The sequence below is a fragment of the Bradyrhizobium sp. CCBAU 51765 genome (assembly GCF_015291725.1).
Classification (GTDB): domain Bacteria; phylum Pseudomonadota; class Alphaproteobacteria; order Rhizobiales; family Xanthobacteraceae; genus Bradyrhizobium; species Bradyrhizobium liaoningense.
On record NZ_CP030038.1, the window covers coordinates 1,441,243 to 1,555,947 of the forward strand.

Consider the following 114,705-nt stretch of genomic DNA (forward strand, 5'->3'; position numbering starts at 1 on the left):
CGACCAGCCGAGCCGCATGGCCTGGGCGACCTGGAGCAGACGGTTCGGCGTCGGCGTGCCGAGCGCGGCGCGGATCGCGTTCTTGTCGTCGTCGCGGCCGAGGCCCTCGATCTCGATCTCGTCGAGGCCGGTCAACCCGGTCTCGAGCCCGCGCAGCGCCTTTTGCAGGCTTTCCTGGAAGGTGCGCCCGATCGCCATGACTTCGCCGACCGACTTCATCGAGGTGGTCAGCGTGGTCGAGGCGCCCGGGAATTTCTCGAAGGCGAAGCGCGGCACCTTGGTGACGACGTAGTCGATGGTCGGCTCGAACGAGGCCGGCGTGGCGCCGCCGGTGATGTCGTTGGCGATCTCGTCCAGGGTGTAGCCGACGGCGAGCTTGGCGGCGACCTTGGCGATCGGAAAACCGGTGGCCTTCGAGGCCAGCGCGGAGGAGCGCGACACGCGCGGATTCATCTCGATGACGACCATGCGGCCGTCTTCGGGATTGACGCCGAACTGCACGTTGGAGCCGCCGGTCTCGACGCCGATCTCGCGCAGCACCGCCAGCGAGGCGTCGCGCATGATCTGGTATTCCTTGTCAGTCAGCGTCAGCGCCGGCGCCACCGTGATGGAATCGCCGGTGTGCACGCCCATCGGATCGAGGTTCTCGATCGAGCAGACGATGATGCAATTGTCGTTCTTGTCGCGCACTACTTCCATCTCGTACTCTTTCCAGCCGAGCACGGATTCTTCGATCAGCACTTCGTTGGTGGGAGACGCATCGAGGCCGCGTTCGATGATGTCGAGGAACTCTTCCTTGTTGTAGGCGATGCCGCCGCCGGTGCCGCCCATGGTGAAGGAGGGGCGGATGATCGCGGGCAGGCCGATCTCGGACAGTGCCATCATTGCCTGTCCGAGCGCATATTCCTGATAACGCTTGCGCCGGTCGCCTTCGCCAAGTGTCCATTGCCGGTCGAGCTCTTCGAGCGCCGCGCCCGACAGCTTCTCGCGTTCGGCCTGGTATTTGTCGCGGAACGACTTCTTCAGCTCGGACGCGTTGGCGAGCCGCGACTTCGGCGTCTGCAGCCCGATCTTCTCCATGGCATTGCGGAACAGCTGGCGGTCTTCGGCCTTGTCGATCGCGTCGGCGGTGGCGCCGATCATCTCGACATCGAACTTCTCCAATGTGCCCTGGCGGCGCAGCGACAGCGCGCAGTTCAGCGCGGTCTGTCCGCCCATGGTCGGCAGCAGCGCGAAACCGCCGGGAATGACGTGACGTTCCTTCTCGATGATCTTGGCGACGATCTCCGGCGTGATCGGCTCGATATAGGTCGCGTCGGCCAATTCCGGGTCGGTCATGATCGTGGCCGGGTTGGAATTGACGAGGACGATGCGATAGCCCTCTTCCTTCAGCGTCTTAACCGCCTGCGTGCCCGAATAGTCGAACTCGCAGGCCTGGCCGATCACGATGGGACCGGCGCCGATGATCAGGATGGTCGAGATGTCGGTTCGTTTGGGCATCACCGCTCACGGGCTGGAATCTGGGCACAAAAAAAGGGCGCGCTTGCCGCGCGTCCCCATTTGGCGAGAGCGCGGGGTCTCCCTCGCGCGCGGGTGGGTCTTAGACCAGTTTTAGAGGCGGCGAAACCCCGAAAAATGCCCATCAACCGGCAATTTTCAGGGGTTGCTGGCTGCGGCTGCCGGGATCGTTGGAGCCGGCAGTCCGTCTACGCTTCCGCTTCGCTCCAGCTACGCCGGACACGCTTCGCCCCTGCGGGTCTTGCGCGGCTGCGCCACGCGTAGCCCCGCAGGGGCGAAGCGTGGAGACCCGGCCTGGATTTGAACCAGGATGAAGAGCGATGCACCGCCCCCGCGTAGACACTTCCGCCACCGGGCCGCGGCGATCATGTCCGATTGCAGTGCGACAAGCTACAACGGCTAATTGTTATGCTTAACGAACCAGAGGTGGCCGGGCGATGAAGGTCATGCGCCAGCGATTGTGGCCGATATTGCCTTGGGCGCGCTGGACCGAGAATCCGGCCGCCTTCAGTTTGGCGGTGATCTCGTCCTCGCTGTAGCGCTGCAGCCCGATTTTCGAACGCAACTGCCGGTAATCCGACAGCGCGGTGCTGATCAGCCCGATCAGCGCGTCCTTCAGGAAGCCGTGGCGCAGGCCGAAGCCGAGCAGGGCCATGACGTCCCTGCCCATGCCGACATTGGGCTGGAGAATGTCGCCGAGCACCAGCTTCCCGGAGGGCTTCAGGATACGGCGGATGTTGAGGAGGGCGGCATCGAGCTCCTCCGGCGTCATGTATTGCGCGACCGAGTTCATCACCACGAGGTCGATCGACTGGTCCTGCATCTTGCGGATGTCGTCGAGCGAGCGGACGCGGATCTTGGTGTTCGGGGCAAATCGCGCGATCAGCCGGCCACGCACGCCGGGGGCGGGCTCGGCCAGGATCAACTGGCCGCAGGCGGCCGCCACCTGGCTCGCCGACAACGCTTCCCCGCAGGCATAGTCCAGCACGACCGCCTCGGGCGAGGGGATATAGCCGATGATGTCCCGCGCGATGATCTGGAAGTGCAAGTCGCGATGCAGCTTGCTGACATAGATCGTATGCGTGGAGTCGTAATAATCGATCCAATCGTCCATGGTATCCCGCTCAGCGGTTCCTATCTAGGAACCGGCGCTGCCCGCCTTGCGTTAGGGGTGCGACGGCGCGCCGTCAATGTCCGCGTCCTAACAGGAAGGTCTCCCGTGAGCAAAACCAGCAAGGTCTCGCCCGATCTCGATACCCCCACTGATCTGTCGTCCGATGGGGTCAAGAAGGTCTCGGAGGCGCTCAACGTGCTTCTGGCCGACGCGTTCGCGCTTTACCTCAAGACCAAGAATTTCCACTGGCACATCAGCGGCCGGCATTTCCGCGATTACCACCTGCTGCTCGACGAGCAGTCCGACCAGATCTTCGCCACCACCGACCAGCTTGCCGAGCGCGTCCGCAAGATCGGCGGCACCACGCTGAAGTCGATCGGCCAGGTCGCAAAGCTGCAGACAATCAAGGACAACAACGAGGACTACGTCCCGCCGCGCGAGATGCTGCGCGAGCTGATGCAGGACAACAAGCACGTCGCCGCCGCGATGCGCAAGGCGCACGAGGTCTGCGACGAGGCCGGTGACGTCGCCAGCGCCAGCATCCTCGAAAACTTCATCGACGAGACCGAGCGCCGCACCTGGTTCCTGTTCGAGGCGACCCGGCAGGAAGGCAGCAACGCGGCGTAGGCCGAGCTTCGTAGCTTTCGTAGTTTTTGTAGGGCGGGCAAAGCGAAGCGTGCCCACCAACTGGACTGTCCGGATGGAGTGGTGGGCACGGCGCGCAAGGGCGCGCCTTTGCCCACCCGCTTGCTGGCTACCGCCACAACCGCATCAGCGCGCCGTCCTTCCCCGTCACGGGATCAGCGGGCGGCAGCGCCACTTGCGGAATCGTCTTCAGCGCCTTCGCGTGGTTCTCGGGCGTCGCCCGCGTGATCTCCATCTTCGATCCCGGCGGATAGGCGCCGATCACGCAAAAATCATCGCTCGCCTCGATGCACTGATGCCCGGTTCCGGCCGGCAGGATCGCGACGTCGCCGGCCTTGATCTGAAGCTCCCGGCCATGGTCGCCGCCGAAGCGGACGCTTGCACTGCCGCGTGCGACGCCGAGCACTTCGTGCACCGTCGCGTGATAATGCAGATAGTCGTAGACGCCGTTCCGCCACGTCCCGCCCCAGCCATTGCGCTCGAACAGGTCTTCGATGGTCTCTTCCGGATGCTTCGGATCAAGCTTCACCGCGCCCTGATAGACCAGGAACGGAAGGATGTTGTTCGGCGCGAGGCCATCATCTTCGAACACGATGGCGAGCGGCTCGGCATTGTCGCGGACGACGGACATGGGAGCTCCCACTGGCAACAGACCTGGAATCAAGAGAGCGCGGGCCCTCTTGTTCCTTGTGAGACTCCATACGCCGGCTTGACCGAGATCAAGGCGCAGGCGGCCAATGGCGGGCACGCAGATCGAAGCGAAGGAGGGGGAACGCCATGTACGCATCCGACGTTGCGCAGCGTCATTTTTCGGCGGCCGTCGACGAGGCGGAGACGGCTGGCCTCGGGCACGAAGCCGTCTGCCGGGCGTTGCTCGGTTTGGTGATTTCGAAATATCTGGAGACGAGGTCGGTCGCCGACATCCAGGCGGAGCTGCGCTTCATCGCCGAGAACTGCGATCCCGACACGGACTTCATGTTCATGCGTCCGTGACGACGCCCCACCCCGGCGGACTCATCCGCCGGGCGATCTTGTGGCCTTACGCGCTCTTTCTTTGCCGCATCAGGTCGGCGAAGCGCTTGAAAAGATAGTGCGAGTCGCGCGGGCCCGGTGAGGCCTCCGGGTGGTACTGCACCGAGAACACCGGCTTGCCGTCGAGCTGGATGCCGCAATTGGACCCATCAAACAAGGAAATGTGGGTCTGCGTCGCGCCCTTCGGCAGGGTCGTCTCGTCCACGGCAAAGCCGTGGTTCATCGAGGTGATCTCGACCTTGCCGGTGGTCTCGTCCTTCACCGGATGGTTGGCGCCATGATGGCCCTGGTGCATCTTCTTCGTCTTCGCGCCGACGGCGAGGCCCAGCATCTGGTGGCCGAGGCAGATCCCGAAGGTCGGCGTGCCCGACTTGATCACGTCCCGGATCACAGGCACGGCATATTTGCCGGTCGCGGCCGGATCGCCCGGACCGTTGGACAGGAATACGCCGTCCGGCTTCATCGCCAGAATGTCCTCGGCGGAGGTCGTTGCCGGCACCACCGTCACCTTGCAGCCGACCCCGGCGAGCAGGCGCAGGATGTTGCGCTTGATGCCGTAGTCGATCGCGACGACGTTGAATTCCGGCTTCTCCTGCCGACCAAAACCCTTGTCCCACAGCCAGGGCGTCTCGTCCCAGCTGAAGCGCTGGCCGGAGGTGACCAGCGGCACGAGATCCATGCCCTCAAGGCCCGGCCACTCGCGCGCTTCCTCCTTCAGGCCATGCAGATCGAACTCGCCGGTCCTGGAATGCGCGATCACGGCGTTGGGCATGCCCTTGGAGCGGATCAAGGCGGTCAGCGCGCGGGTGTCGATGCCGGAGAGACCGATGATGCCGCGCGCCTTCAGCCAGCCGTCGAGATGCTTGGTGGCGCGGTAGTTCGAAGGATCGGTGATCGCGGTGCGCAGGATCACGCCGCGCGCGCCCGGCGTCGCCGCCATGTTCACCGTCTCGATGTCGTCCTCATTGGTGCCGACATTGCCGATATGCGGGAAGGTGAAGGTGATGAGCTGTCCGGCATAGGAAGGATCGGTGAGGATCTCTTCATAGCCGGTCATCGCGGTGTTGAAGCAGACTTCACCGACGGCGTGGCCTTCGGCGCCGAGACCGAAGCCCTCGAGCACCGTGCCGTCGGCAAGCACGAGGAGCGCGGTCGGTTTGTGGTCCGGCCAAGCGGTATCGTTGTCATGTTGTGTCATGAGCCCGCTTCATAGTCCCCGCAGGCGCCGCCGTCAAAGCGGAGAAGCGCCGATTCACATGCGTTTTTGCATATTTGACAGCCCGTCTCGGACACTTAAGCTCGGCCGCACAATTTCCGGCAATTTCCTGGGCTTGCGAGGCAATAATGGACCAGACCACCCCGATTCTGCTGGTTCCGGGGCTGGCCTCCTCGGCCCGGATCTACGCCCCGGTGATCCCGCCGCTATGGCGGTTTGGCCCCGTGATGATTGCCAACCACATCCGCGACGACAGCATCGCGGCGATCGCCCGTCGCATCCTCGCCGAGGCGCCGCCGCGCTTCGCCCTCGCCGGCCATTCCATGGGCGGCTACATCGCCTTCGAGATCATGCGCCAGGCGGGCGAGCGCGTGGCCAGGCTCGCGCTGATCAACACGCAGGCGCGGCCCGACACGCCGGACGCAACCGCGCGCCGGCACGCCCAGATGGAGCGCGCCAGGCGCGGCGAGCTTCGCGCCGTCCGCCAGGAGAGTTTTCCGGAGCTCGTGCATCCGTCGCGGCGCGATGATGCCGATATTCTCGCGCTCGTGCATGCGCAGGACGAGGACGTCGGCGTCGAAGGCTATCTGCGGCAGCAGACCGCGATCATCGCACGGGTGGATTCGCGCCCGACGCTTTCAGCCATCAAGTGTCCGACTCTGGTGCTGACGGGCGATACCGACAACACCATCCCGAACGCTTTCTCCAAGGAGATGGCCGAGGGCATTGCCGGCGCCAGGCTCGTGATCCTCGATCGCTGCGGGCACCTGCCGCAAGCCGAACAGCCGGAAGCGACAGTGCGGGCTCTTACCGAATGGCTCGGAACCGAGGTTGTCTGAAGGCCACGAACGGCCTAGATCAGGCGTCGGATATTCGAAGGGATCACGATCATGCTGCGCGACGACATCAACAATGCGGTCAAGGAGGCCATGAAGGCCAAGGACGAGCGCAAGCTGTCCACGCTGCGCATGGTCAACTCGACCATCAAGAATGCCGACATCGATGCCCGCGGCAACGGCAAGCCGCCGCTGTCGGACGCCGACATCCTCGCGGTGCTTCAGAAGATGATCAAGCAGCGCCAGGAGGCGGTCGAGCTCTACGACAAGGGTGGCCGCGCCGAGCTTGCCGCGCAGGAGCGCGAGGAGATCGCGGTGATCTCGGCCTACCTGCCGAAGCAGATGTCGGAGGATGACGTGAAGAAGGCGATCGCGGACGCGATCGCTGAGACGGGCGCCGCCGGCATGAAGGACATGGGCAAGGTGATCGCCGTGCTGCGCGCGAAATACGCGGGACAGATGGACTTCGGCAAGGCCAGCGGCTTGGTGAAGGCTGCGCTGTCGGGCTAAGTCGTCATTCCGGGGCACGCGTGGCGTGAACTATGATGCGCAATTGCGCATCAGAGAATCCATCGCGCTGCTGAATCCGTTGCTTAATGGATTCCGGGCTCGCGCTACGCGCGCCCCGGAATGACAAGAAGAACAAGGGAGGCAACCGATGACCGCCATCAAACCGTTCCGCATCGACATCAGCGACGACATCCTCTCCGATCTCAAGTCACGCCTCGTCCGCACCCGCTGGCCGGATGCCGAGCTGGTGGACGACTGGAGCCAGGGCGCGCCGCTGCAATGGATCCGGGAGATCTGCGCCTACTGGGCCGACGATTACGACTGGCGCGCCCGCGAGGCAAAACTCAATCGCTTCGAGCAGTTCACCACCGAGATCGACGGGCTCGACATCCACTTCATTCATGCGCGCTCGAAGGAACGGTCCGCGCTGCCGCTGATCATCACCCATGGCTGGCCGGGCTCGATCGTCGAGTTCCAGAAAGTGATCGCGCCGCTCACCGATCCCGCCGCGCATGGCGGCAATCCTGCCGATGCCTTCCACGTGATCTGTCCGTCGCTGCCGGGCTTCGGCTTCTCCGCCAAGCCGAAGACCACCGGCTGGGGCGTCGATCGTATTGCCGCAGCCTGGGCAAAGCTGATGGACCGGCTCGGCTATGCGCGCTACGGCGCGCAAGGCGGCGACTGGGGCTCGGCGGTGACGACCTCGCTCGGCGCGCAGGACCCCACGCATTGCGCCGGCATCCACATCACGCTCGCCTTCAATGCGGCGCCCAAGGTCGAGGGCGAGCCGACGGCGGAGGAGAAGCGCGCTCTCGCCGGCCTCAAGCACTATGTCGATCTCGACTCCGGCTATTCCAAGCAGCAGTCCACGCGCCCGCAGACGCTCGGCTATGGCCTCACGGATTCACCGAGCGGGCAGGCGGCCTGGATCCTGGAAAAATTCTGGGCCTGGACCGACTGCAACGGGCACCCTGAGAACATCTTCAGCAAGGACGAGCTGCTCGACAACGTCATGCTGTATTGGGCAACGCAGACGGCGACCTCCTCTGCGCGGCTCTACTGGGAGAGCTTTGGCAAGCGCCGCACCATGCCCGTGGTGAAGGTGCCGACGGGCGTCGCGGTCTTTCCCAAGGAAATCATTACGCCGGTGCGACGCTGGATGGAGCCGAACTTCCCGAACATCACCCACTGGAGCGAGATGGAGAAGGGCGGCCATTTCGCCGCCTTCGAGCAGCCGGAGCTGTTCGTGCGCGATGTCAGGAAGTTCTTCGCGACGGTGCGATAGCTCTCTCGCTGTCATTCCGGGCGACGCGCCAGCGTCGAGCCCGGAATCTCGAGATTCCGGGTTCGGTCCTGCGGACCGCCCCGGAATGACGCTGCATCGTCATGCCCGGGCTTGTCCCGGGCATCCACGTGTCTAAACTGGCGATGAAGCAAGAAGAACGTGGATGGCCGGAACAAGTCCGGCCATGACACCGAGACTGTGGAAACGACAAGGGCCCATGCTCACCGAAGCAAAGACCTACGACGAGCTCTACCGCAATTTTCGCTGGGACATCCCCGCGCGCTTCAACATTGCGGAAGCGTGCTGCGATCGCCATGCCGACGGCGCGGGGCGGCTTGCGCTGATCTATGTCGACGAGAACGGCGCCACCAGCCGCACCTCTTTCGACGAGATCGCCGAGATGTCGCGCCGCTTCGCCAATGTGCTGAAGGCGGACGGGCTTTCCCGTGGCGACCGCGTCGCGGTGTTCCTGTCGCAGTCCCGGGAATTGCCGATCGCGCATACGGCGGCGTTCCGCTCCGGCATGATCTCGATCCCGCTGTTCGCGCTGTTCGGCGAGGACGCGCTGGAATTCCGCCTGTCGAATTCGGAGGCGAAGGCCATCGTCACCGACGAAGGCGGCTGGGAGAAGCTCGCAAAAATTCGCGATCGTCTGCCCGCCCTGAAGACGATCTATGTGGTTGGCGGGCGCGCGCCGGCGGGAACGACGTCGTTCTGGGATACGGTGAAGGCCGCATCGCCCGACTTCGCGCGGATCGACACCTCGTGCGACGATCCTGCGCTGATCATCTACACCTCGGGCACGACGGGCAATCCGAAGGGGGCGCTGCATGCGCACCGCGTCGTGCTCGGTCATCTGCCGAACGTGGAGATGTGTCACAACTTCCTGCCGCGCCCCGGCGATCTCATGTGGACGCCGGCGGACTGGGCCTGGATCGGCGGGCTCATCAATGGCCTGTTCGCGTTCTGGTATCACGGCATTCCCCTCGTCGGTCACCGCGCACGCAAATTCGAGCCGCAGGCGGCGATGCAGATGATGGCCGATCTTTCCGTGCGCAACGTCTTCCTGCCGCCGACCGCGCTGAAGCTGATGCGGCAGGCCGGCGTGAAGCACTCCGGCGTCAAGCTGCGCAGCATCTTTACGGGCGGCGAGTCGCTGGGCGGCGAATTGCTCGGCTGGGTGCGCGAGACCTTCGGCATCGACGCGCATGAAGTGTTCGGCCAGACCGAGTGCAATCTCGTGATCGGCAGCAACTCGAACCTGTTTCCGATCCGCCCCGGTTCGATGGGCAAGGCCACGCCGGGCTTCGACGTCCGCATCGTCGACGACAGGGGCGAGGAATTGCCGCGCGGGCAGCGCGGCATTATCGGCGTGCGCCAGCCATGCCCCGTCACCATGCTCGAATATTGGCGAAATCCGGAGGCGACGGCGAAGAAATATGCCGGCGAGTTCCTCCTGACCGGCGATCTCGGCGTGCAGGACGAGGACGGCTATTTCTGGTACGTCAGCCGCGAGGACGACGTCATCACCACCGCCGGCTATCGCGTCGGGCCGTCCGAGATCGAGCACACGCTGATGAAGCATCCGTCGGTGGCGATGGCGGCGGTGGTCGGCATTCCGGATCCGATCCGAACAGAGTCCATCAAGGCCTGGATCGTGCTGCGTCCGGGCTTTACCGGCAGCGACGCGCTCGCGCGCGAGATCCAGGAGTTCGTCAAGGTGCAGCTCGCCGCCCACGAATATCCGCGCTTCGTCGCGTTTGCCGAAACGCTGCCGATGACGGCGACGGGCAAGGTGCTGCGGCGCGAGCTGCGGGCAAGAGGCTAGCTTCCTGCAATGGCAAAGGCGCCTCAAGCTGCGGGACTCCACCGCGCCTCACTGACGAAGCTGCACGATCTGGATGCTGCGCTCGAGCTCATGTATTACGGCTGGCGCGGGATGACGCTGGAGGCCGACGCATATCTTGCGAAGCAGGGCCTGTCGCGTCCGCACCATCGTATCCTCTACGTGGTGGCGCGCCGGCCTGACATCGCGATCGGCGCGCTGATCGAGATCCTTGGTATTTCCAAGCAAGCCCTCAACCGGCCGCTCAATCTGCTGGTGGAGCGCAAGCTCGTGACGTCGAAGCGTTCGCCCGAGCAGCACCGCTCGAAATTGCTGCGCCTGACGGAAGCGGGGCGGCGCATCGAGCAGCGGGCCTCCGACCACGAGCGCAAGGTGCTGCGCGAGGCGTTCGATCGCGTGGGGGCGTCGGGTGCGGCCGGGTGGGTGGGCGTGATGGAGGCGATCGCCGACAGCAACTGACGGAATTCTAAAGTCAACGTGGTTGACATGAGGCGCGAGCTTTGCCACTTTCCCTGCCAGGGAGGATCCGTGTCATGAGCGGACAGGCAATGAGCCGCGCGACTGCCGAAGGCTTTGTCGCGGCATGGTGCGCGAATTGGTGCAGGGTCGACATCGACGCGGTCGTCGCGCATTTCGCCGACGATGCGCGGATGCGCAGCCCTCTCGCTCTCACACTGACGGGTTCTCCTGTCGTCACCGGCGCTGAGAACATCCGTGCCTACTGGCGGAAGGCCTATGGCCACGTCGAGCGCGCCGACCTGAAGATCCTGAGCTGGAGCTGGGACGACACCATCGCGCGCCTCACGGTGTGGTGGCAGCTCGGCGACACGCGCGCCAGCGAATTCATGGATTTCGACGAAGCGGGGCGCGTCGTGCGCAGCGAAGCCTTCTATGGAAAATGACGATGCACGTTTCTGATTTCGTCCTGCTTCTCAACACGCTCTGGTTCGTCGGCGCCTTCATCCAGTTCAGCATCGCGCAAGCCAACACGTTGAAGATCCTGCTGCCACGGGAAGAGCGCAGCAATCCGATCGCGCCGACCCTGGCGGCCAGCGTGGCGTTCCTGGGCGGGATGAATCTGCCGATCGGGCTCCTGTCGCTCTATCTTCTTGCCGCCCGTCCATCTTTCTTCCAGCCGAGCGAAGCGCAGCTCGCGCTGTTCCTGTTCTTCGCCGCCTGCCATTTCAGCCAGTTCGCCTATAACGTTCCGGTGCTGATGCGCGGAGGCCGCGTCGGGGTGGCCTACTGGCCCGTGTTGAAGGGCCCGATGCTCCGGATCTTCGTCATCGACGCGGTCCTGTTCGCGGCCAATCTCGGCGTGGCGCTCCAACTCGCGATCGGCGCCTGATCTACCGCGACGGCTCCGAGAGGGCGGCCCGCAGCATCGCAGCAAGATCCTTGCGCCGGAACGGCTTGGTCAGAATGCGGGCGTCGCCGATCTGGTCCGGCGTCCTGACGGGGCTCTGGCTGTAGCCGGAGGTGAAGAGAACCTTGAGACCAGGCCGCAGGCCGGTTGCCTGCTTCGCCAGCTCCGGTCCGAACATGCCGCCGGGCATCACGACATCGGTGAACAGCAACTGGATGTCTCCGGGCTGGCGCAGCACATCCAGCGCCGCGGGCCCGTTCGATGTCGCGATGACGCGATAGCCGAGCGACTTCAGCTCGTTTTCGACATAGGCTCGCACCATGTCGTCGTCCTCAACGACGAGGATCGTCTCGTGTCCGTCGGGTGCGGCGACCTGCTCTGCCGGCAGCGGTTTCTCGTTCGGCGGTGTCGCGAGGCGGGGAAAGAACAGCCTGACGACGCTGCCTTGACCTGGTTCGGATTGCATTTGCACCAGCCCGCCGGATTGTCGCGCAAACCCGTAGACCATGCTGAGGCCGAGACCGGTCCCCTTGCCGACCTCCTTGGTGGTGAAGAACGGTTCGAACGCGCGCCCCAACACCTCGCGGCTCATGCCGGTCCCCGTATCCTTCACGGCCAGCATCACGTAGTCGCCCGGCCGCGGCTCGCCGTTGACGTCGAGGTCGGATTCACCGAGCGAGATGTTTCGTACCTCGACCATCAGCTTGCCGCCGTCGGGCATCGCATCGCGCGCGTTGAGCACGAGGTTGAGCACGGCCATCGCCAATTGGCTGGGATCGACGCTGGCGAGCCATAGATCCGGCGCGAGCGTGAAGCTGCAGTCGATGTGCTCGCCCAAGGTCCGCCGCAGAAGCTGCTTCATGCCGGTCACCTGCTCGGCGATGTCGATCTCTCGCGGTTGCAGCGGCTGCTTGCGCGCGAAGGCGAGCAGGCTCCGCGTCAGGTCGGAACCGCGCTCGGCGGCGGTCGCAATGTCGTCAGCGATCCGCTGCAATTCCTTGTTGCCCGCAAGCCTGTCGGCGAGGTGCTCCGAGTTGCCGAGAATGACGGTCAGGAGATTGTTGAAATCGTGCGCCACGCCGCCGGTGAGCTGGCCCATGGCTTCCATCTTCTGGGACTGGCTGAGCTTGTGGCTGAGATCCGCGATGGCGGCGCGCTGCTGTTCGAGCGATTCGGCCGTGCTGTTGAGCAGCGTCATCAATCCGCCGAGTTCGCCGCCCGGGTGGGGCTCCGGAATGCGCGCGCTGAGATCGCCGCGCCCGAGACTCTTGGCCATGGCGGCGAGCCGTCCGACTTGGCGACCGACGCTCACGGTCGCGAGGATCCAGACACCGGCGAGCAACAGAAGCGAAGCCACGGCAAGGATTGCCGTGTCCTCCAACAGCCGGCGATTGGCCGCCGCCAGCAGCCCGTCCTTGGATCGGCCGACCAGGATGGTGAGGCCCGCCTTGCTGATCGAAGGTGAGCGGGCAACGGCCCAGATCTGTGTATGGCCCACGCCGTCGCTCACCTCGCGAAACGGCTCGCGATCGGGCGCCGCCGCAAAGCGGAACAGGTCGGAACCTGCAATGGATCCGCCGACGGGCACACTCCAGCCGCCGCCCTTGGGGGCGACCAGCACCGTACCCTTGGCGTCGATCAGCAGGATGTCCTTCTCGGCGAGCAGCCGTTTGTCGTGAAATTCTACGAACTTGTTGAGGTTGAATGAGGCGAGCAGCACGAATTTCAGCGCACCCGCCTCCGATCGCACGGGATAGGCGATCTGCAGCACCGATAGCCCGGTGAGCCGGCCGAACACCGGCTCCACTGCGACGACGCCATGAAGACCTTTCACCTGCTTGAAATAGCCGCGGTCATTCAGGTCGAGCGTGCGGTTGGTCCGCAGCGAGTCGCAGAACAGACGGCCGTCGGGATCGATGGTCAGGATGCCCGTGAACTGCGGGTATTCTTCGCGGACATCAGACAAAAATGCCGAGCACGCCGCCTTGTCGCGTGTGTCGAGATCGCGGGCACGGGCGAGCCCATAGTGAAGCTGGGCGGTGCCCTTGATCTTCTCGTCCAAATCGCCCGCGATGTCGTCGGCGGATGCGACCAGATTGGCCAGCGCCGCGTCGATCTCACTGGCCCGGTTCTGCACGAAACGGAGCCCGACCAGGATCGCCGGCACGAGCATGGCCGCGATGACGAGGATCAGTAACCGGGTACGCAGGCTCATCGGTGGGCGATCGGCTCTCAGGCGAGGGTGGAGGTACAATTTGAGGCACGATCATCTGCCCCGTCCATAGTCATCGTCGTCAATATCGCACCAAAGGCCGAGATTCGCATTGGGATCATCGTCGCGTCGCCGCTCTCTTCGCGCCGGCGGCATCAAGTTGCGCCGCCGCGTGGCGGCGCTAATATCGCGGCAAGCGCGCAACGAAAAAACGCGCCGGTTTGCGGAGGAAGCTGATGTCCATCTCGGGCAAGGTCGATCCGGTGGTGCGTCCCGTGGCGGCGACCGACATAGCCGAGGCGCTGGTCGAAGGCCTGCGCGACTTCCAGGCGCTGCCTCTTTACGGTGTCTGCTTCGGCGCGCTCTACGCCGCCGGCGGCATCGCCATCATGCTCTGCCTCACCGCCTTCGGCATGGTCTATCTGGTCTATCCCCTTGCCGCCGGTTTTGCGCTGATCGGGCCGTTCGTGGCGATCGGCCTCTACGAAATCAGCCGCCGCCGCGAGCGTGGCGAGCCGGTCTCATTCGGTGCGATCTGGTCGGCGATCCGTTCGCGCAGCGAGATCGGCTGGATGGCCTTCGTGACGTTGTTCGTGTTCGTGGTCTGGATGTACCAGGTGCGGCTCCTGATCGCGCTGCTGCTGGGCCTCAATGCCTCGTTCTCGAGCTTGCAGGAGTTCATGACGGTGGTGCTGACGACCAACGAGGGCCTGCTGTTCCTCGGCATCGGCAACGCGGTCGGTGCCGTGCTGTCGCTGATCCTGTTCTCGCTGACCGTGGTGTCGTTTCCGCTGCTGCTCGATCGCGACGTCGATTTCGTCACGGCCATGGTGACGAGCGTACGTGCCGTCGTCGCGAGCCCGCTGCCGATGATCTCGTGGGCCGCGCTGATCGTGATGCTGCTGATCGTCTCGGCGCTGCCCTACTTTCTCGGGCTGATCGTGACGCTGCCGGTGCTTGGGCATGCGACCTGGCATCTCTACCGGCGGCTGGTGGCGCCGGCCGCCTGAGAGGGAGCCGGTCGCAACGGTCAGGCGCTCACGCGCTTGTGGAATTTCGCCTGGCGCGCCTTGTCCCTGCGAAGCAGAGCGCAGCGGGCGCGTCCGCCATCAGGGAACCTCGTCGGTCCAGACCTTGAAATTGACCAGAGTATTCGGACCGAAGGTCTGGGTGATCGGCACGTCTGCGGCATCGCGTCCCTGCGCGATCAGCACGCGGCCGATCCGCGGTGTATTGTTGCGGGGATCGAACATGCGCCAGCTTCCGCCGATGTACGCCTCGAACCAGGCAGCGAAGTCTCCTGGAGGCCATGGCTGCGGTGTGCCGATGTCACTGAGATAACCGGTGCAGTAACGCGCCGGGATGTTCATGCAGCGGCAGAGCGCGATGGCGAGATGGGCATAGTCGCGGCAAACGCCCTTTCCTTCCTCGTAGGCTTCGCGTGCCGTCCTGGTTGCGCGCGCGTGCTCATAGCCGAACGTGATGTGATGATGAACGAAATCGCAGATCGCCTGGACCCGCGCCCAGCCCGGCGGCGTCTTCTCGAACAGCTTCCATGCGATATCCGTCAGGTGATCGGTGTCGCAGTAGCGACTGCCCAGCAGATAGACGAGCGTTTCGGTCGGTAGCGCTTCGACGGCATGCTGAAACGCGTCAGGGAACGCGGAGTCGGGCAAGCCGCTGTCGCGAATGACGCCGTCGGCGGCAAGGCGGAAGGCGCCGGGCGGAGCCACGATGCGGCTGCACCAATTGCCGAAGAGGTCGCGATAGGGACTAATGGTCACCGGAGGGCTGGTGGTGAGCAAGTCGGGTACGATGACATCGGAGGCGCGCGTGAAATGCGTGCCTAACACCGTGATCATAGGCGTCGGCTGCGGGAATTCGTACAGCATCTCGAACCCGACGCGGAGCTTCATGCGGTGCGTTCCCTTGGCTGCGCCTTTAACATGGCTACGAAGCGGTCGAGCACAAGCCTTCGCCGGCATTGTTTCGTTCGGGCGATGCATCGGCGCTTAAAAGCGCGTGCGGGCGAGAAATCGATAGCTAATTGCCGTGAATGCGCGCACGGTGCCGCAACGTTCGAAAGGCTGTCGCTTCTGCGGACACGCAGCTCCTCGACTGTGCGCGGGCGACCTGAGATGGCTCATTCCCCGCACCGGGGAGCGAGCACATCGCGACGCCGTAGGGGCGGTCGTTTTGTGCATTGCCCGTTTCGGCGGGGGAACGGGCGCCTCCTGCATTGCCTGAAACGTCACCGCGGTTCGATTTGAGTTCGAACACCAACCGAAAGCACCAGATGCAAATTCTCTCTCCACGGCAGGTCAAGACAGACGAAGCGCTCCGGCTCGGAGTTGAGTCCGGCTGGTACGCGATCAAGGTCAGCGGGACCTTTGTCTCGGGCCCGCACGAGTCCGAAGCGGATTGCCGTCGCAAGATCGACGAGATTCACCCGCCGCTGACCAAGAAGCGATGAGCCGGCGGAGTCCGGCTGCTACGGTATCTTGATCCCCATCGCCTTCAATGCTTCCAGCATCTTGACTGGCGGCGACATCTTGATCTGCGGCGCCTTGCCCGTCTCCAGCAGGCTCTTCAGCCCCGACAGGATTGCGGGCCAACCGGTGCGGCCGCCTGAGAGGATGTCTTCGCTGAGTTGACGATCATGACGCTGGCTCAGGGTGAGGCGGACGGCCTCGCCGGCGGGCTCGATCTCGTAGGTGACGAGCGTGGTGCCGAGTTTCTCGACGAGGTCGGGCCAGTTGACGTTCCAGGTCACCGTCAGCTTCTTGGGCGGATCGTATTCGAATACTTTGCCCGCGATGTGCTCCGATCCGTCCGGCGCGCGCACGATGAACGTGCCGCCGAGCCTGGGCTCCATCTCCACCGCGAACCCGGAAAAGTACTCCCGGCTGAACTCGGCCGACGTCAGGGCCTGCCACACCTGCTCCGGCGTGGAGGCGATGTAGATCGTGTAGACGGTGAGCGGCTTGAACTGGTCGAGATCCATCGCGCATCAAATCCTTCGTTGAGCAGGCCTATTCCTCGCGCTTCTCCAACTGACGCTTCAATTCGCTGAGTGCAGCGAGCTTGCCGCGTTCGAATTTCTTGATCCAGCGTTCGCCGATCTGATGGATGGGCACGGGGTTGAGATAGTGCAGCTTCTCGCGGCCATGTCTGATGGTCGTGACCAGATTGGCCTTCTCCAGAATGACAAGGTGCTTGGCAACGGCCTGACGCGTCATCGCGAGGCCCTCGCAGAGTTCGTTCAGTGTCTGCCCGTTCCTGGCGTGAAGCCTGTCCAGCAGCGACCGTCGCGACCCATCGGCGAGCGCTCTGAAGACTTCATCCATGGTTGCGCATGATAGGCAACCAAATAGTTGCATGTCAACATGCCGTTCTCGCGCCTGATCGGCAGTGAGCGGGGAGAGGAACGAGCGAGCTTCCGTTCTCGCCTCCGCCATGCATTAATGCGCGCAAACCGCAGCGAGTCCTCCCATGATGTCCATGCAAGCCTATCTCGCCTTCGTCGCCGCCTGTATCGCGCTGGCGCTGCTGCCGGGGCCGATCGTCACGCTCGTCATCGCCAACGGCCTGCGCCACGGCACGCGCGCGGCGCTCACCAACGTTGCCGGCGCGCAAGCGGGCCTTGCCATCGTGATCGGCATCGTCGCGGTCGGCCTGACCTCGCTGATGGCAACCATGGGCTATTGGTTCGACTGGGTGCGCTTTGCCGGCGCCGCCTATCTGATCTGGCTCGGCATCAGGCTGATCTGGGCGCCGGTCGAGGGCGTCGATCTCGAGGCGCCGCCACCGCCGCCGCGCGGCGGCTTCTTCCTGCAGGGATTCCTGGTGCTGCTGTCGAATCCCAAGGTGCTGGTGTTCTTCGGCGCCTTCATTCCGCAGTTCATGGACATGAACCAGCCGCACTTTCCGCAGGTCGCGCTGCTGGGCGCCACCTTCATGGTAACGGCGGTCATGACCGATGCGCTCTACGCCATCGCCGCAGGCCGCGCCCGAAAATTCTTCTCGGCACGCCGCACGCGGATGATCTCGCGCATCTCCGGCGGCTTCATGATCGGCGGCGGCATCTGGCTGGCGCTGACACGGGCGAAGTGAGCATCACGCCATTCCGTCCTTGCGCAGCGTTGTTGTGATCTCGCGCAGGATCCGCGCCAGCCGCTCGGCCCATTGCTGCTGGCCGGTCTCGTCGGTGATCAGGTCCTGGCGGATTTCGAGGCCGGTGTTGATCAGCCCGCGCGCCTCGCCGTGGACGGGGATGGTGTAGTCGGTGACGTCGCTCACCGCATAAGGCTGGTTGTCGCCGACGACGAGGCCGCTCTCGCCCCGCAGGTGCTGCAGCATCAGCCGCGGCAGCACGGTGTCGCGGTGATAGAGCGTGCCGATGTGCCAGGGCCGCGGATCGCCGTGATAGACGGGCGTGAAGCTGTGCAACGCCACCAGCACCGTCGGCTTGCCCGCCCGCCCGCGCGCATCGATCGCCGCGCCGATCCGGCCATGATAGGGATCGAAGATCTCGCGCCGGCGCATCTCCTTGGCCGCGGCCGATAGATTCTCGTTGCCGGGGATCGCGGTCGCCTCGGAGATCACAGGGATCGAGCTCGCGGCGCCCGGCGGGCGATTGCAGTCGATCACGAGGCGCGAATAGCGCTGCGCGATCAGATGCGCATCCAGCATGCGCGCGAGCCGCTCGGCGACACCGGCGATGCCGACGTCCCAGGCAATGTGCCTGACAAGCTCGCCTTCCGCGAGGCCGAGATCGCCGAGCGCGCGCGGCAGCACCCGTCCGTAATGATCCGCGGTGAGCAGGAAGGGCGATGCGCCTGCCGCATTCACCTCATGCACGGGCGGAATGTCGCCCTCGCCGAGCAATTGGTCGGTCGCCTCGGCTGTGTCGAAAGCCATCCTGATTTGCCTATGGAGGAACAACGTGTGTAAACGGATTAACGGTATCGCGCCGTCGTCGCAACGTTGGAACACCATGAGCTCCGATCGCCTCTTCGTCTACGGCACCCTGATGCGCGGCTTCGACCATCCGATGGCGCGGCTGCTCGCGGGCCATGCGGAATTCCTGGGTGAAGCGACCTGCCGCGGCCGGCTCGTTCTGGTGAAGCACTATCCGGGATTGCTGCTCTCCGACGCGCCGACGGACATCGTCCATGGCGAGCTCTTCCGCCTGCACGTGGCGGGCGAGCTCCTGCGCGAGCTCGACATGTACGAGGCCTGCGGCGAGGGGTTTCCGGAGCCGACCGAATATCTGCGCCAGTTGGTCGATGTGGCGCGCGCCGACGGCGCCCCCGAGAAGGCCTGGACCTATGTCTACAACTGGCCCGTCACCGGTCTGCCGCGCATCGAGTCGGGCCGCTTCCTCGAGCATCAGGCCGACAGCACTTCCTTCACCATGCGCACGTCGACCTCGCGCTCGACATAGGCCCATTCCTCGGTCTGCCTGAGCATTGCCACCAGCTCCTCGAACAGTGCGGCGTCCGCGGGAGAGAATTCGAACCAGGTGAGAAAGTCGAAAGGCCCGCCGAGGTCGCGGCAGTGATAGAGCTGTCGCGCAATCGCGGGCAGGAAGCGCAGGCTGCTCGCAATGTGATGCGACTTGTCCTCGAAGATCCTGCGGCGCTCTTCCTGGGTCAGCTCCCACCAGGCCTGCGACTTGCGGATCGGAATCAGCGCAGCGCTGGTCGCCTCGATGCGGCCGAGGCCGGCCTGCACGGCAACGAGCTTCTGCTTCTCGGACCGCTCGGTGTAGCGCAGGCTGCTCGCGACGCCGACCAGCCGCCAGGCCGTGCGCGAGGGCACCAGCGGCAACGAGATGGCCTCGCTGTCGGTGACCGACAGCGCCGGCACGAAGGGCAGGGGCTCGCCCGTCACAGGCGAAATCGAGGTCACCCGCCAGCCCCCGCTCTGGCCGCCTCGAAAGGTCCTGAACATGGGGGTATGGAAGCGTGGAACCGGGGCGGATTCAAGCTTTTCCGGTCATTCCGGGCGATGCGCAGCATCGAACCCGGAATGACCGGAAGGGAAGGCAGGCTGTGAACAGCGCGTATAAGCCCGACAAACCTGACTTCTGGCCAGCCCGCACCTATATGCCTGATCCTTCGCCCGACTCACCCGGTTTCGCGCTACACACAGCCCATGCGCTTCACGCCCCAGTTCCTCGACGAGCTTCGTGCCCGGCTTTCGGTCTCCGAAGTCGTGGGCAAGCGCGTCAAGCTGAAGAAGGCGGGGCGGGAGTGGAAGGGGCTGTCGCCGTTCCAGCAGGAGAAGACGCCGTCCTTCTACGTCAACGACCAGAAGGGTTTTTATCACGACTTCTCCTCGGGCAAGCACGGCGACATCATCACCTTCGTGATGGAGACCGACGGCCTGCCGTTCGCCGAGGCCGTCGAGCGGCTCGCCAACATGGCGGGCCTGCCGCTGCCGGCGGTGACCCCTGATGCGGCGCGGCACGAGCAGCGGCGCAAGTCGCTGCACGACGTCATGGACCTCGCGGCGAAGTTTTTCGCGGAGACGCTGGCCTCGCGGCTCGGCGCCAAGGCGCGCGGCTACCTTGCCGACCGCGCCATCTCGCCGGCGACGCAATTGCAGTTCCGCCTCGGCTATGCCCCGCCCGATCGCTTCGCGCTGAAGGAGCATCTCGGCAAGCTCGGCGTCTCCGTCGACGACATGGTCGAGACCGGCCTGTTGATCGGGGGTGACGACATCCCCGTGCCGTACGACCGCTTCCGCGATCGCGTGATGTTTCCGATCACGGATCTGCGCGGCCGCGTCATCGCGTTCGGCGGACGTGCGCTGGAGAAGGACGTTCCGGCAAAATACCTGAACTCGCCGGAGACGCCGCTCTTCCACAAGGGCGACAATCTCTACAATCACCAGACCGCGCGCAAAGCCACGCATGACGGCAGCGCTTTGATCGTCGTCGAAGGCTATGTCGACGTCATCGCCATGGTCACCGCGGGCTTTGCCGGCGCTGTGGCGCCGCTCGGCACCGCGCTCACCGAGAGCCAGCTCGCATTGCTCTGGAAGATGGCGGACGAGCCGATCCTCTGCTTCGACGGCGACCGCGCGGGACAGAAGGCGGCTTATCGTGCCGCGGACCTCGCGCTGCCCTTCCTCGCACCGGGCAAGAGCCTGCGCTTTGCGCTGCTGCCGGAGGGGCAGGACCCCGACGATCTCGTGCGCTCCGGCGGGCGCGGCGCGATCGAGGAGGTGATCGGAGCTGCCCGTCCGCTCGCCGACATGATCTGGTCGCGCGAGCTCGAAGGCGGCAATTTCGCCACGCCCGAGCGCCGCGCCGCGCTGGAAGCACGCATCAAGGAGCTCACGAACGGCATCCGTGACGAGGTGGTGCGGCGCTATTATCGCGACGAGTTCGTCGAGCGGCTGCAGCGCACCTTCGCGCCGGAAGGTGGGCGCGGCTTTGGCGGCCGGGGCAATTTCCGCTCCGGCGGCGGCCGGCCATTCCAGCCGAGGGCAGGGGGAAGCGCGAATCGATTCGGCGGCCAGGGGTTTGGCGGCCTGGGATTTGGCGGCGGCCGCCGCGGCGCCCCCGGCCCGGCCCCGCTCCCGTCCGGCCCCTACCAGGCGGCGAGCCCCCAGCTGGCGTCAAGCCCGATCATGAAGGGCCAGCGCAGCGCCATGTCCCGCCGGGAAGCCCTGATCCTGCAATGCCTGATCAACCACCCCTGGCTGCTCCATGAGCACCTCGAGGAGGTCGCGGCCCTGGAACTCGCCCATCCCGAGGCCCATAAGCTCCGGGCCGGCATCATCGCCGCCTTCGCCAACGACCACCACCACTTGCCGGAACCCGGCGAGCTGGCCGAAAAGATGCGTAGCGATCTCGATCGGGGCGGATTTTCCCAGGCCCTTCAAAGGGTTGAGAACGGCATCACGACCCAGGCGGTGTGGGGTGCCCGCGAAGGCGCGGCGCGGGATGACGTTCTTGCGACCTGGCACCAGCTCGTTGTCTTGCATCGGCAATGGCATTCACTACTTAGGGAGCTGAAGGACGCTGAGCTGGCCTTGGGGGAGGACCCCAGCGAGGCCAATTTGGCGTGGCTGCGTGACGTCAAGGCCCGGATGGCCGAGGTCGACGGCACCGAGGCCCTGATCGAGGGTTTTGGCGAATTGTCGGGCCGGCTTCAGAAGAGCGTGTGATGAAAGAATCATGCGGACGGACGGGGCCGGAACCGCTAAAAGACTCGCCAAATCCAAGGTTTGGCGGCAGAAACAGGGTTAATCGAGGCTTAACGGTCTTGTAGCACTTTGGCCCAGAGGCGGCCGCAGGCAGAACAGACGCGTCAGGAATGAATCCGCGCAATCGCTGTTGGCACTACACCTGCATCCGCCGCGACAAAGAGGCTGACGAAGCGTTAGGCAATTCCGGCGAGAGAAAGTTGGGGGTGGCGAGAGGTTTGTGCGCCGCCCTTTCCGTGTCGAGAGCTGCCGAAGCGAGAGCGTCGAGCAACAGGTTCAAGTGAATTCAGGCAGGCGCGGCGGGCGTCTCGCATGAAGCGCGTTTAGGAGCAATGGATGGCCACCAAGGCAAAGACGCTGCAGGCGAAGGACAAGGAAAAGGACGACAAGGCAGCGGACGCGCCGGAGAAGGACTCCCAGGACGCGCCCTCGCCCTTGCTCGACCTGTCCGACGCCGCCGTGAAGAAGATGATCAAGCAGGCCAAGAAGCGCGGCTTCGTGACCTTCGATCAGCTCAACGAAGTCTTGCCGTCCGACCAGACCTCGCCCGAACAGATCGAGGACATCATGTCGATGCTCTCGGACATGGGCATCAACGTCACCGAAGCCGACGACACCGAAGGCGAGGAGGAGAAGGACGAGGCCGACGACGAGACCGATAACGAGCTCGTCGAGGTCACCCAGAAGGCCGTCACCGAGGTCAAGAAGAGCGAGCCGGGCGAGCGCACCGACGATCCCGTGCGCATGTATCTGCGCGAGATGGGCACGGTCGAGCTGCTCTCCCGCGAAGGCGAAATCGCGATCGCCAAGCGCATCGAGGCCGGCCGCGAGGCGATGATCGCAGGGCTGTGCGAAAGCCCGCTGACCTTCCAGGCCATCATCATCTGGCGCGACGAGCTCAACGAAGGCAAGATCTTCCTCCGCGACATCATCGATCTCGAAGCGACCTATGCCGGCCCGGACGCCAAGGGCGGCATGAACACCGCGATGATCGCAGGCCCGAGCGGCGAAGCCGGTGAAGCTTCGGCCGAGGGCGGCGAGGCCGCCGCCGTCTCCACCGCTGCGCCCGCGCATGTGGCGCCGCCTGCGGCGCCGCCGGCGCCGACCCCGTTCCGTGCCGCGCCTGCCGCCGCTGGCGCCGAAGCCGGCGAGGAGAAGGATCCAGGCGAGGCCGCCGCCGAAGCCGACATGGACGACGACGAGTTCGAGAACCAGATGTCGCTCGCGGCGATCGAGGCCGAGCTCAAGCCGAAGGTGGTCGAGATCTTCGACAAGATCGCCGACAGCTACAAGAAGCTGCGCAAGCTTCAGGAGCAGGACATCCAGAACCAGCTCCAGAACGAATCGCTCTCGCCGCACCAGGAGCGCAAGTACAAGAAGCTCAAGGACGAGATCATCGTCGAGGTGAAGTCGCTGCGCCTCAACCAGGCCCGCATCGACTCGCTCGTCGAGCAGCTCTACGACATCAACAAGCGCCTCGTCTCGCATGAGGGCCGCCTGATGCGGCTTGCCGACAGCCACGGCGTCGCGCGCGAGGACTTCCTGCGCAACTACACCGGCTCGGAGCTCGATCCGCGCTGGCTCAACCGCGTCTCGAAATTGTCCGCAAAAGGCTGGAAGAATTTCGTCCATCACGAGAAGGACCGCATCAAGGACCTTCGCCACGAGGTGCATCAGCTCGCCGCGCTGACCGGCCTGGAGATCGTCGAGTTCCGCAAGATCGTGCACTCCGTGCAGAAGGGCGAGCGCGAGGCCCGCCAGGCCAAGAAGGAGATGGTGGAAGCCAACCTCCGTCTCGTGATCTCGATCGCCAAGAAGTACACCAACCGCGGCCTGCAGTTCCTCGACCTGATCCAGGAAGGCAACATCGGCCTGATGAAGGCGGTCGACAAGTTCGAGTATCGTCGCGGCTACAAGTTCTCGACCTACGCCACGTGGTGGATCCGGCAGGCGATCACGCGCTCGATCGCCGACCAGGCCCGCACCATCCGCATCCCCGTGCACATGATCGAGACGATCAACAAGATCGTGCGCACGAGCCGGCAGATGCTCAACGAGATCGGCCGCGAGCCGACCCCGGAAGAGCTCGCCGAAAAGCTCGGCATGCCGCTGGAGAAAGTGCGAAAAGTCCTCAAGATCGCCAAGGAGCCGCTGTCGCTGGAGACGCCGGTCGGTGACGAAGAGGATTCGCATCTCGGCGATTTCATCGAGGACAAGAACGCGATCCTCCCCATCGACGCCGCGATCCAGTCAAACCTGCGCGAGACCACCACGCGCGTGCTGGCCTCGCTCACCCCGCGCGAAGAACGCGTTCTGCGCATGCGCTTCGGCATCGGCATGAACACCGACCACACGCTGGAAGAGGTCGGCCAGCAGTTCAGCGTGACGCGCGAGCGTATCCGCCAGATCGAAGCGAAGGCGCTAAGGAAGCTGAAGCATCCGTCGCGGTCGAGGAAGCTGCGGAGCTTCTTGGATAATTGATTCGGATCGTCATGCCCGGGCCTGACCCGGGCATCCATCCAAACGAAGACGGCGGGCTGAAGGCCCGCCGTTTTTGTTTATGTTGGAGCTTCGAGTATCCCGCGTCCAACGCGCTACTTCTTCTTCGCCCCGACCCGCTCGAGCCGCTTGATCTCCAGCGGCGGGCGGCCGCTCTTTTCGGCGATCTCGCGGTCCTGCTCCATGATGAAGCCGCGCGCGGGTTCGTCGCCGTCGAGGCCGCCGAGCAACTCAGTGGGCACGCGGCGATTGGAGCGTTGGGAGTCGTCTTCATAGACGACGTTGAAGAAGGCGAATTCGCCTTTGGGATTGGTTCCGGGTTTCTTGGCCATGGCGGCTTGTCGTCGATCATCGCGCCACAGTCAAATAACTTCGCCACCGGCGTAACCGAACGCGGCAGGCTCGACGCGGCTGTGAAGGTACCTGATGCGGGGAGGAGCCAGAGATCTTCTGCGACCCTTCGAGGAGACCTTCGTCTCCAAATAAACGGCGGGCCCGAAGCCCGCCGTTTATCTTGGTCTTCACCGTCGCCCGGGGCTGGCAGGGCGACAACTTAAAATAGAATATTATAGAAGGCGCGCTGCGATGGCAAGGCAAATCGTGGTGGTGTCGATGTCGCAGCGAGCGCATCAGATATGCGTTTGTTCCAATGTGCGGCGTGGCCATACATCGAGACATGGTTCGGGTTGCCAAATCATTTTGTTCAACTCGCTTGCTCTTGCGACCCAGCGAGAGCGACGCGCTCTGTAGGAACGTGCGTTGGCCTGCACGTATTCCAGCCTGCGTGCTCCGTGATCGCAAAGCAAAGCCGGTGCCATCCTCCCGGCGCGTATCTCAATGCGTGTGTGTGCGCTGCGTCAATTCCTGCGGGGCGAGCCGCGGCCCGTGGCTGCCACCCTTGTCGGTGTCCTCCTTGTGCCCCTGCGCCATGATCGCACTGCCCATCGCGGCCGAGCCGAAGGTGATGAGGAAGGAGGCGAGCAGCAGGAAAAGTGCCACGCTGGGCGCGCGGTCGGCGAAGATCAGCTCGCGCAGATGTCCGGGATTGAGCCAGAGCAGGCCGCCGACCAGCAGCGCGGCGGCGCAGGCGCCGATCGCGAGGTTGATGGCGAGCAGGCGGAACAGCGGGATGCGGAGGAGGGCGCGGGTCGATTGAGGCTGGTGGTCGGGCATGGATGATCGCTTCATGCTGGCTCAATGCAGTGACTGACGGTTGCTCAGGCATCGGCATTGTAGCGCCAACTCTCTCCGCTCGTCATTCCGGGGCGCTACGCGCGCGCAGGAATGACGAGCAGTGGTCTTTGGCGATACCATCCACCTCACGCTGCCGGCGCCACCCGGTTGCCTGCCGCGCTCGCCTGCGCCGCTTGCTGCCGTTCCATCATGGTCTGCCACAGCGTTGCGATGCTCACCTGCGTCTGCGGCGCGATCAGGCAGTGCCCCTCATTGTCGAAGCCGCAGAACCGAACCGATGGGTCCTTCTTCACTTCGGTCAGCGCCTGGTTGATCATCTCAAGGCATGTCATCACCTGCCCGATATCCTGCAGGCGCGTGTGATGCAGGATGTCCATCAGGCGGAACGTCATCACCGCGGGGCGGCCGAAGCTGATGCCGGGGCGACCGAGCTCGAACAGCACGTTCACCGCAGGAAGCACGCCGCGGATGTGCTCGAGCACGCCGGCCATGTCTTCCACGCTGCAGGCGACGAGATGGGCCGCCTGTGGTGGCGGCGCGGCCTCCGGTGTCCGTGGCGCCAGCCCGAGTGTGGCCATCACCTCCTGCTCGATCCATTGCCGCACCGGGGCGGGGGCATTGCGGATCTGCTCGGCGGTCAAGGTGATTCCGGTCATGTGCGGTTCTCCTGTTTGCCTCAATCTAGAAAGCACGGCGTGAGACGGCTTGATGCGGATCAAGCCTTGCGCTTCAAGGTCTTGCGCTTTGACGCTCGCTGTGTTCCCGGGCATGATCGGCCGCCTGCTTCGCGCAAGGAATTTTGGGGAACTGCTGCACATGCTGAGACCGCTTCTCGCCGCCGCCGTCGTCATTTGTCTGGCCGGCGGGTCGGCGCAGGCCGCCCGTTGCGGCGGCGATTTCGACAGTTTTGTCGCCAGCATGGCGCAGGAAGCACAGGCCGCCGGCGTCTCGGCGGGCGTGACCAATGCGGCGCTCGGCGGCGTGACCCAGGACGCTGCCGTGCTCGCCTTCGACCGGCGTCAGCGCTACACCTTCAAGAAGAGCTTCGAGCAGTACGTCTCGACACGTGTCGGCCCCGGCCGCATCAATGGCGGCCGCGCGATGCTCCAGCGTCACGCCGCGCTGCTCTCACGCATCGAACAGCAGTTCGGCGTGCCGCGCCATATCCTGGTCGCGATCTGGGGGCTGGAGAGCGATTTCGGCAAGGGCGACACCGGCAAGCTGCCGGTGGTCCGCACGCTGGCGACGCTCGCGCATGATTGCCGCCGCACCGACCTGTTCCAAGGCGAGCTGCTCGCCGCGCTCAAGATCGTGCAGCGCGGCGACCTGCCGCTGCGCGACCTCATCGGCGCCTATGCCGGCGAGATCGGCCAGACCCAGTTCCTGCCGTCGTCCTACATCAAGTACGGCGTCGATTTCGACGGCGACGGCCACGTCGATCTCCGCCACAGCGTCCCCGATGTGCTCGCCTCGACCGCGAACCTCCTGCACACCAACGGCTTCAAGATGGGCCAGCCCTATGGCGAAGGCACGCCGAATTTCGAGGCGATGCGGGAGTGGAACAGGGCCGTGGTCTATCGCAAGACGATCGGGTATTTCGCCGATCGGCTGGCGGGGCAGTGACTTCACCCTCCCCTGGAGGGGGAGGGTCGATCGCGCGCAGCGCGAGCGGGGTGGGGTGATCTCTCCAATCGGGCAGTGCTTCCGTGGAGGGACTGTCACCCCACCCCGTCTCACATTTCGCTGCGCTCAATGTGAGCCGACCCTCCCCCTCCAGGGGAGGGTGAAGCGCCACGCGCCTACGCTCCCTTCGCCATCTTCTCCAGCCGCCGTTGCAGCGGCGCCCAGTACGTTCCCGGGCGGAAGCGCTGCAACAGGTCCATGAAGCGGGCGTCGTTGCCGATCAGGATGCGCGGCTCGTTCTTCTCGATGCCCCTGATGATGCGCAGCGCGGCATCCTTGGGCGTGGTCTTCGCTGCGTTCTCGAACCGCTCGATCGATTGCGCGCGGCGGGCATTGTCGGTGACGCCGACCCCGGTGCGCGCGTTGCGCGCGATCGCGGTGGCGACGCCGCCGGGATGGACCACCGACAGCTTCACCGGGCTTCCTGCCGCCGAAAGCTCATGCCGCAGGCTCTCCGAGAAGCCGCGCACCGCGAACTTTGCCGCCGCATAGGCCGCTTGCCCCGGCGGCGCGATGATGCCGAAGATCGAGGAGAGATTGACGATGTGCGCCTCTGGCCTCGTCTTCAGATGCGGCAGGAAGGCGCGCGTGCCGTGCACCACGCCCCAGAAATTGATGTCGAACAACCAGTCCATCTGCGCCTGGTCGATCTCCTCGAACGAGCCCATGAGCGCCACGCCGGCATTGTTGACGACGATGCCGAGGGCGGGATGCGCGGTGGTCGCCTCGCTCGCGAACCGCACGATGTCGGCGGGCTCGCCGACATCGACGCGATGCACGCTGACCTTGCGTGTTGTTCCGATCTCCGTGGCGAGCGCCTTCAATCCGGCCTCGTCGCGATCGGCCAGCGCGAGATCGCAGTCGCGCTGCGCCAGCTCGAGGGCCAGCGCCCTGCCGATGCCGCTCGCCGCTCCCGTGATGGCGGCAGCCCCCCGAATCGTCGTCATGAACTCCCCCGTCAAGTCCCCGATCGCGGAACTATGGGGTACTTTTTTTTGGAATGAAACCGAACCGTTGCCGGCCTCGGTTTTTAACATGCGTTATGGAGGCATGCATTGGGAGCCGCCGATGGGACAAGCAGAGCCGTTTCGCGCGACAGCGCTGATCGTTGAAGACGACGTCATGCAGCGGGAGATGCTTTGCGTTCTCCTGGAAGAGAGCGGCTACCAGGTCATCCAGTGCGAAAGCGCGGAGGCCGCCGAGCGCGTCCTCGACAAGAGCGCCGGCGCGCTCTGTCTGATGCTGACCGACGTCCAGCTTGCCGGCCGCATGAACGGCGTCGAGCTCGCGCACGTCGCCAAGCACCGCAATCCGAACCTCGACGTCGTCGTCACCTCCGGTCGCCCCTTGAAGCAGCCCTTGCCCGATGGCGCCAAGTTCTGGGCCAAACCCTGGGCGCCCCTCGACGTGCTGCGCGAGGCGGAGATCGCTCAGCTGTCCTGACGGCTCTCCCGCCGGCTCGCTTTCTCGCCGCGAGCCGCGGTGGTAAGGTCCCCTCATGACCTTGTCTTTCCTGCTTACGTCGCTCATCGTGGTCGCATCACCCGGCACCGGCGTGCTCTACACGCTCGCCTCGGCGCTGACCCGCGGCTCGCGGGCCAGCATGGCGGCCGCCTTCGGCTGCACGCTCGGCATCGTGCCGCACATGGTGGCGGCGATGCTCGGCCTTGCCGCTGTGCTCCACACCAGCGCGCTCGCCTTCGCCGTGCTGAAATGGTCCGGCGTCGCCTATCTGCTCTATATGTCCTGGCAGGCGCTGCGCGAGACGGGGACGCTCGCGGTTGACGGCGAGATCAAGGAGCGGTCGAGCGGCCGCGTCATCGTCACCGGCTTCCTGATCAACATCCTCAATCCGAAACTGTCGATCTTCTTCCTCGCCTTTCTGCCGCAGTTCATCGCGGCGGACGAGGCCCATGTGCTGGCGCGCATGCTGGAATTGAGCGGCACCTTCATGGCGATGACGTTTGCGGTGTTCGTCCTCTACGGCCTGTGCGCCGCCTCGGTGCGCGAGCGCGTCATCTCCCGTCCCCGCGTCATGGCCTGGCTGCGGCGGAGCTTTGCCGCAGGATTTGCCGCGCTCGGCGCCAAGCTCGCGTTTTCGGAGCGGTAGGTTCTTCTTCACCTCTCGAAAGGTCGTCATGCCCGGGCTTGTCCCGGGCATCCACGTTCTTCGGACTGTGCGGCAAGGCGTGGATGGCCGGGACAAGCCCGGCCATGACGCTGTCAGAGCGGGTACGCCTCGAACACTCACCCAATAAAAAAGCGGGCCTTGCGCCCGCCACCATCAAACCCGTCCGATCCGACCCGACGCCCGGGCGGAGCGAGACTCCACCCGGGCAAAGAAACAGAAGCCTCGTTACTTCTTCTTCGCCTTCTTGGCCTTTTTCGCCTTCTTCTTCGCCGCCTTCTTCGCTTTCTTAGCCATAGTATCCTCTCAAGGGTTTAATGGTGGAACGCGACACGAGGGATGCTCGGCGGAGGGCCAGCCTCGCAACATCCTCGATGACAAACTCAGCAGATTCGGAGCCGGCTGCCCCGCGCTGTCATATCTCCGTCATTGCGTTATCCACAGCTCAGATGCATTTTCGGGTGATTTTTGGCCGCGAATCCGCCTCGCCGCGCTCCCGCGGCGGCGCCTGCTCCTCCGCAGCAAGGTTTGATTAACGATGCCGCAATCCGTTTCGTCGATTCATCAATCCAAAACCAATGCCCGACTTTGCACGATTGCGGTGAGACTCCATTAAGCGCGCCGCGCACATGATCGCCCGCAAGAACACGGGGGCGGGTATGTACGGGCAGTTGCCAAACGAAGAGGGCGGGACCATGCGCGTCCCGCAGTCGCCATGCTGAGCGTGCCGACACTCTGGACCGTCATCGTCATCAACTTCCTGGCGCTCGGCCTGGTCTGGGCCTATGTGGCGCGCGCCTACCCCAAATTCGAGGCGGCGCGGTACTGGACGGCGGCGGCGGTGCTGGCTGCAGCAGGCGCGGCGATCTCGATGCTGCGCGACGTGATGGATCCGCGCTTTCCGCTGATCGGCGGCGGCGGCCTGATGATCTTCTCCTCCTGGCTCGCCTGCATGGGGGTGATCCGGTTCTATCACCGGCCGGTGTCCTGGCCGGCGGCGATCGTCCATTCGCTGCTCTGCAGCGCCGGCCTCGCCTTCTTCCTGGTCGTCGTCGACAACATGCCGATGCGGGTCGTGATCTACTCGCTGGCGCAATCGACGCCGATCCTGCTGACGCTGCCGCTGCTCCTCGGCGAGCAGAACGGGCGGGAAAATCCCGGCGCTCGCCTCGCTGCGATCGTCGGATTGCTGCTCCTGTCCATTCACGTCGTCCGCTCCGGCGCGGCGCTGCTCGGCTATGGCGGCGCCATCACCGCGATCAATTTCAACGGCCTGCAGGCCGTGATGATCCTGTTCCTGGTGTTCCTGGCCATGGGCTGGAATTTCGCCTGCCTGCTGATGGCGATCGAGCGGTTGCGCAACGAGGTTGCCGACCTTGCGCTGCTCGACGATCTCACCGGGGTCGCCAACCGGCGGCATCTCTTGCAGCGCCTGACCGAGGAATGCGCCCGCTCGGCGCGAAGCGGCGCGCCGTTCTCTCTGTTGCTGATCGATCTCGACGGCTTCAAGACCATCAACGACACCCATGGCCACGCCGCCGGCGATGCCTGCCTGAAGCACTTTACCCTGATGGCGCAGACGCGCCTCCGGCCCGGCGACATGCTCGCCCGCACCGGCGGCGACGAGTTCTGCATCGTGCTGCCGTCCTCGTCCCTGCGCGAGGCTGCCGCGATCGCCCGCCGCGTGATCGAGGTCTGCCGTCAGGATGCCGCCACCTGCACCGGAAGCGAGATTCCGATCGCGATCTCGATCGGCGTCGCGCAGTGGGACCGCGACATCGGGGAATTCCCGGATCGCCTGATGGCCAATGCCGATCATGCCCTCTATGCCGCCAAGAAGAACGGCAAGAACGATTTCGCGATCCATGATCCCGCCCCGCCGCTTTCGCCGGAGTTGATCGAGGCGTTGAGGAAATTCGCGTAAAGTCTGCCAAGGCGCGCCGCGATCAGGATGAATCGCCATCGCGCTTCAGGTTGCTTGTTTGAGCATGATCTTTCCGGAAAACCGCTGCACACTTGTCCGGATGATGCTGTAGCCTCGGGTCGCATTGGACCTCGCATGATGATGTTTCGCCGGCCCGCGGCCGTTTTTGCCGCTCTCCTTCTGATCGCTCCTGCCGCCGCCACCAACGCCGAGCTCGCAAAGCTCGCGCGCGCCTCCGGCACGCCCGACATCCCCGGCTTGAAGATCGTCTGGCTGGCGCCATGGGGCGACGTCCGCAACGCCAAGCCCTGGCGCAACATCATCGTGCACCAGACCGAGGGACCTGCGGGCTCGGCGCGCGGCGGCGCGCAAGCGCAGGCGAAGAACCCGACACGGCGCGGCGTCACGGTGTGGGTCGAGACCGACGGCACGGTCTATTGGGCGGTCGCCGAGAATCTGGTGCCGACCCACGGCGACGGTGCCAACCGCAACGACAGCAAGTACATCGACAACAGCTCGACCTACCGCCAGGTGGTGCGCGACAACTCGATCGGCGTCGAGTTCGCCGGCAACTATCCCGACGTGACGAGGGGCCCGACCGAAGCACAGGTCGCGGCGTGGAAGATCCTCGTGCAGGTGCTGCGCGCGCGCTACGGCATCCCGCTCGACCGCGTCTATGCGCACAACTGGATCGACTACAAGGATTCGCGCTATTGCGAGGGGTGCACGCTCGCGACGATGGCGAGGGAGTGGGGGGAGTAGTCGAACAGGCACGTCCGGCAATCGGAGGCCGAAACCACCAATGCCGGACGGCCATCGAGAGCGATGCGCTTCAAGGGGCGCTAGCGCGAGATGGACCTGCAGACCATTGATATCGGCCACATGTCGGCGTTGGGATATGCGCTTGCAGGCCTTGTCCACCGCAAAGCGCCGCGGGCGAGCTGCCGGTCAGTCGCGCGATGTAGAGAGCCCCGCGAGAAGCGGAGCGTACGCGGCGAGCCTGCGGGATACGAACTCCCTGAACAGCCGCACGCGCTTCGTCTTGCGTGTCTCTCCCTGTGTGAGAAGCCAAACCGTTCCGTACATGTGCAGGTCAGTGCCCGGCACCCTCACCAGCAGGGAGTCGGCATCGCCGACGAAGCAAGGCAGTGTCGTGATCCCGAGCCCCTGCCGTACAGCAACGATCTGCGCCCCGGCGTCACTGGTCCTGAATGGAACCCCCGTGGTGCGAACCTCACCCTCGCTGGCCCAATCCGGAATTCCATGAATGCTGATGACGATCCAGCGGATGGGATCAGGCGCGCCCGCACGCCACGCGGCGAGTCGATCGCGGGACATGTAGACGCCGCCGAACAGCTCCGGTCCCTTCAGGCCGTGAAGATTGAGCGGCAGGGTTTTGCGGTCGTAGACGACGCGGATCGCCACGTCGGCCTCCCGGTTGGTCAGATTTGCCAGCTCGCCGAACGATAGGATTTCCATCTCGATGTCCGGATGCAGACGCGCGAAATCCGCGAAGTCCGGCATGAGCAGGTGTGTCGCGAGGGGCGGCGGCAACGTCACCCGCAGACGCCCGCGCACGCTCTGGTCGCGCCCGAAGACGCGCGTCTCCAATTGGTGCGACGACGCTTCCATCTGGTCCGCGAACTCGAGGACCTCCTCGCCTGCAGCCGTCAGGCGGTAGCCCGAAGGCAGCTTTTCGAACATGTGCACCCCGAGGCGCTCCTCGAGCTGGGCGATGCGTCGCAGCACTGTCGCGTGGTTCACACCGAGGCGCTCGGCGGCAGCCCGGACCGAGCCTCCGCGCGCGACGGCAAGAAAGAAGCGAACGTCATCCCAATCGATCATGGTGCAATCCCGCACCGCGCGGTGCGCCTTCCAAAGTCCGTATCTGCGCCTCCTACAGCAGTATGGGCGGTCATCATAGCCTGTGCCGAGCAAGCAAGGCCCAATTCCGAAACGGCGAACGGCGATCATCGCGGCTGACGTCAGTCGCCCGGCCGGATTGATTTCGCACCACCGATGTGCGCGCTTCCGCACTCAACGCCCGACGCCGGGGGACCTATGTCGAGGTTCTCGGGGGCAGATGCTGTTCCGACACTACGAAAGGAGAAGTCATGGGAAAGCTGGAGGGTAAGGTTGCAGTCATCACGGGCGGCGCGACCGGAATCGGCCGCGCCGCAGCAAAGCGCTTCATCGATGAAGGCGCGTTCGTCTTCATCTTCGGCCGCAGACAGGAAGCGCTCGACGCGGCTGTGGCCGACCTCGGGCCCAAACTCCGCGCGGTGAGGGGCTCGGTCTCCGATCTGGCCGACCTCGACCGACTCTACGCGGCGGTGAAGGCCGAGCGCGGATCCCTCGACATCGTCTTCGCCAATGCCGGGGCGGGAAGCCAGCTTCGGCTCGGCGAGATCACCGCCGCACACGTTGACGAAACTTTCGACACCAACGTGAAGGGTACGATCTTCACCGTCCAGAAGGCGCTGCCGCTGATGGGCCTGGGCGGTTCGATCATCCTGACCGGATCGAGTGCCGGCACCACGGGCGCGCCGGCAATGAGCGCCTACAGCGCGAGCAAGGCGGCCGTGCGCAATCTCGCACGGACCTGGGCCGAGGACCTGAAGGGCAGCGGCATCCGAGTAAACGTGCTGTCGCCCGGGGCGACAGCGACCGAACTCGCAAAGGAAGCGCTCGGCGAGGAGGGGCAGAAGGTCTTCGCCTCGATGACTCCGCTCCAGCGAATGGCCGATCCGGCGGAGATCGGGGCCGTGGCCGCCTTTCTCGCGTCGTCGGACAGCAGCTTCATGACCGCCAGCGAAGTCGCCGTCGACGGCGGCTTAGCGCAACTCTGACCCCCGGCGCGGTCCCGTGCCTGGCCCACACAACGAAAGATAAGAGATCATGAAAAAACTGGAAGATAAGGTCGCAGTCATCACGGGCGGAAGCAGCGGGATTGGGTTGGCCACAGCCAAGCGCTTCGTGGAAGAAGGTGCGCACGTCGTGATCACCGGGCGACGAGAGAAAGACCTGAAGGAGGCCGCGGCCTTCATCGAGAGAAACGTTACGACGGTCGTGGGCGACGTGTCGCGCTTGGAAGATCTGGACCGACTCTATGCCGTCGTGAAAGAGAAACATGGTCACATCGATATTCTCTTCGCAAACGCGGGCGCGGGGACGATCGCACCGCTCGCGGCAGCTACTGAGGCCCATTTTGACCAGACCTTCGATGTGAACGTGAAGGGACTGTTCTTTACGGTGCAGAAAGCCCTTCCCCTCTTCAAAGACGGCGGTTCGATTATCCTGAACTCTTCCGTCTCGAACGTGTTGGGGCTGCCAGGGTTTAGCGCCTACGCCGCGAGCAAGGCGGCTGTGCGCAACTTCTCGCGCGCTTGGACGCTGGAGCTGAAAGACCGCAAAATCCGCGTGAATACGATGAGCCCCGGACCAACCGAGACCCCTGCCTTGGAGACAACGACGGGCCTTACCCCTGAGCAGGCAGAGCAAGCGGCCGGTCAATTTGCTTCACAGATCCCAATGGGTCGCAGGGGCAAGCCAGAGGAAATCGCGGCTGCCGTCACGTTCCTTGCCTCCGATGAAAGTTCGTTCATCACCGGCGTGGATCTCGCCGTCGATGGGGGCATGGCGCAGGTCTGACGCCGACATTAACACGACATCGGAGAGACATCATGAGCTACGCAATTATCGGCTTCGGCAATATCGGCCGGGCTCTGGCGAAAGCGTTTGCCCGCAAAGGCATCGAAGTATCGGTTGCAACCACGCGCGACCCGGAAAGCTTTGCATCCGCGGCGGCCGCGATCGGACCCACGATCATTCCCAAAAAACTGGCGGAAGCGGTAAAGGCGGACATCGTCCTTTTGGCCGTCCGTTTCGAGTCGCACCAGGATGTTGCGAAGGCGCTGCCCAGCTGGCAGGGGAAGACGATCGTCGATGTGACCAATGCCTACGGTGTGTCCCCCGAGAAACTGGGGGGACAGCCCTCGTCCAAGGCCGTCGCGCAGGCCTTCGCTGCCGGTCGACTGGTCAAGGGCTTCAATCATTTGGCCGCTGCCGTCCTTGATCAAAATCCGGCCGTACATGGTGGCAGAAGAGTCGTGTTCCTGGCGAGCGACGATGCCGACGCCGCAGCGGAGATTGGTGCGCTTGCGGAAGATCTCGGCTTCGCGCCGATCAAGCTTGGCGGGCTTTCGGAAGGTGGGCTGCTGGTCCAGGCGCGCGGAAATAGCTGGGGCCAACTGATCTTCAAGGACCTGGTCAAGTTCGACTGATGAACACGCGACGTCCCCGCCGGCCGGGACATGACGCACGCGAGAACAACATGCAACCGTGAAGGACTTCTTCGCCGCGATCGGTCGCGGTGATAGGGGGGATTGCTGGTGCTGGTCGCCGAGGACATCGAGTGGATCACCCGGGCGAGGAGTGGCCGCTGGCCGGAATGCACCGCGGACATGCAGGGCTGGCGGCTGAAGCGCTGGGAGACGCGTATCGAAAGACATTGAGCGCAAGATGACGGAGCGGGGCAGACATGGCTTGATCTCTGCTAGTGGCTCGCTACCGGGGCATAGCGACCCTCGTGCCCCGTCAGCTCGGCCGATTTATGGGTTCACGGCCTGGTATCTCGGAGCGCGAGATCTCTCTATGAGAGTCGCGAAGTGGATGCCTAACCTTCGCGGAGGCATGGCATCGATCGTGAAGTGACGCTCACAAGACCAAACAAAAAAAGCCGGCGTTGCCGCCGGCTTTTTCTCTCTTTCGATCCGCCAATCTGTCTCCGCGGCGAAAGCCCGCTTAATGCGCGGCTTCCAGTGCGGCCTGTTCCTGCCTTGCGATCGTGCCCTTGACCGCGGACTGCACCTTCTCGAAGGCGCGGACCTCGATCTGGCGGACGCGCTCGCGCGACACGCCGAACTCGGCGGCAAGGTCTTCCAGCGTCATCGGCTCATCGGCGAGACGGCGCGCCTCGAAGATGCGGCGTTCGCGCGGGTTGAGCACGCCCATGGCGCCGTTCAGCGCGTCACGGCGGTGATCATACTCCTCGTGCTCCGCCATCATGGCTTCCTGGTTGGGCGTGTTGTCGACCAGCCAGTCCTGCCATTCGCCGGCTTCGCCGTCGTCGCGGATCGGAGCGTTGAGCGACGCGTCGCCACCGAGGCGGCGGTTCATGTCGATCACGTCCTGATCGGTGACGCCGAGGCGCTTGGCAATCATCTTCACCTGGTCGGGGCGGAGATCGCCCTCGTCCAGCGCGTTGATCTTGCTCTTCGCCTTGCGCAGGTTGAAGAACAGCTTCTTCTGGTTCGCGGTGGTGCCCATCTTCACGAGCGACCAGGAACGCAGAATGTACTCTTGAATCGACGCCTTGATCCACCACATGGCGTAGGTGGCGAGACGGAACCCCTTCTCGGGTTCGAAACGCTTCACCGCCTGCATCAGGCCGACATTGCCTTCCGAGACGACCTCGGAGATCGGCAGGCCGTAGCCGCGATAGCCCATGGCGATCTTGGCCACGAGGCGGAGGTGGCTGGTAACGAGTTGGTGCGCCGCGTCGCGATCGTCGTGCTCGCGCCAACGCTTGGCGAGCATGTATTCCTGCTGGGGTTCCAGCATCGGAAACTTGCGGATCTCGGCGAGGTAGCGAGAAAGGCCGGATTCTCCATTAAGGACCGGCAAAGCAGCGGTACGGGCCATAGTGCGCCCTCCAAAAGGTTCAGGCCCCCGATAGCGGCGGGCCAGGCAGACGACCGCTGTGTTAAAGCCGGCCGTAGCTGCGATGTTCCGCGTTGGTCATTTCAACGCAGACGCAATATACCCTATCGGGGGTCGAAAAGGGAAGGATTGCTGACGTCACGTCCCCGTGTGGCAGCTATAACTTTTTGTAATGTAAAGGCTTTCTGAAGCGGCCTGCGTCATAGCGCCGCTTTGAGGGTGCGTTCGAGGAGAAGCAAATCCTCCGGCAGAGGCGCCTCCCAGTGGAGTAATTCTCCTGTCCTCGGGTGCTCCAATACCAGCAGGTAAGCATGTAGGGCCTGCCGCCCCAGTGCCGCCAAAGCAGCCTGCGCCTCAGGGCCGAGCTGGTTGGCCTTGGTCTTGAAATGCGGGCCATAGACCGCATCGCCCATCAGGGGGTGGCCGGTGTGAGCGAGGTGGACGCGGATCTGATGGGTGCGGCCGGTCTCGAGCTCGCAGGCGAGCAGGGCGGCGACGGGCTTGCCGTCGCGCCCGGCAAAGCTATCCAGGATCTCCCAATGCGTCACCGCCTCGCGGCCGCCCTGGCGCACCGCCATCTTCTCGCGCGCATGCGGGTGGCGATCGATCGGCGCGTCCACCGTGCCGCGATGCCGGTTCGGCACCCCCCAGGCAAAGGCCATGTAGCCGCGGCGCATCGCGCCGGTGCGGCCGTGGTCGGCGAATTGGGCTGACAGCGAGGCATGCGCGAGGTCGTTCTTGGCGACCACCATCAGCCCCGTCGTGTCCTTGTCGAGCCGGTGCACGATGCCGGGCCGGCGCACCCCGCCGATGCCCGACAGCGAGGCGCCGCAATGGGCGATCAGCGCGTTGACCAGGGTACCGGTCTCGTGCCCGGCCGCGGGGTGCACCACCAGCCCTTTCGGCTTGTTGATGACGATGATGTCGTCGTCCTCGAACACGATATCGAGGGCGATCTCCTCCCCCTTGGGCTCGGCGGGCGCCGCCTCCGGCACGTCGATTATGATCGTATCGCCGGGACTGACGTGATAAGCGGGGTCGCGGACCGCGGAGGCCTTCAGGTGCACTGCGCCCGCCAGGATCAGGGCCTTCAGCCTCGATCGCGACAGCTCCGGCCGGCGCGCCGCCAGCACGCGGTCGAGCCGGGCCGAGCCCTCGTCGCCGGCGACCACGACCTCCAACCTTTGCGCTGACCCAGAGCTTTCCATGACGACGTCTGATACCGCTGTTCCCGAACCGACCCCCGAGCAGGCCGCGCTGTTCGCGCGGGTGCGGCGGATGATGCTGATCGCGGGGTTGACCACGGCGCTGGCGATCTGCGCCGTGCTGATCGCGGTGGGCTACCGCCTTTTCAAGTCGGAGGGAAGGGCGCCCGAACCGCTAGGCGACGTCACCGCCACCCTGCCGAAGGGCGCCAGGATCGTCGCGACCGGCGTCGCCGGGGACAGGCTCGTGGTCACGCTGGACGTCGGCGGCATCACCGAGATCCGCACCTTCGACGCCCACACCCTGAAGCCGGCCGGAAAGCTGAAATTCGCCAATGAGCCGTAAAAGGCCCGTCGGGGTCCTTGCGGCGGACAAATTTCGAGGTTATTGGCTAGCCCTCACGCTCCCTTCGTCTAGCGGTTAGGACGCGGCCCTCTCAAGGCTGAAACAGGGGTTCGATTCCCCTAGGGAGCGCCAGCGGCTCTAGAAGCGCTGAGATTTCAAAAACATCTAGCAAATCATGGCTTTGACTGCGCTCGGGTGGTAGCACTTGGACGTAGCTTTGATGCGCGCGCTGATGGGAATGATCAAGGATAGACACGGGACTTACTACGTCCAACGGCGAGTGCCAGAACGATTGCAAGAGGCGGTCGCCCGCGTGCTCAATTCAGGCCGGGAACGCCAAGTCTTCCTCAAGAAGTCGCTAGGCACCAAGAACCTCAAGGCGGCGAACGTGGCCGCAACGCATGTTCTCGCAGAGTTCGACCGGACGCTTGCGGATGCCGAGGCGCTGCTGAAGGAACGTCCTGTTATCCCATCCCTGACAGATGCGCAGATAAGGCGAATGGCTGAAGCATTCTACGCGGGGAGATTGGCGAATGACGAGGAGGAGCGCCGCGAGGGCACCGGCTCCGAGCCGTTGTTTCAAAGCATTGCGGAGCAGCTCAGTGCGGCGGGTATCAAGTACCAGACCCCATTTGCCGTTGGCGTCACGCCAGAAGCGGGGCTATCGGACCGCGAAGTTCTGAAGCGCGCAGGCACACTCGAATACGAACTGGCCATCGTTCCTCCTGCCTTGGCTCGCGGTGACATCAGCGTCATCCGTGAGGAACTGGACGAACTGATGAATGATTTCCAACTCAACGTTGACCGAAAAAGCCAATCATACCGAAAGCTCGGTATGGCGGTCTTGGCAGCCTATGTTCGCGCTCTCAGGGACATCGAGAGGCGGAACGCGGGTGAACCGATTGAGACACCCCCATCTGCTTACGTGCTTCCTGAGCTTCTTACGGGTGAACAGGGAGGCACGCTACGCGAAGCCTTCGAGGGCTGGAAGAAAGAGCGCGAGAGGCCCGAGGGTACGGTGCACGAATACGGACGCGCTATTGAGATGTTTATCCAACTCCACGGCAACCTTCGGGTCTCGGAGATGAGACGCTCTCACGCTCGCACTTTCCGTGAGGCGCTTCAGTCGGTGCCCAAGACGCGTAAAGGCTCGCTCCTCAAGGCATCATTGCCGGAATTGAGCGAGTACGGGCGTAAGCACCCATCCGTCGCAAAAGTCTCTCCGGGGACCGTGAACAAGCAACTGGGCGCCGTGCAGGCGGTTGCGGGGTGGGGCCACCACGCGGGCCTAGTCCCCGAGGATGCTCCGTGGTCTGATCCGTTCAGCGAAATGCGGCTTGAGGAGGAGCAATCCGAGCGCGAGCCGTTCGATGCCCGCGACCTGCAAACCATTTTCAACGCTCCTCTGTTCTCCGAGTACAAGCTCCCCATCGGCGGGAAGGGCGAGGCTGCGCTATGGTTGCCGTTGCTCGCACTCTTCGCCGGAGCGCGCCAAGCCGAGTACGCTGGTCTTCGTGTGTCTGACGTCCGTGAGGACGAGGAGACAGGCGTTCCGCTCATGTGGTTTACGCGTGACACCAAGGCAGGACGGCGGCTCAAGACAAAGACCTCGGAGCGCGTCGTGCCTGTGCATCCGCAGCTCACTGCGCTCGGTTTTCTTGAATACGTGGCTGCACGGCGCAAAGAGGGTGAGCGAGCTTGGCTGTTCCCTACGGTCGCCCCCGATCAGAAGGGCGCACTGAGCGCTTGGTCGAAATGGTGGGGCCGCTATCTACGAAATCACTTGGGCATCAATGACCGTAACAAGGTCTACCACAGCTTCCGTCATGGCTTTCAGGATGCACTCCGGCGCACCACGCCTGATGAAGAATTGCGGGACGCCCTGACAGGGCGAAGCAGCGGGAAATCAGTTGGTCGGACCTACGGGGCCAAGGAGATGTTGCGCCGTTGGGGTGCCGAAGCCCTCAAGCGAGCAGTTGATGAAATCTCGTATCCCGGTCTGGACATGTCGCGTGTCCGCACGTTGGGACCTGTTAAGCGCACCCGCGGCACCAAGGCGTCCCGATGATGCCCCAAGGCTGCTCTGAGGTTTGCGAGAACCGCGTCGGCTGACGCGCGAGGAGCGGACGGCGCCGGAGCCGGCAGCTCGCAGTTTGACCATTTCGGACGTTGAGCTTTTGACCTGTTGATCTGGGTCAACGCGAACATCGATTTTAATGGGATTAGTCGTTCCAAACGGAGGGAGACCAAAATGAAGCTCTCATTCGCATTAGCGGCTACCCTGCTCATAACCGGGTTCGTGGCCGCGAGCACTGAGAAAGCCAGCGCTGTGGTATACTGCACATACGTTGGTTATCCCGCCAATTGCGTCGTACGGCCGGGCGTAGTGCTGCGGCCGCGGCCCGTTGCGCGACAAGCGGTGGTGGGTGCAGGGACTGTAAATCGCGGTGGCCCGGTCAATCGCGCTGGCAGACGTTAATTGGTCGTTTTGCGAGATTTGTAAACCTGCACGAAATCCCGACGTGGGATCTCCGCAGAATAGTTTTATGCAATCTGAGAAGAAGGGCCGTATCATGAAATTGATGGCTTCAGCAATTTCTGCGCTGTCTTTCGTGGCGCTCTCGGCAATTCCGCTCAACGCTCAGCAATACAAAATGCAAACGCCGATACCGCCGGGCGTTGCAATCCCGGACAAGGTGGAGACCCGCCTCGGGACGCTGAACTTCTTCGACGGCTTTCCCGACGATGCGACCGTGGAAAAGCTCTACGACAATCTGGACTTCCAACACGCCGTCCAAGCCTACCTGTTGGCCCTGGCTCCAGTGAATCAGCTCGCAAACAGAAAGGGAATCGCAGAACTGGGTCCGTTCAATCTAACGGTGCCGATCTTCGAGGATAGGATGGACTCGAAGTCGCTTTTTCTCACCCCAAACAACAACACGCCGTACACGTGGTTTTGGCTCGACCTGCGGGACGGGCCTCTGGTGCTCGAAGTGCCACCCAATGTGCTCGGCCTCATCAACGACATGTGGTACAATTTTGTTACCGATGTCGGGCTCGTCGGGCCGGACAAGGGTGTGGGCGGCAAATACCTGATCCTGCCGCCCGGCTACAACGGCGAGGTGCCGAGCGGATACTTTGTCGTGAAGCCGGCGACCTTCAGCGTCTGGGTTCCGTGGCGCTCGTTCTTGGTGAACGGCGATCCGAAGCCGGGCGTCGACTCGGTCGAACAGCACACGCGAATCTATCGCCTGAAAGATGCTGCCAATCCCCCGAAACTCAATTTCGTGCATGTTTCCGGCAAGGCATTTAGTACGCTGGCGCCGGGAGATTATCCCTTTTGGGAGTATCTGAATCAGGTTGTGCAGGAGGAGCCGACCGATACAGTTGACCCGGTCACACTCGGCCTCTATGCATCGGTTGGCATCCAGAAGGGTAAGCCCTTCGCGCCCGATGCACGGATGAAAAAAATCCTGACCGAAGCCGCCTTGGTAGGTGATGCCACCGCCCGTGCAATCAATGGCCGGTTGCGGATCAAGGAGAGCTACTATTATCCTAACAGCGCGTGGCGGACGGGCTTCTTCGGCGGCTACAAGTTCGAGGAAAACGGCGCGCGTATTCTCGATGCCTACTCGGCATTCTTCTTCTACGCGACTGGCGTGACGCCGGCGATGGATTCGAAGTCGGTTGGCGAGGGATCGCAGTACATGGCCGCGTTCGTTGATAGCCAAAACAAGCCACTTGACGGCGGAAAAAATTACAAGCTGCACTTGCCGCCTAACATCCCAGTCAAGCAATTCTGGTCGGTCATCCTCTACGACAATCAGACCCGCTCGATGCTCCAGACCGATCAACGTTGGCCAGCCGCAACCAGCCAGAACCCGAAACTCATGCCGAACGCGGACGGGTCAGTGGACATCTATTTCGGGCCCAAGGCGCCGGCCGGCAAGGAGAACAACTGGGTGCAGACAATCCCCGGCAAGGGATGGAACACGCTCCTGCGCCTCTACGGTCCGCTCCAGCCGTGGTTCGACAAGACTTGGCGGCCCGGCGAGATTGAGCCGCTGTAGCAAGGAGGAGTTGCAGCTTCGGCGCGCGCCTCCTCATCTCAAGTGTTGGCCCATCGCGATCATCCCGGCGCGGTCTGCGGCCGACCGCTGTTCACCTGTAAGCGGACAATGTGCTGAGCTTCTGAAAGAAAGGGCCGCACCTGGGGCTCCAGACTGGAAAACCTTGGGTGCGACCTTGGCCTTCTTACGTTACCTTCACGAGGTAGCCTTTGGTGGCGGAACCTCGCCCTTCGACCTTGTAGAGTACTCCCAGTTCACGAAGCGCGGCCGAAAGATTACTGGCGACTTTCGCAAGGTCTTCCTTGAGTCTTCCGAACTGTCTGCTGGTCAGCGATAGCTGAGTGCGAATGTACGACAGAGGCGTTTGCCCCGGCTCGCGTGTCCGCATCAGCTCGATTACGGCTTGAGCGACGGAGTTGCTGCGCGGTGCGTAGACCTTTGGCCCATCAGGCTCGAACTCCCATACAACCTGCTTGAGCCCCGGCATGTTCGTGTGGATGTCTCTCAGGATGGCGTCTCCACGCCAGTCCTTGGGTAGGACAATGTACACATCGGCCTCCGCGCAACGCCCCTCAGTATCGGTTACACGCCTGATGCAAATGCGGTTGATGGCTTGGATCACTGATGCCGAGACGTCCTTCTGAGAGATGACAGCCAAGATGTCCTCGTGTTCGCCGTGGCGGGGAGCCTTGAGCCACGAGGCATCCTTGGGCCCGTCGATGGCGAACACGTTGTTGATCGGCCGCGTCGGATCTTGCCAGTAGAGCCCGAAGATCACAGCCACGTTGCAATGTTGCCAATCATTCTTCCCGTCCACAGCGCCCCAGTAGCCGACCTGCAACGGCAGTTCTTTTGTGCTGTAAGTGCCAGCCAGGTCTTTCGCGCACTTGTGGACGCAGAGGAACACCTCTCTTCCCTCTGGCAGTTGCTTTCGCAATTCAGCGGCGAGGCGGGGCAGGCGTGTATGCTTCGTCTTCTCCATCTTGGTTTTGCCCATGCCCGAGGTCGTGCGCGCGACGTGCAGGGTCACGTTTTCGTAGCTGCGAATGCCTTGAGGTACATCGGCAATCATGACACCGCCGCCCAGTAGCTCATAAGTGACGTTGGAGCGAGCTGTTGCATCCAGCACCAGAACACCCGGCATGCCCTTAGGGATGATGTAGCGCGCAGAGTTCAGGGTGTGTTGGGCACCGCTGCGGTGATAGTAGGCGAACTCTTCGAGCATGACCTGCACCGCCTCAAGCACGGTTGACACGTTGTGTGCAGCATCCTCGGCGAACAGGTCGGGATCGAACTCGACAGTGCCCAAAGCCTCGTGGAGAGCTTCAATCTCCGAGGCGTGCTCGGGGAAGCCCTGAGCCCACAGAGGCACCGTCTGAGCATCGCCGCGGGCTTGCTCTTGTTCCCGCTTGTCGAGGTAGCGCTGTAGGTTCGTCAGTGTTTTGATAGCACCTCCGAACTTGTCCCTGTCCTCGTGCGGTATCGCTCGCAACACCAGTTCAATGTCCTTGCTGCTGACCCGATGGTGGCTAACTGAGTTCAGCAGGGCCTCGTCCACCACGACAAGATGGCGCTTGCCTCCAGCCCACGAGTAGAGCGAGTTCCAACGCTCCTCTGAGCCCGACCCGAACGACCAGCAGGCGCGCATGAAGGCGGCGTGGGTGATCACCAAGACGTCCGCCTCGGCCATTTCGTGGGCCTTGAGCTTACCCTCGGTGTGACTGGTGACCGCTACGGGACGTCCAGCGATTGCGTTGATCTTCTGCACCAAGCTGTCAGCGTCCTTGATAAGCCGTGTGACGATCAGAGTGCCGATTGGCGTCCCTTCGCCCTTCGCGTTGGCTTCCGCTTGGAGAGCTGCGTAAACACAGGTGCCCTCGGTCTTACCTGAGCCCGTTGGAAGAGGAACCACCACAGAAGGCTTGAAGGGACTGTCACTCGCATTGTTGATGATCAGTTCTCTGGACCTGCTCTCGAAGACGCACCAAGCCTCCTTGAGGGCTGGTGTGGCTGGCATGTAGCCGTCAGAGATTTCGGACCAGTGTTGAACCATACGGTTCAGGAAGATTTGCGACGGCACGAGAGCAAGCCCGTGCTGGTCGATAGAGGTCTGCAAAGCAGAATTGTCCTTGAATTGAACACGACCCCTCATCCGACCAAAGGACGGTCAGGAAGTGTCATGTTTGATGATTGTTAAAACCTCCCCCTTTTTCTCCTAAGAGAACAATCAAGGTGGAGCTTGAGGGGGAGATCGGGGTGTGAGAGAGTTGACGGTGAAAAGCTCGAACCGCGGCGGTCTTTGAGCTTGCCTTGTGGGCCACAGGGAGCCCGTAGGGTTCGTTTGAGCGTCTTGGTGCGGCAACAGCCATCACCCAATCAAGAACGCCTCAGTGGAGTCCCCTGAGCCCTTACCGGGTATGTTGTGGTTGGGTTGTTTGTTGGTGTTAGTCCAAGGCTTTCAGAAGCCCGGAAGGTGACGTCAGCTATAGGATGTGGTCAGCGAGACAACAGCTACACGTAGAGATTAGTTGATCTTGGTCTGCGGCGTTCCCCTCTCGTGCAGACCAGCAGGCTTCAGGCCACCAACCTGTCGGTCGCCCAAGGCTCACCAGTGGCTTCTATGATCTCCCATTTGTGGCCTCTGGTGCTTGCCCTGCGCGGCTAGTGCCGCTCGCGTCTGCTCAGTCGTCCGAGCTGATAATTGTGTTCAGAAAGTCTTCGGGCCTATCCCGCAGAAGTGCGTATTTGCTGGTTGGTTTGGCCTTGGTGTACGCGAGGACGATGTTGGCGGCTTGAGCTTTCACTCGTGGGGTCGATGGTCCGACAGCGAGCACGAAGGCTTCCCGCAGGGCACCCTCGGCCTTTCCTTCGTCAGTAGGCGGCACGAAGATCCCACCGTCGCTGTTGTTGGCAACCTGGCGGGGCAGGTCAGGCAGTTCACCTTTCGCCTTCAGGCCTTCGATGAATCTATCGGCAAGTTCGTTTGCTCGTGCCCACAGGTGATCTGCTTCGGCGCGGCGCATCCCATCGGGCACACCGTATCTGTAGAACTTGGTCGGGTCGGCCTTCGCAGCCGCGATCCGCGCTTGATCTCGGTGCTTCATCTTCTCGCGAAATTCGGGAGTAGCCCAGAGTTCCTTGAGGCGCGCTGATGTAGCTTGAGTGGCCCTCGGGGCTCCCTTGCCCCGTGCAGACTTCTTTCGTGGGCGAGATTTGGTCGTGGTTGTCATTTCTCTTTTTGATTTCTGCATTGGTTGCTCAGTGCAGTGTTTCGCTCGGGTCGCGCCCGATAAGGTGGGAGAAGAAATCGCGAAGCGCGGTCTCGTAGCCAGCCTGCCATTCGTTCTCGGCAGGATCGCACTCGCAGAGTTCAAGCTCTCCGAAGAGCCAATCGAGTGCTTCATCCCAGTTCAGCTCATCTTGTTCGAGGTCGGTGTCGTTCGTAGGAGATGTCATTTGAGTTCCATGAGTAGTGGGGTGGTGGTCACGCCTGCAGTTCCGCTGATTTCCATTTTGCGAGCTCTGAAGGCGCCTTTGTGTCGTAAGGGAGCCACCTTCGACAGTTAGTGAATTGATTTTGCTCGGTATTGTTGAGCGAAACGACAAAATTAGTGGACTTAGCAAAACGCACTTGGTAAGGGCGCGCGGAGATGACCGCTTTCTTCTCCGACAATCCTGTCTTTCACGATGAACATGCGGCGAGAGCCGCTATGGAGGCGCTGAGGTGGCCAGACGGTCCCGTATGTCCTCATTGCCATGCGAAGCAACAGAGCTTCGAAATCGGTGGCGAAAAGCAGTCGCGTCGCGCGGGGTTGCGTCACTGCAGAGCATGTCGCCGGCAATTTTCAGTGACTGTCGGCACCGCGCTGGAACGTACACGAGTGTCCTACGTGCATTGGATGCGTTTGGCGTATGTTCTCAGTCAAACCGGTAGCCGGACGTTGAGCGTCCCTGAAGTGGCCGAGGCCCTCCACATGACTTACAAAACAGCGGCTCGCATGTTGGAGCGCGTGTCCGATACGCTGGTTACTTACAAGGGGCTGCTGGACAAGAAACGATTTGGGCCGCCAGTGACTGAGTTCGTCGTGAAAGCTCGGGGACCTCAACCTCGACTTAGATTTCCGCAGAATCCCCGCTACGCGAAGCACAGAGCAAGGGTGGGGCAAAGCTATGTGCGATGGAAGGAGCGGTTGAAGCTGGACGCATCAGCCACACCCATCCCGACCGGTGTTCTACGCTCGAAGGAGAACCCTTCGCTGCCACAAGAAAACCTTGATAGGGTCGAGAGGCTCCTGATGGTGGTTCTAAATGTTGAGCAAGCCGAAGCCAGAGCGGCGAGGAAGAAGCGGAGTGGATGGGAGTGGCATCGGCGACGTTTCCAAAAGGTCCGCATACGTCTTCCAAATGGTGCGCGCGCGTAGTAGGCCGAACTCTCTATCTTCGAGAAATGACGACCGCCCCGAGGTGTGTCCGAGCTTCGAGCCAAAGTTCCGCTGCTGCGTGAAGTCTGGCGGCGGCTTGCCCCTTGAAGCCGAACAGTTTGAAGTCAGGGTGGCCGGGTTGGCCAAATTAGGATCCAGCGCGTTGGGAGAGGCTCATTTAGGGAGCCTCAGTAGACTACCAGCCGTGCCCGACGAACCAGAATGCGAGCGCGCCGAACGCCGCAGGGGCCATAGGTGCCCTCGAATGACGCCGCGAGGGCTGCGAGAAAGGTGAAGCAAGCAGCAGGCGTAATCGTCAGTCTCAAGCCCGTTCGAGGATGTTTGCTACGGACTGCGCGTACCACTGACCGCCACGAGCCGTTGGGATGCCTCGCGCATTCAAAGCGTCCGCAATCTGCCGCAGTGTGCTGGCTCCGGCCTTCTGTGCCTCACGGATGATAGGCAGAACGTTCGCTGCGAACTTGTTGGCCTCGGTCGTCACAGCCTCCACCGCGCTTTTGCGGGCCACTTGGAGCTTTGGGTTGCCGAGGGTGACCCCACGAGCCTTGGCGGCCGAGAGGGCCTGCCGGGTGCGGGTGGAGATCAGCGCGCGCTCCTTCTCAGCCAACGCGGCAAAGAGGTGCAGCACAAAGGGGTCAACATCGGGACCAAGCTCGGCCACAAGGAACGGCACCTTGTGAGCCATGAGGCCAGAGATGAAGTGAACGTCGCGGCTGAGGCGGTCGAGCTTTGCCACCCCAACATGGCACCTGAGCTTCCGTGCCGCCGCCAGTGCAGCCTTGAGCTGAGGCCTGCGGTCCAGCGCGTCCGCTCCCTTGCCGGTCTCGACCTCCACGAACTCGCGGGCCACCTCATATCCTTCAGCAGCAGCGAAATGGGCGAGGGCTTGTCGTTGTGCCTCGATGCCTAAGCCAGAGCGGCCTTGGCTGGTGGTGCTGACGCGTATGTAGGTGATGAGAAGTGCTGTTGACACGCCGAAGGTCTCCAGAGCTATTCTGTAAAGAACCTTATCGACCGTTTAGAATTTATACAAGCATACTATGGTGGCTCTTCCGGGCCTGCTTGGACTATGGATAATGGACAAGCATTGCGTGCATTGGGGGAACTAGTGGCAACCGACCTACAAGATTTTTCGCGGAGGCTGTTCGCTGCCGCCGACCAACTCTGGACGAACAGCGCGCTTCGGCCCGACCAATATGCCCAGCCCGTGCTGGCGCTGATCGCGCTGCGGCAGATGGAGGCCAAGTTCGGAGCTGTCCACGCCAAGCTCGCTCCGCAATACAAAGGCCGCTTGAAACCTGCCCCCGCGGACTATCAGGCCAAGGGCGCTATCTTCCTGCCCGAGAATGCCCGCTTCTCACGGCTCCTTTCGTTACCCGGCACAGCCGACCTTGGAGCCGAACTGAACGCCGCCATGAAGGCGATTGCGGATACTAACCCTGATCTGGCCGGGGTTCTTCCGCTGGGCTATGCGGGGCTGCCGAACGACGTTTTGCAAGAATTGCTTCGCCTCCTGGCACCCTTGGAGATCGATGGGGACGCCTACGGTCTCATATTCGAGTACTTCATGGGCCAGTTCGCCTCGTCCTTCATGCAGAAGGGCGGCGAGTACTTCACGCCTGCATCCATCGTGAAGCTCATCGTCGAGATCATCGAGCCTTATCACGGCAAGATACTCGACCCAGCCTGCGGTTCGGGCGGCATGTTTGTGCATTCGGCGGAGTTCGTGCGGCGACACCACAAGTCGCCGTCCAAGGAGATCAGTATTTACGGCATCGAGAAGATGTCCGACACGCTGCGCCTCTGCCGCATGAACCTCGCGGTCCACGGGCTGTCTGGTGACATCCGCGAGGCGAACACCTACTACGACGATCCGCACAAGCTGGTCGGCCGCTTTGATTTTGTGATGGCCAATCCTCCATTCAACCAACCGGAGGTGGACCTTGCGAAGCTGGTCAGCGACACGGGCAAGGTGGACGCGCGGTTTCCGCTCGGACTACCCACCGTCAACAACGCGAACTATCTCTGGATCAATATTTTCTGTGCCGCGCTGAACCAGACTGGCCGCGCAGGCTTTGTCATGGCGAACAGCGCATCCGACGCAGCCGGCAGCGAGCGGGAACTGCGGAAAAAGCTGATCAATACCGGCGCGGTAGATTGCATTGTCGCCGTTGGCCCAAATATGTTCTTCACCGTCACTCTGCCGGTTACACTTTGGTTCTTCGACAAGGGCAAGGTACAGGGGCCACGCAAGGACAAGGTGCTGTTCGTTGACGCGCGACATCTCTTCCGTCAGGTGACGCGAGCGCATCGTACATTCGACCCGGATCAGATCGAGTTCGTGGGCAACATCGTCAGGCTGTGGCGTGGCGAGGAAGTCGAGACGGATGCTGGCAGCGAACCACGCATGTCCGAAGCCTTTCCGAACGGGCGCTACCGCGACGTTCCCGGCCTCTGCAACGTTGCCTCGCGCAAGGATATTGAAGCGCAGGACTGGAGCCTGAACCCCAGCCGGTTTGTCGGCGTCGCACTTGGCAAGAAACATGATAGCGAGGAATTTAAGGAAAAGTTGGAAGCCTTACAGGAAGAGCTGGAGGGTCTCAATGCGGAAGCGGCGCGGTTGCAGAGCCAAATCGCTATCAACGTAGCAGAGTTGTTGGACACATGAAGCTGGCCAGATTGTTAGCCGATCTTTGCATACTTATTGTCGACTGCGAGCATAAGACTGCTCCGCTTGCTTCCGATGGATACCCGTCCATAAGAACGCCAAACGTCGGGCGCGGACGACTGCAGCTCGACGGCGTCAATCGTGTTGACGAAGCAACCTACAGGGCATGGGCCAAACGCGCCATCCCGCAGCCAAATGACCTTATCATTGCTCGCGAAGCTCCTGTCGGAAACGTAGCGATCATTCAGCAACACCAGAAGGTCTGCTTGGGGCAGAGGACAGTGTTGGTTCGACCCGACCCGACGAAAGTAGACCCGGCCTTCCTTTGCTATTATTTGCTCGGAGACTACGCTCAATCACGATTTAAGGCGGCAGCTATCGGAGCAACCGTCCCTCATCTTAATATGAAGGACATTCGAAACCTTCCGATCCCCTCGCTCCCGTCGCTCGTTATTCAACGCCGCATCTCGTCCATCCTCGGAGCCTATGACGATTTGATCGAGGTGAACCAGCGGCGAATTACGCTGCTGGAGGAGATGGCGCGGCGGCTGTTCGAGGAATGGTTCGTCCGCTTCCGCTTTCCAGGCGACGAAGACCATACGATGGTCGAAACGCCGGAAGGGCGACTACCAAAGGGATGGAGCTTGACCTCGTTGGGAGAGCTTTGCCAAGAGATCACGGACGGTTCGCACTCCAGCCCACCATCAGTCGAAGCAGGTCAGATGATGGCCTCCGTGAAAGACATGCGGGACTGGGACTTCGATCTCTCAGAATGCCGCCGGATTTCCACCGAGGATTTTGACGAGCTTGTACGAAACGGTTGCCAACCCATCGTCGGAGACATTTTGATCGCAAAGGACGGAGCGAACCTTAACAAGCATACGTTTCTCATGTGGAGGGAGATGCCGCTCGTCCTTCTGTCCTCCATAGCAATTCTACGGCCACCTCTTGACTTCGAACGGGAGTACCTCGTTGCTCTTTTGAAGTCTGATGCGACTAGCGCAGCAATCAAGCAGATGAAATCGGGGGCGGCTATTCCACGCATCGTTTTGCGCGACTTCAAGCGGCTTCGAATTTTGATGCCGCCACAACATCTTCGAAAACAGTACAACGATGCGGCCACTCCCATTCATGAGCTAATTCGGCGGATTTCTCTTGCAAATGGCAAGCTCGCGAACGCCCGTGATCTCCTTCTGCCCCTGCTCATCTCCGGCGAAGTTTCTGTCTCCTCTGCTGAACAAAGACTGGAGGCCGTCGCCTGATGGCTTCAGCTCCTCAGAACTCACTCTCGGGCATCATCACCAGCGAGGACAAGCTGGTGGAGAAACCGGGCCTCGAGTTGCTGGTAGATCTGGGCTGGACCCACGCCGACTTGTTCAAGGAAGAGCCGGGACCACCGAACCCAACTGGCCGTCTTTCCTTCCGCGAACTTGTCTTGCCCGCGCGGCTACGCGCTGCGCTTCGCAAGATCAATCCGTCGTTATCGGATGAAGCACTGCAACAAGCCGAGATTGCGCTCACTGCCGACCGATCCGCGATGCTGCCGATAGCAGCAAACCGCGAGGTCTACAGACTTCTTCGCGACGGCATCGCGGTTCAAGTACGACGGCCAGACGGCTCACTGAAGGACGAGCGCGTTAGTGTCATCCACTGGACGGACATTCCCACCAACGACTTCTTTCTCGCGTCGCAGGTCTGGATCGAGAGCAACCTCTACAAGAGACGGCCGGACGCCCTCGGCTTCGTCAACGGCATCCCGCTATTGCTCATCGAATGGAAAGACCTCACCCAGCCCATTCAGGAAGCCTACGAGGCCAACCTGCGGGACTATCGCGACACCATTCCGCGCCTGTTTGACTTCAACGGCTTCACCATTCTGTCCAATGGGCTGGAGGCTCTCATGGGCCCAAGCCATGCGCCATTCGAGACTTTTGCTCCTTGGAAACGTCTGGAAGAAGACGGACCAGAAAGCGTGGCTCTGGAGACGATGCTGCGGGCCACCTGCGAGCCTTCGCGCCTTCTCGACCTGGTAGAGAGTTTCTTGCTGTTTGACGACGCGCGCGGCGGACTGCACAAGGTCGTTGCAAAATATCATCAGGTGCTCGGCGTGAACCGCGCCATCGAGGCGGTGAAACAGATCGGCGATAATCGGGGCCGTCTCGGCGTGTTCTGGCATACGCAGGGCAGCGGTAAGAGCCTCTCGATGGTGATGTTCGCCGAGAAAGTACTGCGAAGGCTTGGCGGCAACTGGACGTTTGTGATCATCACCGACCGGCAGGAGCTGGACGACCAGATCGCCGGGACGTTTGCTACTACCGGGGCGCTCACCAAGCTCCTCAAGGACTGTCAGGCGCAAAGTCGGGTCCACCTGCGTGAGTTGCTCGCGGGCCAAGAACGTTATGTCTTCACGCTGATCCACAAGTTCTCGACGGCTGATCGCGAGCCAATGCCGGTTCTGTCAGAACGCGCGGACATCATCGTGATCACCGACGAGGCGCACCGCAGCCAATACGACCAACTCGCCGCCAACATGCGGCGGGCCCTGCCGAACGCGGCCTTCATCGGTTTCACCGGAACTCCGTTGATTGCTGGGCAGGAGGAGCGGACACGCGAGGTCTTTGGCGACTACGTTTCTATCTACAACTTCGCCCAGTCTATCGCCGATGGCGCGACGGTGCCGCTCTATTACGAGGCGAGGAAGCCCGAGCTGCAACTTGCTGCCGAAGAGCTGAAGGACGAACTGGACGCACTGCTAGATGACGCGGAGCTTGATGAGGAGCAGGAGAAAAAACTCCAACAAACCTTCGGCAAGCAATATCACCTGATCACACGGAACGACCGTCTTGACGAGATTGCCGCCGACCTCGTGCGCCACTTCTCCGCCCGAGGCTATCTCGGCAAGGGGATGTTCGTCGCCATCGACAAGGCCACGGCAGTGCGGATGCACGACAAGGTCCGCAAGGCATGGACAGCGGAGCTGGCATCAAGGGAGGAACAGTTCGTCAAAGCTCCGGAGGAGGCGCGGTCCGGTCTCGCCGAGCGTCTCGACTGGATGCGTTCCGTAGACATGGCCGTCGTAGTCAGCCAATCGCAGAACGAGATCGATGATCTGAAACAGAAGGGGCTCAATATCCTCCCTCATCGTGAGCGGATGCAGAAGGAGGACCTTGAGAGCAAGTTCAAGAGCCCCGACGATCCGCTACGTCTCGTGTTCGTCTGCGCGATGTGGATCACCGGCTTCGACGTGCCCACATGTAGCACCGTCTATCTCGACAAGCCGATGAAGAACCACACGCTGATGCAGACCATCGCGCGTGCCAACCGCCGCTCGCCGGGCAAGACCGCGGGCGTCATCGTGGACTATGTGGGGGTCTTCCAGAACCTCCAGAAGGCTCTCGCTATTTACGCCCAGAAGGGAAGCGAGAGCCACCCAATCAGGGATAAGGACGAACTTGTCTCGGGACTGGAGCAGGCGCTCGCAGAAGCCCGCGTATTCTGTGAGAGGTTTGGAGTGGATGTGGACGCCATTTTCCGTGCGGACAAGCTCGCGAGGCTCGCGCTCATCAGTCAAGCAGTCGAGGCGCTTGTCGCACCGGATGAGCGGCGGCGCGGCTTCTTTCGTGTGACGAGCGCAGCGGTGCGAGCCTATAAGGCACTACTGCCGGACGAGCGGGCGGCTCCGTACCTGAAACCGGTAGCAACCCTTCATGTCGTCGCCGAGGCCATTCGCGGGAAGCTCGGTCCGGTGGATATCTCCGCGGTCGCGGGTAAGATTGAGGCGCTTTTGGACGAACGGATCGAGGGCGTCGCTATCACCGCGCCTATCATCGAGGGCGACGAAGCAGGAGGTCGTGTCGATCTGTCGGCCATCGACTTTGACAAGCTCGCAAAGCTCTTCGCAAGCCGACCGCGAACCTCCGCCGAGAAGCTCCGCGCCGATGTCGAGACGAAGGCGCACGACATGGCCGCCCACAATCCGACGCGCGTTCACCTTGTGGAGAAGCTGGAGAAGCTCGTCGAGACTTACAACCTCGGCACACTTGGCGTAGAAGCCTTCTTCGAGGCGCTCAAAGCGCTCGTTGCCGAGATGGAGGAAGAGGAACAACGCGCAGCGCGTGAAGGTCTCACCGAGGAAGAACTGGCCGTCTTCGACTTGCTCACCAAACCCAAGCCGAAGCTCACCAAGGCGCAGGAAGTGGCTGTAAAGAAGGTCGCGCGGGACCTCCTAGAGAAATTGGAAGAGCAGCTCGCCATCGCAGATTGGAAGACGAAGCAGGAGACGCGGGCCGGTGTTCAGAGTACGATACGGTTCACCTTGAACGAGCTGCCAGAAGAGCCATACCCTGAGCCAGTTTGGAACGAGAAAGTGGATGCGGTGTGGGCGTTCATCTTTGCTCGACAGCAGGCACAATCGGCAGCAAGAAGCACGGTGTAACTTATAGACCGTCGGGAAACTCTACGGGGAACCAGATCGCGGCGGGGTGGCGGGGTGATGTCCATGGGAACGAGCATTCTGGTTGCGTTAATATCGTTCGTGGCCGGTGTGACTGTATCGGTCGTCGCAGGCCGGCTATCGCAGCGTCTGAAGGTCTCCGAGTTTCGTCAGGCTTGGATAAACTCTCTGAGGGAAGATATCGCGAGCTACCTGGGCATCACGCAGCGTTGGTTTCACGCAGCAAAAATGGAAGAGGAGCCGGGGAAGCTGTTCGCCATGGGGAATGAGGCCAGTGTAATCCTATATCGCATCAAGATGCGGATTAATCCCAATGAAAATAAGCATAAGAGGGAAGATGACGAGTTCATCGCGTCACTAGAAAGGATACAGACGACGGGTGGCCTTCCTGCCGTAGGGCTAGAGACACATTGGGCTACGGCCGCCGCTGAGATCACGTTACTCGCACGCAAATTGCTCAAGCGGGAATGGGATATTACGAAGCAGTTCAGATGGTGGTGAGGTGGCAGCAGATCGATCCGCTTCGAAGTTGCGAGTGGTAGCTTTTGGTGGTAGCAATGACAAAGCAGCTAAGCTGATTTGTTCTTTGTTCTCAGTGCCTTCATCGGTTGCCCTTCGTTTCCCCTAGGGAGCGCCACGCTGCAATTCCGCGGTCATTTACGATCTGGACTAGGGCGCGGGCCGCTCCCTTTCAGTTGTCCATTCGCTGCGCTGAGAAAGCATCCTCCCCAGCGCAACACTTGATCGCTCGTCTCTTGGCGCTGGGTGCTCACCGGTTCGCGAACCCGCCGATCCGAGATCAGAGCCGATCGGGGATATCAAGATATCCCATGCGATCCATGACGCTGCCCGCCAGCGCCACCTTGTAGACGGCTTCGGCGAAGCGCCTGTCGTCGACTATCCGGCTCGGCCTGCTGTTGCCCAGGTGCTGCGGCAGCAGCCTGCAAACCGGATCGAGCATCTCAATTTCAAACGGGACCATGGCGCCGGCCGTCATCGAGAACGTCCCAGGGGTAAGGAGCCTGGTGGCGATCAGTTCTCCATCGTCCATCGAACTTTCGAGCCCGACGTCGACCAGCCATACTTTCGAGTTGCGAATAACGTCGGTGGCGATCAGGCCCACCTCGTCGTGCCGCTGCTCGATCATGAGTATCGCGAACTGCGACCGACGCATTGCGTCCAGCATCACCCCTTCGTCGGACTGCGCCTCGAACCTGGCTGACTTCGTGTAGCGATCGATCGCCCGCGAACGATCCGCCGGTGCGGTATAAATGGCAAGGTCATAGACGTAGTACATCTCGTCCATGTCTTCGAGAAGCAACGTCTTTCCTCGCGCCAATCCGAGCCTGCGTGCGTGATTCAGCAAGGCATCGGCGGATATACACTTGAGGACTTCCTCGTGAACCTTCTTGGAGATTTCCCGAAGGTGCAGGTAGCGGGCAAGGATCTCCTCGCGCGTCGAAGGCATGTCGGCGCCCGAGGCGAAGATCGACTGCTGTTGGGCGAGGGGAAGTGCCATGAAACTCTCCCGGGTTGGGTCGCCAGCCTTCGTCATCGTTAGCGATGCGCATTGATTCGCGAAACAGCAGTGCCCATTATCGACAGTGTGAAACTGATCCGCCCCCTCGAGACTGGCGGGTCGGGTCCGGCGTTGATTGGAAGGTGCGTACCGAGAGTTACAATGGGCCGGAAGAATCGGGTTCCACTTGGCGATCGCATCTCCATGGCAGGCGAAAGGGCGCTGGCCGCCCGGCAATTTGTGAGCGCCACCGACATCCTCATCGGGATCGGGTGGCTTGATCCCGGAGCGGTCGAGCACTGGCAGCGCGGGCAGCTCGCCTGCCTGGAGGAAGCTGTCCAAATCGATCCGTCGCGCATCGCCGAAGCCATGCAGTTGTTCCAGTCCTGGGCGACAGCGACAGGACTGATCGCCAGCCCCACAGCCTATGTCGATCGTACGCCGCAACGCCGGGAGTTGCGCTTCAGTCGAAGCGGAGATCCCGGGATCGAGGCGTCATATCGGACACATTGGGTGTCGCCGCAACTCTCCGAGGCGAAGCGCGAACGCCTTGCTGAGAAGGCAAGCCGCGGCCCGGAACTGGTGGTCATCCAGCCGTTGAACGGGGAGTGGACATGCCATCGCTGCGGCGGCACCGGCGGTCTCCTGATGATGGAGCCTCCCGGCCCGGCGTGTCTGCACTGCGTTGGCCTCGATGATCTCGAATTTCTGCCGGCAGGCGATGCCCTGCTCACGCGGCGCGTGAAGGCGAACAGTGCCCGATATGCCGTCGTCGTACGCTTCAGCAGAACGCGCCGCCGTTACGAACGACAGGGCCTGCTCGTCGAGCCGCGGGCCCTTGCGGACGCGCGGTGATCGAATCTCGATCGATGCGCCTTGTCGAATACCACCGGAACATCAATCACATACGAGTTCGCAGTTTTATTCTGAATGGCGCGCCACTCTCGCGCCGGCGACCGCGCATGCCGTTGAAGCCCTGAGGTAATTTCCGGGGACAGGATCGAGGCTTGTGCACGATCCAGCATGCCCGGTTTTTCGACGTGTTGGCCTCGCGACTCCCCGCTCACTCTCGCGCTGCTGGCGTCGAACACGCGGCTGAAGGCGTTCAGCGCCGGGCCAGTTTTGTAGAGCAGATTGTCGAGTGCCGGCTTCGCTCCGGTTTCGCGGGATCCAATCCTTCCAATCTTCTGATCGCGCCCGGGGTTAGGCCGAACTGCTGGCGGAACGCACGGACAAAGCTGGAGTCGCTGCCGAACTTTCCCTCGCGACGACGTTGGCGGCCGACGTGAGGTCGGACGTTGGTCCGGGATCTGGAGTCATGTGTCGTGCGTGCATCAGTACTCTTCGGAATCTGCACCTGAGACGCTCGGCACATTGCCCGGTCGGCCGGCCTGCTAGTGCTCGATCGCACGAAGCGCGCAGGGCGCGGGGGCGTTGGGATTCATGGCAAAGTTGCGCGCGCGCGTCAGGCGAGGTTCGAAACTGGGCATCGGCTTGTTGAGCGGCACCGCGTTGTCCTCGGTGGTTTTTGTCCTTGCGCTCGGGCCATCCAGTCCGGCGCTTGCGGCGGGCGGCGCCGGCGCCGAAGGAAGCGGAAGCTTCCTCGGGACCGGGACCGGCGGCGACGGCGGACCAGGCGCCACCGGATATAGCGGCGAAACGGGCAATGCCGGTCAGGATGGCACCGGTGATTTCGGCGGCGGCGGCGGTGGCGGTGGTGCCGCCGGCGGCGGCGCGGGTGGGGCTGGTGGACTCGACGGCAGCGGTTCGGCATCCGGCGGCGCCGGAGGCATCGGTGGCGCGAATGGTGCCACCAACATTACGTCCGTGTCATCGGGATCAACGATCAGTGGCGGCGCGGGCGGCCAGGGGCAGGCCGGGGTCGCAACGTCCTCCGGGCTTGGCGGTGGCGGTGGCGGAGGCGGCGGAAGCGGCGGCTATGGCGTTGTCGAAACCACGTTTCTCACGCTCGCCAATTACGGGACGATCTCCGGAGGTTCCGGTGGTGCCGGCGGGCCCGCCGATGGGGCGCGGGTTGGTTACGCCGGTGACGGCGGTGTCGGCGCCATTTTCACCGCCGGCGGTGTTCTCAACAATTTCGGCGTCATTTACGGCGGCAGCGCCGGCGATACCAGCGGCTTTGATCCTTCCCTGGCGGGGGCTGCCGTCGTCGGAAGCAATCTCACGATCCTGAATGCGGGAACGATCGCCGCCGGCAATGGCGGCAATCGCGCGGCGATCGACTTTCTCAGCGGCTCAAACGTTCTGCAACTGCTGTCCGGCTCCTTCATCAACGGCAATGTCAATATCGAAGCGGGCGCCAGCCTGACCATCGACCAGAGAAGCGCCGGCGTCGACGCAACCTTCGGTATTCCCTACACCACGGCCCTTGTCGGCTCCGGAGTCCTCTCGATCGACGCCGGCGCACGGACGCTGACGCTGAACGGTTCGAACAGTGGTTTCACCGGCACCACGAATCTGGTCAGCGGAACGACGGTCATCAACAATGCCAGCGGGCTGGGCACTGGCACGATAGAGTTTACCGGCGGGACCTCCGGTTCGACGCTGGCGGCACAATTCAGCGGCACGTTCGGCAACGGCATCAATATCGCAGTTGGTAATTCAGCCACGATCGGTGCCGCCGCGGGCAACACGCTGACACTCGGCGGTAGCTTCGCCTACGGTGGCGGCACGGGAACGACGCTTACCTTCGGCTCGGCGACGGCGACCGGCACCGTGCTGTTCGCGCCAAGCAGCCTGACTTTGAATTCTGGCGGCTCCCTTGCCATCGATGGTGGGGCCCTGTTGGTTGGCAATTCAAACGGAGCCAACCTTCTCGGCGGTCTCAGCGGCACTGTCGTGGAGAGCGGTGCTTCGCTCGAGCTCCAGGGCGGCCTGTCGATCGGCAATTCGCCTTTGACGCTCAAAGGCGCCGGCGTCGCGAACGGCGGAGCGCTGCGCAACATGTCCGGCAACAACAGTTTCGCCGGCGCCATTGCGCTGGGATCCGACGTGCGCATCGATTCCGATGCCGGACGGTTGTCGCTGACCGGGGCGATCACCGGCGCCGGCCAAACCCTGACGTTCGGCGGCGCCGGCGCGACTCTCGTCAGCAACACGATCGCGATCGGTGCCGGCGGCCTGACCTATGACGGCACCGGCGTGCTCACGCTCTCAGGCGCCAACACCTATACGGGCGGCACCCTCATATCGAGCGGCACGTTGCAGCTCGGCAATGGCGGGACGACGGGATCGCTGGTCGGCAATGTCGTTGACAACGGCGTGCTCGCGATTGATCGCTCCGATACCCTGACGTTCGCCGGCGCGATTTCCGGCAGCGGCACATTGCGGCAGGATGGGATCGGCGCCACCGTTCTGACCGGCACCAACACCTATAGCGGCGGTACCATCATCTCGAGCGGCACGTTGCAGCTCGGCAATGGCGGCGCGACGGGATCGCTCGTCGGCGATATCGTCGATAACGGCGTGTTCGCGATTCGTCGCTCCGATAGCCTGACGCTCGCTGGCGCGATTTCCGGCAGCGGCATATTTCGGCAGGATGGGAGCGGCACGACTGTCCTGACCGGCACCAACACCTATAGCGGCGGCACCATCATTGCGAACGGCACGTTGCGGCTCGGCAATGGCGGGACGACGGGATCGCTCGTCGGCGATGTCGTCGACAACGGCGTGTTCGCGATCGATCGCTCCGATATTTTGACGCTTCCCGGCGTGATTTCCGGCAGCGGTGCGTTCCGGCAGATCGGGACCGGAACGACCATCCTCTCCGGCATCAATACCTATGCCGGCGCGACGACGGTCAATGGCGGCACGCTCGCGGTGAATGGCTCGATCGCGTCGTCCAGCCTGCTGACCGTCAATTCAGGAGGGACTGTCGGCGGCACCGGCACCTTGTCGTCGACAGTCATCGCCGGTGGCGGCACGCTGGCGCCCGGCAATTCCATCGGCACGATTTCGGTGAGCGGCAGCCTGACCTTCGACACGGGCGCGAGCTATGCTGTCGAGGTTTCGCCGAACGCCGCGGACCGCACCAATATCACCGGAACGGCCACGCTCGCCGGCACGGTGAACGCGGTATTCGTCCCCGGCAGCTATATGGCGCGCAACTATACGATCCTGTCCGCGGCCGGTGGGCTCGGCGGCACCACCTTCGATCTGTTTACGACAAGCGGTCTCCCAGTCAATTTCACGGCCAGCCTGAGCTATGGCACGACCGATGTGTTGCTGAGCCTCAAGGCGGCGCTGGGCGCACGGCAGGAGCTTGCGACCAATCCGTCGAACGTCGCCAATGCCATCAACGATTTCTTCAATGGTGGAGGCACGCTGCCCCCCGGTTTTGTCACGGTGTTTGGGCTGTCCGGCGCTCCGCTCGCCGGCGCGCTCGCCCAGCTCTCCGGCGAGGCCGCCAGCGGATCGCAGCAGACGACCTTCAACGCGATGTCTCAATTCATGGGCGCGATGACCGATCCGTTCGTGCCCGGTCGGAGCGACGGCATGTCGGCGTCGACCGGCGCTGCGCAGTTCGCCGATGCGGCCGCGGCCACCGGCGGCAAAAGCTCCACCTCCGAGCGGGACGCCTATGCTGCGATCTCTCCCAAGGCTCCGGTGACGGCAGGTCCCCTCACGCAAGGCTGGAGCGTGTGGGCCGCGGGCTATGGCGGTACGCAGACCACCGACGGCAACGCCACGACGGGATCGAACACCGCGACCAGCCGCTTGTTCGGCACGGCCGTCGGTGCCGACTACCGGTTCTCGCCGAACACCGTTGCGGGCTTCGCACTCGCCGGCGGCGGCACCAATTTCAGCGTCGCCAATGGCGGCACCGGGCGGTCCGATCTGTTCCAGGCCGGCGCGTTCGTGCGGCACACCATGGGTGCGGCCTATCTCTCGGCAGCGCTGGCCTATGGCTGGCAGGATGTCACCACGAGCCGCACCGTCACCATCGCCGGGATCGATCAGTTGCAGGCGCGCTTCAACGCCAATGCGTATTCGGGCCGCGTCGAGGGCGGCTATCGCGTCGCGATGCCGTGGATGGGCCTGACGCCCTATGCGGCCAGCCAGTTCGTCACCTTCGATCTGCCGGCCTACGCCGAGCAGGCGCTGTCGGGCGCCAATACCTTTGCATTGAGCTACGGCGCCAAGCGTGTCACGGCCTCGCGGTCGGAGCTCGGCTTGCGCGCCGATAGGTCGTTCGCGCTTGATGATGCGGTTCTGACGCTGCGGGGACGCGCGGCGTGGGCGCACGACTTCAATCCGGAGCGCTCGATCGCGGCGACCTTCCAGGCGCTGCCGGGCGGCTCGTTCGTGGTTAGCGGTGCGGCGCAGGCGCACGACGCGGCGCTCACCACCGCATCCGCCGAGGTGAAATGGCTCAACGGCGTTTCGCTGGTAGCCACCTTCGAGGGTGAGTTCTCCAACGTCACCCGCAGCTACGCCGGCAAGGGTGCCGTTCGGTATGCGTGGTGACGCTCGCAAACAATGAGTGGACAACGAGCAAATGCATCGGGCGGAGCGCCGCCGTCGCGCTGCCAGGCTTGGGACGTCGCGGCATCGGGAAAGGCCAGTTGCGGCGCGAGAAGCGCGCGCGGCAGGATCAGCGTCCGCACCTGGCACCGGCGGGCGGCGCCTTCGGTCAGCGTGATCCGGTTCGGTTGTGCCATATCGATCAGGCAGAGGTCGCCTGGTCGAAGGGCGAGCTTGGGCGGCCCGAGCTGAATTCCATCTCGCCCTCAGTGCAGAGCGTGACCTGGCAGTGATCGAGCCCGCCACGGCCGGGTTTCAAACAGAAATGCCGCGCGATGCCGGTTCGAGATCGTTGATGACGTCCTTTGCTGCTGCGGCCGTGGCCGGGCGGTTGACGAGAGGCGGCGCGCCCTCCTGCGCCGGCAGGCTGATGACCGCGTGCAGTCCCTTCGGCCCGTTGGTCAGGACGATGTCTCCGCCGTGGTGGCGGACAATGGTCCGGGCAATGGAAAGACCGAGGCCCACGCCTCCTGTTTCGCGATTTCGCGAGTTCTCAATCCGAAAGAATGGCGCAAAAACCTGCTCGCGGGCGCTGTCGGGAATCCCGGGTCCATCATCCGAGACGGTGATTTCGATATTGTCTGCGCCTCGCTCCATGGTAACGCGCGCCCGATCGCCATAACGGATGGCGTTCTCAATCAGGTTACGGCACGCGCGGCGAAGTGCGTCTGGCCGGCAGCTGTAGCTGATCTTCTGTCCGTTCGAGAAAGACACCTCATGACCGAGTTCGGCGAGATCGTCGCAGAGACTTTCCACGAGAGCCGAGAGATCCAGGGTGCGCGTATTCTCGGCGGTCGCATCTTCGCGGGCGAATGCGAGGGTCGCCTCTGTCATCGTCTGTATTTCGGCAATGGTGGACAGCATCTTCTCGCGGACCTCCTCGTCGCGGACGAATTCCGCACGCAAACGGAGCGAGGTCAGAGGTGTGCGCAGGTCATGACCGATGGCGGCCAGCATTTTGGTGCGGTCGTCGACGAAACGATGCAGGCGCGCCTGCATGCGGTTGAATGCCTCGGCGGTGCGTCGGATGTCGTCGGGGCCGGTTTCCGGCAGCGGCACGACCTCCTGGCCACGGCCGAGCGCCTCGGCCGCGACGGCGAGGCGGCGCAAGGGTTGCGCAATGCCGCGTGCGGCAAACACGGCGATAATGGACAACGACAACGCTGAAAGGCCGAGTGCCAGGGTGGATTTGGAGGTCCAGAAGCCGTCTTGTGCGGGTTTGGCAAAGGCAGTGTTCAGCCATGTCCCATTCGCCAACTGAACGGCCAGCCCCATGCCGGTGGTGTCGTCGAGATAAAGGAATTTCGCCGGCCGCGAGAGCGGCCAGGCTTCCGGTCTCAGGTCGACCCACTGGGAGGAAGTGGCGCCGCTGCTCTTGGCTGTGTTTCGGGTGAAGTCCGGTCTCACCTCGGCGGGCACGTTGTGACCGGGAAAGGAGACGCGCGGCAATGGCTCCGCCAGGCGCTCCCATGCCTCCTCTCGCCACTCCGAAGCATCCTTCAGGCCGTTGGTCGATATCCAGTATCTCGCCGAGCTCGTGTTGCTGGCATTGAGGATGTCGGTCTGCAGCGATTGAGGCGTCGCTTCCAGGACCCGGGCCAGCGAGGCACACCTGCTGAGTATCTCGCCCTTGGCGGCCTTCCGGATCGACTGCCCGTGCTCGTCCCAGGAAATGAAGAAAACGATTGCCTGCGACAGCACGAGGGACAGCAGCGTGAAGCAGATGAAACGGGCCGCAAGGCTGCGCGTCCACAAGCTCGTCATGGTTGCCCGATCTCCGCGACGAGGCTGTATCCGCCACCCCAGTGAGTCTTGATCAAGGCTGGTACTTTCGGGTCGGCCTCGATCTTCTTCCGCAAGCGGCTGACCTGATTGTCGATGCTCCGGTCGAACGGATCAGCATCTCGGCCGACTGTCAGGTCGAGGAGCTGGTTGCGGCTGAGCACCAGGCCCGGATGATCGAGAAATGCGCACAGGAGACGAAACTCGGCCGTGCTGAGCGGCACGGCAACGCCGTCGTTTCCCAGCAATTCGCGCCGGTTGACGTCAAAGGTCCATCGGTCGAAGCGTACGATCTTGCTCGCCAGCCGGCCTCTTTGCGGCGGCAGGCTTTGCACTCGCCGAAGCACCGCCTTGATGCGGGCGAGCAGCTCGCGGGGATTGAATGGCTTGGACAGATAGTCGTCGGCGCCCACTTCCAGGCCGACGATGCGGTCGGTCTCCTCCGCCATGGCGGTCAACAGGATCACGGGAAGCTCGGTGGTGCTGCGCAGATGGCGGCAGAGGGACAATCCGTCCTCGCCCGGCATCATGATGTCGAGAACGATCAGGTCCGGAGCACTTCGTTCGAGCAAGCGGCGCAGCGCGATAGCGCTCTCCGCGAGGCTGATCCGGTAGCCATGCTGCATCAAGTATTTGCCGACCAGATCGCGGATGTCACGATGGTCGTCCACGACGGCAATGTGCGGTGTCGAGTCCATCCGATTGCTCCGTTCCGCATCACAATGAATTCCAGTAGTCCGCCCATCGGGAGAGCGCAAAAGAATGTACCGGCCGGGTACGATCGGCTGAAATCACATCCTTGCGGGACGGCATCCTTGAAAGGAACGTGGCGTCAAATCGCGATCGCGAGGGGCCGGCCTGTTCCGGGGAACTGCCCTCATCTGCAACGATTTCCAGGCGTTGGCCGAAACATCTTGGCCACAAGCTGTCGCAAAACTTTGTCCCGGCAGCCCGTTTCTGTCGCAAATTGTCGCAAGCTCGCATGTCCATCAGGTCTTGATGCGATCTCGAAAAGCTGCACCGAAAGCAACGTGATCGATGAAGGGCAGACGAGGTGAGCCGGCAGTAGAGAGGGCCAGGTTGTCGCGAACTATGCAATGCAGCATGCCTGAGACAGATCGCGACAATTCCCGGTAGCCGTCGGCAAAGTTCTGCGACAACCCGATTCCATCGTGCACATGTTCAACCGAGCAGGAGCGCTGCATGTGCGCGATGGACGCGGTTTCTCACGGAGCAGTTCCGGCAATCCCGAAAGGCTCAACGGTCGGGAACGATGATGGCGACGCCACGAGGGGATGGCTTCTTCGCAGGGCCGCATTTCGGATCACCTGCCTGCTCGTTCTCGTCCTGCGAAATACGTCGTCTTCGGCTGCGCTCGTTGATTTGACGCAGGGTGCGAGCCGCATGGCCATTTCGCGTCTCGTCGCGGATAGCGACCGTTTGACGCCCGAGCCGTATCTCAGGTTCGTAGGCGGAGAGCCCAGGGAAGTCGTTCTCTCGGTCCGAAAAGATCTGTGCACACAATATCGTACGTCCGGGGACCGAACGACACGAACGTCGTGATGGCGGAAGATCAGTATCGTGCGCTGCTCACGCCGTCGTGCCGTCGATCGAGCGGCGGATCACCCGCTGCACTTCCGCATTCGACAGGAACAGGTCGTGGTTGATGATGCCCCAGCCTTCCTGCGAGGCATCGACCACGCGCACGCCGAGCCGCGCGATGGTGGCTTTCTCGGCGGCGCCGACCCTGGTCATTCCACCTGCGATCTGTCCCGACAGCGCCAGCGCGCGATCGTTCGTCGCGGCAATCACGGTGATCTTGCCGGCCAGCGGGCCGATGCGCTGGACCGCCGACGAGAACACGTCCATGTCGATGTCGGGCGCGGCAAACACCACCGCGCCGATCTTGCTCGTGACCGTATCGCCGTAGCGCCCATAGAGCTGACGCAGGCTTTCGAGCGTCAGCATGGTTCCCATGCTGTGCGCAACGATGTGCACGCGACCGCTGCCGGGGGCCGACACGAGCGCCGAGAGCACGCGTTCGAAATCGTCGCGAGACCACATCGCGCTGTCGCGGTCATAGGCATAGTCGAACAATCCTGCCCTGGAGGGCCAGGAAAACGCCATGGTCCGGCCGCGGAACTTGATCCCATCGGAGAGATGGGCGGCATCCAGCACCGCGGTTTCGAATGTCTGCTTGAAGCCGTGCACATAGATCAGCACGTCTCCTCCGCCGGCCTGCGCGGCGAGATCGCCAGCGTCGGCCGACACCGGTTCGATCCGATCAAGACGCCAATCCCCGAGTCCGACGGAGGCGAGAGAAAGACGGCTCTCGTCCGGGGCGACCAGCCTGGCCCGCGCGACCGTCATGCTCGTCGCGCGCTCCGGCCCGAACCAGGGTTTCGTACGACCGCCGTTCGCGGGCTTGCGCGTGGTGGCGACAAGCAAGGTTGGATCGGCGGAGAGGGACGATGCGTCAAAGCGCGCACCGGTCGCGCCCAGGCCGGCGCATCCACCGAGCGCAAGGGCACTCCCGGCCGACACCAGTCCGCCGAGGAGGGCGCGGCGCGAAACGGCATGACGGGAGTCGCGTTGCAGAAGACGTCGGACGATCACACGGAACCTTTGGGAACTTTGCCCACCGTAAGCCGCCCCGCCCAACTCCCTGAATGACAATGGGGGCGAGAAGACGGCAGAGCGCGCTTCGCGGTCTGTCGCATGGTCACGGCGCCAGCGTTCGCCGTCCGGAACCTGCGGCGACCGGTCAATCTGACCGCGTCGCTCTCATGCTCATTCGAAGTGGGTTTGCTTCAGCGGCGCAGATAACGCCAGCCTACGACGACGCCGCTCACCGAGACGATGGTGCCAAGGATCGACAACAGCCAGACCACGATGTCCCAGATCGGACGATGCATCAGCAGCAAGCGGAAATCGAAACTGTGCAGCGCGTTGAACAGCCAGCGATATGTGCGACGGCTGCTGTCCACGCGGCCAATGATGTCGCCCGTGACAGGGCTGATGTGAAACCATGTTTTCGCGTCATCATCAAACATGGCGCGCAGCACCGGCAACTCGCGGTCGTGATGATGCGCATACCAGTAGGAGTCGTATGCTTCGAGGACCATCCGCTCCGCCACGCGGGCTTGTGGCAGCAGTTTCGCTGCGGCAGTCCAAAGGCGATCCTGCGGGATTGCCGTAGTCTGGCCCGACGTCACATCCAGCGGTCTCTGCGTGCCATCCCGCGATGCGGCGACAATCATCGGGCAGCCATCAAGCCAGACAAATCGCGCTTCGACGGCGGTGGATTGCGGCGTGGGGAGCTTCGTAGCAATCGTCGGCGCGTCGTGGCCGGCATAGCGCTGCAGCACCTCGCCCGTCGTGTTGCGGCCTGCGAAATATTCGCCGGGGTTGAGCGAAAGCCAGCCGGAGAACGTCCAGGTCAGCACGAAGATGCCTGCGACCAGGCCGGTGACGTGGTGCCACGCCATCCAGCCACGATAGGGCGTGATCCTGCCGCTCGCATAGCGCCGCTTCAGCCGCACGCGAAGGATGCCGATCCAGATGCCGGTGACGCCGATGATCAGAGAAATACCGGAGATCCAAAGCACGACGAGCCGCCACAACGGCCCGTCCTTGCGCAATACGGTCGGGTAGATCCAGTGGGGGATCGAGCCGAGCCAGTTCCAGACGCGTTCGCTGTGATTGGTGTCGAGCGCAATCTCGCCCGAGCGCGAGGAAACATAGAGCTCGGTACCGGCATCGTCGCCGAGCGCAATCAGGTAGAGCGGGCGCAGTGGATCGTAACGGGCCGTTACGCTCCATTGGTCGCGGTCAACAATCTCTTCGAGACGCGGCGATCTGCTCGCGGGATGATGCTGCGCGACCGCAAGCGCCTGCTGATCGGTCACGCCCGTGATGACGCGGCCGTCGGCTGCAGAGATCGCCTGCCGCTTGCCGTCCCAGCCGGTGATCCGATACACCGGTTCGTCCGCCAGCATGGACAGCCGGAGATCGCGGGGATAGTGCGTGGCGCCTGCCGCCTTCATCGCATCGTCCGGCGACACCGCCACTTTCGCCCACTGAATGTCAGGGAGCGCCGCCAGCCTCTCCTTCTCGGACAGGCCGGGAAAAGCGACGTACATCATCACCACGCCAGAAATGAACCACATGGCGAAAAACAGGCAGGTTACGATGCCGACCCAGCGGTGGCCAATGTAAAGCCACCGCCGGAATGTGCGTCTCAGGCGGCGTGCCACGCTCAGAACTTCACGTTGACAGCGAGCTGCGCCGTGCGGGGCATGCCGAGCAGCCACTGGGTGGTGCCCCCCGAGGTCGTGTACACCTCATCGAAGAGATTGTAGATGCGGAATGACACGGTGGTGTTGAGATCAGGCTTCCACTGCACACCTGCATTGACGACATTGTAGGCCGGGCGTGTCACCGTGTTGGCATTGTCCGCATAGGTCTTGCCGACGATCTGTACGCCCGCGTTGGCCGACCAGTTCGGTGCAAAGGCCCAGGTCGCCCAGATGTTGGAGACGGTCTGCGGTACGTTGACCGGTACGTTGCCGGCATAGTTCACGGCTACGCCGCCAACCGACTGCACGAAGTCGTCATACTTCGCGCGCAGGAAAGCGGTGTTGGCATCGATCCGCCAGCCGTAGTCGAGCAGGAATCCGACCGATGCTTCGACGCCGCGCGATGATTGCTGGCCGACCTGGACTGTCAGCGAAGGAATGTTGGGATCGCGGGCCAGGAGGTTGTTCTTCACGATCTCATAGCCGGCCAAGGTCCATTCACCACGGCCGCCCCAGAACGATTGCTTCACGCCGATCTCGATCTGCTTGCCGGTGGCGAGGTCGAAATTCTTGTTGGCGGACGAGAGTGAGATGATCCCTCCGACCGGATCGACCGCGGTGGAATATTGGCCATAGAATGCGAGATCCTTGACGGGCGTATAGACCGCACCCGCGCGCCAGGTCGTCGAGGAGAACGATTTTTCGAAGCTGTTGGCGGGTACCCGATAGTCGGTGCGCGTGACTGTCGGCTCATCCTGACGGATGCCCGCAATCAGGGATAGTTGGTCGGTGACCGACAGCCTGTTCTCGGCAAACAGAGCGTACTGGTTGGTCACGCTGCCGTAACCGGAAGTCGTAGGGTTCGGGCTGTTGAAGACACCTGGAACGAAGTCGTACGGGTTGACGGATGACGAGCCGCCATAGGGCGAATTGTTGGTATGGGTGAAATTGATGCTGTTGACGTCAAAGCCAGCCAGGAACTCGTTGGCCATGCCGAAGACATGTCCTCGAAATTTCGCATCCATGCGATTGCCGACCTGCTGCTGATCGTGAAAAATCTCGATGTAGTCGCTGCGGTTGATCAGTCCGGTGGCGGGGTCATAGGCGTAGCTCTCGACGTTCTTCCAGTGACGCTTGGAATTCAGGTAGTAGAGCGTGTTGTGGATCGAAATTCCATCGGCGACCTGCCAGTCGGTCTTCACCTGGTTCCAGCTGTCCTGGTAGCGGATGTGGCTGTCGCTGACATTGTAGTTCTTGAAGCGTAGCGACTCTTCGAGCCTGCCGTTGATCAGCGGCGTGCCGAAGTAGCGCGACGGGTTGCGATCGCCGTAATCGGTGGACAGCGTCCAGGTGACGTCTTCGTTCTGCCTGACCTGGATCACGGCATGAAGCGCGACGTTCGAGGTGTTGTCACGATCAACCCATCCGTCCGACATGTTGCCGGTGGCGGTGATGCGGTAGGCGACGTCCTTGCTGATGGGACCGCCGCTGTCTACCGCAATTCGCCGCTCCATGTTGGTGTCCAGCGAGACCTCGACCTGGTTGCGAGGGATCCACAACGGCAGTTTCGAAACGATGTTGATGGCGCCGCCGACCGCACCCGCGCCATACATCACCGACGCAGGGCCGTGCAGCACCTCGATGCGCTCGGCTGACCACGTGTCGAACGGAAAGGTCACCGTCCCGGCGCCGATATAGAGCTGGGTACCGTCATACAGCGTCATGACGGATCCAAGGCCCGTGAAGCCGCGGGTATTGAACGAGACTCCGCCATTGCCCGGTGCCGGGCTCGCCGTGAAGCCGGTGGCGTTCTGCGTCACTGCGTCGAGGATGTTCTGCTGGCCGCGTTCAGAAATGGTTTCGGCCGAGATCACCTCCACGCTGGCGGGCGTCTGCAGTCGCGTCAAGCCGAGTCGGCTACCGGCCGTGCTAGCGCCGGTGAGGTTGAGCGTCGGTGCGGCGAACGCGGGACCCGTCGGGTTGGCAGCCGGAGCACGCGTGTCGGCAGCTACGCCTCGCTGCTGGCGCGAGCGCGCGAGGCGCGTGGCATCGCTACGTCGGGTGCTGCGGGCATTCGGTGGCATCGCTGGCGGCTGCACCACCACGGGATCGAGCGTCTGGGCCGGCCTTTCGGACTGTGCCCAGCCATCCGTCGACAACACGAGACAGGAGAATACAACTGAACGGAGCAACGCGCGGCGATGCCGTGGCGCGAAGATTGTACGGGAGGTCATCAATGGACTCGCGATAACGTGGCACGTCACCGCGAACGCAGCTTGGCCGCTGCCTCAAGAGGAAGGCAGCTCAACACCCACCAGGACACCCCGCCCAATGTGCTCGCGTGTGACCACGACTGACGGCAGGTCTCCTGGCTCGCGGGTCGTTGCCTGTCGCCGCCTTCCCAAGCCCGCAGGCTCAGTGGCGTTTGGCGAAGGCTCACCGCTTACAGTTGCGGGGGCAGCCACGGCATTGGGGGATCCCCGCACCGTATTCCCTATTGATCTCCCGAAGGAGAACCGTCGCAGTCACCCTAGTTTTATTTGGAAAGCGCTGTCAACTGGCTGTCTCGCGATGCAGGTCAGCGCGTTGCACCGTGACTGGCCGACGTGCGGATCGCTCGATGGTCGTCGGGCAAAACACGCCGGGTCTCTGTCAATCCCTCACCGCGAAAATATTCCACTTTACCGAAATTCGGATTTGTCGTATGTCTCGCCCATCCCAGCCCACGAAAGGGGCGGTCGTACGTCGTCACGAACGCGGGCTGGGTTGCGGTGGACGCGGGCGGCGTTAAAGGCGGGCTTGCGCGTGCAGGGCGAGATGAACCTCGTGAGCATGGCGCTTCCTGCGAAGACGGACGGCGCTCAATGTCTTGCGAAGCCTCTTGGCGACGCAGGATCGCCTGCGTACGGCGAAACCGTGTGGTCCTGGCCGTCGTTGCTACGGTCAAGCCTTGGCGAGGCGTCACTCGCGTCAACCGGCGCGGGTAGCGTAAATTTCGCTGAGGTGACGGAGGCCAGAAGGAATTCGGCTCCGGGGAGAGCGCGGCATAGGCCGTCAGACCACCGCGCAGGGAAGGCCGGGTTTCGGCTGCCCTGTGTCCCCCCTGTGCATTGCGTGTGCATTCGTTCAGCGCAGGGGTCGTATGGGTGCCGGCTGGCGCCCGGTCTTCCCTGCGCCCTTTCTTTGGAGGGGCGAGAAGTGGAAGCACAACTCGGGCAAATTCCTGCCGCGAGGATGCGAGCGTATGGCGATTGGGCCGGCGAGTTGACGCAGTGGCGCTGTTGCGTTCCGGTCCCGATACACTCCCTGCGTTCACCGGTCTCACTTGCAAGCATGCAGCATCGGCATCAGTGGTGGTGGTCGTTCTCCCCAGAATCTGCACTATGCGCGCCAACACGCCTCCGAAGCGGCCGCCGGGCCCTTGGAGGTTTTGGCAATGGCTTTCCGGAGTGACGATATGAGCGGTTTGGTGATCAGCGGCGGCCGGGTGGTGGATCCCGCGAGCGGGATGGATGCCGTTGGTGACGTGGCGGTGGTGGATGGCAAGATCGCCGCTGTCGGCACGGGCCTCGGCGGCGCCGAGCGGGTGATCGACGCGGCTGGGCTTGTGGTGGCGCCCGGTTTCATCGACCTGCATGCGCATGGCCAGTCGGTCCCGGCCGACCGCATGCAGGCGTTCGACGGCGTCACGACGACGCTGGATCTTGAGGCCGGCGTGCTGCCGGTCGGGTCCTGGTATGAGCGCCAGGCGCGGAAAGGCCGCGTGCTGAACTACGGCGCCGCCACCAACTGGGCCTTTGCCCGCATCGGCGCGATGACCGGCTCCAACGCGGAGAGCTCGCTGGAAGCATTCGGCAATGCCATGCGCGATCGGCGCTGGATGGACAACGTCGCGACCGATGCGGAGGTATCAGGCATTCTCGATCGCCTTACCCGTGGCCTGAACGAGGGCGGCATCGGTATCGGCATCCTGAACGCCTATGCGCCGGGCGCAGGCGTGCAGGAGCTGACGGCGGTCTGCCAGTTGGCTGCGGCCAAGGACGTGCCGACCTTCACCCATGTCGCCTTCATGTCGCGTATCGACCCCGAGAGCGCGGCGGAAGCCTATATCCGCCTGATCGGCTATGCCGGCGCCACCGGCGCGCACATGCACATCTGCCATTTCAACTCGTCGAGCAAGACCGACGTCGAGCGTTGCCGCGTGCTGATCGAGAAGGCGCAGGCGCAGGGGCTGCCGATCACGGTCGAGGCCTATCCCTACGGCACCGGCTCCACCGTGCTGGCCGCTGCCTTCTTCAGCGATCCCGAGTTCGTCGAGCGCAACGGCACGGGCTACGATTCCGTGCAGCGCGTCACTGACGGCTATCGCTTCCACGATCGCGAGGAGTTGCTCAAAGCGCAGGCCGAGGAGCCGTCATCGCTGGTGCTCTGGCACATCCTCGACACCGAGAACAATGCACATCACCGCGACCTGCTCGACATGTCCGTGCTGTATCCCGGCGGCGCCATCGCCTCCGATGCGATGCCGTGGACGCTGTCCGACGGCAGCACCTATACCGGCGATGCCTGGCCGCTGCCGGATGATGCCACCTCGCATCCGCGCTCGGCCGGCTGCTTCACGAAATTCATCCGCGAATGGGTGCGCGAGCGCAAGACCGTGTCGCTGCTGGAAGGCGTGCGCAAATGCGCACTGATCCCGGCAGAGATCCTGTCGCAGAGCACGCCCGCGATGCGCGCCAAGGGCCGGCTCGCGAAAGACGCGGATGCAGACATCGTCGTGTTCGACTATGAGAAGCTCTCGGATCGGGCGACCTTCACCGCGATGAACCGTCCCTCGGAGGGCGTGCGGCATCTCGTGGTCAGCGGCCAGCCGCTGATTTCCGACGGCGTGCTGGACGTGGCGGCGCGGCCCGGTAAGCCGGTGCGCCGCCCCGTCGTCGAGGGCTGACCCATGCCGGTCCCCATTCTCCTGGTGACGGGCTTTTTGGGGGCGGGCAAGACCACGGTCGTCAACCATCTGCTGGCGCATGCGCAGGGGCGGCGCATCGCCGCCGTGGTCAACGATTTCGGCGCGATCAACATCGACGCGGAGCTGATCGCGGGCGCCAGTGACGGCGTGGTCAGCCTTGCCAATGGCTGCATCTGCTGCTCGCTCGAGGGCGATCTGTTGCGCACGCTCTCGACGCTTCTGCGGCGTGATCCCAAGCCTGAGTATATTGTCATCGAGACCAGCGGCGTCGCCGATCCCGCCGACATCGTCCGCAATCTGATGGACCCGGTGATCCTGCGCGAGGCGCCGCTGGAGACGGTGCTCTGCGTGATGGATGCGACGGCGCCGCCCGCTGCACTTGAAGATGCGCTGCATCGATCGCAGCTGCGCGTCGCCGATATCGTGGCGCTCAGCAAGCTGGATCTGGCCGATGCGGACGCGGGAGCACGCATGCGCGCGGCGATCCGTGCGCTGCGTATTCCCGCGGTCGTGGTCGATGCGCAGCATGGCGAGATTCCTGCCGCACTGCTGTTTCCCGCGGAAATCGATCGTCCGGCCGCGCCGCGTGACGTGGGCCCGCGGCGGCCGGCAGAGGAGCGCTTCGAGACGCTGAGCTGGACCTCGGACAAGCCGGTCTCGCTGCCGCGTTTGCAGCAGGCCATCAACCGCCTGGCGCCGAAGCTCGCGCGCGCAAAAGGCTTGTTCGAGACGATCGAGCAGCCCGGTCGCATGATGGTGTTTCAGTTCGCCGGCGGTCGCGCCACGCTCGCACCCGGCGATGCGCCGGCGGCGGGCGCGCCGCGGACACGGATCGTCTTCATCGCCGAGCTCGGGGTGCTCTCGAAGGCGGAGCTCGACGGCATCATGAAAGCGTGCGTTGCGGGCGGTTAGCGCGATCCGCACCGATCGCACGCGGATCAGCTCAAATCGGGCGCCGCCTCAATCCTCGACCGGCAGTGCATCCCCATGCGCATACCAATCCGCGCGGGAAGTCCAGTGCACATGCCGGTCTGGTGTCGCGTCCAGCTTCTCGTCGAACGCGCCGGCATGGATGATCGCCTCGCGTCCGCTGCGCGTGAGGTGCGGCATCGGGCTGCCGCAGATCTTGCAGAAGGCGGTGGCAAAGCTCCGCGCGTTGGGCAGGTCGAAGCGCATGACGGATGTTTCACCGCGCAGCCATCGCAGTGCTTGCGCCTTCACGATCACCTCGCAGGAATGCGCCGTCCCGGTTGCCTTGCGGCAGCGCGAGCAATGGCAATTGAGGAAACGCTCGAACGGTCCTTCGACCTCGAAGGCGATCTCGCCGCACAGGCAGCTCCCGCGGAAGACGGCCATGTCACTCCCCCTCCGGCTCGACCGGCTTCTCGGCCGCCTCTTCGTGGACCGACGGGGCACCGTGCGCGCCGCGCAGCCGGATCATGGTGTCGATCACGTCGACGTCGATCTTCAGCATGTCGAGATCGCGCGTCATCTCGCGCACCTCCTGACCCTTGCGCGCCAGCTCTTCCGACACGTCGACCGCCATCTTGCGCTCGGTCACGTTGCCCTGCGTGTTGACGAACAGTTTGGCGCGCATCCATTCCAGCCGCGCCCGCTGCGTGTCGCGCTCGAACTTCTTCTCGGCGTAGCGGCGCCGCGCCTCGGCATAGGCGCCGATCAGCGCGGTCTCCGGCAGGCTCCACAATTGCTCGACCGACATGGTCATGCCGCTCAGGTCCCGGGTTTTGCATCGGCGGGAGTCCTCTCCCGCACCCCATCAGACCTTTCCGGCGGTCAATTCTCAAGAGGGGACCGCCCCAATCGTGCGGTGCCATCCAGAACGACGATCCCAGCGGTGGTTGCGCTGGGATCGTCTGGAGGTTTCATGGAGGGCATCGAGCACTGCGCCTCCATGGCGACATGATAACGCAAGGCCGCTCCAGATGCGACTGGAACCCGTCCAAGCGTCAGCAGAACGCCAGCGCGTTGACCGCCCGCGTGGTCGCAATCTCGTTCTCATTGCCGACGAACTGGCAGACGACGGATTCGAGCTCGCCCGGCTGCTTGCGGCGGGCCGTCGCCAGCAGCCGCATCAACTCGGTTTCGTCCTTCGACAGGCGCCGGCAGGACGGCGGCATGAAGCACAGCTCGCATGGCCGGCCGCTACGCAGGATCCTGACGAGTGCGGCAGCCCGTGCGACCAGCAGCGGGCTGTCGGCAACGCCGGGTGCCTCGTCCGCGAAGCGATACGCCGCTTCCCAGCAATCGGAAGCGCCGGTGGCGTAGGCCGCTCCGATGAACCGGCAAAGCGACAGTGCGATACGGCAGAAGTCATCGTAGCCTTCGACGCTTCGTGGCGCCGCAAGCGCAGCCTGAAGCGGACAGAGCTGCGACCGGCCGGCGTCCGGGACTGCAAGGGAATCGCATGCATCCTGCATCGTGAATGTTCCCGTCAGTGTAGCGTGGGGCTTCCGACCAGCCGGGTCTTCATCGCCATCATCTGGTCTTGGTCGAAAGACCGCACCTGCCGGTCGGGCAGGATGAGACCGGCCATGCGGAAGATCGTTGCAAGCCCCTGGACCGGCGCAAGCGCCCAATCGGCGCCGACGGGCGGCAGCCAGCACTCGAATTGCTCGCGGGCGACCTCGAACCGTTCCTGCTGCGCAGCGGCAATGGCACGCAGGAGTCCGTGCTCGCTGTCCGACATGCGTGGACAGGTCGGGCAATGCACTTCGATGGCCGTATGGGCCGTGCAGGCGAAGATCTCGATGATGGACTCCAGCGAGGGCCCGGCGTCGCCCACGCGGAAATGGTCGTACACCTCCTTGATGTCGGCCGCGGTCGGAACGGCGCCTCCGCGGCGTGCCTTCGCCCTGAAACCCCAGATGAAGAGCCGCTCCGCTGCGCTCAGCGCAGGAAGATTGAGGGGCCTGGTATGTGTCGATTGATGCATTGAGCCTCTGGCCTTTGGCTGCGCGCGCGGCAGAGCTGGCGCGGATGATCTGCGCCGATCGTTCCGCCAGAGACCCTTCCAAGTCAACGCTCGGAGAGGCGATGTCGAGGTGTTCTAGATTGGAAGCACTCGTATCTCGGAAGCAGCGATCGCTGCAGGACAACGTCAGCACGCTCGTTGCGGGTGTGCGGGCCGCCTAGCGCGCGACTCTGCGAAAATGCGCCGCGATGTCGGCGCGTGTTGCGACCCAGACCCGGCCCTCCAGCCGCGCCAACTCGGCCAGAATGGTCTTCACTGCGCGGAAGCGCGCCGGGCGGCCGCAAATGCGCAGATGAAATCCGACCGACAGCATCGCGGAGCGGCCGCGCTCTGCCTCCTCGACCAGCGTGGTGAGTGCGGCGCTGACATAGTTTGAAAAATCCTCCGGCTGCACAAAGCCGTTCGGGTGAAAGAACTTCATGTCGTTGGTGTCGAAGCCATAGGGCAGGACCAGCATCGCTCCCTGTGGCGACCGGCTCCAATAGGGCAGATCGTCGTCGAGCGCGTTGGAATCGTAGGCGAAGCCGAGCCCGATCAGGATGTCGCGCGTCCATGCGCTCTGACTGCCGCGCGACATGAAGCCGACCGGCGTGAGGCCGGTCGCGCGGGCGATGACGTCGCGCGTCTTCTCAATGTCACGGCGTTCCGTCTCGGCATGCCCATAGAGCGCGTGCGGCAGCCAGCGCCAGCCGTGCACCGCCGGTTCGTGGCCGGCCTCGACCACGGCGCGGGCAAGCTCCGGTACACGCTCGACGGCGCGGCCGCACATCATGAAGGTGGAACGGATCCCGGCCTCGGTAAAGGCGTCGAGGAATCGCCACAGGCCGGCGCGCATGCCATAGTCGAACACCTGTTCCTGCACGAGATCGCGCACGCCCGGCGGCGATGTCGAGGCGACCTCGCCATAGTGCTCCGTCTCCGCATCGCCTTGCTCGACAGCGAGCTCGGCGCCCTCCTCGAAATTCACCACCAGCGACACCGCGACGCGGGCGCCGTTCGGCCAGACGATATCGGGACGGGCTCGGCCATATCCGCGAAGATCGCGTTCGATCGGCATGATCAGCGGCTCCCGATCTGGCGGCTGACGCCGCCGAAGATCTCGGCGCAGACGAGGCCGGCGAGGGTCAGCAGCACGATCACGCCGGAGACGGCGGCGACGCGCACGTCGAGACTGCCTTCGAGGATCGCCCAGAGCTTGATCGGCAGGACCTCGCTGCGCGCGTCGGCGAGGAACAGCGACACCGGAACATTGTCGAAGGAGGTGAGGAACGCGACGAAGCAGCTTGCGACGATGCCGCGGCGGATCAGCGGCAGCGTGACGCGCCGGAAGGTGTACCAGCGGCTGGCGCCCAGGCTCAGCGAGCAGGTGATCAGCACCGGATTGAGCTGCTGCACCGAGGCGCTGACCATCCGGATGACGAAGGGTACGCAGATGATGGCGTGGCCGAGTACCAGCGTCGCTGCCGACAGGCGGATGCCGAGCAGGTTGAAGACCAGCAGCAGCGACAGGCCGAAGGCCATCGCCGGCAGGACCATCGGCGACATGAACAGGGCGTCAAGGACGCGCGCGATCTTCAACCGGCTCCGTGCCAGTCCGAGTGCCGCCGCGCCGCCCAGCACTGCGGAAAGAATCGTCGCCGCCGCTGCGACCTTGAGACTCGTCAACGCGGGCTCGACGATTTCCTGCGATTGCAGCAGCTCGACATACCAGCGCAGCGACCAGCTCGGCGGCGGGAATTTCAGCGTGATGCCGCCGGTGAAGGAAATGATCAGCACGACCAGCGTCGGTGCCAGCAGCAGCAGCATCCCGAAGCCGGTGATGGCACCAATGATGCCGGAATAGGCGCGATCAATCAGGCTACGCTGCATCGACGCCTCGCACATAGCGGCGCGACAGCGCGCCGATCGCAAAGACGATGCCGGTTACGGCCAGCGTGAAAATCAGCGATAGCGCCGCCGAGAACGGCCAGTCCTGCACGCCGACCGCCTGCTGGTAAATATAGGAGGGCATCAGGATAATGCGCCCGCCGCCGACCAGCGTCTGGGTGATGAAGGCGGTCGCAGCGGCAGCGAAGACGAGCAGCCAGCCGGCGATGGCGCCCGGCAGCGTCAGCGGCAGGATGATGGTGATGAAGACGCGTGCGCGGCTTGCGCCCAAACCTTCAGCCGCGCGCGTCAGATTGCCGTCGAGCCTCAGCAGGCTGTTGATGACAGGCAGCGCCATCAGAGGCAGCTGGATCTGGGTCAGCGCCAGAACCATGCCCTCCCAAGTGTAGAGCAGGCGCGCCGGGGCCTGCCAGAGCCCGAGCGACAGCATCGCGGTGTTGATGATGCCGTCGCGGCCGAGGAGGACGATCCAGGCGAAGGTACGCACCACCGTGCTGGTCAGGAGCGGCAGCATGATCAGGAACGTGATCAAGGTGCGCATGAGCTGGCCGCTCGCGGCGTAAACAAGTGCGAGAGGGTAGGCGAGGACCAGCGTCGCCAATGCGACCTCCGTCCCCAGCCAAAGCGTGTCCGTCAGCACCTTGATGCTGAACGGGTCCGAGAAGAAGCGCAGATATTGCGCCAGCGACAGCTCTGCGAACTGCGGTGTGCGGAACAGACTGATCGCGACAAGCGCGATCAGTGGCAGCACGAAGGCGGCCAGGAACAACGCCGCCAGTGGGATCACCGGCAGCATTTGTCGTGATGCAGTCGTGCTTGCCGGCGTCATTTAGATCTTCACTTCCTTGCTGAAGCGGGTGATCCATTCGCCGCGCAGCGGCTGGAACTTGGTCCAGTCGAGCAGCACATTGCTGGCAATGAGGTCGTCGAGGCTCTTGGCGACGGTGAGATTGGCGCCGGTCAGCGCCACCTTGCCGTTGGTCGGCATCATCATCCAGGGCGCCGCTTCGAGGCCTTTCTGCGTTTCGACCGACATCACCGTGTCGAGATAGTCCAGCACCGCCTTCGGATCCTGGTTGTTCTTGACGATCTGGGCGCTGGTGCGGATCACGACCGCGCCGGATTTCGGCTTGGCGAAGGCGATGTCGACGCCCTTGGCGGCGAGCAGCGCCACGTTGTTCCAGAAATTGAAGGCGATATCGATCTCGCCCTGCTGGAACAGCGCAGCCAGCGCGCCGGGCGAAGCCGCGATCGCACCGACGTTGGGCAGCAGCTTCTTCATGGCCTCGAAGGCCGGCTCGATATTGGTCTCGGAACCGCCATTGAGCTTCGCGATCTCGACCATGAAGGCGGTGCCGAGGCTCGACCCCAGGCCGGTGATGCCGACGCGGCCCTTGTATTCCGGTTTCCAAAGATCCTCCCACGAGGTCGGCGGCGTCGTGATCTTCTTCGGATTGTAAGCGATGCCGATCAATTGCGCGGTGATGACAGGGGCGTAGCCGTCGGGATGGCGGAATGCGCTGGGGATATCGGCATATGACTTCGACCGCTCGACCGGAAATTTCTCCAGCACGCCGCTCGCGATCGCCGGGATCAGCGGCCCCTCGTCGAACAGCACGACGTCGAAGGGGGGCGTGTTGCGCGAGGCCTGGATCTTGCCGATCTGGTCGACGCCGAGCAGGGGCGTAAAGGTGACACCGCCGTCGCTGGACTTCTTGAAGGCCGGCCCGACCACCGCGCGGAAGGCTTCGTCGAAACTGCCGGGATAGGTCGTTGCCACGATCGAGGGGGCCGCGCGTGATGATGTCGGCCATCCGAGACTGGCTGCCGCAAGCGCGGCCGAACCTGTGGTGAGCAGCGATCTCCGAGATAGGCTCATGTCAAACACTCCTTTGCTGATGCTTGGAAACGTCGTCGACTGGCGTGCTGAAGATGCTGACGCGCGAGACGTCGGAGATCGCGAGCCAGGCCATGTCACCGGCCTGTACTTTCGCGAGGCCGGAGGCGCGGGCCTGGCTGACCTTCACGGCTTCGCCGGTCGCGGTGACGCCCTCGGTGACGCTGACGGCGCCGAGCGGCACGGTGGCGCGGATCGTGACGGGGATCGCGCCGGGCCGCTCGGCGTCGAACGTGATGTTTTCGGGCCGGACCGAGATCGTCACCGGCGTGCCGCGCCTGCGCTGGGCCGACCGGCCGAGATCGATTTCGGGCCCGGCGTCCAGCTGCACGCGATCCGTGTCGGTGACGGTGCCGCGTAGGAGATTGGTGTGGCCGATGAAGCTCGAGATGAACAGGCTTGCCGGTCGGTCGTAGAGCGCGTCCGGGCTGTCGATCTGCTCGATGCGTCCCTTGTTCAGTACGACGATGCGGTCGGCCATCGACAGCGCCTCCTCCTGGTCGTGCGTGACGATGATGGAGGTGACGCCAAAGGTCTTCAGCAGGCTCTTGATCTCGATCTGCATATCGAGGCGCAGATTTTTGTCGAGCGCCGAGAACGGCTCGTCGAGCAGGACGAGGCCCGGATCGATCGCAAGCGCCCGCGCCAGCGCGACGCGCTGCTGCTGTCCGCCGGATAGCTCTCCGGGCAGCCTTCGCGCAAACGACGCCATCTGGGCGAGGCCCAGCATCTGCTCGACCTTTGCCGCGATCACGTCCTTCGCCGTCTTGCGCGCCCGCAGGCCATAGGCGACGTTTTCGAACACGGTCAGATGCGGAAACAGCGCATAGTTCTGAAACACCATGCCGATGCGGCGGCGATTGGCCGGAATATGCTCGACCCGCGCGCCGTCGAAGCGCACCTCGCCCCGGGACGGACGCAGGAAGCCGGCGATGATCTGGAGCATCGTGGTCTTGCCGCAGCCGGACGGACCGAGGAGGGCGATCAACTCGCCGGCCGCAACGGTGAGATCGATGCGGTCCAGCGCAACGGTCGCGCCGAAGGCGTGGCCGATGTCTTTCAAATCCAGCGAAAGTCCGCGTACATCGCTCAACGCCTGCTCCATCCTTCGCGTTGTCCTGCGCGAGGGGAGTTAGCAATCGCCGTGCCACCACGGCTCGTTCGCTAAGGCCTTGCCAGCGTTGCGATAATTTTTAGGCGCCAAATATTGGCGCCAATCGTATGGCTATATTGTAAACATTATATCCGCCAGTTTGTATAAAAAATGGGCTCCGGCAGCACTCCAGAATCCTGTAAAAGAGACGCATGAAGCGAACCCGTCCCGTCAAGCGCAAGCCGAAGCGCTCCGAGCCGAAGCTCAGGGAGCCGGAGGCCGCGGATCCGCGCAGCATCGACGACGATCCGGTGGTCCAGGGCATCCTGACAGCGATCAGCCAGAAGCGGCTCAAGCCGGGCGCCAAGCTCGGCGAGGACAAGCTCGCCGCGGCCTTCGGTACCACACGGATTCACATCCGCCAGGCGCTATCCCATCTCGCCTCGCGCAAGGTGGTGATGCAGATCCCCAACCGCGGCGCCTTCGTGTACCGGCCGAGCTGGGAGGAGGCGCAGGACATCTTTGCCGCGCGCCGGATCATCGAGACCGCAGCGGTCAGCGCCGCGGTCGACCGGCTGGACAAAGCCGGCAAGGCGGAGCTTAGGGCGCATATGGAGCGGGAGGCGCGTCACGATCGCAATGACCGCTGGGCCTCGCTGTCGCTGACGGCCGAGTTCCACATCCTGGTTGCCAAGCTCGCCGGCAACCGCGTGTTGCTGGAAATGTCGCGTGAGCTGATGCTGCGAACGTCGCTGGCGATTGCGACCTTCGAGCAGCCGGGAGAGCCGGATTGCTCGCCCGACGCCCATCCCGATATCGGCGCGTTGATCCTCGCCCGCGACAAGGCCGGCGCGGTCCATGCCATGCGTCATCACATCGAGGAGATGGAGCAGCGGATCCGGCCGAAAGAAGGCGAGGATGAGGTCGACGAGCTCACCGCGATCTTCCAGGAGATCGGCGCACGGGCGCGGGCGGGCGGCTAGCATGGCCGGCCGCCGCATCCTCCTGATCAACCCGAACAGCCTCGAGGCGACCACCGCGATGATGGTGGCGATTGCCAAGTCTGCAGCCGCGGATGGCTTCGACATTGCCGGCGCCACGGCAACGCGTGCGCCCACGATGATCGTCTCGGCGGATGCGCTGGAAGCAGCCGCGCCGGAGGTCGAGGAGATCGCGCGTGCCCGCAGCGGCGGGTACGACGGCATCATCGTCGCGGCATTCGGCGATCCCGGTCTCGCCGGGATCAAGGTGACGATGAAATTGCCTGCCGTGGGCATCGGCGAGTCCTCGATGCTGGAAGCCGCGGAGAACGGCCGACGCTTCGGCGTGGCGACCACGACGCCGCTGCTGAAAGCGAAGATCGATGCACTGCCGGACGCGCTGGGACTGCGATCGCACTACACCGGCACACGCTTCACCGAGGGCGATCCGCATGAGTTGATGCGTGATCCGTCGCTGTTGCGCACCGCTCTGGCTGGCGCGGTCGAGGCTTGCATTGCGCAGGACGGCGCGGAGGCGGTGATCATCGGCGGCGGTCCGCTGGGTGAAGCAGCACGCGAGCTTCAGCCGATCTTCACCGTGCCCGTCATCGCGCCGATCCCGTCAGCCGTGCGGCGGATCATTCGCCTCGTCGCGGCGTAACGTCTGGTTTTTCCGCGCCGCGGCATCGGCCGTGCTGCGGAAAACTGTTTTCCTTGACATGAACTCTGCCGTGCTCGACGTGTAACGCGGTCGCGTGACGGCGGGTTGCGTCTCTCGCGACAAGAAAAAGCAGCACGGGAAAGACGCCATGAGTGCAGGCCTCGACGAAAGGGACTACCTCGCCGCCTTGCGCAGGTTGTGGGACAAGGCCTGGCCGAAGGGCATGCCGCGCTCGCCGAATTATCTGCACGGTGAAGTTCCCTTGACGGAATATCTGCGCGCCTGGGCGAAGCGGAGTCCGGAGCGTCCAGCGGTGATCTTCTACGGTCACGTCACGACCTACGCGGAGCTCGACCGGCAGAGCGACCGCTTCGCGGCGTTGTTGCAGGCCAAAGGCGTGCGCAAGGGTGACCGCGTCGCTGTCTTCCTGCCGAACTGCCCGCAATTCCACATCGTGTTTTTCGGTATCCTGAAGCTCGGCGCGATCCACGTGCCCGTCAGCCCGCTGTCGCGCGCGTTCGAGCTGTCCTACGAGCTGAACGATACCGAGGCCGAGGTGATCGTCGCGCTGGACCAGCTCATGCCGGTCGTCGAGCAGGTCAGGGGCGAGGTGCGGCTGCGCGAGATCATCGTCACCAGCTTTGCCGATGTCGTGCCGCCAACGCCGGCATTTCCAGCGCCAGACTCGATCCGTGCGCCGCGCGTCGCGGTCCCAGGCGCGACCGATCTGTTGCCGGCGCTCGCTGCGATGCCGGCTCCTGTGCCGCTACCGCCGCCTGGCCTCGATGATGTCGCCGCGCTCAATTACACCGGCGGCACGACCGGCATGCCCAAGGGCTGCGTCCACACCCATCGCGACATGGTCTACACGGCCGCCGCCAATTACGGCATCTCGGTCCTGTCCGACGAGAGCAGCGTGTTCCTGTCGTTCTTTCCGGAGTTCTGGATCGCGGGCGAGAATTTCGGCCTGATCTTCCCGCTGTTCTCCGGCGCGACGCTGGTCCTGCTCGCACGCTGGGATGCCGTCGGCGCGATGGCCGCGATCGACAAATACAAGGTCACGATCATCGCGATGCCGGTCGACGGCGCTGTCGAGCTGATGGACCATCCGCGCTGGAGTGAGTTCGACCTGTCGTCCTTGAAGCAGGTGCGCGTGGTCTCGTTCGTCAAGAAGCTCAATGCCGACTATCGCAAGCGCTGGAAGGATCTGACCGGTACGATTCTGATGGAGGCGGCCTGGGGCATGACGGAAACCCATACCTCCAACACCTTTACGGCCGGCTTCCAGGACGATGATTTCGACCTCAACAACCAGCCGATCTTCGTCGGGCTGCCGGTCCCCGGTGCCGAGTTCAAGATCACCGATTTCGAGACCGGTGCGCTGCTGCCCCTTGGTGCGGAAGGCGAGATCCGCGTCCGCACGCCGTCACTGCTCAAAAGCTACTGGAACAAGCCGGAGGCGACCGCGGAGTCCCTGATCGATGGCTGGCTGCGCACCGGCGACATCGGCACCATCGACAAGGATGGTTTCCTGCACTTCCTCGGCCGCCGCAAGGAGATGCTGAAGGTCAAGGGCATGAGCGTGTTTCCGCCGGAGATCGAGGCGCTGCTGGGGCAACACCCGAAGGTGTTGGGCTCGGGCGTGGTCGGCCGCGACGATCCCGACAAGGGGCAGGTGCCGGTGGCCTTTGTCCAGCTCAAGCCGGAGGCCGCCGGCAGCGTCTCTGCCGAGGATCTGCGCGCCTGGTGCGCCGAGCGCATGGCCGTCTACAAGGTTCCGGAGATTCGTATTATCGAAGCGCTGCCGCTGACGGCTACGGGTAAAGTGAAGAAGCAGGACCTTAATCCAAGCCTGCCTGCTGCTGTCTGAGTGAGAGAGATCATGTCGTTCAAGAAGCTCCTGATCGCCAATCGCGGCGAGATCGCCATTCGCATCGCGCGCGCGGCAGCCGATGCCGGCATCGCGACGGTCGCGATCCATCCTGCGGACGATGCGCTGTCGCTGCATGTGCGCGTTGCCGACGAGGCGGTCGAAATCCCCGGCCGCGGCGCGCGGGCCTATCTCGACATCGACGCCGTGGTGAAGGCGGCCAAAGCGATGGGCTGTGATGCCGTGCATCCCGGCTATGGCTTTCTCAGCGAGAACGCGGCCTTCGCAAAGGCCTGCTCCGACGCAGGGATCACTTTCGTCGGCCCCAAGGTGACCGCGCTCGAACTCTTCGGTGACAAGGTCGCGGCGCGGCAACTGGCCAAGCGCTGCGGCGTGCCGATCATCGCCGGCACCAGCGGCCCGTCGAGCCTCGAGGAAATCACGGCGTTCTTCACCTCCCTCGGCAGCAATGCGGCGATCGTGATCAAGGCGATGGCCGGTGGCGGCGGCCGCGGCATGCGCGTGGTGGAGAACGCGCCCGATCTCGCGGAGGCCTATGCGCGCTGCCAGTCCGAAGCCAGGGCCGCGTTCGGCTTCGAGGGCGTCTATGCCGAGCGGCTGATCCGGCAGGCGCGCCACATCGAGGTGCAGATCATCGGCGACCGCCATGGCGCGATTTCCCATCTCTGGGAGCGCGAATGCACCATCCAGCGCCGGCACCAGAAGCTGATCGAGGTGGCGCCGAGCCCCTCGCTGAGCGATGCCTTGCGCGGCCGCATCATCGAGGCGGCGAAGCAGCTTGCGGCGGCGGCCTCTTACGACAATCTCGGCACCTTCGAGTTTCTGGTCGATGGCACCGCCGAGGACAGCTTTGCCTTCATCGAGGCCAACCCGCGGCTCCAGGTCGAGCACACCGTGACCGAAGAGGTGCTCGGGCTCGACCTCGTCCGCGCCCAGCTCGCGGTCGCTGCGGGCAGCACGCTGGCCGCGCTCGGCCTTGCGCAGGGATCGATCCCGAAGCCGCGCGGCTATGCCATGCAGCTTCGCGTCAACATGGAGACGCTTGACGAGACGGGCGCGACCCATCCGACTGGCGGGGTGCTTGCCGTGTTCGAGCCGCCGTCGGGACCTGGCGTGCGCGTCGATAGCTTTGGCTATGCCGGTTACAAGACCAGTGCGGCCTTCGACTCGCTGTTGGCCAAGGTCATCGTCCATACGCCGGGCGAGGCTTGGCATGACGTGGTCGCGAAAGCGTCGCGTGCCCTGCGCGAGTTTCGGATCGACGGCGTAGTCACCAACGTCGCCTTCCTCCAGGCCGTGCTGGCGCATCCCGATTTCAGGACGAACCGTATTGCGACCGATTTTATCGATCGCAACATCGCAAAACTCGTCGAGGCTGCCGATGGCGCGGCCAAGCCGCTCTACTTTGCGGCGACGGAGCGCGGCGCTCACGGTGCGGAAGCCCATATCGCGCAAGTGGTGCCCGAAGGCGCGGTGATGGTCGCAGCGCCCCTGCAAGGAACCATCGTCACCATCCAGGTGAAGGAAGGCGAGATCGTGCGCCCCGGCCAGCAGCTCGCCGTGATCGAGTCCATGAAGATGGAGCATCTGGTCATGGCCGAGCAGGGCGGCCGGGTCATGAAGCTCCTTGCCGGTGATGGGGCCACGCTGATGCATGGCGAGCCGATCCTCTATCTCGAGCCGCTTGATGTTGCGGCTGACAGCACGGCGGCGGAAGCCGACATCGATCTCGACCACATCCGCCCCGATCTCGCCGAGCTGATCGCACGCCAGGCCAATACGCTCGACGAGAACCGCCCAGCCTCGGTCGAGCGCCGCCGCAACACCAACCAGCGAACCGCGCGCGAGAACGTTGCCCAGCTCGTCGACGACGGCTCGTTCATGGAGTACGGCAGCCTTGCGATCGCGGCACAGCGCCGCCGACGCAAGCTCGACGATCTCATCAAGAATACGCCGGCGGACGGCCTCGTCATGGGCGTCGCCACCGTGAATGCCGCAAAGTTCGGCCCTGAAGGCGCTCGCTGCATCGTCGTGGCCTATGATTACACCGTGCTCGCGGGCACGCAGGGCCACATGAACCACAAGAAGATCGACCGCATGCTGACGCTTGCGGAAGACTGGCGCGTGCCGCTGGTGTTCTATGCCGAGGGCGGCGGCGGCCGGCCCGGCGATACCGACCGGCTCGGCATGACCGGGCTCGACGGTCCGTCCTTCGTGCAATTCGCAAGGCTCTCGGGTCTCGTGCCGGTGGTTGGCGTGGTTTCCGGCTATTGCTTCGCCGGCAATGCCGCGATGCTCGGCTGCTGCGACGTCATCATCGCCACCAAGAACGCCTCGATCGGTATGGGCGGTCCGGCCATGATCGAGGGCGGCGGGCTCGGCGTCTATCATCCGGCCGAGGTCGGCCCTGTCTCGTTCCAGGCGCCGAACGGGGTCATCGACATCCTGGTCGAGGACGAGGAGGCGGCGACGTCCGTCGCGCAGAAATACCTGTCCTATTTCCAGGGGGCGGTGACGGATTGGGAAGCCGCCGACCAGCGCCTGCTCCGCCGGGCGATCCCCGAGAACCGGCTGCGGGTCTACGACATCCGCAGCGTGATCGACCTCGTCGCCGACAAGGATTCCGTGCTGGAGCTGCGCCGCGACTACGGCGTCGGCATGATCACGGCGCTGATCCGCATCGAGGGCAAGCCGTTTGGCCTGATCGCCAACAATCCGCGCCATCTCGGCGGCGCGATCGATGCCGATGCCGGCGACAAGGCCGCGCGATTCCTCCAGCTCTGCGACGCCTTCGATCTGCCGATCGTCTCGCTCTGTGACACGCCCGGCTTCATGGTCGGTCCGGAGGCCGAGAAGACCGCGATCGTGCGCCACGTCTCGCGCATGTTCGTCACGGGCGCGAGCCTCACCGTCCCGCTGTTCGGCATCGTTCTGCGCAAGGGCTATGGTCTCGGGGCGCAGTCCATGATCGGCGGCGGCTTCCACGCCTCGTTCTTCACCGCGGCCTGGCCGACCGGCGAGTTCGGCGGCATGGGTCTGGAAGGCTATGTCCGCCTCGGCTTCCGCAAGGAGATGGAGGCGATCGCCGATCCCGCGGAGCGCGAGACCTACTACCGCAACAAGGTCGCCGAACTCTACGCCAACGGCAAGGCGGTCTCGATCGCCTCCGTGTTCGAGATCGACAACGTGATCGACCCCGCCGAGACCCGGCGGTGGATCATGGCGGGTTTGCGCTCGGTGCCGAAGCCCGAGCCGAGGACGGCGAAGAAGCGGCCGTGTATCGACACGTGGTGAGGGCGGTGCAGCAATTTAGAGTCGTCTAAGGCAACCGATATCCACATCGTCATGCCCGGCCAGAAGCGCGTCTTCGCGCTGGATGTTCCGGGCATCCACGTTCTTTCGCAGTCGCGGCAATACGTGGATGGCCGGGACGAAGCCCGGCCATGACGGCCGCTGAGGCAGCGTACCGCGTCCCCGTTCCCGGTTCCCGATTGACATCCCGCCCCGTGGTGCCAGACTTTGCACAATAATACAGGGTGGAGACGTCCGCGATGGCCAGCCTTTCGGCCTCGAACCATGTCGCCCGTGTCTTGTCCGTCGCCAATCAGGTCACAGACCGCTTGGCCGACGTCGATGCCTCCTCGCGGATCGCCAGTTCCTGGCGGCGCTGCTTGGTCAGTCACAAGCTCGATCCGGCCCGCCAGGGTCCGCCACAGACGCTGACCGAAGCCGAGATCCGGCACGCCGCCGAGCCGATGGAGCAGATGATCAGGCTCGCAATGCCCGAGCTCGACGATCTCGCCCGTGTGCTGCGCGATGCCGGTTACTGCGTCAACCTCGCGGATGCGAACGCGACCATGCTGTTCAGCCGCCTGCCGGGCGAAGCCGATGCCAAGATGTTTCTGGACTGGAAGATCTACACCGGCTCGAACTTCGCCGAGACCTTCGAGGGCACCAATGGGCTGGGAACCGCGCTCGCGGAGGAGAAGCCGATCCTGGTGCATCGCGACGAGCATTTTCGCGCGCAGTGGCACATGTTCTCCTGTGCCGTGGCGCCGCTGTTCGATCAGGCCGGGCGTCTCGCAGGTGCGGTGAACATCACTTCCTGCCGGGAGGATCTCGAACGTACCGCGCACCAGCTTGCGCTGGCTGTGACCATGGAGGCGACGCGGCGGATGGAGGGCGCGATCTTCCGTGGCCATTTCCACAACGCCTGGATCGCCACCGTTCCCGGCGACGGTGGCAGCGGCCTCATCGCCTATGACGACGACCATCGCATCATCGGCGCCTGCCGTTCCGCGCGTGCACTGCTGGGCCTCACCGACGGCATGATCGCCTCCGGCATTGATCTGTCGCGCTACATCGAGTTCGACCATCAGGCCGAGGGCGGCGCGGAGGATGTCGTTCGGCTGCGCCGTGCCGACGGCAGCGCCCTGGGCCAGGGCCATGTCGCGCCGCCGCTGCGCAGGAGGGCGCGCCCGCTCGCGCCGCGCCGCGATGCGCCTGTCGATCGCTTCGATGCGCTGCATCGGCTCGCCGGCCGGGATCCCGGCCTGATCAAGAGCGTGAACCGGCTCAGGCGCATCGGGGATCACAATCTGCCGGTCCTGCTGCATGGCGAGACCGGTGTCGGCAAGGACGTGTTCGCGCGCGCCATTCACGCCGCCAGCAACCGGGCGCGTCACAACTATGTCGCGCTGAATTGCGCGGCGATGCCGGAGAGTCTGATCGACGCCGAACTGTTCGGCTACGAGGCCGGCGCCTTCACCGGCGCCCGGCGCGACGGTTCGAAGGGCCTGATCGTGCAGGCCGATCGCGGCACGCTGTTCCTCGACGAGATCGGCGACATGCCGATCGGCTTGCAGACGCGCCTGTTGCGCGTTCTGGAAAACCGCGAGGTCTGGCCGCTGGGCGCGCTCAAGCCTGTCGCCGTCGACATTCGCCTGATCAGCGCCACGCATCGCGACCTCGGCCGCATGGCGGAGCAGGGCGCGTTCCGCGCCGATCTCTATTTCCGCCTGCGCGGCATCGAGGTGCGGCTGCCGGCGCTGCGCGAGCGCGCCGACCGCGACGATGTCATCCGCCAGATCGCGCGCGAAGAAGCGCCGAATTGTCGTCTGTCGGACGAGGCCTGGTCGCAGCTCGCGGCCTATCCGTTCCCCGGCAACATGCGCCAGCTCCGCCACGTGCTGCGGCTCGCCGGCTGCACCGCGGAAGACGGTGTCATCATGGATGCCGATCTCGATCTGCCGCCGTTCGGTGGACGGGCGGCGGAGGCCGATCTCGCGGCCGCCGAACGCGGGACGATCGTCGGTGCCCTGCGCGCGCATGGTGGCCGCGTCGCCGAAGCGGCTCGTGCCCTGAAGCTCAGCCGCGCGACGCTGTATCGGAAGATCAAGCAACTGAAGATCGAGACGGAGCAATAGCGCTCCATCGCGTGCGGCGAGCGCTCTTCTCCTCGCCCTTTGTGGGAGGGGGTGGATCGCCGCGCAGCGAGGGGTGTCTTTCCGCGCGTTCAACTCTCATTTGAGTTCGTGGATAGATACCCTTCCTCCAGCGCTTTGCGCCACCTTCTCCGGCAAGCGGAGAAGGAAGGGCACCGAGCCCACTGCTCCTTACGAAAAATCCGTCCAGCTCAGATGCCGCGCGTCGAGGTCGCCGATCGTCACGCCGTCGCGCATCTCCCGCGGCGTATGGAAGTTGCTGCGCAAGTACACAAGCGGCGTCGCCTTGGCCGAATGCGAGACGTCACGCACCTCGCCCACGAAGATCGAATGCGTCCTGGTCTCGAATTCCTGCGCCAGCACGCAATCGAACGCGGCAACCGCGTCGCTCAGCACCGGCGCGCCGGTTGCTCCACGCGTCCACTGCCCGAAGGCGAAGCGGTCGTCGCCGTTGACGCCCTTCTGGCCGCTGAAGGTGAGCGCGAGCAGCGCATGATCCTCGTGCAGGAAGTTGATCGCAAACGCGCCTTCCTCGCGGATGCGCGTATGGGCGCTGGCGTTGCGGTTGACGCAGACGATCAGCGAGGGCGGCGTGTCTGACAGCGAGCAGGCCGAGGTCACCGTCAGCCCCGTGCGCTTGCCGTGCTCCGCGCCCACCGTGACCAGCGCCACGGCGCCGGCGCATTGGCGCATCGCCTGCTTGAAGTCCTTGGCATCGACCGTCACGCGGAAGTCTCCGAAATGAATGTGGGTGCGGCACGATCGCGCCGCACCCGGCGCTAAGAGTCTAGCATGATCTGTTCGGAAAACCGCTACGCACTTTTCCGGATCATGCTTGCGTCAAGCCGCCTTCTTCGCCGAGCCGAGATGCGCAAGGCGCGGCATCACCTCGTTCTTGAGCAGCGAGAGCGAGTGGTGCCAGGCTTCCGGCTTGTGCTTGTAATCGAAGCCGAACACGCAGAGCACGCCGAAGCCGCCGACCTCGTCGTAGATCTTCTCGATCTTCTCGGCGACCGTCGCGGGCGAGCCGACGATCCAGTTCCGCTTGGCGCAATATTCGACCGTGACGTCGCTGTCGGGCACGTCGGGCGCGTGCTTCAGATAGTCCTTGAAGCCGAAATGGCCGAGCAGCGGCAGGAAGTACTCGCTCATCATCCGGCCCATCATGTCGCCGGTCGAGAGCTTCCAGGCCTCTTCATCGGTGTCGGCAACGAACACCTCGCGCACCAGCCGCCAGTCCTGCCGGTTCGGCTTGCGCCCGGTCTTGGCGGCCCCGATCTCGACCGAGTCCCAGTGGCTGCCGACATAGGCCGGGTTGAGGTTGAGGCTCATCGGAATGAAGCCGCGCTCGCCCGCAAGCTTCAGCGTGTCCGAGTTCTTCGACAGGCCAGCGACGCCGATCGGGGGATGCGGCGCCTGCAGCGGCTTGATGTGCGGCTTGAGGAAGTCGAACATCGTGTCCGGCTTGGAGACCGTCCAGAACTTGCCTTTGTAGGTCCAGGGCGCGGGATCGCTCCACATCTTCAGGATGATCTCCAGCGCCTCGCGGGTCATGTCGCGGTTCTGCCCGCTCATGCCGTCGACGTTGAACATCGCCCAGTCGCTCGGCAGGCCGGATGCGGCGACGCCGAAATTGAGCCGGCCCTCGGAGAGATGGTCGAGCATGGCGACGCGGTTGGCGAGCTCGGCCGGGTGATGATAGGGCAGCAGGAAGCCGCCCGGTCCGATGCGAAGTTTTTTGGTCTGCATCAGCGCCTGCGCGATCAGCAGGTCCGGCGTGGGATTGGGTTCCCAAGGCGCGGTGTGATGCTCGCCGATCCAGGCTTCCTGATAGCCGAGCTCGTCGAGCCAGCGCAGGACCTGCAGATCCCAATCGTGTCCTTCCTTCAACCCGCACTCCGGCGGATGCGAAGGCATCGTGAAATAGCCGATCTCCATGGGTTTCCTCTTCTGATGTTGACGCGTCTTGTCGCGCGTTGACGGCGTTGAACGACCAGTCTTCAGCAAGCGGTTCTTCAGCAAGCGGTGTGCCAGCGCGGCGGAGCCGCAAATCGAAGAGAAAGCGCTGGTTTGCCCGCGCAATAGCCGGTATCTCGACGGGAGCCTGCAAGACATCGTCTCATTTGTTGCGAGACGGCGTCTCAGCCGTGAGACGAGGACGGGACCTGACATGACCGAACCCGCTTATGTTGCGGTGGACTGGGGCACCAGCAGCTTCCGGCTCTGGCTGATCGATGACGCCGGCCTGGTGCTGGCCGAGCGCCGCAGCGGCGAGGGCATGCTGGCCGCAGCGAAGGCCGGGTTCCCGGCGGTGCTGCGATCGCATCTCGCGGCGGTCGAGGCGCCGGATCATCTGCCGGTGCTCGTCTGCGGCATGGCCGGTGCCCGCACCGGCTGGGTCGAGGCCGGCTATGTCGACACGCCGGCGCCCATCTCTGCCGTTCTGAAGCAGGCCGTGCGTGTGCCGGGCGAGGCGCGCGACATCCGGATCCTGCCGGGCATCGCGCAGCGCGACCCGAAGGCGCCGGACGTCATGCGCGGCGAGGAGACGCAACTGCTCGGCGCCCTCGGCCTCGATGCCGCGGGCGAGGCGCTGGTCTGCATGCCCGGCACGCATTCGAAATGGGTTCGCGTGAAGGACGGCACGGTCGCGCATTTCTCCACTTTCATGACCGGCGAGCTGTTCAGTGCTGTCTCGCGCGAGACGATCCTGTCGCTCGCGGTCGCCGGCGCAGACGACGCCGAGGATGTCGCAAGCTTCAGGGCGGCAGTGAAAGCTGCATACGAGGCGCCGGCCTTCGCGGCCAATCTCCTGTTCGGCGCGCGGTCGCGGCAGCTTCTGTTCGGCGGCACGCCGGCCGCGGCGCGCGAAACGCTGTCCGGCACGTTGATCGGTGTCGAGCTGGCGGCAGGGCTCTCCGGCACCGTGCCGCAAGCGGGTGTCATGCTGATTGCCTCGGGACGGCTCGCGGGGTTGTACCGGCTGGCATTCGAGGCGCTATCGATGACGGCAAGGCCGGTCGATGCGGATGAAGCCGTCCGCCGCGGTTTGTCGATGGCGGCTGCCGCGATCTGGACGAAGCAGAAGGATTCTTGAGATGAGCGTTGCTTTTCCGCCGATGAACCGGCCCCTGGTCGCGATCCTGCGCGGCATCAAGCTCGAGGAGACCGAGGCCATTGTCGGCGTGCTGATCGAAGCCGGCATGACCGCGATCGAGATTCCCTTGAACTCGCCCGATCCGTTCCGCTCCATCGCGATGGCGGTGAAGCAGGCGCCATCAGGCGTATTGATCGGCGCCGGCACGGTGCTGACCGCGGCAGATGTCGATCGTCTCAACGACGTCGGCGGCAAGCTCATGGTCTCGCCCAATGTCGACACCGAGGTGCTGGCGCGCGCGCATCAGCACGGCATGGTGACGATGCCCGGCGTGTTCTCGCCGACCGAGGCGCTGCTCGCCGCGCGCTCGGGCGCGGCGAGCCTGAAATTCTTTCCGGCGAGCGTGCTCGGCGCCTCCGGCATCGCCGCGATCCGGGCCGTGCTGCCATCAGGCGTGATGATCGCCGCCGTCGGCGGCGTCTCCGACCAGAACTTCGCGGAGTACATCAAGGGCGGCGTGACGGCGTTCGGGCTCGGCTCCAGCCTCTACAAGCCCGGCATGACGGCGGCGGATGTCGCAGCTCGCGCGAAGGTGACGGTCGCGGCCTACGATCGGGCGATTGCGCAAAATTGAGCAGGAACAGACAAGCCGTGATCGTGACATAGCTTATTGTCCTTCGCGGTGTCGCAACCGATGTTTGCGCATCGTGCACATGTGACTGGCTGGAGCAGGAGACCGACATGGCGATCAACAACGTAGCCGATCTTTTCGTGGCAACGCTCGAACAGGCGGGCGTCAAGCGTATCTACGGAATCGTCGGCGACAGTCTGAATGCGCTGACCGAAGCGCTGCGCCGTCGCGGCACCATCGAGTGGATCCACGTCCGGCACGAGGAGGTTGCAGCGTTTGCAGCGGCCGGCGAAGCGGAGATGACCGGAAGCCTCGCAGTCTGCGCCGGCTCCTGCGGCCCGGGCAATCTGCATCTGATCAACGGGCTGTTCGATGCTCACCGCAGCCGCGTTCCGGTGCTGGCGATTGCGGCGCAGATCCCCACCGCCGAGATCGGTGGCGGCTACTTCCAGGAGACCCATCCGCAGAACCTGTTCCGCGAGTGCAGCCACTATTGCGAGCTGGTGTCGGATTCGAGCCAGCTTCCCTACGTGCTGGAGAACGCGATTCGCGCCGCCGTCGGCCTGCGCGGCGTTGCCGTCGTTGCCATGCCCGGCGACGTCGCCTTCCGCAGTCCCCCGAAGCGTGAGCTGTCGACGGCGCGCGGCCTTGCCTTGTCGGCGCCGAAGGTCGTACCGGTGGCCGATGAGCTGAAGGCGCTGGCGGACCTCCTGAACACCGCCGAACGTATCACCCTGTTCTGCGGCCGAGGTTGCGCCGGCGCGCATGCGCCGCTGATGCAGCTGGCGGAAGCTCTGAAAAGCCCGATCGTGCATGCGCTCGGCGGCAAGGAGCATGTCGAGTACGACAACCCTTACGACGTCGGCATGACCGGATTCATCGGCTTCTCCTCGGGCTATGCCGCCATGCACGCCTGCGACGCGCTGGTGATGCTCGGCACCGATTTTCCCTACAAGCAGTTCTTCCCGACCAACTGCCAGATCGCGCAGATCGACATCCGCCCGGAAAATCTCGGCCGGCGTTGCAAGATCGATCTCGGCCTCGTCGGCGATGTCAAGCTCACCATCGAGGCGCTGCTGCCGCTGCTCGAGACCAAGACGCAGCGCAAGCATCTCGACGATGCTGTCGCGAACTACAAGAAGGCTCGCGAAGGGCTCGACTCGCTCGCCAGGGGCACACCGGGAACCAAGCCGATCCATCCGCAATATCTCGCCAAGGTCATCAGCGACCATGCGTCCGAGGATGCCGTATTCACGGCCGACGTCGGCACGCCGACCGTGTGGGCCGCGCGCTATCTCGACATGAACGGCCGCCGCCGGCTGATCGGCTCCTTCGTGCACGGCTCGATGGCCAATGCGATGCCGCAGGCGATCGGCGCGCAGGCCGCGCAGCCCGGCCGCCAGGTCATCTCGCTCTCCGGCGACGGCGGCTTCACCATGCTGATGGGCGATCTGATCACGCTGACGCAGATGAAGCTGCCGGTGAAAGTCGTCGTGTTCAACAACGGCGTGCTGGGCTTCGTCGCGCTGGAGATGAAGGCGGCGGGCTTCGTCGACACCGGTGTCGATCTGGAGAACCCCGATTTCGCTGCGATGGCGCGCGCGATGGGTATCTTCGCGAAGCGCGTCGAGGATCCCGGCGAGCTCCCGGGCGCGATGAAGGAGATGCTGGCGCACAATGGGCCGGCGTTGCTCGACGTCGTCACCGCCAAGCAGGAGCTCTCGATGCCGCCGACCATCACGGCCGAGCAGGTCAAGGGTTTCAGCCTCTGGGTCCTGCGCGCGGTGATGAACGGTCGCGGCGACGAGGTGCTGGATCTTGCGAAGACGAACCTGCTGCCGCGCTAAAGCGTGACGAGATGAGGCTTGATCGTTGCAACGACGCAGGTGCGCTCCCTCTCCCGCCTGCGGGAGAGGTGAACGAGCCGCGGCAACCGATTCAACCTTGAGCCATTCGCGCTAGCCCCGCTTCACCGCTGGCAGAGGCAACCGCTCATGGCGGCGCTGGAAGCGCTGCCAGTGCAGCGCGATGCCGACCAGCAGCGCCGGCACAAAGCCGAGCGCGATCAGGAAATGCGGCAGCGCCTTCGCTGAGACGAAAGCAATCGCAATATCCGAGATCAGCCACAGCGCTGCGAACATGACCGCAAAGTCCGTGCGCGGGCAGCGCAGGTAATAGAACACGGCGGTGATGATGATCGCGGGACCGATGGCGACCGCGATCATGACCGCCGTCAACTCCTTCGGCGTCAGCGCGTCGAGCACCATCGATGCCAGCAGCCAGAGCGCGGCGAACATGGCGACGATGTCGAGCGGATGCCGCAATCCAATACCTCTCGCGGAGACGCGCTATCGTTGGGGCCGGAACTTCGGCCGTCAAGTTAAAATGCGCTATTCCTCATCACTTCCCGGCGTCGGGCGCAGCATGAAGTGACCGAAAGCGGTGGCGATCGGCTTGGTCGCATCGTCCTGCCAGGCCCGCGCCTCGAAGGCCACGATTCGCCGGCCCTGCTTCACGATCGAGACGTCGGCGAACGTGTCGAGGGCACGGCCGGAGCGCAGATAGTTGACGGTGAGGCCGATCGGCTTGGGCGGCGCCGCAGCGCCGAGCTCGCGCGCCACCCCGACGATCGCGGTGGTCTCCAGGAAGGCGCCGGTCATGCCGCCATGGATCGCGGGCAGGATCGGATTGCCGATGATCTTCGGCGAGAACGGCATCGTCAGCGTGCCGTCGTCGTTGACGAGGATGCCGAGACAGCGCGCGAACGGGCTGCGCGCAAACGGCCCATCCGAATCCTCCGGCGCCTCCAGCGTCGGAATGCTGCGCGAATCCATCCTGCGGTCCGCGAGCATGTTGGTGCGGTTGGCGCCGATCATGAAGCAGGCGGTGGCGGTCGCGACCGGATCGTCCTCGGATTCCTGATAGGCGGTGGACCGTACGAAGGCAATCGAGCGCGTGGTGCGGTAGCAGACCGAATGGGCCTTGATGTCGAGGCCAGGCGTCGCCGGCTTCTGGTAGTCGATGCGCAAGTCCAGGGTTGCGATCGCGCGCGTGCCGTCGAGCGCGAGTTGCACGGCCATGCCGCAGCTCTCGTCCAGCATCGCCGTGACGACGCCGCCATGCAGCACGCCGGTCTCGGTGTCGCCGACGAAGACGGGCCGGTAGGGCAGGCTGGACCAGGCCTCGGCGGGCGCGAAGCGGTCGAGCTGGAGCCCGCTGATGTCGCCGTAATCGGAGCGGCGGCCCTTGATGGCTTCAGCGAGTTCCTCGAACGGGAGCGTGACAGGGAGAGTGGACATGGCGCTGTTCTAGACCAGTGCCCGCCGCCGCGCAAAACCCCGATTGTGCCTTGCTCCCTGCCGGGGGCGGTTTGGCCTCGACAGGGCGGGCCAAAGCAACGATGGTGGGCGTTTCGTTCGTCCAATGCCCGCAAGGAGCGCCCATGACCGACCCCGAGACACCCGGCACCAATCAGGGGCCCGTCACGATTTCCACCTCGAGCTCGGAGCGGGCGCCGATCATCTATTTCGACGGCGCATCCTGCTTTGGTCACCACAACGGCGCGATCCAGATCGAGCTCGCCGCAAACCTCCTTATGCCGGTCGGCGCCGCCGTCAGGGTCGACGTTGTCCAGACCGCGCACCTGCGTTGCAGCGTGGCCGCGGCGCTGGCGCTGCGCGAAGCGCTCGACAAGGCACTCGCGATGTACCAGCAGGGCCAGCAGCAGCCGCGCCCGGAGGAAATACCGGCGGTGAAGAACTGAGGCAGGAGCGCGATCGCATGTTGCTGCGATCGCAGCCCGTCAGCTCACATGCACCTTCGCGGTCTTGCCGCCGTTCCACTTGCCGTCGAGCGCACGCTCGATCTGGGCGGCGAGTTGCAGCAGGAGGCCGTCATTGGCCTGCTTGGCGATGGCCTGGATGCCGAGCGGCAGGCCGTGCTCCTGGGTTGCCATCGGCATCGAGATCGCCGGCATGCCGCAGAGATTGGCGAGCGGCGTGAAGGCGAAGTTGCGCCAGAGATTGCCGAACCAGTCGAGCACGTCCGGATTGTCGGAGATGGTGAGGTATTCCCTGGTGCCGACCTTCGGCGTCGGCAGCGCCGTGATCGGCGTCAGGATCACGTCCCACTGCTCGAAGAAGGCGCCGAAGCCGCGCGAGGTCGTGTTGAACACGCCCTGCATCTTCGCCCGCTCGGCGAAGCTCGTGTGCCGGCCGGCCTCCCAGATGCGGATGTTCATGGGTTCGATCAGATCTTCCGGCGGTTTTTCCAGCCCGCGCGCAGCGAGCATATTGGAGATCACCACCGCGAAATTCGAGATGTAGCAGGTGGTCTGTGCCGCGAACGCGGCACGGAAATCGACCTCGGGCAGCGCGTAGTCGACGTGATGGCCGAGGCCTTCGAGGAAGCGGCCGGCCTTCTCCAGCTCCGCGGCGATCTCCGGCGTGGCGGTATAGTCGCCCCATGTGTGCGACACCGCGATGCGAAGCTTTGACGGGTCGCGCTTGATCATCTCGCAATAGGGCTGCGCCGTGGTCCAGAACGGCATGAACTCGCCGGGTGCCGGTCCGCGGGCATGGTCGACGAAGGTGGCGGTGTCGCGCACCGAGCGCGACTGGCAGCCCTGGATCGAGACGAGCCCGGTGAGATCGGACATGTGCGGGGCGAGCGAGAACACGCCGCGCGAGACCTTCAGCCCGATATTGCCATTGACGCCGGCGGGAATGCGAATCGAGCCGCCACCGTCGGTCGCATGCGCGATCGGCACCACGCCCGCGGCGACCATCGCCGCGCTGCCTGCGGACGAGCCGCAGGTGGTGTAGTCGGTATTCCAGGGATTGCGCGTGACGTAGACGGCGGGATTGTCGGCGGAACTGCACACGCCGAATTCCGGCGTCGTGGTGCGTCCGATCAGGTTCAGTCCGGCATGGCGGAATTTTCCGGTCAGGAACGTGTCCGCGCTGGCGCGATTGCCGCGCATCAGCAGCGAGCCCATCTCCTGGAGCCGTCCCTTCATGGTCGGCCCGAGGTCTTTCATCAGGAAGGGCAGGCCGGCGAACGGGCCGGCGAGATTGGCGCCGTCCTTGGCGGGGTCGGCGATCACGTCCTCGAACAGCTCGACCACGCCCGACAGTGCCGGATTGACCTTGGCAACGCCGGCCGCAGCCTGCCGCGCCAATTCCTTCGCCGTCAGCTCGCCCTTGCGGACGCGCCCCGCCAGCGCGACTCCATCGTGCTGCGCCCATTCATTCCAGCTCATCGGCAAAGTCATGACGTCAAAAATCCTCTTGGATAGCAGCTATCTTCCTTTCGCAAGGAACGGTCCGAATCAACCGAGCCGGCGCGAGGGGCAGGGTTGCGTGGGGCGGACAGGTCGCAAGTCCCGGAAGATGCCGGGTCGTATCAATCCGACAGTCGTGCAATCGCTGCAACCGGCCCGCCGCCCGGCGGACCCTGGTGCTCGGCGCCACCGGACACGTAGACCGCCCCGGTGCCGGCAAGGCCAGCGATCAGGCCGCCGACCGCTGCACGGGCGTGGCGTGTCGAGCTGATGTCGGTGTCTTCCAGCATGGTGTGGCGAAAGCCGCGCACGCTGCCATCAGGCGAGGCCTCCGCCTTGGCGAAGATGTTGACGATCTCGCGGCCCTTCGTTGCCAGCGGCGCAATGCGGAGTCCGACGCTTTCCAGCGCCGCGGTCACCGCGGCGGCGTCGATGGCGTCGTTCATCACGGCATGACCGATCTCGAACTCGCTCACCGATGCCGCCGAGTTGCCGAGCACGATGACGACGTTGTGCATCAGCTCGATGCCTGATGAGGTGGAGGCCACGGACGAGAACAGATCATGGCGCCGCAGCACGTCCTCATCGCGGAGATCGGCTGCAATCTCGCCGAGCGCGACGGCGACGCCGAGCGCGGAGGCGCCGCGGGAATAGGCCATCGAGGCGTAGGCGCTGGTCGTCGCTGTCTTGTTGCCGCGCGCCGCTGCCGCCGCGATGCGATCGCTGGTGAGCAGCGGGCACTTGATCTGCACGAAATGGATGTCGGCGGGATCATTGATGCTGGCATCCGCCATCGCGGCCTTCACGGCTTTCGCCGTCTCCATGATCTGCGCGGAGCGGCCGAGCTCCTCGGGCAGGAAATCCCGTGTCTGCGCCATGCCGATGCTCAGCCGCTTGCCGGTGGGGCCTACCGGACGGGCGTCGACGGCTCGGCGCGTGAACACCGTGATGTGCGGGCTGAGCACGCCCTCGGTGCCGCCGGACATCACGAAGGCGATACGCTGCTCGACCTCGTGCGGCGGCAGGTCGAGGTGGGGTGCCAGCGCCGCGCACAGCGCGCTGACGGCGTATTCCCGCGTGAAATCGTTGACGCCGCCATTGCCCTCGGTCTTGCCGAGGATCGCCAGGATCTCGCGCGGGTCGATCGCGCCCGAACCGATCATGGCCATGAGACCGGAGACGTCGCCGGGGCCCGTGGTGGCGATCCTGAAGACGCCGACCGATGTTGTACGCATGACTGTCCTTGTGGAGTTCAGGGGCCCGGCGGAGCAAACAGCCGCTGAACGGCGGCTCCTGTCAAGCCGGATGACGGATCGGCGATCCCGGTCTGCCGCGACGCAGGAGAGAAGCCGCGCGTCCCCACGAATGTGGCGAGATCGCATCGATCCGGCAAAAAATCCTCTGTCGACGGTTGCGCGCCGCACCTTGATGAATCAACCTCGGTTGGTCCATAAGCGGCGTCCCGCGGCTGGTGCTTTTCGCCCTGCGTCGCGTGCTTTGATAGAGGGAATCTCGCGTGGCAAATATCAACCACAAAATTGCGCAGGAGCTTGGGGTTCGCGCCGAGCAGGTCGAGGCGGCGGTGACGCTGCTCGACGGCGGCGCCACGGTTCCCTTCATCGCCCGCTACCGCAAGGAAGCGACCGGTGCGCTCGACGACGCGCAGTTGCGCACCCTGGAGGAGCGCCTGGTCTACCTGCGCGAGCTCGAGGACCGCCGCAAGGCCATCCTCGAATCGGTCCGCGAGCAGGGCAAGCTCGATGCAGCCCTCGAAGCCACGATCATGGCCGCCGACAGCAAGGCGCGCCTCGAGGACATCTATCTCCCTTTCAAGCCGAAGCGCCGCACCAAGGCGGAAGTTGCCAAGGAAGCCGGCCTCGAGCCGCTCGCCCATCAGTTGCTGGCCGAACCCGGCAACGATCCGAAGGTCGTGGCAGAAGGCTTCGTCAACGCCGAGAAGGGCGTTGCGGATGCAGCCGCCGCGCTCGACGGCGCCCGCGCCATCCTGGTCGAGCGTTTCGACGAGGACGCCGACCTCATCGGCGCGTTGCGCGAGGAGATGTGGACCAACGCGCGCATGGCCTCCAAGGTGCGCGACGGCAAGAAGACCGAGGGCGAGAAGTTCGCCGACTATTTCGATTTCTCCGAGCCGCTGACCAAGCTGCCATCGCACCGTATTCTCGCGATGTTCCGCGGCGAGAAGGAAGAGATCCTCGATCTTCAGATCCAGGCCGAGGCGGAGGCGCCGCCTCCGGGCGTGCCGAGCGCCTATGAACTGAAGATCATGAAGCGGTTCGGCATCGCCGACCTCAAGCGACCCGGCGACCGCTGGCTGGTCGACACCGTGCGCTGGGCCTGGCGCACCAAGATCCAGGTGCATCTCAACATCGACCTGCGCATGCGGCTGTGGAATTCGGCCGAGACCGAGGCCGTGCGCGTGTTCGCCTCGAACCTGCGCGACCTCTTGCTGGCCGCGCCCGCAGGCACCCGCGTCACCATGGGGCTCGATCCCGGCTACCGCACCGGCGTCAAGGTCGCGGTCGTCGACGCGACCGGCAAGGTCGTCGACACCATCGCGATCTATCCGCACGAGCCGCAGCGGCAGTGGAACGAGTCGCTGGCGACCCTCGGGCGGCTCGCGCTGAAGCATCGTGTCGAGCTGATCGCAATCGGCAACGGCACCGCCTCGCGCGAGACCGACAAGCTCGCCGCGGACCTCGTCAAGGGCCTGCCCGAATTGAAGATGACCAAGATCGTCGTGTCGGAAGCCGGCGCGTCGGTCTATTCGGCCTCGGCTTTCGCCTCGGAGGAATTGCCCGGCCTCGACGTCACCCTGCGCGGTGCGGTCTCGATCGCGCGGCGCCTGCAGGACCCGCTGGCCGAGCTCGTCAAGATCGAACCCAAGGCGATCGGCGTCGGTCAGTATCAGCACGACCTCGGCCAGGCCAAGCTCGCCAAATCGCTCGATGCGGTGGTCGAAGACTGCGTGAACGCTGTCGGCGTCGACGTCAACACTGCCTCCGCGCCGCTGCTTGCTCGCGTGTCGGGCGTCGGCTCGGGCCTTGCGCAGAGTATCGTGGCGCACCGCGACGCCAACGGCCCGTTCAAGTCGCGCAAGGCGCTGAAGGACGTGCCGCGGCTCGGGCCTAAGGCATTCGAGCAGTGTGCGGGCTTCTTGCGTATCCTCGGCGGCGAGGACCCGCTCGACGCCTCCGGCGTGCATCCGGAAGCCTATCCGGTGGTGCGCCGGATTCTCGCGGCAACCAAGAGCGACATCAAGGCGCTGATCGGCAGCAGCGATATCGTGCGTACCCTCAAGCCGAAGGATTTCGTCGACGAGACGTTTGGTCTGCCGACCGTCACCGACATCCTGCGCGAGCTGGAAAAGCCAGGCCGCGACCCGCGCCCCGCGTTCAAGGCCGCGGTGTTCAAGGAGGGCGTCGAGGAGATCAAGGACCTCAAAAAGGGCATGATCCTCGAGGGCACCGTCACCAACGTCGCCGCCTTCGGCGCCTTCGTCGACATCGGGGTGCATCAGGACGGCCTCGTGCACATCTCGGCGATGTCCAAGACCTACATCAAGGATCCGCGCGAGGTGGTGAAGCCGGGCGATATCGTCAAGGTGAAGGTGCTGGACTTCGAGGTCGCCCGCAAGCGCATCTCGCTGACGCTGCGCCTCGACGACGAGGTCGGCGCGAAGAAGGATGCCCCCGGCATGCAGCGCGACAACAGCTCACGCAATCCCGCCCGCATGACCTCGTCGGCTCCGCGCAAGCAGGAGTCTTCGGGCGGCGGTGCTCTCGCCGAGGCGCTGCGCCGAGCGGCGGAGAAGAGTGGCGGCAAGCGGGTGTGACCTCTTAACCTCTCCCCGCTCTTTGCGGGGAGAGGTCTATCCACGTCATTGCGAGCGTAGCGAAGCAATCCAGGCCGTCTCCGTGGGAACAGTCTGGATTGCTTCGTCGCAAGGGCTCCTCGCAATGATGAGGAGAGACGGGCGCTCCGCCTCCCTGACACCCGTGTCAGAATCTGGCGCGTTTGTAAGTTGAAGGTGCCCCTCCCTTCCTTTCATCTGATCATCCTCGTGCGGCGCCGAGATCGCCGCACTGCAAGGAGGATGCTTCGATGAACAACAGGCTTCTCAAAGGCTTCACCGCGGTGACGGTCGCTGCCGCGATGGCGCTCGCTTCACCGGTGCTCGCCCGTGGCGGTGGCGGTGGCGGTGGCGGTGGCCACGGCGGTGGCGGCTTCGGCGGCGGCGGCCATGGCGGCTTTGGCGGTGGTGGGCATTTCGGCGGCGGCATGCACGCTGGCGGCTTCGGCGGGATGCGAGCCGGCGGCTTTGGCGGCGCACGCTTTGCCGGCGGACCGGGCTTCGGTGGCGCTCGCTTCGCGCATGCCGCGATCGGGTCGCGCTTTGCCGGCCGTCCCTTCATCGGCCGCCACGCCTTCTTCCATCACAATCGCTTCCGTCGTTTCGCCGTCTTCGGCGCGCCCTATTTCTACGCCGGCTACAATGACGGCTGCTGGAGCAGGAGCTGGACGCCCTATGGATGGCAATGGGTCAATGTGTGCGGAGACTACTGGTAGTCGCATCGCCGTACCGCACCATTGTCGCGATCGCCACCGGGTGGTTCCGCTCAGCCCCGGAACGGGATAGTCTGGTGGCGATCGTCGCGCGGAGCTTGTCATGAGCGGAGGTCACCGTCGCATCCTGGTCGTCGAGGACGATCCGGAAACCGCAGGTCAGCTCGTCGACGAGCTGACGGTCTCGGGCTACGACGTCGACCTCGCAGCCAATGGCCGCGAAGCCCTGAGCCACGGCGCCGCGCGTGACTATGCCGTGATCACCATCGACCGCATGCTGCCCGATATCGACGGCATCAGCGTGATGCGACAGTTGCGCGACGAGGGCGTCGCCGCGCCGTTCCTGATCATCTCCGCGCTCGGCGAAGTCGACGACCGCGTGCGAGGACTGCGCGCCGGTGGCGACGATTATCTCGTCAAGCCGTTCTCATTCACCGAATTGCTGGCGCGGCTCGAAGCACTCGGCCGCCGCAGCGAGACCATCGCCAAGGAGACGCTTCTGCGCGTCGGCGATCTTGCGATCGACCTGATCGCGCGCAGCGCCTCCCGCCGCGGCCGGAAGATTCCGCTGCTGCCGCGCGAATTCCAGCTGCTCGAATATCTCGTCCGCAACGAGGGCCGCGTCGTATCTCGCGCGATGCTGCTTCAGCACGTCTGGGACCTGCATTTCGATCCGTCGACCAATATCATCGATGTCTATGTGGGGCGCGTTCGTCGCAAGGTCGACGATGCCCAGGACTATCCGCTGATCCATACCATCCGCGGCATCGGATATTGCCTCCGTGCTCCTGGCTAAGACCCTTCGCTCCTCGACCTTCCGCCTCGCGCTGATCGCGATCGCGGCGTTCGGGTTGATCGTCGCGGCCATCATGGCCTACGTCTATTTCGGGACGCTCGCCTACGTCGAGCGCCGACTCGGCGGGGCCGTCGATCATGACGGCTTCACCGGCATGATCGAGCTCGCGATGGTCGCGGTCGCCATGCTGCTGCTGGTGCTGGCCGGGCTCGCGGCCGTGCTGGTGACGCGGCGCACGGTCGGGCGGATCGAACAGATCAACGCCACCAGCCGCGCCATCATGCTCTCCGGACTCGACCAGCGTATCCCCTTGCGCGGCAGCAACGACGAGTGGGACCGTGTCGCCGAAAACCTCAACCAGATGCTCGACCGTATCGAGACGCTGATGGGCGAGGTCAAGCAGGTCAGCGACAACGTCGCGCACGATCTGCGGACGCCGCTGACGCGCATGCGCGGCCGGTTGGAGAAGGCCTATCACGCCCCACGCAACAGCGAGACCGACGCCGCGCTGATCGGGGATACCATCGCCGATCTCGATGCCGTGCTCGGCATGTTCACTTCCATCACCCGGATCTCCGAGATCGAGACCCGCGCCCGCACCGGCGCCTTCCGCGCGCTCGATCTCGCCGAGATCGCCGGAGAGGTCGTCGAGCTCTACGATGCCGCCGCCGAGCAGGTTGCTACGAAGCTCAGCCTTGCCGGAGAACGCGACGTGGCGATCACGGGCGACCGCGACCTGCTGTTCGACGCCATTGCCAATCTCGTCGACAACGCGATCAAGCACGGCTGCAAGGGCGGGCAGGTGACCGTGACCTGCCGCAGAGCCGATGGCGCTGCGGTGATCACGATTGCCGACGACGGTCCGGGCATTCCCGCCGAGCAGCGCGATCACGTCTTCAAGCGCTTCTACCGGCTCGAACGGAGCCGCTACACGCCGGGCAATGGCCTCGGCCTCAGCCTCGCCGCCGCGGTTGCGCACCTTCATGGCGCCGAGATCGCGCTGCATGACAATGCGCCGGGCCTGACGGTCCAGCTCAGCTTCCCGGCGGCGACAGTGCCGTGAGGCTGGGCGGCGTCAAAGCTCGATCACGCCGCGACGCGCGGCGTGCGCGACTGCATCGGTGCGGCCGGTCGCGTCCAGCTTGTCGAGCAGCGAGCCGACATGGAACTTCACGGTGTGCACGGAGATGCCGAGCTGACGCGCGATCATCTTGTTCGAGGCGCCTTCCGCCATCAGCGCCAGCACGTCGAGCTCGCGCTGCGTCAACGCGATGTCCTCGGGCATGATGCGCGGATCGCGTGCGACGATCGCCGCGGCCGCCGGCTCGCCAGGCGCAGCCAGACGAAGTCCCGGGATATTGCCGAGCAGCGCCGTCAGGCGATCGGCGAGGGCGGGGTCGTCGATCTCCAGCGCAAGCACGATCTCGGCCGTCTTGTCCTCGCTCACGCCTCCGGCCTCTCGGCGACCGTGACCCTGAAGCTGGCCGGCTCGCCGCCGCGGCGCACCGCGACATCGACCACCGTGCCGACGCTCGAAGGTCCGAGCGTTTGCGCCAGCGCCCGCACTCCGGACAGCTTCTGGTCGTTGACCGCGACGATCACGTCGCCCTGGCGGATGCCGGCCGCGGCCGAGGGGCCGGCCTTGTCGACATTCATCACCATGGCGCCGATGCCGTCGTCGAGCCGTATCGGCTGGAGCCCGAGGCCGAGATATCCCCGCGCGATGCGGCCGCGCGCCTCCAGTTGCGCCGCGACGCGCTCGATCGTCGCCGTCGGGATCACCAGGACGCGCCGCGGTCCGAGCACGGCCATGCCGAAGGCTTCGCCCGATGCATCGAGCGCGAGGCCGCCCTGCTGGCTGCCGCGCAGGCGGACGTCGAGCTCGATGCGCGCATCGATGTCGCCGCCGCGCAAGGAGCGCCAGCTCTCGCCGGATGCCGACACCATCCCGAGCGCGGCGCTCGGCGTCTCGCGATTGGTGGCGACTACCACCGACAAGGCGCCCAGCGGCGGGACCGTCGCGGCGAGCTTGACCGGCGCGACGTCGGCATCGACGCGCAGCAGCGCGATGTCAGTCGTATGGTCGCGGCCGGCGATCGTGGCGGCCGCGGTGCTTCCGTCGGCAAGGCCGATCTCGACCGCGCCCTCGTCCGCCAGTGCCTCGTCGGCCGTGACGATCAGGCCGGGTTTCCAGGCGAAGCCGGTGGCTCGGGAGCGGTGCGAATGTACGGAGACGACGGACGGCGCCGTGCGCGCCACCATGTCCGCGAGGGCGGACGACAGGGAAGACAGGGGAGTAGGGGCGGTCATGGCAGGCTCCTGTAAGCTGTCCTCAATCTGGGATATCGCGGGCGCATGCGAAACTGGCCGGGTGGCCAGGACTTCCCTCCGCGCGGCCGACGAACATGTGATTGGGACCCGCTCACGGGAACGTGTAGCAATCGGCCGATATTGCGCCGCATGGCCTCAACCGTTTTGAACGAGCCCTGACCGATGACCATCGATCTCACCCGCCGCACCCTGCTGCAACTCGCCGGTGCAACCTCGCTCGCGATGGCGGCTGCAGCCGCGGCGCGCGCCGAGGGCGTTCCTCAAGGCGGCGGGCCGACCTTTGCCAGCCGCACGCCGATGCGGGTCGGCATGGTGACGCTGCGGGTGAAGAATCTCGACAAGGTTGCGGACTACTACCGCGACGTGATCGGGCTTGCCGTGATGGAGCGTTCGGCGACCGCCGCGAAGTTCGGCACGGCCGGCATAGCGCTGCTGGCGCTGGAGGCCCGTCCCGATGCGGAAATCGAGCCGCGCAATGCCGCCGGCCTCTACCACACCGCCTTCCTGATGCCGACGCGAAAAGACCTCGCGCGCTGGCTGGTGCATGCCGCCTCGCATCGCGTGCCGCTGTCGGGTTTTGCCGATCACCTCGTCAGCGAGTCCGTCTATCTCGACGACCCCGAGGGCAACGGCATCGAGGTCTATGCCGACCGCGATCCCTCGCAATGGCAATGGAGCGAGGGCAGCGTCAAGATGGCGACCGACGAGCTCAACATCCCCGACCTGCTGTCGCTGACCAATCCACGCGTCGCCGACTATGCCAGGGCGCCGGACGGCTTGCGCGTCGGCCACATGCATCTGCGCGTCGGCGATCTCGCGCAGGCCGAGAGCTTCTATCACGGCACGATCGGCCTTGATCCGACGCGCAAGCGCAGCGGCGCCGCGTTCCTGTCGTCGGGCCGTTATCACCATCACCTCGGCATGAATGTCTGGCAGAGCCAGGGCGCGGGCCGGCGCGACGATGCCACCACGGGCCTTGCATGGTTCTCGCTGGTGACGGCGAAGCAGGACATTCTCGCCGCACAGGAGGAGCGCTTGCGCAAGGGCGGTGCGCAGCTCACCACGCTTGCGAATGGTGTGGAGGCGATCGATCCATGGGGCACGCGGGTGCGGCTGCTCAAGGCGTGATCGAAGACGGCAGCTTCAGCCTGCTGCGCGTTCGAGGCGGAGGTCCTCATCCGCCCACGCGCAACGGCTGCCTCCGGCACGTTTGGCTGCGTAGAGGGCGCGGTCGACCTGCTCGAGAAGCTGCGCCGTTGCACCGGCGGTTGCAGCGCCGGCGCTGACGAGAATTCCTGCGCTCGCGCCGATGCGGACCGGAATGTCGGTCAGCAGGAACGGGATTGAAAGATCGAGAATGGCCCGGCGCGCCAGGGCGAGCGCTTCCTCGCGGCCGTCTTCCCCGGCGGTAACCGGCTTGAGTATCATGAACTCGTCGCCGCCGAAGCGCGCGGCAAGTCCGGTCCCGCCGATGCAGGCCGACAGCCGCTCCGCCACCTGGCGCAACAGATCGTCGCCAACGTGATGGCCGTGACGATCGTTGACCGGCTTGAAGCCGTCGAGGTCGATGGCGATGATCGCGAAGTTTCCGAGCGTCTCCGCCAGCGCCTGGAAGAACGCGGCGCGGTTGGGCAGTCCCGTCAGGAAATCGTGGGTCGCCTGGCGCGCCAGCCGGTGCTTTGCTTCGAGCCGCTCGACGAAGGCGGCGCTGAGATGTTTCGACGCTTCGCGCAATGTGAGCCAGAAGAACACCAGCATGATCGCGCCGAGCTTGTAGGCGAACTCGGGATGCAGCAGGCCAGCCAGGATGGTCGGCATCAACAGCACCGCGGCGGTGGTCAGGATGATCCAGGGTCGGATCGCCGCGCGCGAGACCATGCCGACGCAGAAGGACATCGAAAGGCCGAATGCGATCCAGGCGCCAGGTCCGTCGTCGAGCTGGAGCGCGCGGTAAGACAACATGCCCAGCGCAAGGCCGAAGGCGGACGCGCCGGCGCCGTAGAGCCCTTCCCAGCGGATCACGTCGGCATCGGAGAATTGCGCAGCGCGCGACTTGTAGCGGAACAGGGAGGCGATGCGGGCTGCGGCCGTGATGAAGATGAAGACCGAGATCACGGCATAGCCGGTATCGCCGCTCATCAGCGTCAGCGCGGCTGCGCCGGTCACCGACGTGACGCCAATGGCGGACACCTGCGGAAGCGACGTGTACAGGAGATCCACGAGTTCGCGCCGGATGCGCGGATCGGGATGCAGGAATCTGGACAACATTGTCAGAGTCATGGCCGGCACCATCCCTGCTTGTTCCTAATAAGGGGTAGGGAAGGGACACGGGATGATCGTTGCTGCGCAACGTCCTTAAAAAGTCGTCAATGCACAGGCTTGCTGGCGGTTTTGCACCGTGTTAGCAGCGATTGAGGCGCGCCATGGCGGCCTGATGTCCCGAATGCACCTGACATGTCCGAATTCCACGGTGTCTTTCCCTATCTCGTCTCGCCCATCGATGCCGACGGCACGGTGCGGACCAGCGTGCTCGCAAAGCTCTGCGACGACCTGATCGGCGCCGGCGTGCACGGCCTGACGCCGCTGGGCTCGACCGGAGAATTCGCCTATCTCAACGCCGAGCAACGCACGGCGATCGTGCAGACCACGATCGAGGCCGCGCGGGGCCGCGTGCCCGTCGTTGCCGGCGTCGCCTCCACCTCGACGGCGGATGCGGTGGCGCAGGCAAGGACCTGCCAGGGGCTCGGCGCCGCTGGCATCCTGGCGATCCTGGAAGCCTATTTCCCACTCGCCGATGCCCAGGTCGAATCCTACTTCCGCGCCATCGCCGATGCCGTGGACATTCCCGTCGTCATCTACACTAACCCACAATTTCAGCGTTCCGATCTCACCCTCGACGTCATTGCGCGCCTCGCCGAACATCCGCGCATCGGCTACATCAAGGATGCCTCGACCAATACCGGCCGGCTGCTCTCGATCATGAACCGCTGCGGCGATGCCTTGCGGGTCTTCTCCGCCTCGGCCCATATCCCCGCCGCAGTGATGCTGATCGGCGGCCGCGGCTGGATGGCGGGACCGGCCTGCATCATTCCGCGCCAGAGCGTCGCACTCTACGAGTTCTGCAAGGCCGGACGGTGGGACGAGGCCATGGCGCTGCAGCGCCGGCTGTGGCGCATCAACGAAGCCTTCGCCCGCTTCAACCTCGCCGCTTGCATCAAGGCGGGGCTTTCGATCCAGGGCTACGACGTCGGCGATCCCGTCCCGCCGCAGGCGCCGCTCACGGCCGAGGCAAGGAAGGTCGTGGAAACGGCGCTGCGCGAGCTGACCTAGCTGTTTGGCACGCGGCAATATGCCCCGGCACCCGTGCATGAACCGGAAAAGCCCTTACCTGCTCAACCGGGAAACTTCCGTTCGTTTGCGACGTTGCTGCGTAAGCCGGATCTGTCACCCCATGCATATGCATCCCAAGGCCGCATTCAGCACTGGAGACGGTGGTCACCGATGAATCGTCGCTATGCGATTGCCGCGGCAGCCTTCGCCGCCCTGCTGCTTGCCGTCACTGCCGCGAAGATCCTGCATGTCCCCGTCCCATGGGCGGCGCCCTCCGCACGCGCGGTCGAGCAGCGCGGTCCGCTGTCCGATGGCGAAAAGGCGACCATCGAAATCTTCGAGCGCGTGTCTCCTTCGGTCGTCCAGGTGGCGGTGAAATCCGCGGCCAATCCTCTCATGGGCGAGGAAGGCCAGGGCGGCTCTTCCGGCACGGGATTCGTATGGGATCGCGACGGGCATCTCGTGACGAACAATCACGTCGTCGCCAGTGGCGGCGAGATCGCCGTGCGCTTTGCCTCGGGAGAGGTGGCCCAGGTCGACCTCGTCGGCACGGCTCCCAATTACGATCTTGCGGTGCTGCGGATCCGCAGCGTGCGCGAGCTTCCACCGCCGGTGGCTCTCGGCAGTTCGAGCGACCTGAAGGTCGGGCAATCCGCCTTCGCGATCGGCAATCCCTTCGGACTGGATCAATCGATGACGAGCGGCATTATCAGCGCGCTCAAGCGCAGGCTTCCGACCCATGGCGGCCGGGAGATTGCCAATGTCATTCAGACCGATGCCGCGATCAACCCCGGCAATTCGGGCGGACCGTTGCTCGACTCTGCCGGCCGGCTGATCGGCGTCACGACGGCGATCATATCGCCCTCGGGTTCGAACGCCGGCATCGGCTTCGCGGTCCCGGTCGACGTCGTGAACCGGATTGTGCCCGAGCTCATTCGCAACGGTCGCGTGCCGACACCTGGCATCGGCATCGTGGCCGCCGGCGAGGACGTTTCGACCCGGCTTGGCGTCGAAGGGGTGATCGTGGTGCGGACGGCCCCCGGCAGCCCTGCCGAGCGGGCGGGAATCCGCGGTGTCAATTTTTCGACTGGAGCGGTCGGAGACATCATCACCGCGGTCGAGGGCAAGCCGGTGCGTCGCCTCTCCGACCTGACCGATGCGCTCGAACAGGCCGGCGCTGGCAAGACCGTTCGCCTCACCGTCAAGCGGGGCTCGGACACCCGTGACGTGAATATGGGCATCATCGACATCGATAGGTCCTAGCCGGCCGATTCGCGCCAGCAAAGGGGCTCTGACGCGCATTGCAGATGTGCCAGGGCTCGGTTGTCTGGCCCGCAAAATCGGTTAAAACCGCCGCGGTCGTTTTCCGGATTTCGAGGACATAACGGAATGAACATTCTTCCCGGCAATTTGCGTTTCGGAGCGGGCCAGCCCGTCAAGCGTTTGGAAGACCAGAGGCTGCTCACCGGGAAGGGACAGTTCATCGACGACAAGCCGGAGGACGGCGCGCTGTGGTTGCACGTGCTGCGTTCGCCGCACGCTCACGCGAAGATCGTCTCGATCGACACCAGCGCCGCGGCCGGAATGCCTGGCGTCACCGCAATCTACACCGGCGCCGACCTCGTCAAGGACGACGTCGGCAGCATCCCGACACTCAACATCTTCAAGCGCCCCGACGGCAAGCCGATGACCGTGCCGCCGCGCCGGCTGCTGGCCCACGAGATCGTGCGCTACGCCGGGGAGGCCGTGGCCGCAGTGGTGGCTTCATCGCGCGCGGAGGCGCAGAGCGCCGCCGAAGCGATCGCCGTCGAGTACGACGTTCAGCCCGCGGTGGTCGATCCCGTCGAGGCCGTGAAGCCCGGCGCGCCCGTGGTGTGGCCGGAGGCGCCCGACAACATCGTCGGCGCCATGAGCTATGGCGATGCGGCCAAGGTGGACGAGGCTTTTGCCAAGGCGGCGCATACCGTCGAGCTCGATCTCGTCAGCCAGCGCCTCGTGCCTTCCGCGATGGAGCCCCGCTCGACCATTGCCGAGATCGACAAGAAAACAGGCCGTCTTCTGCTGCATGTGCAGTCGCAGACCCCTGCGTCGACCCGCGACGTGCTGGCGGAAGCCGTGCTGAAGCGTCCGAAGGACAGCGTCCGCGTGCTGGTCGGCGATATCGGCGGCGGCTTCGGCCAGAAGACCAACCTCTATCCGGAGGACGGCATCGTGGCCTACGCCGCGACCAAGCTGAACAGGAAGATCCGCTGGCGCGGCGACCGCACCGACGAATTCGTCGGCGGCACCCATGGCCGCGATCTCACCTCCACGGCGGCTTTCGCGCTGGACGAGAAGGGCAAGGTGCTGGCCTATCGCGTCAAGTCGATCGGCTGCACCGGTGCGTACTCCTCGGGTGCGGCGAACATCATCCCGCTGGTGCTCGGGCCCTTCGTCCAGACCGGCGTCTACGATCTGCCGCTGGTGCATTTCGAGGTGAAGTCGGTGATGACGCACACCGCCCCGGTCGGCGCCTATCGTGGCGCGGGGCGCCCCGAGGCTGTCTTCATCGTCGAGCGCCTGTTCGACGCGGCCGCGCGAAAGATCGGCATGGATCCGCGCGCGATCCGCAAGGCCAACTACATCAAGCCGGCGCAGCTGCCGTACACGAATGCGGCGGGCCAGGTTTACGATTCCGGCGCCTTCGCGCATATGCTCGATCGCGCCGTGAAGCTCGCCGACTGGGACGGCTTTGCCGCGCGCAAGAAGGCGGCGAAGAAGAAGGGCCTGCTCTACGGCCGCGGACTCACCTCCTACATCGAATGGACCGGCGGCCGCGCGCACACCGAAAAGGTCAGCCTGCACGCGACCTCGCAAGGGCGCGTCGTGCTGCATTCCGGCACCATGGCGATGGGGCAGGGCTTGCAGACCACCTACACGCAGATGATCTCCGACACGCTCGGCATTCCCATGGACAAGATCGACGTGGTCCAGGGCGACACCGATCTCGCCATGGGCTTCGGCAGCGTCGGCTCGCGTTCGCTGTTCGTCGGCGGCACGGCGGTCGCGGTGTCCTCCAATGACCTGATCCAGAAGGCGCGCGAGAAGGCGGCTAACGTGCTCGAGACCTCGGTCGAGGACATCGAGTACCAGGGCGGCATGCTCACCGTGGTCGGCACCGACCGCCGCATCAGCCTGTTCGATCTCGCCGAGAAGGAAAACGGCGCCAGGCTCAGCGTCGATTCCGAAGGTGAGGTCGACGGGCCGAGCTGGCCGAACGGCACCCATATCTGCGAGGTCGAGATCGACCCCGAGACCGGTGTGTCCAAGGTGGTGCGCTACACCACGGTCGACGATGTCGGCGTCGCCGTGAACCCGATGCTGGTGACGGGGCAGATCCACGGCGGCGTGGCGCAGGGCATCGGCCAGGCGCTGTACGAAGGCGTGTCCTACGATGCCGACGGCCAGCTCCTCACCGCCAGCTACCAGGACTACTGCATCCCGCGCGCCGACGACGTCCCGCCGATCGAGGTGACGCTGGACGATTCCGCGCCCTGCCGCACCAATCCGCTCGGCGCAAAAGGCTGCGGCGAATCCGGCGCCATCGGCGGCCCGCCCTGCGTCACCAACGGCGTGATGGACGCACTCGCCGAACTCGGCATCACCCAGCTCAACACGCCCCTGACGCCGCAGAAGATCTGGCAGGCGATCAGGGACGCGAAGGCGGGTTAGCACCGTCATTGCGAGCCACCGGGTCCGCGCCAAGCGCGGCCCGATGACAGGCTCCGCGAAGCAATCCAGTCTTTCCGCGGAAAGATCCTGGATTGCTTCGTCGCAAGAGCTCCTCGCAAAGACGGAGGAGAGAGCCGTAGCCCTTAAATCCCCAGCATCATCTTCGCGATGATGTCGCGCTGGATCTCCGACGTGCCGCCGAAGATGGTATAGGCGCGGCCGTTGAGATATTCCGGCATCACCGTCAGCATCTCCTCGGGCGTCGCCGGCTCGTGGTTGAGCTTGTAGAGCGGGCGCATCGGCTCGACGGCGAGCGCGTCGTGGCCGATCACGTCGGCGCCCAGCCGCGTCACGGCCTGGCGGATCTCGCTGTTGCGCAGCTTCAGGATCGACGACACCGCGCCGGGATTCTGCCCGGTCTGCAGCGCCGAGAGCACGCGCAGCTCGGTCATCTCCAGCGCGTCGATGTCGACCTCGACCTCGGAGATGCGCGTTGCGATGTCGGGGCTGTCGATGGCGCGGCCCGTGAGGTCGGACTCGGCGAGATCGGCGATCGCCTTCAATCCCTCGCGCAGCTTGGACGAGGCGATGCCCGCGCCGCGTTCGAACTCGAGCAGATATTTGCCGTAGGTCCAGCCCTTGCCTTCCTCGCCGACGCGGTTGGCCACCGGCACGCGCACGTCGTCGAAGAATACCTGGTTGACCTCGTGGTCGCCGCCGATGGTCAGGATCGGGCGCGTGGTGATGCCCGGCGTCTTCATGTCGATCAGGATGAAGCTGATGCCGTCCTGCTGCCGCGAGCCGTCGCTGGTGCGCACCAGCGCGAACATGCGGTTGGCGTGGTGGGCGTGCGTGGTCCAGATCTTGGTGCCGTTGATGATATAGTCGTCGCCGTCGCGCACCGCGCGCGTCTTCAGGGACGACAGGTCGGAGCCGGAGCCGGGCTCGGAATAGCCCTGGCACCAGTAATCCTCGCCGGAGAGAATCCGCGGCAGGTAGAAGTTCTTCTGCTCCGGCGAGCCGAAGCCGATGATGACGGGCCCGACCATCTTCACGCCCATCACGTTGACGTTGGGCACGCCGGCGCGCGCGGATTCGGTCTCGAAGATCCAGCGCTGTGCCGGCGTCCAGTCCGGCCCGCCATATTCGATCGGCCAGCCTGGCGCTCCCCAACCCTGGCGGTGCAACGCGCGCTGCCAGGCCATGCCGATGTCAGGGTCGGAGAACACCGAGGGCGTCAGCGCAGTCGCGCGCTTCATCTCGTCGGTGAGGTTCTTCGCAATGAAGCTGCGCACCTCACTCTGGAAAGCGCGCTCCTCGGCATTGAAACTGAGGTCCATGAGGCTCTCCCGGTGTCAGGCCCTGCGGCCGAGCTCGGCGTGGCGGGCATAATGGTGCGCGCTGCCGCCGAACAGCGTGTCGAAGGCGACGAGCCGCTTGAAATAGGCGCCGACCTCGAGTTCCTCGGTGACGCCCATGCCGCCATGGAGCTGGATCGACTGCTCGCCGACGAAGCGCGCGCATCTGCCGATCTTCGCTTTCGCGCCCGATGCAGCCCGGGCACGCTCGATCGGCGCAGCATCCACCTTCAGGGCGGCCCGCAGCGCCATCGAGCGGGCCTCGTCGACCTGCATCGCCATGTCGGCGAGGCGGTGGCGGATCACCTGGTTGGCGGAAAGCGGCCGGCCGAATTGCTTTCGGATCTTGGTGTATTCCAACGTCGTGTCCAGCAGCGTCTGCATGATGCCGACGGCTTCCGCACCCAATGCTGCCATGGCGCGGTCGACGGCCCATTCGATCGCAGGCAGAGCATCGCTGCCGTCACCGAGCAGCACGTCTTCCGGCAGATGCACG

100 protein-coding genes, 1 tRNA gene, 1 pseudogene and 1 riboswitch (2 of these 103 cut by a window edge) are annotated in these 114,705 nt (G+C 64.2%); of the genes and pseudogenes, 55 read left to right on the forward strand and 47 right to left on the reverse strand.

What is annotated here, in order from left to right; all coding sequences use genetic code 11:
* Both carB and XH96_RS06790 read right to left on the reverse strand, forming a co-directional pair.
* A protein-coding gene (gene carB, locus XH96_RS06785; protein WP_194391623.1) for a carbamoyl-phosphate synthase large subunit crosses the window boundary here: on the reverse strand, positions 1-1,500 show its start. It extends 1,965 nt beyond the left edge of the window; only the first 1,500 of its 3,465 coding nucleotides appear in the window; its start codon is at positions 1,498-1,500; its stop codon lies off the left edge, out of view.
* A gap of 430 nt (positions 1,501-1,930) precedes the next feature.
* Positions 1,931-2,632, reverse strand: a complete 702-nt coding sequence (locus XH96_RS06790) for a class I SAM-dependent methyltransferase (RefSeq protein WP_194391625.1) — start codon at positions 2,630-2,632, stop codon at positions 1,931-1,933.
* Positions 2,633-2,737: 105 nt separating this feature from the next.
* Here XH96_RS06790 and XH96_RS06795 point away from each other — a divergent pair, with 105 nt between their 5' ends.
* Complete coding sequence (locus XH96_RS06795; protein ID WP_194391627.1) at positions 2,738-3,259, forward strand: Dps family protein; 522 nt, start codon at positions 2,738-2,740, stop codon at positions 3,257-3,259.
* A gap of 127 nt (positions 3,260-3,386) precedes the next feature.
* Here the strand turns inward: XH96_RS06795 and XH96_RS06800 are convergent, their stop codons facing one another.
* Positions 3,387-3,908: a hypothetical protein gene (locus XH96_RS06800; protein ID WP_194391629.1), complete on the reverse strand. Its 522-nt coding sequence runs from the start codon at positions 3,906-3,908 to the stop codon at positions 3,387-3,389.
* A 146-nt stretch (positions 3,909-4,054) separates the two neighbouring features.
* On the opposite strand from XH96_RS06800, the gene XH96_RS06805 reads away from it, so the two are divergent.
* A complete protein-coding gene (locus XH96_RS06805; RefSeq protein ID WP_061880434.1) occupies positions 4,055-4,270 on the forward strand; it encodes a hypothetical protein in 216 nt (71 codons plus the stop codon).
* A gap of 46 nt (positions 4,271-4,316) precedes the next feature.
* On the opposite strand, the gene carA is transcribed toward XH96_RS06805, so the two are convergent.
* Complete coding sequence (carA, locus tag XH96_RS06810; protein ID WP_028178733.1) at positions 4,317-5,507, reverse strand: glutamine-hydrolyzing carbamoyl-phosphate synthase small subunit; 1,191 nt, start codon at positions 5,505-5,507, stop codon at positions 4,317-4,319.
* 146 nt (positions 5,508-5,653) lie between these two features.
* Here carA and XH96_RS06815 point away from each other — a divergent pair, with 146 nt between their 5' ends.
* The 7 genes from XH96_RS06815 (at position 5,654) to XH96_RS06845 (ending at position 11,350) form a co-directional block, all read left to right on the forward strand.
* Positions 5,654-6,364 (forward strand): alpha/beta fold hydrolase, encoded by a 711-nt coding sequence (locus XH96_RS06815; RefSeq protein WP_194391631.1) that lies wholly within the window; start codon positions 5,654-5,656, stop codon positions 6,362-6,364.
* A 51-nt stretch (positions 6,365-6,415) separates the two neighbouring features.
* Entirely contained in the window at positions 6,416-6,871 is a 456-nt protein-coding gene (locus XH96_RS06820; protein WP_061880437.1) for a GatB/YqeY domain-containing protein, read from the forward strand.
* A gap of 148 nt (positions 6,872-7,019) precedes the next feature.
* Entirely contained in the window at positions 7,020-8,156 is a 1,137-nt protein-coding gene (locus XH96_RS06825; protein WP_194391633.1) for an epoxide hydrolase family protein, read from the forward strand.
* 217 nt (positions 8,157-8,373) lie between these two features.
* The gene (locus XH96_RS06830; RefSeq protein WP_194391635.1) at positions 8,374-9,984 is read left to right on the forward strand and encodes an acyl-CoA synthetase; all 1,611 of its coding nucleotides are present in this window, start codon (positions 8,374-8,376) and stop codon (positions 9,982-9,984) included.
* A gap of 9 nt (positions 9,985-9,993) precedes the next feature.
* Entirely contained in the window at positions 9,994-10,461 is a 468-nt protein-coding gene (locus XH96_RS06835) for a MarR family winged helix-turn-helix transcriptional regulator (protein WP_194391637.1), read from the forward strand.
* A gap of 74 nt (positions 10,462-10,535) precedes the next feature.
* Positions 10,536-10,904, forward strand: a complete 369-nt coding sequence (locus XH96_RS06840; protein WP_194391638.1) for a nuclear transport factor 2 family protein — start codon at positions 10,536-10,538, stop codon at positions 10,902-10,904.
* A 2-nt stretch (positions 10,905-10,906) separates the two neighbouring features.
* Positions 10,907-11,350, forward strand: a complete 444-nt coding sequence (locus XH96_RS06845; RefSeq protein WP_194391640.1) for a hypothetical protein — start codon at positions 10,907-10,909, stop codon at positions 11,348-11,350.
* A 1-nt stretch (position 11,351) separates the two neighbouring features.
* Here the strand turns inward: XH96_RS06845 and XH96_RS06850 are convergent, their stop codons facing one another.
* On the reverse strand, positions 11,352-13,583 hold the full coding sequence (locus XH96_RS06850; protein WP_194391642.1) for an ATP-binding protein: 2,232 nt from the start codon (positions 13,581-13,583) through the stop codon (positions 11,352-11,354).
* Between the two features lie 233 nt (positions 13,584-13,816).
* On the opposite strand from XH96_RS06850, the gene XH96_RS06855 reads away from it, so the two are divergent.
* Positions 13,817-14,590, forward strand: coding sequence for a DUF2189 domain-containing protein (locus XH96_RS06855; protein WP_194391644.1), 774 nt, complete (start codon positions 13,817-13,819; stop codon positions 14,588-14,590).
* Between the two features lie 99 nt (positions 14,591-14,689).
* Here the strand turns inward: XH96_RS06855 and XH96_RS06860 are convergent, their stop codons facing one another.
* The gene (locus XH96_RS06860) at positions 14,690-15,496 is read right to left on the reverse strand and encodes a transglutaminase family protein (RefSeq protein ID WP_194391646.1); all 807 of its coding nucleotides are present in this window, start codon (positions 15,494-15,496) and stop codon (positions 14,690-14,692) included.
* 380 nt (positions 15,497-15,876) lie between these two features.
* Between XH96_RS06860 and XH96_RS06865 the strand changes: the two genes are divergently transcribed.
* The gene (locus tag XH96_RS06865) at positions 15,877-16,053 is read left to right on the forward strand and encodes a hypothetical protein (protein ID WP_194391648.1); all 177 of its coding nucleotides are present in this window, start codon (positions 15,877-15,879) and stop codon (positions 16,051-16,053) included.
* Between the two features lie 18 nt (positions 16,054-16,071).
* Here the strand turns inward: XH96_RS06865 and XH96_RS06870 are convergent, their stop codons facing one another.
* Positions 16,072-16,584, reverse strand: coding sequence for an SRPBCC family protein (locus XH96_RS06870; protein WP_194391650.1), 513 nt, complete (start codon positions 16,582-16,584; stop codon positions 16,072-16,074).
* Between the two features lie 28 nt (positions 16,585-16,612).
* The gene (locus tag XH96_RS06875; protein WP_028178721.1) at positions 16,613-16,927 is read right to left on the reverse strand and encodes a helix-turn-helix transcriptional regulator; all 315 of its coding nucleotides are present in this window, start codon (positions 16,925-16,927) and stop codon (positions 16,613-16,615) included.
* A gap of 145 nt (positions 16,928-17,072) precedes the next feature.
* Between XH96_RS06875 and XH96_RS06880 the strand changes: the two genes are divergently transcribed.
* Positions 17,073-17,693 (forward strand): LysE family translocator, encoded by a 621-nt coding sequence (locus tag XH96_RS06880; protein ID WP_194391652.1) that lies wholly within the window; start codon positions 17,073-17,075, stop codon positions 17,691-17,693.
* A gap of 3 nt (positions 17,694-17,696) precedes the next feature.
* Here XH96_RS06880 and XH96_RS06885 read toward each other — a convergent pair whose 3' ends face one another.
* Positions 17,697-18,500 carry an N-formylglutamate amidohydrolase gene (locus XH96_RS06885; protein ID WP_194391654.1) on the reverse strand — a complete coding sequence of 268 codons (804 nt, stop codon included), beginning with the start codon at positions 18,498-18,500 and terminating at the stop codon, positions 17,697-17,699.
* 76 nt (positions 18,501-18,576) lie between these two features.
* Between XH96_RS06885 and XH96_RS06890 the strand changes: the two genes are divergently transcribed.
* Complete coding sequence (locus XH96_RS06890; protein WP_194394058.1) at positions 18,577-19,026, forward strand: gamma-glutamylcyclotransferase; 450 nt, start codon at positions 18,577-18,579, stop codon at positions 19,024-19,026.
* On the opposite strand, the gene XH96_RS06895 is transcribed toward XH96_RS06890, so the two are convergent.
* Positions 18,972-19,535, reverse strand: coding sequence for a chlorite dismutase family protein (locus XH96_RS06895; protein WP_194391656.1), 564 nt, complete (start codon positions 19,533-19,535; stop codon positions 18,972-18,974). The genes XH96_RS06890 and XH96_RS06895 overlap by 55 nt on opposite strands.
* Positions 19,536-19,739: 204 nt before the next feature.
* Here XH96_RS06895 and dnaG point away from each other — a divergent pair, with 204 nt between their 5' ends.
* Entirely contained in the window at positions 19,740-21,761 is a 2,022-nt protein-coding gene (dnaG, locus tag XH96_RS06900) for a DNA primase (RefSeq protein WP_194391658.1), read from the forward strand.
* 375 nt (positions 21,762-22,136) lie between these two features.
* Positions 22,137-24,281, forward strand: coding sequence for an RNA polymerase sigma factor RpoD (rpoD, locus tag XH96_RS06905; RefSeq protein ID WP_028178715.1), 2,145 nt, complete (start codon positions 22,137-22,139; stop codon positions 24,279-24,281).
* 113 nt (positions 24,282-24,394) lie between these two features.
* Here the strand turns inward: rpoD and XH96_RS06910 are convergent, their stop codons facing one another.
* From XH96_RS06910 to XH96_RS06920, 3 genes are all read right to left on the reverse strand, one after another.
* The gene (locus XH96_RS06910) at positions 24,395-24,631 is read right to left on the reverse strand and encodes a hypothetical protein (protein WP_194391660.1); all 237 of its coding nucleotides are present in this window, start codon (positions 24,629-24,631) and stop codon (positions 24,395-24,397) included.
* A gap of 502 nt (positions 24,632-25,133) precedes the next feature.
* On the reverse strand, positions 25,134-25,472 hold the full coding sequence (locus XH96_RS06915; RefSeq protein ID WP_194394059.1) for a hypothetical protein: 339 nt from the start codon (positions 25,470-25,472) through the stop codon (positions 25,134-25,136).
* Between the two features lie 146 nt (positions 25,473-25,618).
* Positions 25,619-26,149 carry a hypothetical protein gene (locus tag XH96_RS06920; RefSeq protein WP_194391662.1) on the reverse strand — a complete coding sequence of 177 codons (531 nt, stop codon included), beginning with the start codon at positions 26,147-26,149 and terminating at the stop codon, positions 25,619-25,621.
* Between the two features lie 160 nt (positions 26,150-26,309).
* On the opposite strand from XH96_RS06920, the gene XH96_RS06925 reads away from it, so the two are divergent.
* Positions 26,310-27,116: a lytic transglycosylase domain-containing protein gene (locus XH96_RS06925; protein WP_194391663.1), complete on the forward strand. Its 807-nt coding sequence runs from the start codon at positions 26,310-26,312 to the stop codon at positions 27,114-27,116.
* Between the two features lie 176 nt (positions 27,117-27,292).
* Here the strand turns inward: XH96_RS06925 and XH96_RS06930 are convergent, their stop codons facing one another.
* Complete coding sequence (locus tag XH96_RS06930; RefSeq protein WP_194391665.1) at positions 27,293-28,123, reverse strand: SDR family oxidoreductase; 831 nt, start codon at positions 28,121-28,123, stop codon at positions 27,293-27,295.
* 121 nt (positions 28,124-28,244) lie between these two features.
* On the opposite strand from XH96_RS06930, the gene XH96_RS06935 reads away from it, so the two are divergent.
* The 4 genes from XH96_RS06935 to XH96_RS06950 all read left to right on the forward strand — a co-directional run bounded on the left by XH96_RS06935 (position 28,245) and on the right by XH96_RS06950 (position 31,990).
* Complete coding sequence (locus tag XH96_RS06935; protein ID WP_194391667.1) at positions 28,245-28,619, forward strand: response regulator; 375 nt, start codon at positions 28,245-28,247, stop codon at positions 28,617-28,619.
* A 55-nt stretch (positions 28,620-28,674) separates the two neighbouring features.
* Positions 28,675-29,286: a LysE family translocator gene (locus tag XH96_RS06940; RefSeq protein WP_194391669.1), complete on the forward strand. Its 612-nt coding sequence runs from the start codon at positions 28,675-28,677 to the stop codon at positions 29,284-29,286.
* Between the two features lie 733 nt (positions 29,287-30,019).
* Positions 30,020-31,228, forward strand: a complete 1,209-nt coding sequence (locus tag XH96_RS06945; RefSeq protein WP_194391670.1) for a GGDEF domain-containing protein — start codon at positions 30,020-30,022, stop codon at positions 31,226-31,228.
* A gap of 135 nt (positions 31,229-31,363) precedes the next feature.
* A complete protein-coding gene (locus tag XH96_RS06950) occupies positions 31,364-31,990 on the forward strand; it encodes a peptidoglycan recognition family protein (RefSeq protein ID WP_194391672.1) in 627 nt (208 codons plus the stop codon).
* A 186-nt stretch (positions 31,991-32,176) separates the two neighbouring features.
* On the opposite strand, the gene XH96_RS06955 is transcribed toward XH96_RS06950, so the two are convergent.
* The gene (locus tag XH96_RS06955; protein ID WP_194391674.1) at positions 32,177-33,073 is read right to left on the reverse strand and encodes a LysR family transcriptional regulator; all 897 of its coding nucleotides are present in this window, start codon (positions 33,071-33,073) and stop codon (positions 32,177-32,179) included.
* 269 nt (positions 33,074-33,342) lie between these two features.
* On the opposite strand from XH96_RS06955, the gene XH96_RS06960 reads away from it, so the two are divergent.
* From XH96_RS06960 to XH96_RS39610, 4 genes and pseudogenes are all read left to right on the forward strand, one after another.
* A complete protein-coding gene (locus tag XH96_RS06960) occupies positions 33,343-34,077 on the forward strand; it encodes an SDR family NAD(P)-dependent oxidoreductase (RefSeq protein WP_194391676.1) in 735 nt (244 codons plus the stop codon).
* Between the two features lie 49 nt (positions 34,078-34,126).
* Positions 34,127-34,879, forward strand: a complete 753-nt coding sequence (locus XH96_RS06965) for an SDR family NAD(P)-dependent oxidoreductase (protein WP_194391678.1) — start codon at positions 34,127-34,129, stop codon at positions 34,877-34,879.
* 32 nt (positions 34,880-34,911) lie between these two features.
* Complete coding sequence (locus tag XH96_RS06970) at positions 34,912-35,511, forward strand: NADPH-dependent F420 reductase (protein WP_194391680.1); 600 nt, start codon at positions 34,912-34,914, stop codon at positions 35,509-35,511.
* A gap of 58 nt (positions 35,512-35,569) precedes the next feature.
* Positions 35,570-35,705: pseudogene (locus tag XH96_RS39610) on the forward strand (nuclear transport factor 2 family protein); the annotation flags it as partial.
* 326 nt (positions 35,706-36,031) lie between these two features.
* Here XH96_RS39610 and rpoH read toward each other — a convergent pair.
* A complete protein-coding gene (gene rpoH / locus XH96_RS06980) occupies positions 36,032-36,931 on the reverse strand; it encodes an RNA polymerase sigma factor RpoH (protein ID WP_061880464.1) in 900 nt (299 codons plus the stop codon).
* A 218-nt stretch (positions 36,932-37,149) separates the two neighbouring features.
* Positions 37,150-38,157: an RluA family pseudouridine synthase gene (locus XH96_RS06985; RefSeq protein WP_194391681.1), complete on the reverse strand. Its 1,008-nt coding sequence runs from the start codon at positions 38,155-38,157 to the stop codon at positions 37,150-37,152.
* Between XH96_RS06985 and XH96_RS06990 the strand changes: the two genes are divergently transcribed.
* From XH96_RS06990 to XH96_RS07005, 4 genes are all read left to right on the forward strand, one after another.
* Entirely contained in the window at positions 38,156-38,500 is a 345-nt protein-coding gene (locus XH96_RS06990; protein WP_194391683.1) for a hypothetical protein, read from the forward strand. The genes XH96_RS06985 and XH96_RS06990 overlap by 2 nt on opposite strands.
* 57 nt (positions 38,501-38,557) lie before the next feature.
* Positions 38,558-38,632: transfer RNA gene (locus XH96_RS06995), tRNA-Glu, on the forward strand.
* A gap of 88 nt (positions 38,633-38,720) precedes the next feature.
* Positions 38,721-40,568, forward strand: a complete 1,848-nt coding sequence (locus XH96_RS07000) for a site-specific integrase (RefSeq protein WP_194391685.1) — start codon at positions 38,721-38,723, stop codon at positions 40,566-40,568.
* Positions 40,569-41,073: 505 nt separating this feature from the next.
* Positions 41,074-42,570, forward strand: coding sequence for a DUF1254 domain-containing protein (locus tag XH96_RS07005; protein WP_194391687.1), 1,497 nt, complete (start codon positions 41,074-41,076; stop codon positions 42,568-42,570).
* Positions 42,571-42,754: 184 nt separating this feature from the next.
* On the opposite strand, the gene XH96_RS07010 is transcribed toward XH96_RS07005, so the two are convergent.
* The 3 genes from XH96_RS07010 to XH96_RS07020 form a co-directional block, all read right to left on the reverse strand.
* Positions 42,755-44,686, reverse strand: coding sequence for a hypothetical protein (locus tag XH96_RS07010; protein WP_194391689.1), 1,932 nt, complete (start codon positions 44,684-44,686; stop codon positions 42,755-42,757).
* 565 nt (positions 44,687-45,251) lie between these two features.
* Entirely contained in the window at positions 45,252-45,674 is a 423-nt protein-coding gene (locus XH96_RS07015; protein ID WP_194391691.1) for a hypothetical protein, read from the reverse strand.
* Positions 45,675-45,828: 154 nt separating this feature from the next.
* Positions 45,829-46,026 (reverse strand): hypothetical protein, encoded by a 198-nt coding sequence (locus XH96_RS07020; RefSeq protein WP_194391693.1) that lies wholly within the window; start codon positions 46,024-46,026, stop codon positions 45,829-45,831.
* Between the two features lie 254 nt (positions 46,027-46,280).
* Here XH96_RS07020 and XH96_RS39780 point away from each other — a divergent pair, with 254 nt between their 5' ends.
* Positions 46,281-46,991, forward strand: coding sequence for a transposase (locus tag XH96_RS39780; protein ID WP_371740157.1), 711 nt, complete (start codon positions 46,281-46,283; stop codon positions 46,989-46,991).
* A gap of 322 nt (positions 46,992-47,313) precedes the next feature.
* On the opposite strand, the gene XH96_RS07030 is transcribed toward XH96_RS39780, so the two are convergent.
* A complete protein-coding gene (locus XH96_RS07030; protein WP_194391697.1) occupies positions 47,314-47,985 on the reverse strand; it encodes a recombinase family protein in 672 nt (223 codons plus the stop codon).
* A 135-nt stretch (positions 47,986-48,120) separates the two neighbouring features.
* On the opposite strand from XH96_RS07030, the gene XH96_RS07035 reads away from it, so the two are divergent.
* The 4 genes from XH96_RS07035 (at position 48,121) to XH96_RS07050 (ending at position 54,634) form a co-directional block, all read left to right on the forward strand.
* Entirely contained in the window at positions 48,121-49,680 is a 1,560-nt protein-coding gene (locus XH96_RS07035; protein ID WP_194391698.1) for a class I SAM-dependent DNA methyltransferase, read from the forward strand.
* Entirely contained in the window at positions 49,677-50,942 is a 1,266-nt protein-coding gene (locus XH96_RS07040; protein WP_194391700.1) for a restriction endonuclease subunit S, read from the forward strand. The genes XH96_RS07035 and XH96_RS07040 overlap by 4 nt, the downstream gene beginning before the upstream one ends.
* On the forward strand, positions 50,942-54,115 hold the full coding sequence (locus tag XH96_RS07045) for a type I restriction endonuclease subunit R (RefSeq protein ID WP_194391702.1): 3,174 nt from the start codon (positions 50,942-50,944) through the stop codon (positions 54,113-54,115). The genes XH96_RS07040 and XH96_RS07045 overlap by 1 nt, the downstream gene beginning before the upstream one ends.
* 63 nt (positions 54,116-54,178) lie before the next feature.
* A complete protein-coding gene (locus XH96_RS07050) occupies positions 54,179-54,634 on the forward strand; it encodes a hypothetical protein (protein WP_194391704.1) in 456 nt (151 codons plus the stop codon).
* 298 nt (positions 54,635-54,932) lie between these two features.
* Here XH96_RS07050 and XH96_RS07055 read toward each other — a convergent pair whose 3' ends face one another.
* Positions 54,933-55,652, reverse strand: coding sequence for a hypothetical protein (locus tag XH96_RS07055; RefSeq protein ID WP_194391706.1), 720 nt, complete (start codon positions 55,650-55,652; stop codon positions 54,933-54,935).
* A gap of 69 nt (positions 55,653-55,721) precedes the next feature.
* On the opposite strand from XH96_RS07055, the gene XH96_RS07060 reads away from it, so the two are divergent.
* The 3 genes from XH96_RS07060 to XH96_RS07070 all read left to right on the forward strand — a co-directional run bounded on the left by XH96_RS07060 (position 55,722) and on the right by XH96_RS07070 (position 61,429).
* Entirely contained in the window at positions 55,722-56,507 is a 786-nt protein-coding gene (locus tag XH96_RS07060) for a hypothetical protein (RefSeq protein WP_246789986.1), read from the forward strand.
* Between the two features lie 588 nt (positions 56,508-57,095).
* Positions 57,096-61,139, forward strand: a complete 4,044-nt coding sequence (locus XH96_RS39715) for an autotransporter domain-containing protein (protein WP_305853292.1) — start codon at positions 57,096-57,098, stop codon at positions 61,137-61,139.
* Positions 61,136-61,429: a hypothetical protein gene (locus XH96_RS07070; protein ID WP_194391708.1), complete on the forward strand. Its 294-nt coding sequence runs from the start codon at positions 61,136-61,138 to the stop codon at positions 61,427-61,429. The genes XH96_RS39715 and XH96_RS07070 overlap by 4 nt, the downstream gene beginning before the upstream one ends.
* Positions 61,430-61,451: 22 nt before the next feature.
* Here XH96_RS07070 and XH96_RS07075 read toward each other — a convergent pair whose 3' ends face one another.
* The 5 genes from XH96_RS07075 to XH96_RS07095 all read right to left on the reverse strand — a co-directional run bounded on the left by XH96_RS07075 (position 61,452) and on the right by XH96_RS07095 (position 69,510).
* The gene (locus tag XH96_RS07075) at positions 61,452-62,960 is read right to left on the reverse strand and encodes a cell wall metabolism sensor histidine kinase WalK (RefSeq protein WP_194391710.1); all 1,509 of its coding nucleotides are present in this window, start codon (positions 62,958-62,960) and stop codon (positions 61,452-61,454) included.
* A complete protein-coding gene (locus XH96_RS07080) occupies positions 62,957-63,676 on the reverse strand; it encodes a response regulator (protein WP_194391712.1) in 720 nt (239 codons plus the stop codon). The genes XH96_RS07075 and XH96_RS07080 overlap by 4 nt, the downstream gene beginning before the upstream one ends.
* An 892-nt stretch (positions 63,677-64,568) precedes the next feature.
* On the reverse strand, positions 64,569-65,594 hold the full coding sequence (locus XH96_RS07085) for an alpha/beta hydrolase (protein ID WP_194391714.1): 1,026 nt from the start codon (positions 65,592-65,594) through the stop codon (positions 64,569-64,571).
* Positions 65,595-65,788: 194 nt separating this feature from the next.
* Positions 65,789-67,234, reverse strand: a complete 1,446-nt coding sequence (locus tag XH96_RS07090; protein WP_194391716.1) for a PepSY domain-containing protein — start codon at positions 67,232-67,234, stop codon at positions 65,789-65,791.
* A 2-nt stretch (positions 67,235-67,236) separates the two neighbouring features.
* Positions 67,237-69,510, reverse strand: a complete 2,274-nt coding sequence (locus XH96_RS07095; protein WP_194391718.1) for a TonB-dependent siderophore receptor — start codon at positions 69,508-69,510, stop codon at positions 67,237-67,239.
* A gap of 106 nt (positions 69,511-69,616) precedes the next feature.
* Positions 69,617-69,812, reverse strand: a riboswitch (cobalamin riboswitch).
* A gap of 921 nt (positions 69,813-70,733) precedes the next feature.
* Here XH96_RS07095 and XH96_RS07100 point away from each other — a divergent pair.
* Positions 70,734-72,224 carry an amidohydrolase family protein gene (locus tag XH96_RS07100; protein ID WP_246789987.1) on the forward strand — a complete coding sequence of 497 codons (1,491 nt, stop codon included), beginning with the start codon at positions 70,734-70,736 and terminating at the stop codon, positions 72,222-72,224.
* A gap of 3 nt (positions 72,225-72,227) precedes the next feature.
* A complete protein-coding gene (locus XH96_RS07105) occupies positions 72,228-73,157 on the forward strand; it encodes a GTP-binding protein (RefSeq protein ID WP_194391722.1) in 930 nt (309 codons plus the stop codon).
* A gap of 48 nt (positions 73,158-73,205) precedes the next feature.
* Here the strand turns inward: XH96_RS07105 and XH96_RS07110 are convergent, their stop codons facing one another.
* The 9 genes from XH96_RS07110 to XH96_RS07150 form a co-directional block, all read right to left on the reverse strand.
* Positions 73,206-73,601 (reverse strand): GFA family protein, encoded by a 396-nt coding sequence (locus XH96_RS07110; RefSeq protein WP_194391724.1) that lies wholly within the window; start codon positions 73,599-73,601, stop codon positions 73,206-73,208.
* A gap of 1 nt (position 73,602) precedes the next feature.
* Positions 73,603-73,971 carry a hypothetical protein gene (locus XH96_RS07115; RefSeq protein ID WP_194391726.1) on the reverse strand — a complete coding sequence of 123 codons (369 nt, stop codon included), beginning with the start codon at positions 73,969-73,971 and terminating at the stop codon, positions 73,603-73,605.
* Between the two features lie 241 nt (positions 73,972-74,212).
* Complete coding sequence (locus tag XH96_RS07120; protein WP_194391728.1) at positions 74,213-74,683, reverse strand: hypothetical protein; 471 nt, start codon at positions 74,681-74,683, stop codon at positions 74,213-74,215.
* A gap of 14 nt (positions 74,684-74,697) precedes the next feature.
* Complete coding sequence (locus tag XH96_RS07125; RefSeq protein WP_194391730.1) at positions 74,698-75,198, reverse strand: hypothetical protein; 501 nt, start codon at positions 75,196-75,198, stop codon at positions 74,698-74,700.
* A gap of 196 nt (positions 75,199-75,394) precedes the next feature.
* On the reverse strand, positions 75,395-76,294 hold the full coding sequence (locus tag XH96_RS07130) for a polysaccharide deacetylase family protein (RefSeq protein ID WP_194391738.1): 900 nt from the start codon (positions 76,292-76,294) through the stop codon (positions 75,395-75,397).
* A 2-nt stretch (positions 76,295-76,296) separates the two neighbouring features.
* Positions 76,297-77,106 (reverse strand): ABC transporter permease, encoded by an 810-nt coding sequence (locus tag XH96_RS07135; RefSeq protein ID WP_194391740.1) that lies wholly within the window; start codon positions 77,104-77,106, stop codon positions 76,297-76,299.
* On the reverse strand, positions 77,096-77,953 hold the full coding sequence (locus XH96_RS07140) for an ABC transporter permease (protein WP_194391742.1): 858 nt from the start codon (positions 77,951-77,953) through the stop codon (positions 77,096-77,098). Before XH96_RS07140 ends, XH96_RS07135 begins: the two co-directional genes overlap by 11 nt.
* On the reverse strand, positions 77,954-79,003 hold the full coding sequence (locus XH96_RS07145) for an ABC transporter substrate-binding protein (RefSeq protein WP_194391744.1): 1,050 nt from the start codon (positions 79,001-79,003) through the stop codon (positions 77,954-77,956).
* Between the two features lies 1 nt (position 79,004).
* Positions 79,005-80,126, reverse strand: coding sequence for an ABC transporter ATP-binding protein (locus XH96_RS07150; RefSeq protein ID WP_194391745.1), 1,122 nt, complete (start codon positions 80,124-80,126; stop codon positions 79,005-79,007).
* 200 nt (positions 80,127-80,326) lie between these two features.
* Between XH96_RS07150 and XH96_RS07155 the strand changes: the two genes are divergently transcribed.
* The 5 genes from XH96_RS07155 (at position 80,327) to XH96_RS07175 (ending at position 89,072) form a co-directional block, all read left to right on the forward strand.
* Positions 80,327-81,097, forward strand: coding sequence for a GntR family transcriptional regulator (locus tag XH96_RS07155; RefSeq protein ID WP_194391747.1), 771 nt, complete (start codon positions 80,327-80,329; stop codon positions 81,095-81,097).
* Position 81,098: 1 nt separating this feature from the next.
* A complete protein-coding gene (locus XH96_RS07160) occupies positions 81,099-81,755 on the forward strand; it encodes an aspartate/glutamate racemase family protein (protein WP_194391749.1) in 657 nt (218 codons plus the stop codon).
* 148 nt (positions 81,756-81,903) lie between these two features.
* A complete protein-coding gene (locus XH96_RS07165; protein ID WP_194391751.1) occupies positions 81,904-83,625 on the forward strand; it encodes an AMP-binding protein in 1,722 nt (573 codons plus the stop codon).
* A 12-nt stretch (positions 83,626-83,637) separates the two neighbouring features.
* Complete coding sequence (locus XH96_RS07170; RefSeq protein WP_194391753.1) at positions 83,638-86,940, forward strand: carboxyl transferase domain-containing protein; 3,303 nt, start codon at positions 83,638-83,640, stop codon at positions 86,938-86,940.
* A 257-nt stretch (positions 86,941-87,197) separates the two neighbouring features.
* Positions 87,198-89,072, forward strand: coding sequence for a sigma-54-dependent Fis family transcriptional regulator (locus XH96_RS07175; protein WP_194391755.1), 1,875 nt, complete (start codon positions 87,198-87,200; stop codon positions 89,070-89,072).
* Between the two features lie 189 nt (positions 89,073-89,261).
* On the opposite strand, the gene XH96_RS07180 is transcribed toward XH96_RS07175, so the two are convergent.
* Both XH96_RS07180 and XH96_RS07185 read right to left on the reverse strand, forming a co-directional pair.
* A complete protein-coding gene (locus tag XH96_RS07180) occupies positions 89,262-89,816 on the reverse strand; it encodes a flavin reductase family protein (RefSeq protein ID WP_194391756.1) in 555 nt (184 codons plus the stop codon).
* Positions 89,817-89,930: 114 nt separating this feature from the next.
* A complete protein-coding gene (locus XH96_RS07185; RefSeq protein WP_194391757.1) occupies positions 89,931-91,028 on the reverse strand; it encodes an LLM class flavin-dependent oxidoreductase in 1,098 nt (365 codons plus the stop codon).
* Between the two features lie 232 nt (positions 91,029-91,260).
* Between XH96_RS07185 and XH96_RS07190 the strand changes: the two genes are divergently transcribed.
* The 3 genes from XH96_RS07190 (at position 91,261) to poxB (ending at position 94,665) form a co-directional block, all read left to right on the forward strand.
* Positions 91,261-92,187 (forward strand): 2-dehydro-3-deoxygalactonokinase, encoded by a 927-nt coding sequence (locus tag XH96_RS07190; RefSeq protein ID WP_194391758.1) that lies wholly within the window; start codon positions 91,261-91,263, stop codon positions 92,185-92,187.
* 1 nt (position 92,188) lies between these two features.
* The gene (locus tag XH96_RS07195; RefSeq protein WP_194391759.1) at positions 92,189-92,821 is read left to right on the forward strand and encodes a 2-dehydro-3-deoxy-6-phosphogalactonate aldolase; all 633 of its coding nucleotides are present in this window, start codon (positions 92,189-92,191) and stop codon (positions 92,819-92,821) included.
* A 107-nt stretch (positions 92,822-92,928) separates the two neighbouring features.
* Positions 92,929-94,665, forward strand: a complete 1,737-nt coding sequence (gene poxB / locus XH96_RS07200) for a ubiquinone-dependent pyruvate dehydrogenase (RefSeq protein WP_194391760.1) — start codon at positions 92,929-92,931, stop codon at positions 94,663-94,665.
* 111 nt (positions 94,666-94,776) lie between these two features.
* On the opposite strand, the gene XH96_RS07205 is transcribed toward poxB, so the two are convergent.
* Positions 94,777-95,142, reverse strand: coding sequence for a hypothetical protein (locus XH96_RS07205; RefSeq protein ID WP_194391761.1), 366 nt, complete (start codon positions 95,140-95,142; stop codon positions 94,777-94,779).
* 66 nt (positions 95,143-95,208) lie between these two features.
* The gene (locus XH96_RS07210; protein WP_194391762.1) at positions 95,209-96,117 is read right to left on the reverse strand and encodes a PaaI family thioesterase; all 909 of its coding nucleotides are present in this window, start codon (positions 96,115-96,117) and stop codon (positions 95,209-95,211) included.
* Positions 96,118-96,260: 143 nt separating this feature from the next.
* Here XH96_RS07210 and XH96_RS07215 point away from each other — a divergent pair, with 143 nt between their 5' ends.
* Complete coding sequence (locus tag XH96_RS07215; protein WP_061878930.1) at positions 96,261-96,581, forward strand: hypothetical protein; 321 nt, start codon at positions 96,261-96,263, stop codon at positions 96,579-96,581.
* Positions 96,582-96,620: 39 nt separating this feature from the next.
* Here the strand turns inward: XH96_RS07215 and XH96_RS07220 are convergent, their stop codons facing one another.
* Positions 96,621-98,090, reverse strand: coding sequence for an amidase (locus XH96_RS07220; RefSeq protein ID WP_194391764.1), 1,470 nt, complete (start codon positions 98,088-98,090; stop codon positions 96,621-96,623).
* 131 nt (positions 98,091-98,221) lie between these two features.
* Complete coding sequence (locus XH96_RS07225; RefSeq protein WP_194391766.1) at positions 98,222-99,334, reverse strand: ring-opening amidohydrolase; 1,113 nt, start codon at positions 99,332-99,334, stop codon at positions 98,222-98,224.
* A 281-nt stretch (positions 99,335-99,615) separates the two neighbouring features.
* On the opposite strand from XH96_RS07225, the gene XH96_RS07230 reads away from it, so the two are divergent.
* The 4 genes from XH96_RS07230 (at position 99,616) to XH96_RS07245 (ending at position 104,542) form a co-directional block, all read left to right on the forward strand.
* Positions 99,616-101,952, forward strand: a complete 2,337-nt coding sequence (locus XH96_RS07230; protein ID WP_194391767.1) for a Tex family protein — start codon at positions 99,616-99,618, stop codon at positions 101,950-101,952.
* Between the two features lie 269 nt (positions 101,953-102,221).
* Positions 102,222-102,686: a hypothetical protein gene (locus tag XH96_RS07235; RefSeq protein ID WP_194391769.1), complete on the forward strand. Its 465-nt coding sequence runs from the start codon at positions 102,222-102,224 to the stop codon at positions 102,684-102,686.
* A 100-nt stretch (positions 102,687-102,786) separates the two neighbouring features.
* Positions 102,787-103,479 (forward strand): response regulator transcription factor, encoded by a 693-nt coding sequence (locus tag XH96_RS07240; RefSeq protein WP_194391770.1) that lies wholly within the window; start codon positions 102,787-102,789, stop codon positions 103,477-103,479.
* A complete protein-coding gene (locus tag XH96_RS07245; protein ID WP_194391772.1) occupies positions 103,466-104,542 on the forward strand; it encodes a HAMP domain-containing sensor histidine kinase in 1,077 nt (358 codons plus the stop codon). The genes XH96_RS07240 and XH96_RS07245 overlap by 14 nt, the downstream gene beginning before the upstream one ends.
* Before the next feature lie 12 nt (positions 104,543-104,554).
* Here the strand turns inward: XH96_RS07245 and XH96_RS07250 are convergent, their stop codons facing one another.
* Entirely contained in the window at positions 104,555-104,926 is a 372-nt protein-coding gene (locus tag XH96_RS07250; RefSeq protein ID WP_194391774.1) for a response regulator transcription factor, read from the reverse strand.
* Positions 104,923-105,789: a S1C family serine protease gene (locus XH96_RS07255; RefSeq protein ID WP_194391776.1), complete on the reverse strand. Its 867-nt coding sequence runs from the start codon at positions 105,787-105,789 to the stop codon at positions 104,923-104,925. Before XH96_RS07255 ends, XH96_RS07250 begins: the two co-directional genes overlap by 4 nt.
* A gap of 183 nt (positions 105,790-105,972) precedes the next feature.
* On the opposite strand from XH96_RS07255, the gene XH96_RS07260 reads away from it, so the two are divergent.
* A complete protein-coding gene (locus tag XH96_RS07260; protein ID WP_194391777.1) occupies positions 105,973-106,938 on the forward strand; it encodes a VOC family protein in 966 nt (321 codons plus the stop codon).
* A gap of 15 nt (positions 106,939-106,953) precedes the next feature.
* Here the strand turns inward: XH96_RS07260 and XH96_RS07265 are convergent, their stop codons facing one another.
* Positions 106,954-108,102 carry a diguanylate cyclase domain-containing protein gene (locus XH96_RS07265; protein WP_371739995.1) on the reverse strand — a complete coding sequence of 383 codons (1,149 nt, stop codon included), beginning with the start codon at positions 108,100-108,102 and terminating at the stop codon, positions 106,954-106,956.
* A 162-nt stretch (positions 108,103-108,264) separates the two neighbouring features.
* On the opposite strand from XH96_RS07265, the gene XH96_RS07270 reads away from it, so the two are divergent.
* The 3 genes from XH96_RS07270 (at position 108,265) to XH96_RS07280 (ending at position 112,851) form a co-directional block, all read left to right on the forward strand.
* The gene (locus XH96_RS07270; protein WP_194391789.1) at positions 108,265-109,140 is read left to right on the forward strand and encodes a dihydrodipicolinate synthase family protein; all 876 of its coding nucleotides are present in this window, start codon (positions 108,265-108,267) and stop codon (positions 109,138-109,140) included.
* A gap of 171 nt (positions 109,141-109,311) precedes the next feature.
* Positions 109,312-110,403 (forward strand): S1C family serine protease, encoded by a 1,092-nt coding sequence (locus tag XH96_RS07275; protein ID WP_194391791.1) that lies wholly within the window; start codon positions 109,312-109,314, stop codon positions 110,401-110,403.
* 126 nt (positions 110,404-110,529) lie between these two features.
* Complete coding sequence (locus tag XH96_RS07280) at positions 110,530-112,851, forward strand: xanthine dehydrogenase family protein molybdopterin-binding subunit (protein WP_194391793.1); 2,322 nt, start codon at positions 110,530-110,532, stop codon at positions 112,849-112,851.
* A gap of 143 nt (positions 112,852-112,994) precedes the next feature.
* On the opposite strand, the gene XH96_RS07285 is transcribed toward XH96_RS07280, so the two are convergent.
* The gene (locus tag XH96_RS07285; RefSeq protein ID WP_194391795.1) at positions 112,995-114,191 is read right to left on the reverse strand and encodes an acyl-CoA dehydrogenase family protein; all 1,197 of its coding nucleotides are present in this window, start codon (positions 114,189-114,191) and stop codon (positions 112,995-112,997) included.
* Between the two features lie 15 nt (positions 114,192-114,206).
* Positions 114,207-114,705: the 3' end of an acyl-CoA dehydrogenase family protein gene (locus tag XH96_RS07290; protein WP_194391797.1), read on the reverse strand. 641 nt of this gene lie beyond the right edge of the window; only the last 499 of its 1,140 coding nucleotides appear in the window; its start codon lies beyond the right edge, outside the window — the gene reads right to left on this strand; the stop codon is at positions 114,207-114,209.

What these genes read in the sequence shown, in the direction of transcription:
- XH96_RS07050 (WP_194391704.1), top strand. Translation starts at nt 54,179, where the DNA reads ATGGGAACGAGCATTCTGGTTGCGTTAATATCGTTCGTGGCCGGTGTG.
- XH96_RS07270 (WP_194391789.1), top strand. Translation starts at nt 108,265, where the DNA reads ATGTCCGAATTCCACGGTGTCTTTCCCTATCTCGTCTCGCCCATCGAT.
- XH96_RS07075 (WP_194391710.1), bottom strand. Translation starts at nt 62,960, where the DNA reads ATGACGAGCTTGTGGACGCGCAGCCTTGCGGCCCGTTTCATCTGCTTC.
- XH96_RS06965 (WP_194391678.1), top strand. Translation starts at nt 34,127, where the DNA reads ATGAAAAAACTGGAAGATAAGGTCGCAGTCATCACGGGCGGAAGCAGC.
- carA (WP_028178733.1), bottom strand. Translation starts at nt 5,507, where the DNA reads ATGACACAACATGACAACGATACCGCTTGGCCGGACCACAAACCGACC.
- XH96_RS07045 (WP_194391702.1), top strand. Translation starts at nt 50,942, where the DNA reads ATGGCTTCAGCTCCTCAGAACTCACTCTCGGGCATCATCACCAGCGAG.
- XH96_RS07165 (WP_194391751.1), top strand. Translation starts at nt 81,904, where the DNA reads ATGAGTGCAGGCCTCGACGAAAGGGACTACCTCGCCGCCTTGCGCAGG.
- poxB (WP_194391760.1), top strand. Translation starts at nt 92,929, where the DNA reads ATGGCGATCAACAACGTAGCCGATCTTTTCGTGGCAACGCTCGAACAG.
- XH96_RS07055 (WP_194391706.1), bottom strand. Translation starts at nt 55,652, where the DNA reads ATGGCACTTCCCCTCGCCCAACAGCAGTCGATCTTCGCCTCGGGCGCC.
- XH96_RS07125 (WP_194391730.1), bottom strand. Translation starts at nt 75,198, where the DNA reads ATGCATCAATCGACACATACCAGGCCCCTCAATCTTCCTGCGCTGAGC.
- XH96_RS07240 (WP_194391770.1), top strand. Translation starts at nt 102,787, where the DNA reads ATGAGCGGAGGTCACCGTCGCATCCTGGTCGTCGAGGACGATCCGGAA.
- XH96_RS06815 (WP_194391631.1), top strand. Translation starts at nt 5,654, where the DNA reads ATGGACCAGACCACCCCGATTCTGCTGGTTCCGGGGCTGGCCTCCTCG.
- XH96_RS06940 (WP_194391669.1), top strand. Translation starts at nt 28,675, where the DNA reads ATGACCTTGTCTTTCCTGCTTACGTCGCTCATCGTGGTCGCATCACCC.
- XH96_RS07110 (WP_194391724.1), bottom strand. Translation starts at nt 73,601, where the DNA reads ATGGCCGTCTTCCGCGGGAGCTGCCTGTGCGGCGAGATCGCCTTCGAG.
- XH96_RS07115 (WP_194391726.1), bottom strand. Translation starts at nt 73,971, where the DNA reads ATGACCATGTCGGTCGAGCAATTGTGGAGCCTGCCGGAGACCGCGCTG.
- XH96_RS06855 (WP_194391644.1), top strand. Translation starts at nt 13,817, where the DNA reads ATGTCCATCTCGGGCAAGGTCGATCCGGTGGTGCGTCCCGTGGCGGCG.
- XH96_RS06895 (WP_194391656.1), bottom strand. Translation starts at nt 19,535, where the DNA reads ATGTTCAGGACCTTTCGAGGCGGCCAGAGCGGGGGCTGGCGGGTGACC.
- XH96_RS06910 (WP_194391660.1), bottom strand. Translation starts at nt 24,631, where the DNA reads ATGGCCAAGAAACCCGGAACCAATCCCAAAGGCGAATTCGCCTTCTTC.
- XH96_RS06850 (WP_194391642.1), bottom strand. Translation starts at nt 13,583, where the DNA reads ATGAGCCTGCGTACCCGGTTACTGATCCTCGTCATCGCGGCCATGCTC.
- XH96_RS07255 (WP_194391776.1), bottom strand. Translation starts at nt 105,789, where the DNA reads ATGACCGCCCCTACTCCCCTGTCTTCCCTGTCGTCCGCCCTCGCGGAC.
- XH96_RS39715 (WP_305853292.1), top strand. Translation starts at nt 57,096, where the DNA reads ATGGCAAAGTTGCGCGCGCGCGTCAGGCGAGGTTCGAAACTGGGCATC.
- XH96_RS06845 (WP_194391640.1), top strand. Translation starts at nt 10,907, where the DNA reads ATGCACGTTTCTGATTTCGTCCTGCTTCTCAACACGCTCTGGTTCGTC.
- XH96_RS07190 (WP_194391758.1), top strand. Translation starts at nt 91,261, where the DNA reads ATGACCGAACCCGCTTATGTTGCGGTGGACTGGGGCACCAGCAGCTTC.
- XH96_RS07100 (WP_246789987.1), top strand. Translation starts at nt 70,734, where the DNA reads ATGAGCGGTTTGGTGATCAGCGGCGGCCGGGTGGTGGATCCCGCGAGC.
- XH96_RS07015 (WP_194391691.1), bottom strand. Translation starts at nt 45,674, where the DNA reads ATGAAGCACCGAGATCAAGCGCGGATCGCGGCTGCGAAGGCCGACCCG.
- XH96_RS07145 (WP_194391744.1), bottom strand. Translation starts at nt 79,003, where the DNA reads ATGAGCCTATCTCGGAGATCGCTGCTCACCACAGGTTCGGCCGCGCTT.
- XH96_RS06950 (WP_194391672.1), top strand. Translation starts at nt 31,364, where the DNA reads ATGATGATGTTTCGCCGGCCCGCGGCCGTTTTTGCCGCTCTCCTTCTG.
- rpoH (WP_061880464.1), bottom strand. Translation starts at nt 36,931, where the DNA reads ATGGCCCGTACCGCTGCTTTGCCGGTCCTTAATGGAGAATCCGGCCTT.
- XH96_RS06915 (WP_194394059.1), bottom strand. Translation starts at nt 25,472, where the DNA reads ATGCCCGACCACCAGCCTCAATCGACCCGCGCCCTCCTCCGCATCCCG.
- XH96_RS07220 (WP_194391764.1), bottom strand. Translation starts at nt 98,090, where the DNA reads ATGACTTTGCCGATGAGCTGGAATGAATGGGCGCAGCACGATGGAGTC.
- XH96_RS06985 (WP_194391681.1), bottom strand. Translation starts at nt 38,157, where the DNA reads ATGGAAAGCTCTGGGTCAGCGCAAAGGTTGGAGGTCGTGGTCGCCGGC.
- XH96_RS07260 (WP_194391777.1), top strand. Translation starts at nt 105,973, where the DNA reads ATGACCATCGATCTCACCCGCCGCACCCTGCTGCAACTCGCCGGTGCA.
- XH96_RS07215 (WP_061878930.1), top strand. Translation starts at nt 96,261, where the DNA reads ATGACCGACCCCGAGACACCCGGCACCAATCAGGGGCCCGTCACGATT.
- XH96_RS06820 (WP_061880437.1), top strand. Translation starts at nt 6,416, where the DNA reads ATGCTGCGCGACGACATCAACAATGCGGTCAAGGAGGCCATGAAGGCC.
- XH96_RS07040 (WP_194391700.1), top strand. Translation starts at nt 49,677, where the DNA reads ATGAAGCTGGCCAGATTGTTAGCCGATCTTTGCATACTTATTGTCGAC.
- XH96_RS07195 (WP_194391759.1), top strand. Translation starts at nt 92,189, where the DNA reads ATGAGCGTTGCTTTTCCGCCGATGAACCGGCCCCTGGTCGCGATCCTG.
- XH96_RS06955 (WP_194391674.1), bottom strand. Translation starts at nt 33,073, where the DNA reads ATGATCGATTGGGATGACGTTCGCTTCTTTCTTGCCGTCGCGCGCGGA.
- XH96_RS07140 (WP_194391742.1), bottom strand. Translation starts at nt 77,953, where the DNA reads ATGACGCCGGCAAGCACGACTGCATCACGACAAATGCTGCCGGTGATC.
- XH96_RS06880 (WP_194391652.1), top strand. Translation starts at nt 17,073, where the DNA reads ATGATGTCCATGCAAGCCTATCTCGCCTTCGTCGCCGCCTGTATCGCG.
- XH96_RS07130 (WP_194391738.1), bottom strand. Translation starts at nt 76,294, where the DNA reads ATGCCGATCGAACGCGATCTTCGCGGATATGGCCGAGCCCGTCCCGAT.
- XH96_RS06960 (WP_194391676.1), top strand. Translation starts at nt 33,343, where the DNA reads ATGGGAAAGCTGGAGGGTAAGGTTGCAGTCATCACGGGCGGCGCGACC.
- XH96_RS07000 (WP_194391685.1), top strand. Translation starts at nt 38,721, where the DNA reads ATGCGCGCGCTGATGGGAATGATCAAGGATAGACACGGGACTTACTAC.
- XH96_RS06970 (WP_194391680.1), top strand. Translation starts at nt 34,912, where the DNA reads ATGAGCTACGCAATTATCGGCTTCGGCAATATCGGCCGGGCTCTGGCG.
- XH96_RS07265 (WP_371739995.1), bottom strand. Translation starts at nt 108,102, where the DNA reads ATGGTGCCGGCCATGACTCTGACAATGTTGTCCAGATTCCTGCATCCC.
- rpoD (WP_028178715.1), top strand. Translation starts at nt 22,137, where the DNA reads ATGGCCACCAAGGCAAAGACGCTGCAGGCGAAGGACAAGGAAAAGGAC.
- XH96_RS06830 (WP_194391635.1), top strand. Translation starts at nt 8,374, where the DNA reads ATGCTCACCGAAGCAAAGACCTACGACGAGCTCTACCGCAATTTTCGC.
- XH96_RS39780 (WP_371740157.1), top strand. Translation starts at nt 46,281, where the DNA reads ATGGAGGCGCTGAGGTGGCCAGACGGTCCCGTATGTCCTCATTGCCAT.
- XH96_RS07235 (WP_194391769.1), top strand. Translation starts at nt 102,222, where the DNA reads ATGAACAACAGGCTTCTCAAAGGCTTCACCGCGGTGACGGTCGCTGCC.
- XH96_RS06840 (WP_194391638.1), top strand. Translation starts at nt 10,536, where the DNA reads ATGAGCGGACAGGCAATGAGCCGCGCGACTGCCGAAGGCTTTGTCGCG.
- XH96_RS07120 (WP_194391728.1), bottom strand. Translation starts at nt 74,683, where the DNA reads ATGCAGGATGCATGCGATTCCCTTGCAGTCCCGGACGCCGGCCGGTCG.
- XH96_RS06920 (WP_194391662.1), bottom strand. Translation starts at nt 26,149, where the DNA reads ATGACCGGAATCACCTTGACCGCCGAGCAGATCCGCAATGCCCCCGCC.
- XH96_RS06925 (WP_194391663.1), top strand. Translation starts at nt 26,310, where the DNA reads ATGCTGAGACCGCTTCTCGCCGCCGCCGTCGTCATTTGTCTGGCCGGC.
- XH96_RS07280 (WP_194391793.1), top strand. Translation starts at nt 110,530, where the DNA reads ATGAACATTCTTCCCGGCAATTTGCGTTTCGGAGCGGGCCAGCCCGTC.
- XH96_RS07150 (WP_194391745.1), bottom strand. Translation starts at nt 80,126, where the DNA reads ATGGAGCAGGCGTTGAGCGATGTACGCGGACTTTCGCTGGATTTGAAA.
- XH96_RS07225 (WP_194391766.1), bottom strand. Translation starts at nt 99,334, where the DNA reads ATGCGTACAACATCGGTCGGCGTCTTCAGGATCGCCACCACGGGCCCC.
- XH96_RS07135 (WP_194391740.1), bottom strand. Translation starts at nt 77,106, where the DNA reads ATGCAGCGTAGCCTGATTGATCGCGCCTATTCCGGCATCATTGGTGCC.
- XH96_RS07105 (WP_194391722.1), top strand. Translation starts at nt 72,228, where the DNA reads ATGCCGGTCCCCATTCTCCTGGTGACGGGCTTTTTGGGGGCGGGCAAG.
- XH96_RS06935 (WP_194391667.1), top strand. Translation starts at nt 28,245, where the DNA reads ATGGGACAAGCAGAGCCGTTTCGCGCGACAGCGCTGATCGTTGAAGAC.
- XH96_RS06835 (WP_194391637.1), top strand. Translation starts at nt 9,994, where the DNA reads ATGGCAAAGGCGCCTCAAGCTGCGGGACTCCACCGCGCCTCACTGACG.
- XH96_RS06890 (WP_194394058.1), top strand. Translation starts at nt 18,577, where the DNA reads ATGAGCTCCGATCGCCTCTTCGTCTACGGCACCCTGATGCGCGGCTTC.
- XH96_RS07095 (WP_194391718.1), bottom strand. Translation starts at nt 69,510, where the DNA reads ATGACCTCCCGTACAATCTTCGCGCCACGGCATCGCCGCGCGTTGCTC.
- XH96_RS06825 (WP_194391633.1), top strand. Translation starts at nt 7,020, where the DNA reads ATGACCGCCATCAAACCGTTCCGCATCGACATCAGCGACGACATCCTC.
- dnaG (WP_194391658.1), top strand. Translation starts at nt 19,740, where the DNA reads ATGCGCTTCACGCCCCAGTTCCTCGACGAGCTTCGTGCCCGGCTTTCG.
- XH96_RS07080 (WP_194391712.1), bottom strand. Translation starts at nt 63,676, where the DNA reads ATGGACTCGACACCGCACATTGCCGTCGTGGACGACCATCGTGACATC.
- XH96_RS07275 (WP_194391791.1), top strand. Translation starts at nt 109,312, where the DNA reads ATGAATCGTCGCTATGCGATTGCCGCGGCAGCCTTCGCCGCCCTGCTG.
- XH96_RS07175 (WP_194391755.1), top strand. Translation starts at nt 87,198, where the DNA reads ATGGCCAGCCTTTCGGCCTCGAACCATGTCGCCCGTGTCTTGTCCGTC.
- XH96_RS06860 (WP_194391646.1), bottom strand. Translation starts at nt 15,496, where the DNA reads ATGAAGCTCCGCGTCGGGTTCGAGATGCTGTACGAATTCCCGCAGCCG.
- XH96_RS06875 (WP_028178721.1), bottom strand. Translation starts at nt 16,927, where the DNA reads ATGGATGAAGTCTTCAGAGCGCTCGCCGATGGGTCGCGACGGTCGCTG.
- XH96_RS06870 (WP_194391650.1), bottom strand. Translation starts at nt 16,584, where the DNA reads ATGGATCTCGACCAGTTCAAGCCGCTCACCGTCTACACGATCTACATC.
- XH96_RS07020 (WP_194391693.1), bottom strand. Translation starts at nt 46,026, where the DNA reads ATGACATCTCCTACGAACGACACCGACCTCGAACAAGATGAGCTGAAC.
- XH96_RS07285 (WP_194391795.1), bottom strand. Translation starts at nt 114,191, where the DNA reads ATGGACCTCAGTTTCAATGCCGAGGAGCGCGCTTTCCAGAGTGAGGTG.
- XH96_RS07170 (WP_194391753.1), top strand. Translation starts at nt 83,638, where the DNA reads ATGTCGTTCAAGAAGCTCCTGATCGCCAATCGCGGCGAGATCGCCATT.
- XH96_RS07155 (WP_194391747.1), top strand. Translation starts at nt 80,327, where the DNA reads ATGAAGCGAACCCGTCCCGTCAAGCGCAAGCCGAAGCGCTCCGAGCCG.
- XH96_RS07160 (WP_194391749.1), top strand. Translation starts at nt 81,099, where the DNA reads ATGGCCGGCCGCCGCATCCTCCTGATCAACCCGAACAGCCTCGAGGCG.
- XH96_RS06865 (WP_194391648.1), top strand. Translation starts at nt 15,877, where the DNA reads ATGCAAATTCTCTCTCCACGGCAGGTCAAGACAGACGAAGCGCTCCGG.
- XH96_RS06885 (WP_194391654.1), bottom strand. Translation starts at nt 18,500, where the DNA reads ATGGCTTTCGACACAGCCGAGGCGACCGACCAATTGCTCGGCGAGGGC.
- XH96_RS06945 (WP_194391670.1), top strand. Translation starts at nt 30,020, where the DNA reads ATGCTGAGCGTGCCGACACTCTGGACCGTCATCGTCATCAACTTCCTG.
- XH96_RS07005 (WP_194391687.1), top strand. Translation starts at nt 41,074, where the DNA reads ATGAAATTGATGGCTTCAGCAATTTCTGCGCTGTCTTTCGTGGCGCTC.
- XH96_RS06805 (WP_061880434.1), top strand. Translation starts at nt 4,055, where the DNA reads ATGTACGCATCCGACGTTGCGCAGCGTCATTTTTCGGCGGCCGTCGAC.
- XH96_RS06990 (WP_194391683.1), top strand. Translation starts at nt 38,156, where the DNA reads ATGACGACGTCTGATACCGCTGTTCCCGAACCGACCCCCGAGCAGGCC.
- XH96_RS06930 (WP_194391665.1), bottom strand. Translation starts at nt 28,123, where the DNA reads ATGACGACGATTCGGGGGGCTGCCGCCATCACGGGAGCGGCGAGCGGC.
- XH96_RS07210 (WP_194391762.1), bottom strand. Translation starts at nt 96,117, where the DNA reads ATGTCCACTCTCCCTGTCACGCTCCCGTTCGAGGAACTCGCTGAAGCC.
- XH96_RS06800 (WP_194391629.1), bottom strand. Translation starts at nt 3,908, where the DNA reads ATGTCCGTCGTCCGCGACAATGCCGAGCCGCTCGCCATCGTGTTCGAA.
- XH96_RS07185 (WP_194391757.1), bottom strand. Translation starts at nt 91,028, where the DNA reads ATGGAGATCGGCTATTTCACGATGCCTTCGCATCCGCCGGAGTGCGGG.
- XH96_RS06790 (WP_194391625.1), bottom strand. Translation starts at nt 2,632, where the DNA reads ATGGACGATTGGATCGATTATTACGACTCCACGCATACGATCTATGTC.